Source organism: Paenibacillus sp. USHLN196, from assembly GCF_037144955.1.
Lineage (GTDB): Bacteria > Bacillota > Bacilli > Paenibacillales > Paenibacillaceae > Paenibacillus > Paenibacillus xylanexedens_C.
Window position 1 is genome coordinate 1 of record NZ_JBBCYH010000019.1, and the last position, 98,855, is coordinate 98,855.

The 98,855-nt window shown below is 48.1% G+C and carries 77 protein-coding genes and 1 riboswitch; of the genes, 59 read left to right on the top strand and 18 right to left on the bottom strand.

Annotated features, from left to right (window positions below; translation table 11 throughout):
• Positions 1-502 precede the first annotated feature (502 nt).
• The 3 genes from WFI24_RS30000 (at position 503) to WFI24_RS30010 (ending at position 3,684) form a co-directional block, all read left to right on the top strand.
• Positions 503-1,399 carry a glycine betaine ABC transporter substrate-binding protein gene (locus WFI24_RS30000; RefSeq protein WP_336765527.1) on the top strand — a complete coding sequence of 299 codons (897 nt, stop codon included), beginning with the start codon at positions 503-505 and terminating at the stop codon, positions 1,397-1,399.
• 318 nt (positions 1,400-1,717) lie between these two features.
• Positions 1,718-2,623, top strand: a complete 906-nt coding sequence (locus WFI24_RS30005; RefSeq protein ID WP_336765528.1) for a phosphatidylinositol-specific phospholipase C — start codon at positions 1,718-1,720, stop codon at positions 2,621-2,623.
• Between the two features lie 206 nt (positions 2,624-2,829).
• On the top strand, positions 2,830-3,684 hold the full coding sequence (locus WFI24_RS30010; RefSeq protein ID WP_336765529.1) for an aldo/keto reductase: 855 nt from the start codon (positions 2,830-2,832) through the stop codon (positions 3,682-3,684).
• Positions 3,685-3,913: 229 nt separating this feature from the next.
• Here WFI24_RS30010 and WFI24_RS30015 read toward each other — a convergent pair whose 3' ends face one another.
• Positions 3,914-7,084, bottom strand: a complete 3,171-nt coding sequence (locus tag WFI24_RS30015; RefSeq protein WP_336765530.1) for an alpha-mannosidase — start codon at positions 7,082-7,084, stop codon at positions 3,914-3,916.
• 199 nt (positions 7,085-7,283) lie between these two features.
• On the opposite strand from WFI24_RS30015, the gene WFI24_RS30020 reads away from it, so the two are divergent.
• The gene (locus WFI24_RS30020; protein ID WP_336765531.1) at positions 7,284-8,207 is read left to right on the top strand and encodes an AraC family transcriptional regulator; all 924 of its coding nucleotides are present in this window, start codon (positions 7,284-7,286) and stop codon (positions 8,205-8,207) included.
• A gap of 198 nt (positions 8,208-8,405) precedes the next feature.
• Here WFI24_RS30020 and pdxA read toward each other — a convergent pair whose 3' ends face one another.
• The 4 genes from pdxA to WFI24_RS30040 form a co-directional block, all read right to left on the bottom strand.
• Positions 8,406-9,407: a 4-hydroxythreonine-4-phosphate dehydrogenase PdxA gene (gene pdxA / locus WFI24_RS30025; protein WP_336765532.1), complete on the bottom strand. Its 1,002-nt coding sequence runs from the start codon at positions 9,405-9,407 to the stop codon at positions 8,406-8,408.
• A complete protein-coding gene (locus WFI24_RS30030; RefSeq protein ID WP_336765533.1) occupies positions 9,404-10,699 on the bottom strand; it encodes a four-carbon acid sugar kinase family protein in 1,296 nt (431 codons plus the stop codon). The genes pdxA and WFI24_RS30030 overlap by 4 nt, the downstream gene beginning before the upstream one ends.
• A 95-nt stretch (positions 10,700-10,794) precedes the next feature.
• Entirely contained in the window at positions 10,795-11,781 is a 987-nt protein-coding gene (locus tag WFI24_RS30035; protein ID WP_062837727.1) for a 2-keto-3-deoxygluconate permease, read from the bottom strand.
• 166 nt (positions 11,782-11,947) lie between these two features.
• Positions 11,948-13,630 (bottom strand): PrpR N-terminal domain-containing protein, encoded by a 1,683-nt coding sequence (locus WFI24_RS30040; protein WP_336765534.1) that lies wholly within the window; start codon positions 13,628-13,630, stop codon positions 11,948-11,950.
• A 227-nt stretch (positions 13,631-13,857) separates the two neighbouring features.
• On the opposite strand from WFI24_RS30040, the gene WFI24_RS30045 reads away from it, so the two are divergent.
• The 25 genes from WFI24_RS30045 (at position 13,858) to WFI24_RS30165 (ending at position 47,866) form a co-directional block, all read left to right on the top strand.
• Complete coding sequence (locus WFI24_RS30045) at positions 13,858-14,076, top strand: hypothetical protein (RefSeq protein ID WP_336765535.1); 219 nt, start codon at positions 13,858-13,860, stop codon at positions 14,074-14,076.
• 104 nt (positions 14,077-14,180) lie between these two features.
• Complete coding sequence (locus WFI24_RS30050) at positions 14,181-15,134, top strand: alpha/beta hydrolase (RefSeq protein ID WP_336765536.1); 954 nt, start codon at positions 14,181-14,183, stop codon at positions 15,132-15,134.
• 203 nt (positions 15,135-15,337) lie between these two features.
• Positions 15,338-16,042: a PspA/IM30 family protein gene (locus tag WFI24_RS30055; protein WP_336765537.1), complete on the top strand. Its 705-nt coding sequence runs from the start codon at positions 15,338-15,340 to the stop codon at positions 16,040-16,042.
• A gap of 36 nt (positions 16,043-16,078) precedes the next feature.
• On the top strand, positions 16,079-17,110 hold the full coding sequence (locus WFI24_RS30060) for a TFIIB-type zinc ribbon-containing protein (RefSeq protein WP_336765538.1): 1,032 nt from the start codon (positions 16,079-16,081) through the stop codon (positions 17,108-17,110).
• On the top strand, positions 17,107-17,907 hold the full coding sequence (locus WFI24_RS30065; protein WP_336765539.1) for a TPM domain-containing protein: 801 nt from the start codon (positions 17,107-17,109) through the stop codon (positions 17,905-17,907). Before WFI24_RS30060 ends, WFI24_RS30065 begins: the two co-directional genes overlap by 4 nt.
• Before the next feature lie 48 nt (positions 17,908-17,955).
• Positions 17,956-18,999 carry an SPFH domain-containing protein gene (locus tag WFI24_RS30070; RefSeq protein WP_036674710.1) on the top strand — a complete coding sequence of 348 codons (1,044 nt, stop codon included), beginning with the start codon at positions 17,956-17,958 and terminating at the stop codon, positions 18,997-18,999.
• Positions 19,000-19,251: 252 nt separating this feature from the next.
• The gene (locus WFI24_RS30075; protein WP_074096683.1) at positions 19,252-19,479 is read left to right on the top strand and encodes a DUF896 domain-containing protein; all 228 of its coding nucleotides are present in this window, start codon (positions 19,252-19,254) and stop codon (positions 19,477-19,479) included.
• 145 nt (positions 19,480-19,624) lie between these two features.
• The gene (locus WFI24_RS30080; protein WP_336765540.1) at positions 19,625-20,578 is read left to right on the top strand and encodes a ring-cleaving dioxygenase; all 954 of its coding nucleotides are present in this window, start codon (positions 19,625-19,627) and stop codon (positions 20,576-20,578) included.
• A gap of 115 nt (positions 20,579-20,693) precedes the next feature.
• Positions 20,694-21,782, top strand: coding sequence for a low temperature requirement protein A (locus tag WFI24_RS30085; protein WP_145326367.1), 1,089 nt, complete (start codon positions 20,694-20,696; stop codon positions 21,780-21,782).
• A 266-nt stretch (positions 21,783-22,048) separates the two neighbouring features.
• Positions 22,049-24,832: a glycoside hydrolase family 3 C-terminal domain-containing protein gene (locus WFI24_RS30090; RefSeq protein ID WP_336765541.1), complete on the top strand. Its 2,784-nt coding sequence runs from the start codon at positions 22,049-22,051 to the stop codon at positions 24,830-24,832.
• A gap of 187 nt (positions 24,833-25,019) precedes the next feature.
• Entirely contained in the window at positions 25,020-25,211 is a 192-nt protein-coding gene (locus WFI24_RS30095) for a hypothetical protein (RefSeq protein WP_145326365.1), read from the top strand.
• A 477-nt stretch (positions 25,212-25,688) separates the two neighbouring features.
• The gene (locus WFI24_RS30100) at positions 25,689-26,453 is read left to right on the top strand and encodes a copper homeostasis protein CutC (RefSeq protein ID WP_336765542.1); all 765 of its coding nucleotides are present in this window, start codon (positions 25,689-25,691) and stop codon (positions 26,451-26,453) included.
• A 29-nt stretch (positions 26,454-26,482) separates the two neighbouring features.
• Positions 26,483-27,943, top strand: a complete 1,461-nt coding sequence (locus tag WFI24_RS30105) for an alpha-L-fucosidase (RefSeq protein WP_336765543.1) — start codon at positions 26,483-26,485, stop codon at positions 27,941-27,943.
• 1 nt (position 27,944) lies between these two features.
• On the top strand, positions 27,945-29,702 hold the full coding sequence (locus tag WFI24_RS30110; protein WP_336765544.1) for a glycoside hydrolase family 35 protein: 1,758 nt from the start codon (positions 27,945-27,947) through the stop codon (positions 29,700-29,702).
• 104 nt (positions 29,703-29,806) lie between these two features.
• Entirely contained in the window at positions 29,807-30,673 is an 867-nt protein-coding gene (locus WFI24_RS30115) for a sugar phosphate isomerase/epimerase family protein (RefSeq protein ID WP_145326361.1), read from the top strand.
• Positions 30,674-30,926: 253 nt separating this feature from the next.
• Positions 30,927-31,985, top strand: a complete 1,059-nt coding sequence (locus WFI24_RS30120) for a Gfo/Idh/MocA family protein (RefSeq protein ID WP_336765545.1) — start codon at positions 30,927-30,929, stop codon at positions 31,983-31,985.
• A gap of 787 nt (positions 31,986-32,772) precedes the next feature.
• A complete protein-coding gene (locus tag WFI24_RS30125) occupies positions 32,773-34,185 on the top strand; it encodes an alpha-L-fucosidase (RefSeq protein ID WP_336765546.1) in 1,413 nt (470 codons plus the stop codon).
• Between the two features lie 314 nt (positions 34,186-34,499).
• Positions 34,500-35,477 carry an ABC transporter permease gene (locus WFI24_RS30130; protein ID WP_105602244.1) on the top strand — a complete coding sequence of 326 codons (978 nt, stop codon included), beginning with the start codon at positions 34,500-34,502 and terminating at the stop codon, positions 35,475-35,477.
• Between the two features lie 15 nt (positions 35,478-35,492).
• Positions 35,493-36,401: a carbohydrate ABC transporter permease gene (locus tag WFI24_RS30135; RefSeq protein ID WP_336765547.1), complete on the top strand. Its 909-nt coding sequence runs from the start codon at positions 35,493-35,495 to the stop codon at positions 36,399-36,401.
• Positions 36,402-36,530: 129 nt separating this feature from the next.
• The gene (locus tag WFI24_RS30140; protein ID WP_336765548.1) at positions 36,531-38,165 is read left to right on the top strand and encodes an ABC transporter substrate-binding protein; all 1,635 of its coding nucleotides are present in this window, start codon (positions 36,531-36,533) and stop codon (positions 38,163-38,165) included.
• Positions 38,166-38,346: 181 nt separating this feature from the next.
• Positions 38,347-40,566 carry a helix-turn-helix domain-containing protein gene (locus WFI24_RS30145; RefSeq protein WP_336765549.1) on the top strand — a complete coding sequence of 740 codons (2,220 nt, stop codon included), beginning with the start codon at positions 38,347-38,349 and terminating at the stop codon, positions 40,564-40,566.
• Positions 40,567-40,611: 45 nt separating this feature from the next.
• Positions 40,612-42,924: a glycoside hydrolase family 3 N-terminal domain-containing protein gene (locus WFI24_RS30150; protein ID WP_336765550.1), complete on the top strand. Its 2,313-nt coding sequence runs from the start codon at positions 40,612-40,614 to the stop codon at positions 42,922-42,924.
• On the top strand, positions 42,921-46,067 hold the full coding sequence (locus WFI24_RS30155) for an alpha-mannosidase (RefSeq protein WP_336765551.1): 3,147 nt from the start codon (positions 42,921-42,923) through the stop codon (positions 46,065-46,067). Before WFI24_RS30150 ends, WFI24_RS30155 begins: the two co-directional genes overlap by 4 nt.
• A 38-nt stretch (positions 46,068-46,105) precedes the next feature.
• Positions 46,106-46,981: a sugar phosphate isomerase/epimerase family protein gene (locus WFI24_RS30160; RefSeq protein ID WP_336765552.1), complete on the top strand. Its 876-nt coding sequence runs from the start codon at positions 46,106-46,108 to the stop codon at positions 46,979-46,981.
• 12 nt (positions 46,982-46,993) lie between these two features.
• Positions 46,994-47,866 carry a sugar phosphate isomerase/epimerase family protein gene (locus WFI24_RS30165; RefSeq protein ID WP_336765553.1) on the top strand — a complete coding sequence of 291 codons (873 nt, stop codon included), beginning with the start codon at positions 46,994-46,996 and terminating at the stop codon, positions 47,864-47,866.
• Between the two features lie 48 nt (positions 47,867-47,914).
• Here the strand turns inward: WFI24_RS30165 and WFI24_RS30170 are convergent, their stop codons facing one another.
• Positions 47,915-48,676: a MerR family transcriptional regulator gene (locus WFI24_RS30170; protein WP_336765554.1), complete on the bottom strand. Its 762-nt coding sequence runs from the start codon at positions 48,674-48,676 to the stop codon at positions 47,915-47,917.
• A gap of 16 nt (positions 48,677-48,692) precedes the next feature.
• Positions 48,693-49,568, bottom strand: a complete 876-nt coding sequence (locus WFI24_RS30175; protein ID WP_336765555.1) for a CPBP family glutamic-type intramembrane protease — start codon at positions 49,566-49,568, stop codon at positions 48,693-48,695.
• Between the two features lie 175 nt (positions 49,569-49,743).
• On the opposite strand from WFI24_RS30175, the gene WFI24_RS30180 reads away from it, so the two are divergent.
• The 3 genes from WFI24_RS30180 to WFI24_RS30190 all read left to right on the top strand — a co-directional run bounded on the left by WFI24_RS30180 (position 49,744) and on the right by WFI24_RS30190 (position 50,795).
• Entirely contained in the window at positions 49,744-49,971 is a 228-nt protein-coding gene (locus WFI24_RS30180) for a DNA-binding protein (protein ID WP_145326349.1), read from the top strand.
• Positions 49,972-50,053: 82 nt separating this feature from the next.
• A complete protein-coding gene (locus tag WFI24_RS30185) occupies positions 50,054-50,200 on the top strand; it encodes a hypothetical protein (protein WP_336765556.1) in 147 nt (48 codons plus the stop codon).
• Between the two features lie 166 nt (positions 50,201-50,366).
• The gene (locus WFI24_RS30190; protein WP_145326348.1) at positions 50,367-50,795 is read left to right on the top strand and encodes a VOC family protein; all 429 of its coding nucleotides are present in this window, start codon (positions 50,367-50,369) and stop codon (positions 50,793-50,795) included.
• A gap of 94 nt (positions 50,796-50,889) precedes the next feature.
• Here WFI24_RS30190 and WFI24_RS30195 read toward each other — a convergent pair whose 3' ends face one another.
• A complete protein-coding gene (locus WFI24_RS30195; protein ID WP_336765557.1) occupies positions 50,890-51,747 on the bottom strand; it encodes a hypothetical protein in 858 nt (285 codons plus the stop codon).
• A gap of 222 nt (positions 51,748-51,969) precedes the next feature.
• Here WFI24_RS30195 and ytxJ point away from each other — a divergent pair, with 222 nt between their 5' ends.
• From ytxJ to WFI24_RS30230, 8 genes are all read left to right on the top strand, one after another.
• Positions 51,970-52,509, top strand: a complete 540-nt coding sequence (ytxJ, locus tag WFI24_RS30200) for a bacillithiol system redox-active protein YtxJ (RefSeq protein WP_336765558.1) — start codon at positions 51,970-51,972, stop codon at positions 52,507-52,509.
• A gap of 295 nt (positions 52,510-52,804) precedes the next feature.
• Positions 52,805-52,867, top strand: coding sequence for a potassium-transporting ATPase subunit F (locus WFI24_RS34590; RefSeq protein WP_353884092.1), 63 nt, complete (start codon positions 52,805-52,807; stop codon positions 52,865-52,867).
• A 59-nt stretch (positions 52,868-52,926) separates the two neighbouring features.
• Complete coding sequence (kdpA, locus tag WFI24_RS30205) at positions 52,927-54,606, top strand: potassium-transporting ATPase subunit KdpA (protein ID WP_442956279.1); 1,680 nt, start codon at positions 52,927-52,929, stop codon at positions 54,604-54,606.
• A 208-nt stretch (positions 54,607-54,814) separates the two neighbouring features.
• Positions 54,815-56,815: a potassium-transporting ATPase subunit KdpB gene (kdpB, locus tag WFI24_RS30210; RefSeq protein WP_336765587.1), complete on the top strand. Its 2,001-nt coding sequence runs from the start codon at positions 54,815-54,817 to the stop codon at positions 56,813-56,815.
• Between the two features lie 61 nt (positions 56,816-56,876).
• Entirely contained in the window at positions 56,877-57,437 is a 561-nt protein-coding gene (gene kdpC / locus WFI24_RS30215; protein WP_336765559.1) for a potassium-transporting ATPase subunit KdpC, read from the top strand.
• Between the two features lie 91 nt (positions 57,438-57,528).
• The gene (locus tag WFI24_RS30220) at positions 57,529-59,868 is read left to right on the top strand and encodes a histidine kinase (RefSeq protein WP_336765560.1); all 2,340 of its coding nucleotides are present in this window, start codon (positions 57,529-57,531) and stop codon (positions 59,866-59,868) included.
• Between the two features lie 4 nt (positions 59,869-59,872).
• Positions 59,873-61,468 carry an ATP-binding protein gene (locus WFI24_RS30225; RefSeq protein ID WP_336765561.1) on the top strand — a complete coding sequence of 532 codons (1,596 nt, stop codon included), beginning with the start codon at positions 59,873-59,875 and terminating at the stop codon, positions 61,466-61,468.
• 1 nt (position 61,469) lies between these two features.
• Positions 61,470-62,171 (top strand): response regulator, encoded by a 702-nt coding sequence (locus tag WFI24_RS30230; RefSeq protein ID WP_336765562.1) that lies wholly within the window; start codon positions 61,470-61,472, stop codon positions 62,169-62,171.
• Positions 62,172-62,287: 116 nt separating this feature from the next.
• Here WFI24_RS30230 and WFI24_RS30235 read toward each other — a convergent pair whose 3' ends face one another.
• Positions 62,288-63,589: an alpha-glucosidase/alpha-galactosidase gene (locus WFI24_RS30235; RefSeq protein ID WP_336765563.1), complete on the bottom strand. Its 1,302-nt coding sequence runs from the start codon at positions 63,587-63,589 to the stop codon at positions 62,288-62,290.
• Positions 63,590-63,790: 201 nt separating this feature from the next.
• Here WFI24_RS30235 and WFI24_RS30240 point away from each other — a divergent pair, with 201 nt between their 5' ends.
• From WFI24_RS30240 to WFI24_RS30265, 6 genes are all read left to right on the top strand, one after another.
• A complete protein-coding gene (locus tag WFI24_RS30240; protein WP_336765564.1) occupies positions 63,791-64,618 on the top strand; it encodes an AraC family transcriptional regulator in 828 nt (275 codons plus the stop codon).
• Positions 64,619-64,695: 77 nt separating this feature from the next.
• Positions 64,696-64,887: riboswitch (cobalamin riboswitch) on the top strand.
• A gap of 193 nt (positions 64,888-65,080) precedes the next feature.
• Positions 65,081-66,019: a nickel ABC transporter permease gene (gene nikB, locus WFI24_RS30245; protein ID WP_336765565.1), complete on the top strand. Its 939-nt coding sequence runs from the start codon at positions 65,081-65,083 to the stop codon at positions 66,017-66,019.
• Complete coding sequence (nikC, locus tag WFI24_RS30250) at positions 66,020-66,853, top strand: nickel transporter permease (protein ID WP_336765566.1); 834 nt, start codon at positions 66,020-66,022, stop codon at positions 66,851-66,853.
• 14 nt (positions 66,854-66,867) lie between these two features.
• The gene (locus tag WFI24_RS30255; protein WP_336765567.1) at positions 66,868-68,460 is read left to right on the top strand and encodes an ABC transporter substrate-binding protein; all 1,593 of its coding nucleotides are present in this window, start codon (positions 66,868-66,870) and stop codon (positions 68,458-68,460) included.
• The gene (locus WFI24_RS30260; RefSeq protein WP_336765568.1) at positions 68,460-69,257 is read left to right on the top strand and encodes an ABC transporter ATP-binding protein; all 798 of its coding nucleotides are present in this window, start codon (positions 68,460-68,462) and stop codon (positions 69,255-69,257) included. Before WFI24_RS30255 ends, WFI24_RS30260 begins: the two co-directional genes overlap by 1 nt.
• Positions 69,247-70,110, top strand: a complete 864-nt coding sequence (locus tag WFI24_RS30265; protein WP_336765569.1) for an ABC transporter ATP-binding protein — start codon at positions 69,247-69,249, stop codon at positions 70,108-70,110. The genes WFI24_RS30260 and WFI24_RS30265 overlap by 11 nt, the downstream gene beginning before the upstream one ends.
• 35 nt (positions 70,111-70,145) lie before the next feature.
• Here the strand turns inward: WFI24_RS30265 and csaA are convergent, their stop codons facing one another.
• The 5 genes from csaA to WFI24_RS30290 all read right to left on the bottom strand — a co-directional run bounded on the left by csaA (position 70,146) and on the right by WFI24_RS30290 (position 73,673).
• Positions 70,146-70,475: a chaperone CsaA gene (gene csaA, locus WFI24_RS30270; protein ID WP_336765570.1), complete on the bottom strand. Its 330-nt coding sequence runs from the start codon at positions 70,473-70,475 to the stop codon at positions 70,146-70,148.
• Positions 70,476-70,587: 112 nt separating this feature from the next.
• Entirely contained in the window at positions 70,588-71,220 is a 633-nt protein-coding gene (gene udk / locus WFI24_RS30275; protein WP_017691162.1) for a uridine kinase, read from the bottom strand.
• Between the two features lie 205 nt (positions 71,221-71,425).
• Positions 71,426-72,004, bottom strand: a complete 579-nt coding sequence (locus tag WFI24_RS30280; protein ID WP_336765571.1) for a VanZ family protein — start codon at positions 72,002-72,004, stop codon at positions 71,426-71,428.
• Between the two features lie 27 nt (positions 72,005-72,031).
• Positions 72,032-73,156 (bottom strand): DUF4179 domain-containing protein, encoded by a 1,125-nt coding sequence (locus tag WFI24_RS30285; RefSeq protein WP_336765572.1) that lies wholly within the window; start codon positions 73,154-73,156, stop codon positions 72,032-72,034.
• Positions 73,140-73,673, bottom strand: a complete 534-nt coding sequence (locus WFI24_RS30290) for an RNA polymerase sigma factor (RefSeq protein ID WP_336765573.1) — start codon at positions 73,671-73,673, stop codon at positions 73,140-73,142. Before WFI24_RS30290 ends, WFI24_RS30285 begins: the two co-directional genes overlap by 17 nt.
• Before the next feature lie 322 nt (positions 73,674-73,995).
• On the opposite strand from WFI24_RS30290, the gene WFI24_RS30295 reads away from it, so the two are divergent.
• From WFI24_RS30295 to WFI24_RS30310, 4 genes are all read left to right on the top strand, one after another.
• Positions 73,996-74,829, top strand: a complete 834-nt coding sequence (locus WFI24_RS30295) for a PRD domain-containing protein (RefSeq protein ID WP_336765574.1) — start codon at positions 73,996-73,998, stop codon at positions 74,827-74,829.
• A gap of 124 nt (positions 74,830-74,953) precedes the next feature.
• Positions 74,954-76,879 (top strand): beta-glucoside-specific PTS transporter subunit IIABC, encoded by a 1,926-nt coding sequence (locus WFI24_RS30300; protein ID WP_336765575.1) that lies wholly within the window; start codon positions 74,954-74,956, stop codon positions 76,877-76,879.
• A gap of 48 nt (positions 76,880-76,927) precedes the next feature.
• Positions 76,928-78,385: a glycoside hydrolase family 1 protein gene (locus WFI24_RS30305; protein WP_336765576.1), complete on the top strand. Its 1,458-nt coding sequence runs from the start codon at positions 76,928-76,930 to the stop codon at positions 78,383-78,385.
• Between the two features lie 6 nt (positions 78,386-78,391).
• Positions 78,392-79,351, top strand: a complete 960-nt coding sequence (locus WFI24_RS30310) for a 2-keto-3-deoxygluconate permease (RefSeq protein ID WP_336765577.1) — start codon at positions 78,392-78,394, stop codon at positions 79,349-79,351.
• A 103-nt stretch (positions 79,352-79,454) separates the two neighbouring features.
• Here WFI24_RS30310 and WFI24_RS30315 read toward each other — a convergent pair whose 3' ends face one another.
• Complete coding sequence (locus WFI24_RS30315; protein ID WP_310341859.1) at positions 79,455-80,138, bottom strand: type 1 glutamine amidotransferase domain-containing protein; 684 nt, start codon at positions 80,136-80,138, stop codon at positions 79,455-79,457.
• 382 nt (positions 80,139-80,520) lie between these two features.
• Here WFI24_RS30315 and WFI24_RS30320 point away from each other — a divergent pair, with 382 nt between their 5' ends.
• Positions 80,521-80,985, top strand: a complete 465-nt coding sequence (locus tag WFI24_RS30320) for a hypothetical protein (RefSeq protein ID WP_336765578.1) — start codon at positions 80,521-80,523, stop codon at positions 80,983-80,985.
• A 91-nt stretch (positions 80,986-81,076) separates the two neighbouring features.
• Here the strand turns inward: WFI24_RS30320 and WFI24_RS30325 are convergent, their stop codons facing one another.
• Positions 81,077-84,097 (bottom strand): DEAD/DEAH box helicase, encoded by a 3,021-nt coding sequence (locus WFI24_RS30325; protein ID WP_336765588.1) that lies wholly within the window; start codon positions 84,095-84,097, stop codon positions 81,077-81,079.
• A gap of 5 nt (positions 84,098-84,102) precedes the next feature.
• On the bottom strand, positions 84,103-85,881 hold the full coding sequence (locus tag WFI24_RS30330) for an SWIM zinc finger family protein (RefSeq protein WP_336765579.1): 1,779 nt from the start codon (positions 85,879-85,881) through the stop codon (positions 84,103-84,105).
• 280 nt (positions 85,882-86,161) lie between these two features.
• On the opposite strand from WFI24_RS30330, the gene WFI24_RS30335 reads away from it, so the two are divergent.
• Positions 86,162-86,980 (top strand): endonuclease/exonuclease/phosphatase family protein, encoded by an 819-nt coding sequence (locus tag WFI24_RS30335; protein WP_336765580.1) that lies wholly within the window; start codon positions 86,162-86,164, stop codon positions 86,978-86,980.
• A gap of 166 nt (positions 86,981-87,146) precedes the next feature.
• Here WFI24_RS30335 and WFI24_RS30340 read toward each other — a convergent pair whose 3' ends face one another.
• A complete protein-coding gene (locus WFI24_RS30340) occupies positions 87,147-87,974 on the bottom strand; it encodes a methyl-accepting chemotaxis protein (RefSeq protein ID WP_336765581.1) in 828 nt (275 codons plus the stop codon).
• Positions 87,975-88,344: 370 nt separating this feature from the next.
• Between WFI24_RS30340 and WFI24_RS30345 the strand changes: the two genes are divergently transcribed.
• The 7 genes from WFI24_RS30345 (at position 88,345) to WFI24_RS30375 (ending at position 98,185) form a co-directional block, all read left to right on the top strand.
• Positions 88,345-90,588: a glycoside hydrolase family 88/105 protein gene (locus WFI24_RS30345; protein ID WP_336765589.1), complete on the top strand. Its 2,244-nt coding sequence runs from the start codon at positions 88,345-88,347 to the stop codon at positions 90,586-90,588.
• Between the two features lie 333 nt (positions 90,589-90,921).
• Positions 90,922-92,262, top strand: coding sequence for an ABC transporter substrate-binding protein (locus WFI24_RS30350; RefSeq protein ID WP_336765582.1), 1,341 nt, complete (start codon positions 90,922-90,924; stop codon positions 92,260-92,262).
• A gap of 48 nt (positions 92,263-92,310) precedes the next feature.
• Positions 92,311-93,261, top strand: coding sequence for a carbohydrate ABC transporter permease (locus WFI24_RS30355; protein WP_036616398.1), 951 nt, complete (start codon positions 92,311-92,313; stop codon positions 93,259-93,261).
• On the top strand, positions 93,258-94,106 hold the full coding sequence (locus tag WFI24_RS30360; protein WP_047841525.1) for a carbohydrate ABC transporter permease: 849 nt from the start codon (positions 93,258-93,260) through the stop codon (positions 94,104-94,106). Before WFI24_RS30355 ends, WFI24_RS30360 begins: the two co-directional genes overlap by 4 nt.
• Positions 94,107-94,134: 28 nt before the next feature.
• The gene (locus WFI24_RS30365) at positions 94,135-95,985 is read left to right on the top strand and encodes a cache domain-containing sensor histidine kinase (protein WP_336765583.1); all 1,851 of its coding nucleotides are present in this window, start codon (positions 94,135-94,137) and stop codon (positions 95,983-95,985) included.
• An 8-nt stretch (positions 95,986-95,993) separates the two neighbouring features.
• A complete protein-coding gene (locus WFI24_RS30370) occupies positions 95,994-97,586 on the top strand; it encodes a response regulator (protein ID WP_336765584.1) in 1,593 nt (530 codons plus the stop codon).
• 53 nt (positions 97,587-97,639) lie between these two features.
• The gene (locus WFI24_RS30375) at positions 97,640-98,185 is read left to right on the top strand and encodes a GNAT family N-acetyltransferase (protein ID WP_336765585.1); all 546 of its coding nucleotides are present in this window, start codon (positions 97,640-97,642) and stop codon (positions 98,183-98,185) included.
• Positions 98,186-98,855 lie beyond the last annotated feature (670 nt).

A 98,855-nucleotide genomic window follows, 5' to 3' on the forward strand; every position in this document is an offset into this window, starting at 1 on the left:
TATCGACGAGCAGTTTAATTAAGAAAATAATCCCCTCAATATAACCGAGGGGATATTGAATACTAATGATTTTGTTTTTTTAGTCTGTCTACTTGACAGGGAGCACTTCACAGGTCCACTAGGTGGCCTTTTTTGTGTTTTCTGTTTTAAAATGACACAAACTACTTCGGAAGGGTCAGTATGAGATTTAAGAGTTCACCCCTTTTTGAACATAAAATATAAAAAAATAAAAAAATCTTTTCAGTACTTTACATTGAAGGTAGATGTATAGCATCTGGAAGTATACAAGCGTATCTCTGCTTAAAAACAAGTACAGTATATACAGTTTTTTCTGTATGTACGCAACAAACGCTTTTTGTTGTTTGAGATCGGTTTCATTATTTGTTATCATAACGGAGTTGGTTGGGCGACTGTCGTATTATGTCTATGAATGCCTACATTTCTGCAGAATGTAACGCTAGTATCTAACAACACGAGAATTACAGAGGGGAAGACACTTATAATGAAGGCAATGAAAAAATGGATGATGGTTACAAGTTTAGCTGCGGTATTCACGCTATGTGCATGTTCTTCCAATGCTGCTACAGGTGGAGACACCTCGAGTGTCGGAGAGCAGGTTAATTATAAAATTACAGGAACAGACCCAGGTGCGGGTCTAATGAGACTGACAGCTCAGGCAATGGAAGATTATGAGTTGTCAGATTGGGCGTTAATGGAAAGTTCAGCAGCAGGTATGACAGCACAGTTGGATCGATCTTATAAAAATAAAGAACCAATTGTCTTTGTTGCTTGGTCTCCGCACTGGATGTTTAATACTTATGACCTGAAGTATCTGGATGATCCGAAGATGACGTATGGGGAACCGGAAGAGATTCATTCGGTTGCGCGCCTTGGACTTCAGAAGGACCACCCGGTTGCCTATGAATTCCTGGATCGTTTTAACTGGACGTCGGAAGATATGGGTGAAGTGATGGTAGACATACAGAACGGAATGGAACCGGAGGCCGCTTCGGCCAAGTGGGTAGATGGACATGAAGATAAAGTTCAGGAGTGGACTGAAGGACTGAAACCCGTCAATGGAGATCCGTTCACCTTGAGTTATGTAGCTTGGGATTCGGAACTTGCCAGTACTAATGTCGTCCGCTATGTGCTTAATGAGAAGTTGGGATACCGGGCAGAGGCTCTGCAAGTGGAGATCGGACCGATGTGGCTCGGCGTTGCCAACGGCGATGTGGATGCAATTGTAGCTGCATGGCTGCCAGTGACCCATTCAGATTATTGGGAGCAATATGGTGACAGACTGGATGATCTGGGCGCTAATATGGGTAATGTAAAATCTGGATTGGCTGTTCCTTCCTATATGGAAGATGTGAACTCAATCGAAGATTTGCAGTCTTAGGTTCCCATTGATGTTACTTCATGAAAAGAAAGAGCATACCTCTTTTCCGAGGATGCTACCATGGAATTGAGATACGTGACGGTCACCATAATTGGTGGCCGTTTTTACGTTTAAACCCATTTTCTAAAATTCGTGGTGCAGTTAATTTCAATTTTACCTGGACGTAATAACATACGAACAATAGCGAAGTAGAGTTGAAGTATAGACATCTAGACATCCATACGGAATTAACGTCGCCTTTTACAGGTGATGTGATCATCAAGCTGGCGCCGCTTAATGATCAGGACAAAACCAAAACAAGCAAAGGTGGTATTTACATTGTTCAAGAGAATAAGCCTTGCTCTTGCATTCGTAACTCTCTTTTCATGGACGTTGACTGGTGTTTCTTCCGCTTACAGCAATTCCAATTGGATGGGGTCAATCCCTGCTAACACCCCGCTTTCTTCTCTCTCGATCCCAGGAACGCATGACTCCGGTGCCTTGTATGAACCGATCAATGGAACGGCAAAGACACAGGATCTAACCATTGCCCAGCAATTGAATGTGGGTGTCCGGTTCCTTGATGTTCGCACCAGACATTACGGGGATGCATTCACCATTCATCACGGGGCTATCTATCAGAATCAAAATTTTGATGATGTATTAAATGCAGTCATCGGCTTTCTGAACAATAATCCCTCCGAAACCATTATTATGAGTGTGAAAGAAGAGCATACACCTGCAAATAATACGCGCACGTATGAGGAAACATTCAAATCCTATGTCGCCAAAAATCCTGATAAATGGTTGTTAACCGACCACGTCCCTACCCTTGGGGAATCAAGAGGCAAGATCGTATTGCTGAGAAGATTTGATATGAGCCAATCCCCGTATGGTATTAATGCTACTGCATGGCAAGAGAACACCACCTTTAACATTCAGAATGCAGCAAGTATGAAGATTCAAGATTATTTTAAAGTATCAGATAAGAACAAGAAATGGTCGGATATTCAAAACATGTACAACGAAGCCAAAGCCCAAAACTCTTCTTGGCTGTACATCAACTACACAAGTGGTTATGACCCAGGTTGGTTCGGTATCCCGAATATTCGCTCCATAAAAGACGATATAAATCCGAAAGTAAACACATTCTTTACGACTAATACCAAAGGCCGTTTTGGCATTTCGGTTATGGATTTCATCGACGAGAGTACATCAGCCAAAATTATTGCAACCAATTTCTAATGTAAGATATATCGTGTGTGATGTAAGGCATTATTCCGTAAGACGCAGGTCCTTTGTGACAGGCGTCTTTTTTTACATTTTAAAGGAGCTCAGCAATAGTTGGGCGATTTGATTCAAGCATATACAAGGGGTTAAGATAATTCGAGAGAGTAAATTTTTCTCCAGATAAGGGAAGAAGATCATATTTCGCAAAGGAGAGTTCTTACATGAATCATCAAATTCCGGAATATACATTGAACGATGGCTTGAAAGTACCTGCAATTGGGTTCGGTACCTATAGTTTAAAAGGAGAAGAAGGTGTCAAATCGATCACATCCGCAATGGATGCGGGTTATCGGCTGATTGATACGGCTTACAACTATGAGAATGAAGCAACAGTGGGCAAAGCCATCAAGCAAAGCTCCATCGCCAGAGAAGAACTGCTGATTTCCTCGAAGCTGCCGGGACGCTATCACGCTCATGATAAAGCACTCGTGGCGATCCAGGAATCCCTTTACAGAGCGGACTTGGATTATTACGACCTCTACCTGATCCACTGGCCCAATCCCAAAAAGGATATGTACGTGGAGGCATGGCAGGCTCTAATTGAAGCGAAAAAACGCGGATATATCCGTTCCATCGGAGTGAGCAATTTCCTGCCCGAGCACAACGAACGCCTGATTAAGGAGACGGGGGTAGCACCGAGTCTAAATCAGATTGAGCTGCATCCGTTCTTTGACCAAGCCGATCAGCGAGAACAAGATGCAAAGCATGGCATTGTGAACGAGTCCTGGAGTCCAATCGGACGTGGCAATGATGCTGTGCAGGATATCGTCAAAGACGAAAAAATCCTCCGCATCGCGGAAATCCATGGGAAAACGCCTACTCAAATTATCTTACGCTGGCATATCCAGCTAGGTTCTATTCCAATTCCGAAGGCAGGTTCGCTTCAGCATCAGCAAGAGAATATCGATATTTTCGATTTTGAGCTAACTGCACAGGAGATGGAAGTTGTCTCTTCATTTAGCCGTCCAGATGGACGATTGTGGGATCAGGACCCAAGCGAGTACGAAGAATTTTAAGGATGGTATCCGCTGTCTAAGTGGGTTGCTGTATAACCTACTAATCAGTGATCAGAAACCCCTGTGAATAAATATTGGTAAGCCTGCTGGCTCTACCGATGTATTCCGGGGGTGTTTTTGTATGCATAGGAACAGAGGGGGAGTACAAAAGAAAAGAGTGCCCCTGTCAGCAATGACAAGAAGCACCCGTATTGAGTGGTTACGGCTACATAGCCGAAAGTAACTCTTGCTAACCCTTCGGAATCCGGAAGGTTAGTATCTCGTACGGTTTGATATCAAAAGAAATTCGGCCATTCTCCACGATGCAATCCGCTTCGTTATTCTCTAATAGATCACAAGCATATGCTGTGGCACCTGATCCCTCAGGCAGCTGAAGTGAAGCCCGACTGCGGCGACCATGTGCTTCGTACATCCGGATGATCATATCATCGTTGTTCTCGGCTTTTTTGATAACCTCCAACACGACATTCTCCTGGTCGACCGATGCGAGTGACCACACTCCAGGCAAAGTACCGGTTTGCGATGCGATTTCACGGGCAACCAAAGGGCGATTGATATCATAAGCAGCTTGAATGACACGTCCCTCACGGAAATCTCCTTTGTGCGGATAGAGGGAGTACGTGAACACATGCTGCTCCTTATCGGCGTTCTCATTGGGATACGTGGCACTTTTGATCAACGACAATCGCATGACAGAGTTATGAATATCATATCCGTACTTGCAGTCGTTCAACAGAGCAGCGCCGTACCCGTTCTCCGCCAGATCGGCCCACTTCTGTCCACACACTTCAAACCGTGCCTGATCCCAGCTAGTATTACGGTGGGTAGCACGCTCCACGTTGCCGTACTGGATTTCATAGACCGCTTTCTCACTCCAGATATCCAGCGGGAAGGCGGCTTTCAATAACAGGTGCTCCTGCTTCCAATCTACAAATGTACGGAAATCGATCCGGCGCGTATGCGCATAGAAGATGATTGTCTGCTCAATAACAGATTCCAGGAACTGTCGCTTCACTTGCAGCACGGAACGCACCGGCCCACTTTCAATCCACTCCAGGGACTGGAGGTCATTAATCTCCCACATATGCTGTTCGTAATAATCGTCAATGTTCCACGCCTCGTATTCCGCAGGTCGATCCTCGAATACTTGCAGCACGTTACCGCGCTCGCCAGGCTGAAGCAGCTCACGGCCCTCCAGCTTGTCCCATACGGATATGAACTCGGCACTTTCATTCAGGTGGATATCGTAGCATGGGGTTTGAATATGCTCCTGGTCTGCTTGCCACTGTGCAACCGATACGCCAGCGCCTTGTTCGGCGGCCAGATCAGCCGTGATCCGGAAGGTTTTATATCCCGAAGCCGGTACATTTTCAGCGAGGAATACCAATCCACCATCCAGCGCACGCTGGCTCGGTACCGAACGATCTCCATCATAGACGGTTACTTTTCTCGCAAAAGCAGGCAGTTCAACCACATCCGTCCGTACAAATCCGGTCGTGTTGAATACTACAATGGCTTCACCATCAGACGTAATTCGGCTTGCAATGCCGTTCAGCGCACTGTCTTTCAGCTCATCCGTGACACGCAGGACTTCTTCATATTGCTCCTTGGAATCCACATATACCTGCTCAATGGAGCTGCCCGGGAGAATATCATGGAACTGGTTCAGCATCGTCAGCTTCCATGCATGCTCCAGTGCATCGGTTGGATAGGCCGCCTGTGCATTCGCCTGACGATGAATCATGGCATACAGCTCGGCATCGGCCAGTGCAAATTCACTATGACGGTTGTACCGTTTGTTACGCGCCATGGACGTGTAGGTACCCCGGTGATACTCCAGATACAGCTCACCCGACCAGCGGGGAACGGAAGGAACATCCGCCAGATTTTGCTCCAGCTTCTCGAAAAACTCGCGTACAAAGGTACGTTTCACCGCGGGTACACCTGGCAATCCGACATCGAGTCGTCTGCCATGCTCCAGCATCTCTTCGGTTGGTCCGCCGCCGCCATCCCCGAATCCGAAACATTGCAGGACATCTGCATTGATGTTTTTGTTCTGGTATCGCTGCCACGTGCCTTTTACTTGCGAAGCATTAAACCGTCCATTATAGGTCGTTTCGAAGCGGCGCTGCCTGAAATCAGGATGTTTGTCATAGTCTGTTGCTGTGATGAAATGGGTGAGGACCTCTGATCCGTCGATTCCTCGCCAGTACATCGTGTCGTTTGGAATCTGGTTGGTATCATTCCAGGCAATTTTGGTTGTCATAAAATAATCAATGCCGCTCTTGCGCATAATCTGCGGCATCGCTGCACTATAACCAAATACATCCGGCAACCAGAGCACACGGTTCTCCACACCAAACTCTTCCTTGAAGAAACGTTTCCCGTAGATAATCTGACGGATCATGGATTCACCCGAGATCAGGTTACAATCGGCTTCCAGCCACATGGAACCTTCCGCTTCCCAGCGGCCTTCAGCCACCTTTTCCTTGATTTTCTCATATAGGGATGGATAGTCTGCTTTCAGGTACGCATACAGCTGGGGCTGAGAAGACATGAACGTGTATTCTGGAAACTTGTCCATTAGATACAATACACTCGCGAAGCTGCGAATGACCTTCTCGCGAGTCTGATCCAGCGTCCACAGCCATGCCACATCGATATGCGTGTGTCCGATACAGTGCACGGTAGGGATGTGATCACCGGCAGGGCGGATATCACCATAGACATGATCTTGTAGATATCGGCGCGCTTCCAGCACCGACGCATGGAATTCTGTACTGTTTTCCTGGCGCAAATCCAGCAGATTCACGGCTTTATTCAGATGTTCGACTACCTTCAGCCGCTCCAGATCATCCTCACGCAGCAGATCCGCAGCATCTAGCGCAGCCTTGAGATCATAATACAAATCGGAGACTTGCTGATGATGCTCGGCGATATATACATTTAGAAAAACATCCGCGGCAGACGTACTGCAATATGCATATAATGCCAGTTCAAACTCTTCGCCCTTCACCGCGGATGGAGTCAAGTCAATCTCCGTATGGTTCACATCCAGACCGCAGATCAATTCCCCATTAAGGAATGCCAGAAATTGCGGATTATCGTAATTCCAGATATCGTCAGCACCGGTGACGATGGCACACACGACCTTTTTTCCTTCCATCTGATCCGGGATGCGAATGCGAGTTTTGAAGCAGCTGTGTACATCTTTGCCACCCCAGCCATCACCCTTACGGAATACATTCCAGGAGGAAGGGTCCTCATGCACCAGTTCCCAGGAGTGGTAACCACTTTCTTTATGATAAAGCTCAGGGATATATGTCTTTGAGGTTAGACGTGCACGTTCCAAGTGTTTAACAATGGTATGGATTCGAGTATACAAGGAATTCATTTTCATGTTGGTTTCCCACCTTGGTTTATAGTAAGTACAGGCTGTAGTTGTTGTTGGAGCGATAATACTGCAAGCGCTAACATATCAACTCTATCATAACAAAAGAGAAATGGGCGAAACTACGTATTGTATGCTGAAAATAACGTCTTTTTATTGCATTTCATGCTAAAATAAAATCATTAGAATCAGGATAGGGGGCATGTTCATGACACCATCGGTTCTGGCATACGAGCAGGGATATGCGATCCATGTGAACCAGCCTGGAGATTCGCTTTTTTATCATCTGGATTATGACGAGCGCTCCCATGAACTGAATATGGAATTTCAGCATTTCCATGATTTCTATGAGATCTGTATCCTTTTGGATCGCACAGCTGCTCATATCATTGAAGGCAGTTTATATGAGATCCAGCCTCTGGATATCGTTCTATTGCGGCCTTCTTTGCTGCATAAAACGCAATATCCGAAGGGTGCTCCGCCCAAACGATTGATGATCACCTTTGCCATGCCACGTAATACACCTGGTCTTGAGAGCGGTTACACAGAGCTGTTCTCGATCTTTGATAAACCCATCCCGATATTCCGATTTACAGAAGAACGGCGCCAGGCGATATTAAATCCTTTAAATGAAATCTATGCTCTATCACAGGATACCTCGGCACTTCATTCAGTCGCGATCCATAGCAAGTTTGTTGAGTTTCTGTGTGCGATCCATCGATACTCGGCTGAGAATAGCTATGTTCGTGAAGAGACAGGCTCGTCTATGTCGCAGCGGATGTATGCCATTGCATCGTATATTCACAGTCATTATCAGAATGAACTGTCACTCGAAGAAATCTCCAAACGGTTTTTCGTGAGTGCTCATCATCTATCCCGTCAGTTTAACAAAGTCACAGGTTTTACGTTTACCGAGTATATTCAGATGACCCGAATACGTAACGCTCAACAAATGCTCCTGAATTCTAACCAAAAAATCACCGAAATTGCAGCACAGTGTGGCTTCGCCAGCTTCTCTCAATTCAATCGCATTTTCAATAAACTGAATGGCATGTCACCGAGCGCATATCGCCGTAGCAGACATTCACAGAGCGAGCGTGAACTGATATCTTTGGGTAGTCCTGAGCGCTGATTGAAGACAGAGATCATCTGGGGATGTCAGTGGAGATGTGTTGCATAAATCGCGACAGCAAAGATGTATAGAGGACTAATAAAAAAGGCAAACCCTCTAAGTTACAAAGGGATTGCCATTTTCCTTCTATATAAAGATACATCTACCTAGAGATAGTTCCTGACCAGACTCACTCATGTACCCGTATGAAGGCTACTCTTAAACGTGATCCTTCGGCGCCAGCTCAATAGCAGAGCGGATGGCAGCCAGCATGCTTTTATCATCGGCGATATTTTTGCCAGCGATATCGAAGGCTGTACCGTGGTCGACAGACGTACGGATGATACCGCCTTTCAGGCCAACGGTGATGTTTACACCTTCCTCGATGCCCATCACCTTGATCGGTGCGTGGCCTTGGTCGTGGTAGCAGGCTACAACGATATCGAAGTCGCCGCGACCAGCGCGGAAGAAGAGTGTGTCCGCCGGGAGTGGACCAACGACGTTAATGCCTTCCTGCTGTGCACGTTCAATGCCGGGCTGAAGCTTCTCTTCTTCTTCTCCATTACCGAACAAGCCGTTCTCCCCGGCATGAGGATTGATTCCGCATACGGCTACGCGCGGATTCTCAAATCCTGCTTTTTTCAACGTATCATGAGCAAGCTTCACGACGGTGTAGGTTCGTTCCGGGTTAATACTTGCAATGGCATCGATTAGACCCATGTGTGTTGTCAGGTGAATGACTCTCAAATTAGGCGTTGTCAGCATCATTGAGAAGTCCTGTGTATCCGTCAGGTCAGCCAGAATCTCGGTGTGTCCCGGATACAGGTGCCCTCCTTGATGCAAAGCTTCTTTGTTCAAAGGCGCCGTGCAGATGGAGTGAATCTGCTGCTGTTTGGCAAGATCAATGGCTTTGGCGAGAAACTGGAATGCTGCATCTCCAGCCACGGCAGATACTTTACCGTATTCCAGATCGACAGGAACGAGATTCAGATCAATCACATCCACAGTACCGAATTCATACTTGGCTTCGGAAGGCTCTTGAATAGCGTTAACGTTCAGATTTGAACCGATAACCGGCAACACGCGCTCCAGAATCTTCGCATCACCGATAACGAGTGGATTGCACTGATCGTACATTTCTTGATGACCCAGTGCTTTCATAATAATCTCCGGTCCAATACCTGCTGCGTCGCCCATCGTAATTCCAATTGTAGGTTTCATACGAGAATACCCCCTTTTAATTTTTGAATTGCATGGATAAAGACATCGGGTTTGCCGAATCCGCCTGCTTTGGTAATCACATGCAGATCATCAATCCCGATAAACTTGGAGATCGGTACACCGATTTCAAGCTCATCCAGCAGCTCGAAGCCGCTAATATTCCATTTCAGACAGATTTGTTTTGCCGTATCGCCACCAGTCATGGATACCCCTTTGAAAAGTCCCTCTTCCAGCAGTCTGGCACAGATCTCACCCATCGCAAGTACAATCTCGTTGCTGACTTCTGTGTGATTGAGACCGCGAATTTCGCCCGTTGCTCGTGCCAGTTCGATATCCACCTGTTCAGCGGTGGAGTAGAGGACAACATCTTGTCCTTCCAGCGCTTTGTCTCGGACCTCGTTATAGACACGTTCCATCTCTTCCGCGCGGTCTGCGGTTGCGGATACCGCTTTGAAGGAATGGAAGGAGACTGAAGCCACGCGGGAATTGCGCATCAATCGATGCAGCTGCTCGCGGGAGTTTTTGTTCACGCTGCCGACCACCGTTAGGATTGGACCGGAATTCTCCGGGATATCAAGCGACGCAGCCCTGGATTCCAACTCGTAATGCGCGGGGAGGTAATTGGCAATGCCCGCCGAACCTGCCCAAGTAAAGGTATAATCCAACTCGCGAGTCATCTGGAGAATCAGTTCCAGATGTCTTTCTTCGGTGGAGTCCACCATTACATACGGGATGTTATTTGTTTTCAACTGCTCTAGCTTGGTGCGAATATGATTCTGCCCGGCTTCCAGATCGGCGACGGTGATCTCGCCAACTTCGTACTTGGTCTGTTGTTTCAACAAGTCTGGAAGGTAGGAAATCGTTACAGGTGTCTTCGGATCATGGGCAATTTCAGTATCTGCCAGAGGAACGCCGTTCAGGTAATGAATTCCTTCCAATATCGTCCTGTTATTCTTTGGATAACCCGGAGCGATCATCATAAAATCAGGTTTGACGACATCATACAGGGCATCAATCTCGATGCCAATATTTCCACGCATAGTTGAATCCATCTTTTTGAAAATCGTCTCAAATCCATTGTTCGTCAGCAATTCAGCTGCACGGTATACACGTTCATACGCTTCTTGCGAGGATATGGAACGACTATCTGTATCAAAGACGACGGCGTCGTAACGTGTAAGAGGCTCCTCATCCATATTAAAAAGAACACTGGTCTTTAAGCCATGGCGGGCAAGCTGCACCCCGCTGTCATTGGCACCGGTCAAATCATCTGCAATAATGGCTAATTTCATGCAGTCATCCCTCCTTGTAAGTACAATTTAATAAAAAGTCCGTTCAGATCATCCATTAAGCACAGATTAAGCACATTAGTTCAGGTGAAGACCATTTATGTGGTTGGTCGTTGATTGTATTTCTCGACTCCACCTGATTTCTCCAGTCGTTTGGAGAGGAACCCGATGAAGATCGGTAACAGGATGGCCGTAGTAACAACACTCGCGGCAATCTGTACGGTTGCAATTTCGGCAATCGGGCCAAATGAAGCATTAGCAGCCACGATGGCAGCAGGTGTACCTACGGCATTCCCGGCTGTTGAACCTTCGGAAGCACCAACGATGGGATTCCAGCCAATAGCTTTAAACAACAGATATCCAATTCCACCTGTGAGAAGAACAGTCAGAACGCCAAGCATGATTCCACCAAGTCCACCTTGGATGATCGACGAGAAGTTGATTCCCATACCCAGTGAGAAGGCGAAGAACGGAACAAGTTTGTCGCTGCCTTTGTGCAGCCACTCCGCCAGATTGCGGTCCAGATTACCAATAATGACACCAACGATGAGCGGAAGCAATACAGCAACGAATGCCATAGGAGAGAACATGCCGTTGGCAAAGCCCATCGCACCGAAGATGGAGAGCGCTACCATGGTTAGGAATGGACCATCGCTGAGTGCGAGGAACGGATAGGCTGCTTTGTCATCTTCTTTGCCGTATTGACCAGCGAGTGCAATGTACAAACCGCCGTTCGAGTTGGTCATTGCGGCAATAATGGCCAGTGGGGCAAGACCCAGGAATAATCCACTTGAGTCAGCAAATAGAATGGCAACGAGACCGAGTGCTGCACCGATCGCCCACTTGACGACCAGCAAGGTAACGCCCTTGCCGACGGATGAGCCCGCTGTTTTAAACGTAATCTGTGTACCCGCAATCAACAGGAACAGCGCGATCAACGTACTGGAACTGTTAACGAAGAGAGCTTCCGTGAATCCACCGATGCGCAGGGCATTCGGGAAGAATGTATTGATGGTTGCACCAAGTAACAGGGGAACGACCATCATACCGCCAGGGATGCGATCTAAAGTTGCTTTAATGTTCATAGTAGTAGCTCCTTATGAAGTAATCGTTTTTATGAAGCGCTTGCAGGGATTATATTATCCCATATCGTTTAATATAGCAACAATAAATTATTGTAAATTTTAAATACTAGGTTAACTGTTTAAAAATGCAACACATAGAAGCGATAAAAAAGACGCAAACTTAAAGTTAATCTTTAAGTTTACGCCATAATGTGGCCCGGTTAATCCCCAGACGCTCTGCTGCCTTCGATTGATTGTTATTTTCCTCCTGAAGCACGAACTGAATAACTTCTTTCTCAATCTCCTTCAGCGTACCGTTCAACTTCATTGGGCTTGAAGAAGGTTGCTGATCCAGCAAGCGGGACAAGGTAGCCGTGGTGATGACATAATCCTGTTCATTGAGTGCAGCCTGCTTGATCAGGTGTTTCAACTGGTTGACGTTCATATTCGTGATCTGATCCCGGATCAGCTGTAGTGCATCTTCTTTTATCCTCACCGCAGTAGTTCCGTATTTCTGGTAGTAATCTGTAAGGAAGTGCTGCATCAGTGGGGCCAGATCCTCCGGTCTATCCGCAAGATTTGGCATCATGATTGTATTAAGCTCCAGATCAAGTGACCACTGTGGGTTCAATGCCTGCTCCCCGAGTATAAACACCCCGATCTGGCTTTGAAGGCAGTTTTGGATAAAGGAGAGCAACTCCGAATCTTCCATACGTGCTTCCATATGATTAATCTCTACATTTCGAACCTTGGCGAGTGGTATCTTGTGCAAATGACCGGGCGGAACTTGCGTGAGATCGATCTGTAACAGCAGTCCGCCACCGGAGTACATTTGATGAATGTGTTTGACCAGAAAAGATTTACCGGAATCCGCTTCACCCCGCAGATAGATCGGTTCATGATTCTCGTAGAGTGCCCGAATGTTCTTCAATACCGCCTGCATGGCAGGGGAATCAGCAACAATGGGCTCCATCGATGCATCCGTAAAAGTTGTTATGCCGAATTGTGCAAAGGCATAGGGTTGTCCTTTTTCCAGCATATATACCTTGTAGCTCTTGTTGTTCAGAGTTGTTTCATAGGCGTTAACCGTGAGCTGGTAATCGTCTACCATGAACACATTTTGGATCTGGGATTGATGGAATTCCAGGCTGGTGTTGGTCAGATATATGTGATTATCGGTCAGTGGATTTTTCTCAAAATCGGTCAGGTTCTCGAACACCACTTCATTCCGTTCATTTAAAATAAGCAAATTCGGATGTTCCTGTGTAACCAGGTCATTCAGGATGATCGATATCGCATGATTTTTGCTCAAATAACGGTAGACCAGCTGTGCATCCTCCATCGCTCTAAGGATGGATTCCTGACCGGATTGGATCAACAATCCCTCCAGACCATAGGTCTTCGCGGTATTGACGGTGATTACATCTCCGACAATCTGACGGTACCCGGAAGCTTTCAACTCCAGGAGTAATCGAGCTACATCTTCCGAGCTATGTATGGTATAGACCTTGAGGGGCAGATCCATCAGATCAATAATGGATTGTGCACCAGAGGTGATGTTGGAGAAGCCAACGATAGCCGTTTGGCCGTTAAACTGGCTCGCCAGTGTAAGTGAACGAATCATATCATAGCCCGATAACTGCACATCAATGACGGGAATAGTCACTGCTTTCTTAATCAATTGAGCCGTTCCGCCGCGGCTGATGATAATCTCTGCACCGTTTTTCTCAGCTTGAGTTGCTAATTCCACACCGTTTGCCAAATCACCCACGTCCGTCTGAATGGCTAACTGGGGAAAGCGAGGAATGCACTCTTGTATGATAGGAATCATCGATTCGTAGGGAGCGATAAAGTGAACTCGTGTACGCATAATTTTCCTGCCTTTTATAGAAATCATTGATCCCCTTATTATAGCCAACTTGCGGAGGAATGGCACCTTTGGGGGAAGCATTACGGTCATTTCTGCACAATGTCTACGTGGTATGTCACCATAACTCTTCGAGTTGAATGTGATGAAGTGCACTGAACCGAACCGCTATCTATTTCAAAATTAATGGATAATTGCATGTTAAGTGCGGAGAAGTGAGGAGATTGCATATGGGAGATATTCATAAAGTGGCTGAGCCGGATCACATAATTAAGGATATTGTCGGGAAGTTCCCGTGCAGGGTGCTCTGGAGTGAGGGCCGTCCATGTCTGGAGTATCAGAGGGAAGAGGATGTGGCGTTAATAACCGAATACGTCCGTACAGTGTACAACGTTGAGCTATTGGATGTGTTTTTCACAGCGGTGGAGAGCCTTCCGATGGAACCATAGTTAGGTAGGGATTTGTGGAGTATGAGAAAAGGATTAAATCTCATATAACTTCTAATGTACATGGTAAAATAAATAAGAGTGTACATCATGTTGGAGGGGAACCAATGAGAATTGTGTTAAAGAGATTGGGGTATGGTGCCTTGGCAATATTGGGTGTCATTCTATTGTTCATTGTAATTAGTTTCACGAATCATACGATTAAGCTCAAGAGTGAGTTGAGTATTCTGTCGCCGCCAGGTGCAATGGTTAACGTGAATAATCACCAAATGCATATCTATACAGAAGGTTCTGGGTCACAGACACTGGTCTTTCTGTCAGGTGGGGGTACATCCGCTCCTGTATTGGATTTCAAGGCACTTTACTCCAGATTGTCTGAACAATACAAAATTGCTGTAGTTGAGAAGGCAGGGTATGGCTTCAGTGAAACGGCCGAGGTATCCCGCGATATCGATACGATATTGGAAGAAACCAGAACAGCGCTGACTTTAGCAGGTCAGAATCCACCGTATGTGTTGTTTCCGCATTCCATGTCAGGTGTTGAAGCATTATATTGGGCACAACGGTATCCAACCGAAGTTAAGGCGATTATTGGATTGGACCCTGCTATTCCAGAGGTATATGAAGCATATCCTTTGCCCTCAGGAGGCATGATGAGTCTGACAGGTTTGGGAGCACGAATGGGGATTACACGCTTTTTCCCCGGGATTGTGGATTCATCCGCTGCGATTAAGGAGAATCACCTGTCTCCTCAGGAAGAGGAACTTTACCGGGCGCTATTCTACAAGAATACGCAGACATCGAATATGAATGATGAAGTCAACATGATTAAACAGAATGCAGCAAAAGTTGCTACACAGGGAATTCCGGATGTGCCGATGTATTTTTTCATATCTAATGGAGAAGAGTTACCCGTTGAGAATTGGAAAACGTACCTAATAAGGTATATCGAGTCTGTGAAGATGGGACAATATCAGATTTTAGATGGCGGTCATTACATACATAATACGGATCCAGATCGGATCGCAGATGAAAGTATGCAATTCATTAACGAACTGTGATTGAGGAAGAATGATACTGATAATTACGAGAAAATTTTTGGATCATAAGGCGACACTATAGGTGTTCGTCTTTTCTTTTATTACTCCATCATTAACCGACTTTGGAAAGGAGAGGCTCCACTTGCCATCGTGAAATGTGAAACGTATGTGGGCGTATTCATGTATTATAGTATACATATGAATTTTCGGAGGAGGAACAAGTAATGGGAATCTTATCGAGGTTTAGAGACGTGATGAAGGCGAATGTGAACCACATGTTGTCGCGGGCAAAAGACCCGGAGAAGAGTGTGAATGAATATATGCGAAGCCTGAGCAGTGATCTGGGTCAGGTGAAGGCTGAGACAACGGCGGTGTTGTCGGATGAGAGCCGGGCGAAGCGAGCATTGGATGAGTGTAACGCCGAGGTCAAGAAGTTACAGCGGTATGCGGAAAAATCGGCGGAGTCGGGAGACGAAGACAAGGCGCGCGGTTTTCTGGAGAAGAAAGTGAAGCTGGCTGACAAATTGAACGAATTACAGGCTGCCTATGAACGTGCTTCCGCCAAAGCCAAGATGATGAAGCATATGAATGATAAATTGGTTGCAGATCTGGGGCAATTGGAAGCGCGGCATGCAGAACTGAAAGGTCGCATGGCAGATGCGAAGGCACAGCAACAGACTAATGAACGGAATGCATCTACGGGCAGAGCTGATGCTGCATTGAAGGCCATGGAAGACAATGCGAATCAGGCGCTGAACGAAGTAGAGGCTTTGGCAGAACTTCGTGCTGGGGCACAGGAAGATGATTTGGACGAATTAATTGCCCAGTTGGAGAGGGACATGAACGCAGATGCGGGTAATAATGAGAATGCGTCGTCAAGTGCGGAGGAAGAACTCGCAGCGATTCAGGAAAAGCTGAAGAATAAGTAGTACGTTACACCATTTCGTTAACATTGAGGTGAGCAGATGCCGGTTATTGAATATAAATGTCCAAACTGCGGCAGTGGTATGATCTTTGACAGTGTGTCAGGTGCATTATCCTGTCCCAGCTGCGGCCGCCAAGACAACATAGAGCAGATCCCCGATCCCTTGAAGAGACAAGTATTCACCGAAAATGAGGTCAAAGAATACCACTGTAACAGCTGCGGAGCTGACATTGTGACAGAACCGGAGATCAGTGCGACGACCTGCAGTTTCTGCGGTGCAGCGGTTGTACTCAGTGATCGGCTGACGGGCAATCTGGCCCCCGCGATGGTGATTCCCTTTTCGATCAACAAGGATCAAGCCAAGCAGGCTTTCAAAAAGTGGTGCAGAAATGGCCTATTAACACCAAGTGGCTTCATGTCCGCCGATCGGATTCAGAGCATTACCGGCATGTACGTGCCGTTCTGGTTGTACGAGTTACATAACAAAATCGAAGTGCATGGTCGTGGCACCAAGGTCAGATCCTACACCCAGGGCGATTACCATTACACGGAAACACAGCATTTCGATATATACCGCCGGATTCGGCTGAATTACGTGAACCTGCCCATCGATGCATCGGAGAAAATGAAGGATGAACTGATGGATAAGCTCGAGCCTTTTCCATATAATCAGTTGAAATTGTTCAAGACACCGTATCTGGCGGGGTACATTGCGGAAAAATATAGTTATACGGACGAGGAACTTTTCCCACGGGCCAAGGATAAAACGAGATCGTACATCGACTCTTATATTGCTTCAACCGTATCCGGTTATAGCAGTGTGAGCTACACGGACAAACAGATTGATACCACACTCAAAAATGCGGATTATGTGCTGCTCCCGGTGTGGATGGTCAACTATGACTTCAATCGGGCACAGTATACCTTTGCCATGAATGGTCAGACAGGGAAAGTGGTCGGGAAACCACCGATCAGCAAAGCCAAAGTGGCCGGATGGTTCGCAGGAGTCTCTGCGGTCTCGTTGCTGTCACTGAAGCTGGTTTCCTGGATGATGGGAGGTGGATTCTTATGAGAAAAAGAACCCCTCTGGCCGTGATGGCTGCGCTCATTATACTTATGATCACCCTTGTCGCTCCGTTGATTCCCATGTCATCGGCATCCGCAGCGGAGAACAAAAATCTCATCTACGATGAGGCCAACCTGCTGAGTGAGCAGGAGATAGGTGAATTGAATCTACTTGCGAATCAGTATGGCGCGGAACGGCAGACGGACTTTGTAATTTTGACAACAAATAATGTTGAGAATCAGGATGTTCTGCTCTTAACAGAAGATTTTTATGATGAGCAGGGATTAGGTTACGATAAGAAATTTGGTAATGCAGTCATATTGACGATGGATATGAATAATCGTGAAGTGTATCTGGCTGGATTTTACAAGGCAAAAGAATATCTGAGCGATCAGCGGCTTGATGCTATCCGTACCCGAATTACCTCTGAATTGTCCAGTGGGGATTATAAACTCGCATTTGAGAAATATATTGAGCTCTCTTACAAATATATGGGGTATGAACCCGGTGTGAATCCAAACAATATTTTGTTTAACGGTTGGTTTCAGTTGGGAGTGTCTGTGGTTCTTGGCGGTATTGTTGTTGGTATGATGACCTATCGTTCCGGGGGACGTGTCACGGTCAATCGTGCAACGTATGAGGATTCAAGCAATTCCAGTGTAATTGATCGTCAGGATCGTTATATCCGCACAACCGTAACCAAGCGCAAGATCGAGAAGAACAATAACAACGGTGGTGGAGGAGGAGGCGGGGGTACCTCCCGAGGCGGTCATTCACACAGTGGAAGTAGAGGTTCGTTCTAGTCACTACTGAGTATGCGGATTTTTTAATTAGAAGGGATGGGAATTAGTATGGGATTTTTCAGAAATCAGTTTTCGAATGTGGTGGAATGGGAAGAGTTCAGAGATGACATGATATTTTGGAAGTGGAGCAACCGGGAGATCAAGAAGGGGAGTAAACTGATCATCCGTTCGGGTCAGGACGCCATTTTCCTGAATAACGGTAAAGTGGAAGGCATTTTCGAGGACGAAGGATCATTTAATATCGATTCCGAGATCATTCCGTTTCTTTCTACATTAAAAGGATTCAAATTCGGATTCAACAGCGGCATGCGGGTCGAAGTCTTGTTTGTAAATACAAAAGAGTTCACCGTACGCTGGGGCACGCAAAGCCCTGTATTGATTCCGACACCACAACTGCCAGGCGGTATGCCGATTCGGGCGAACGGCACATTTAATTTTAAAGTAAGTGACTATGTGACCCTGATCGATAAGATTGCAGGCATCAAGCAGAGTTATCTGGTCGAGGATGTCAAAATCCGAATCACTTCCGTGCTGGATCAGCTTCTAATGAAGTGGATTAGCCGTGAAGGGAAGGATATGTTCAACCTGCAGGCCAATGCATCGGATATTGCCAAAGGGATTCAGGAAGATCTGGATATGCAGATGATGGATATCGGCATTGGGATTACCGGTTTCCAGGTGATGAGCTTCAATTATCCAAAAGAGATTCAGGATATGATTACAAAGACCGCTTCGCATGAGATGATTGGTAATCTGCAAAAGTATCAACAGGTCAGCATGACAGACGGCATCTCATCCGGTAAAGTACAAGGCGGCGGCGCAGCTTCGGATATGGCGGGCATGATGATGGGGATGAACATGGCCAATGAAATGATGAAAAACATGAACCAGAACCAAGGCCAAAACCAGAACAACAATTCCAATTCGTCTCAGAATCAAAATAACGACCAGAAACCAGCGGGAAATAGCAACGGTGATTCAGGTAACTCTTCATCTACAGAAGGCAACAAGAAGCCAAACTTCTGCCCGAACTGTGGAGCCAAAAATGAAGGAGCCAACTTCTGTCCGAATTGTGGTCAAAAGCTGGGCTAATTAAATCAATACATGAAGGGCGAGTTTCGTAGTAAGTGAATTACTGCGGAGCTAGCCCTTTTTTGCTTTTGGATTCATAGTTAAAGCAAAATGGCGTAGAGCAGAGGAACGGGTTCAATTATTTTAGTTTGTATAAAAGTGTTGACAACCGATCATAAATCATTTATCTTTAACTTAAGATATTTAATTTAAATATAAATAACAACCAAAAACAAATATCTTTAATCCATTACACGAGGAGAGATCAAGATGATGATCCCAACATTGACCAGAATAAATGAACTATCAAGAAAAGCCAAAGAGGGCGGATTGACGGAGATGGAGAAAGAGGAACAGGTTCGTCTTCGCCAGGAATATCTGCAAACTTTTCGCGGTTCGGTCAACGACATTCTGCTGAATGCAACCATCTATGATCCAAACGGCGATGACGTGACTCCTGATAAATTGAAACAAGAACAGGCCAATCAAAATAAAAACTAGAATATAATTCGCTAGATCATATATCTTAATTTAAAGATAATACAAACTTACTATAAATCAATTAACTGACTCATTTAACTAACTCAAATATCTATAACACCTACTCAATTCAAAACATGCTTACCAAACCAAGGAGGAATTAATCATGACTATTCAAACAGCAGGTATTCACCATATTACAGCTTTCGCAGGAGATCCACAGGCCAACGTTGATTTTTATGCCGGAGTTCTGGGACTTCGTCTCGTGAAAAAAACAATCAACTTCGATGCACCTGATGTATATCATCTGTATTTTGGCGATGAACACGGAAGCCCAGGTACCATCATTACCTTCTTCCCATCGGCTGGATCACCACGGGGCAAAATTGGCGGAGGTCAGGTCGGCATCACATCCTATGTCATTCCTCCTGGGTCGATTGGCTTCTGGCAGAACCGGCTGGAACAGTATAACATTGAGGTAACCAAAACAAGTCGCTTCAATGAAGAGCTGCTTCAATTCGAAGATAGCGAAGGTCTGCGGCTTGAGCTTGTTGAACGGGAAGAGGGAGCAGCCAGCACTTGGGCGCACGAAGGGATTCCAACAGATAAAGCAATCAAAGGCTTCGGCGGTGCTGTCCTGTTCAGTGTTAACCCGCAAAGAACGATGGATGCTCTTGAGAAAATCATGGGATTCGTCAGAGTGAGTGAAAATGAAGAGTATGCTCGTTTCCGGTCCAGTGGGGATATCGGTAATGTCGTAGATGTTCCAGTGACCCGTATGGCTCTGGGTATGGGTGGAGCAGGAACCGTGCACCATATTGCATGGCGCGCCAAAGACGATGAGGAGCATGCACAGTGGAGCGAAGCTGTACGTGATTACGGGTACCAACCGACTCCAGTGCGGGATCGTCAGTACTTTAACGCAATCTACTTCAGAGAAGCTGGCGGCATTCTGTTCGAAATTGCTACAGATCCTCCGGGTTTTGCCAAAGATGAACCTGCTGATTCGCTTGGACAAAAATTGATGTTGCCTGAGTGGTTCGAGAAATACCGTCCTCAAATTGAGGACAATCTGCAACCGATCGAAGTCAGAACGCTCGTACCTGCTACAGTACAATGAAGTAAGGTAGATGGCGCTCAGAGTTTTTCCTCTGGGCGCGTCACCAGGTAGCGGGAAGGTAACTGAGTTAGCAACAGGCGTTGTATTATGAGAAAAACCAAAGGAGCAACGAAGGATGATGGAGAAAAAGGTTACCTGGCTGGAGCTGTTTTACGATCTGCTCTTTGTAGCAGCGGTCGCCAAAGCGGGTCATGTCTTGTTACATGCCGAACATGGAGTAATTACGTTTGAATATTTAATGAAGTTTGTGCTTATTTTTATCCCTGTTTGGTGGGCATGGGTCGGTCAGACCTTGTTCATTAACCGCTATGGTCAAGACATCCTGATCCATCGAATATTCCTCATCCTTCAGCTTCTGTCCGTTATGGTCATGACGGCGAGCCTTTCTACTCATTTTGACCAATACTACCTGTCCTTCTTCATAGGATATATCGGTTCACGGGCGTTTACGGCCATTCAGTATCTGACGGCTCACAAGTCGAAAAGCGAGCATCAACAGCAAGCCGCTCGTTACTTGGGCATCTGTTTCCTCATTGGCATATTGATTTCATCAGGTTCACTGTTCTTCGATTCCTGGTTACGCTACGTGATTTTGTATGCAGGGATTGCCGTGGATATCGTACTTCCGCTGATCGGACGCAAAAATCTGGTGAAAGTACCAGTTCAGACCCATCACTTGTTGGAACGTTTTGCGCTCTTTACACTTATCCTGCTGGGTGAATCGGTAGTTAGTATTATCGCAGTGCTGCAAGCTGATCATTGGGATATGAAATCCATCTTGTTTGCTGCCTTTACGTCCATATTTGTCATTGCGATATGGTGGCAATACTTTGACAACGTGGAGAAAAAGGTAAGCAAAGAGATTCAGACTGCCGGGCAAGCGATCATATACGGCCATCTGTTCATCTACATCTCCATGAGTATGATTGCCGCGTCTATTCAGCTGTTGTACCAGAATCAGTTAAACTATGTGTTCATGCTGGGGTTTGTATTTGGATCGGCGCTACTGTACTTTCTCTCGACATCACTTGTGTTCCATCGTTACAGACACGCACATCTACGACTCCGGCCACGTCATCTGGCGGTGATGGTAGGGCTGCTGGTGGCATTTGTCCTTGTTGATCTGATCTATCGGGTTCCGGGTTATGTCATCATGGGCGAAGAGATGTTATTCTTCCTGGTTTATGCGAAACTTACAACTTGATATAGTGATCTAAAATCAAGAAAAGTCACGGACAACAGGCGTCCGTGGCTTTTTATTATGCCGCTAATTCTGGACATTTTTTAATAATATAAATAAAGCACAAATCTAATTTAATTTCTTCTATAGAATCTGTTAATATGAGACTATGTACAAGTGAATCTACCAGATCATAGAATATCTTTTATATCAAATGAGCGCACGTTTTGTTAGTTCATTTTATATATAGCGATTCGTAGATATGGGGATGACAATCAGGAGGGAAATCATTGAGCACACATCAAATCGGAGTTCCATTGGAAGGGTTTGCAGAGTTTAGTCGTACGGTTGCCGCAGAAGGAGCCGTTTTACTCAGAAATGAAGGCCAAGTGCTTCCGCTTCGCGAAAACGAAAACGTTTCAGTTTTTGGTCGAATTCAAGTCAATTATTATCGCAGTGGTACAGGTTCAGGCGGTAGTGTTCATGTGGCTTATACAACGAATCTGCTAGATGGTCTTCGCAGCAAAAAGAATATAACGGTCAATGAAGAGCTTGCAGCTGTCTATGAGAAGTGGATTGAGGAAAATCCATTCGATGATGGCGGAAAAGTATGGGCAGCAGAGCCATGGAATCAGAAAGAAATGTCTTTGACGGATGAACTTGTTGTACAGGCTAGAAGCAAATCCAGCAAAGCCATCATCGTGATTGGACGTACAGCAGGAGAAGACCAGGATAATGCGGATGCGCCAGGAAGTTACCAACTGACAGAAGATGAGAAAGCGATGTTGAAGCAAGTCACTTCGCAGTTCGAACACACAATTGTTGTGCTGAATGTCTCGAATATCATCGACATGAGCTGGTTAAATGAAACGTATCTACATCCGATCCAAGGCGTAATTTACTCCTGGCATGGCGGTATGGAGGGTGGCAATGCGATTGCTGATGTGCTGGCAGGCGACGTTACACCGAGTGGTAAACTAACAGATACGATTGCATATTCCATCGAAGATTACCCTTCGACCAGCAACTATGGCAATGAGTTCAAGAACCTGTATCAGGAAGATATCTATGTAGGTTATCGTTATTTCGAAACGTTTCGACCTGAGCGAGTACAATATGAATTCGGTTACGGCTTGTCTTATACGACGTTTTTGACCCAGCATGAAGAAGCGAAGTCAGTGTCCAAAGACGGCGAAACCTACATCGAAGTACGTGTGAATGTGACCAACTCAGGTACAACATATGCGGGCAAAGAGGTTGTACAGGTCTATTATGAAGCACCACAAGGCAAACTGGGACAACCGGTGAAGGCTTTGGTGGCTTTCGGCAAAACAGGATTGTTGCAGCCGGGCGAGTCAGAACTTCTGACGATCAGCTTCCCGATTCATGCCATGGCATCGTATGATGATGCGGGTGTTACAGGTCTTTCTTCCGCGTACGTATTGGAAGAAGGCACATACCGACTGCATGTAGGAACCAGCGTGAAACAAGTGCAACATATCAGCATCGATGGCCAGGATGGATATGTTATCGAATCTCTTCAATTGGTGGAGCAACTGCAAGAAGCGATGGCACCAACCGAAGACTTTACACGGATGAAGCCAGGTCTGCGCAAGGAAGATGGATCATATGAACTGACTTATGCTGAAGTGCCGAAGCGTAAAGTTTCCATGGCGAACCGGATTGAGCAGAATCTCCCGAAAACGCTGGAGCAGACGGGTAATCAGGGCTACAAGCTGAGTGACGTTAAGGCTGGAAAAGTGAGTCTGGAAGCCTTCATCGCTCAACTAAGTGATCAGGATCTGGCGGCAATTATCCGAGGCGAAGGCATGAGCAGCCCGCTCGTTACTTCAGGAACGGCATCTGCATTCGGTGGTGTCAGCGACAGCCTGTTCAACTACGGTATTCCGGTAGCATGTACGGCAGATGGCCCATCCGGTATTCGTATGGATAGTGGCGAGAAGGCAACACAGGTATCCATTGGTACGTTGCTTGCTGCGACATGGAACAAAGATCTCGTTGAAGAGTTGTATGTAATGGAAGGACAGGAACTGCTGAGAAATCAGGTGGATACCCTGCTCGGACCTGGACTCAATATCCGCCGGAGCCCGCTCAATGGCCGGAACTTTGAGTATTTCTCCGAAGATCCACTGATCTCGGGTGTATTTGCGGCAGCATGTACGAAAGGTATTATGAAGGGTGGCTCCAATGCCACACTGAAACACTTTGCCTGCAACAACCAGGAGAAACACCGTAGCAAAGTAGATGCCGTTGTCTCTGAGCGTGCACTGCGTGAAATTTACCTGAAAGGGTTCGAAATCGCTGTAAAAGAAGGCGGAGCGAACTCCATCATGACTTCCTACAACCCGGTTAACGGGCACTGGGCGGCATCCAATTACGACTTGAACACCACGATTTTGCGCGGAGAATGGAATTTTGAGGGTATCGTAATGACGGACTGGTGGGCCATTATGAATGATGTGACCGAAGGCGGAGAGGCTGATCGCAAATACACCAACTGGATGATCCGTGCCCAGAATGATCTCTACATGGTTGTACCGAACTACGGCGCAGAGATCAACGGCTGGGACGACAATACGATTGAATCTTTGGAAAATGGAACATTGACTCGTGGAGAGCTGCAACGCTCGGCGATCAACATCTGCAAGTTCATCATGAATGCACCGGTGTCCGGCAGAAAACATGAGATCGTGGAGAACGTCGCTTCGTTCCAAGCGAATGCTACCCTATCTGTTGCACAAGCTCAGGCGCTGGTTGAGAACGCACAGGTAAAACCTGCGGTAGCCGAACCTGTCTACATGAAAGTGGACGAGGCAGGCCATTACCGGATTATCGTACAGATCATGTCCCCAGAGCCGGAACTCGCTCAAAGTGCATGTAACCTGCTCCTGAATGACCAGTTGGTGACTACCATCCAAACGAATGGTACGGAAGGCAAATGGATCAGACAGAAGCTTGTCAAAGTAGACCTTGAAGCTGGACTGTATGAATTGAAACTGGACTTCACGAAACCAGGCCTCCAGATTGACTGGATCGAATTCAAGCAGGTGTAGAAGATAATCGGAAATATCAGGTGATAACAGCAATCGAAAGGTTGTTCTGTCATCAAAAGTAGAATACGTTGGTATGACAAAGGACACTGTTCGCGGGTGTCCTTTGTTGTAACACAGAATAGCTGCTGTTATGATAGTGTTATGAGATTCGTAGTTCTGAACAATGGGGTCAGGGGTGTTGCGAGGAATGAGAAATTATAATTTTTTGAGTCCAATCCTGCTGGTTGTGGTGGCGCTGATTGTGAGAAGCCTAGTGACGAACCTGGGAGTTCTGTTCGGCTTATCACAAGAAGCAGCGAGTAATATTGCCATGATTGCCATGTTGATTGCTGCACTGATCATGTTTAATCGAATGACGAAGGCTCGGCGTAAAAAATAGAAAAAGCTCAGATAACCTAGAGGTTATCTGAGACATGAAGACACCCTCCGGGTGTCTTTTTTTGTATTGACGTTCTGATCCTAACGTTTTAGACTATTGCTAATAAATAATAACGTTATAAATAACAAAAATAACAGAAATCAATCAGACAAGGTACTGATGTCCGTTGCACTCTCTATTTGCCAGCCCCATTCCGGTCACACAAAGGAGAATCCATTCATGAAGATCATTGCGGACAAACCATATACCTTTCAGGAAGGTCATCCTTTGCCGATCTGGAAGCTGACCGTCGCCCATAGAGGACCGCAGGAGCACTGATGATGCGCTTTGTCGGTCCTTTATGTCATGGAGCAGTGTAGTGTACCAGTACGATGATGTGATGTTCATGAATGCTGGAACGATCGGATGAGAAAGCAGGTTAAGCATTTCTGATGTGAGCGCGTCTTATGATGAATATGGATGAAGGGAGCGATCCTTATGAAAAGACAGCCTATATTGGAAGTCATCGCTGTGGATGCGGCAGATGCCAAAGCAGCTGAGGAGGGAGGGGCTGATCGGATTGAGCTGGTGTCTGCGATGTCTGAAGGAGGACTTACCCCCAGTTATGGCGTCATGGAGCATGTGGTGTCCCAGGTATCCATTCCGGTGTATGTCATGATCCGTCCCCATAGCCGTTCGTTCCGCTATAGCGCAGATGACATCCACGCCATGACCAGGGATGTACGCGTGGCGAGGGAACTTGGAGCCACTGGCATCGTGATCGGCGCTCTTACAGGAGCTGGTGAAGTCGACCTCATATCTTTGCAATTATGTATGGCCGAAGCTCAGGGTTTGGGCGTTACGTTTCATCGTGCAATTGATGTGAGCACAAGCCTGACTGAGGCGCTCAAGACCATTAACACATTGGGCAATGTGGAGCGTGTGCTTACATCGGGAGGAAAACGGACAGCGCCTGAAGCGATGCTAGAACTGAAACAACTCCAGCAATTGGGGCAAACCTTGAACATCGCTGTCATGGCAGGGTCGGGGGTCACCATAGAGCGGATTCAAACGCTAGTGAGTCAGACGGGTATCACGGAAATCCATATGGGATCAGGCGTGAGGTACAAAGGCAGCTTTAATTATCCCATTGATCCACATTTGGTTGCAGAAGCCAAGCAGAAGTTATTGCTTGCATCACAGCCGTTCATGGACAGTAGTGCACTGAGTGGCGGTACGAGCAAGGGTGGTCCAATGATATAGGGAGCACTAAATAAAAGGAGTGATACGCCATGAATTATGAACTGCAATCAGCCGAATGGATTAAGGCCGCAGCACAGGTCAGCCCATCCGAACGCCAGCTGAGATGGCAGGAGATGGAGTTCTACGCGTTTATTCATTTTACGGTAAATACATTTACGGATCAGGAATGGGGCACTGGGGAGGAAGACCCGTCGATTTTCAATCCTTCTGAACTGAGCGCAGTGCAATGGGTGCAGGCATGCAAGGCTGCGGGGATGAAGGGGCTAATTTTGACGTGTAAGCATCATGATGGGTTTTGTTTGTGGCCGAGTCAGTTTACAGCGCATACGGTCGCGGCTAGTCCGTGGAGGAACGGTGCGGGGGATTTGGTTCGGGAAGTCGCCGATGCCTGCCGTGAGGGCGGATTGAAGTTTGGCGTGTACCTGTCTCCTTGGGATCGGCATGAAGCCACGTATGGAGATTCCGAGAGGTATAACGAGTTTTTCCTCCATCAGTTGCGCGAGCTGCTCACGAATTATGGCAACATCTTCTGTGTATGGTTTGATGGTGCATGTGGTGAGGGTCCGAATGGCAAAAGGCAGGTCTATGACTGGGACGCCTATTATGCGCTTATTCGTGAACTTCAGCCTGAGGCTGTCATATCGGTATGTGGCCCGGATGTTCGCTGGTGCGGCAATGAAGCGGGGCATACGCGGGAATCGGAATGGAGCGTTGTGCCAGCGCATATGCAGGATAATGAGAAGATTCAGGAGCAATCGCAACAGGTGGATGATGGTGAGTTTGCCACAAGGATCAATACGCAGGACAGTGATTTGGGAAGCCGAGAGGTCATTCGTTCCCAAGGTGAGCAACTGATCTGGTACCCTGCCGATTTAAATACCTCGATTCGCCCAGGATGGTTCTATCATGCCAGTGAAGATGATCAGGTCAAAACATTGGAAGAATTGCTTGCCGTCTATTACGGCGCAGTAGGGGGCAACGCCACCTTTTTACTCAATCTGCCACCGGATACACGTGGTCTCATTCACGAAACGGATGTGGAGCGACTACAGGAATTGGGAGATTCACTGCGTACCATTTTCCAGGAAAATTTGGCCTTGCAGGCGCTGGTAAAAGCATCAGAGACGAAGGATGAACAACATACCGTATCGGAGGTGCTGACGGAACGACGGGATACGTATTGGTGTCCGCACGAAGGAACGGAGCAGGCTTGGATCGAGCTGGATTTGCAGGAAGAAAGATCGTTTGACCGGGTGGTGCTGATGGAACATATCCAGACAGGCCAACGGATTGAGCGTTTTACACTGGAGTCACTGAGGGCAGATGGTGGTTGGGAAGAGTTCTACAAGGGGACCGTGGTGGGGTATAAGCGAATTTGCTGTTTCCCACAGGTCACATCGAGAAGGATGAGATTAACCATTCATGAATCCAGATGGTGCCCTACGTTGTCTGGATTAGGCATATATCTGAGCGAGAGGGGAGGGTTGTAAAATGGCGGTGCTGACGTATAAAGGTTCACAATTTATGTATGATGGCGAGCCTATTCGGATTATATCGGGTGCCATCCATTATTTCCGAGTGGTCCCCGACTATTGGGAGGATCGGTTACTCAAGCTGAAAGCCTGCGGTTTCAATACAGTGGAAACGTATGTGCCATGGAATGTTCATGAGCCACAGCAGGGGCAGTATTGTTTTGAAGGCATGGCTGATCTGGAACGATTTATTCGCACTGCGGGAGATGTGGGTCTGCATGTGATTGTTCGCCCAAGTCCCTATATATGTGCCGAGTGGGAGTTTGGGGGGGTGCCCTCCTGGTTGCTCGCGGATGATGCCATCCGTCTTCGGTGTAATGATACAAAATTTCTGGAGAATGTGGATCGTTATTATGATGTGCTTTTGCCCAAATTGAAACCTCTTCTTAGCACTAATGGCGGGCCGATCATCGCAATGCAGATTGAAAATGAGTACGGCAGCTTCGGGAATGACGCGAGTTACCTGCGATATTTGCGTGATGGCATGGTGGAGCGCGGTATGGATGTGTTGTTATTTACTTCAGATGGACCGACAGACCACATGCTGCAAGCGGGATCAGTGCCAGGGCATCTGGCTACGGCTAATTTTGGATCAGGGACAGAGGGAGCGTTTGCCAAGCTGCGTGAATATCAGGCGGATGGACCTTTGATGTGCATGGAGTACTGGAACGGCTGGTTCGACCACTGGGGCGAGTCGCATCACACCCGAGAAGCCGCAGATGTGGCTGGTGTGTTTGAGGAGATGCTCCGGGCAGGCGCTTCGGTTAACTTTTATATGTTCCACGGCGGCACGAACTTCGGATTTTACAACGGGGCGAACTGTCAGCAGAAGGATCAATACGAACCAACGATTACAAGTTACGACTACGATTCACTGCTCAGTGAATCCGGGGAGCCGACAGCAAAATTCCATGCGGTGCGTGATCTAATTGCTCGGTATAGCAATGAAGATATGGGTGAGCTTGTGCTGCCAGAACCAAAGGGAACCATCGCCTATGGGCGAGTGGAGATGAATCAGCAGGCATCATTACTGGCGCAGATGGACCGGATATCAGTCCCGGTGCAGCGTACGAATCCGGAACCGATGGAGAAGCTGGGTCAGGATTATGGCTTTATTTGTTATCAAACCCGGATATCCGGGCCCAGGGAGCGACAGGAACTGGTGGTTCAGGAGGTGCGTGACCGTGCGCTTGTGTTTGTTGATAGGCAATTGCAGGGTGTATTGGAACGCGGAAATCCAGCATTTTCGATTTCCTTTGAAGTGCCGCCAGAGGGCGCAGATCTATTGATCCTTGTTGAAAATATGGGTCGAATCAACTATGGCCCGTACCTGAGAGATCCGAAGGGGATTACGGAGGGGGTGCGGCATGGCTTTCAATTTTTATATGATTGGACGATTCACTGTCTTCCCTTAACGGATCTGTCGGGCTTGCAATTCAGCGATGTGATTAGCGAAGTACAGGGACCGGCATTTTATCGAGGAGAGTTTGATATCACGGATGTAAGAGATACTTTTCTGCGACTGGATAACTGGACCAAAGGGGTTGTATTTGTAAACGGATTCAACCTGGGGCGCTACTGGAATAAAGGACCGCAAAAAACGTTGTATGTACCAGCCCCGCTTCTTCATGAAGGTGAGAATGAAATCATGGTATTCGAGCTACATCAGACGGATGATCAGGCCGTAACGTTCGTGGATACACCGGATTTGGGCTAGAAAAGGAAAAAAGTAGAGCCAAACGATTATTGGCAATTGTCGTGTCCGCCGGAAAAAGGTATACGTTGGGTATGGACATCGACTACAGGAGAGGATGAGGGAAAATGAAAGTTGGACTCAGCACCTACAGTCTTCAACAAGCACTGGATCGCAAAGAATTAACCGTGCCGGATGCCATTCGTTGGATCGCCGATCAGGGCGGGGAACATGTGGAGATTGTTCCGATGGGATTCAGTCTGATTGATAATCCGGAGTTGATTGATGAGATTAAAGCTGTGGCAAAAGAGGTCGGGATCGACATTTCTAATTATGCCATCGGCGCTAACTTTGCTGTGCAGGAGGACGCTGAAGCATTGGAGCAAGAGATCCAGAATGTGATGCGACATGTGGATGTGGCAGCAGCGCTTGGTGTGAAGCTAATGCGTCATGACGTGGCTTTCCGCCCTGCACCTGAGGGAACCGTAGCACAGTTCGAGGTTGACCTACCCGTACTGGTGAAGGCCTGTCAGCGGATAGCCGATTATGCAGCGGATTTTGGAATTACAACAAGCGTGGAGAACCATGGGTACTATGTGCAGTCGAGTGAGCGAATTCAGCGTTTGCTACACGAAACAGCGCGGAGCAACTTCAAGACCACACTGGATGTCGGCAATTTCCTCTGTGTGGATGAAGATCCGGTGAGTGCCGTAAAAAATAATATTCCGTACGCGTCGATCGTGCACGCCAAAGACTTCTACTGGAGACCTTCCTACCGGAATCCCGGTGAAGGGTGGTTCCAAACCTCGCATGGCAACTACCTACGAGGAGCCATTGTAGGCCAAGGTGATATCGACATGCCGGAGGTATTCCGTGTGTTGAAACAATCCGGGTATGACGGATATATCTCGGTTGAATTTGAAGGCATGGAGGATTGCAAAACCGCCTCACGCATTGCCATGGATAACGTCCGCCGCCTATGGGAAGAGGCATAGGGCTGAGTACTTGTTTTAAATGAATAAAATTGAATCAAATTCTAAAGAAGGCGTGAGTAACAGAGGGGAAGCTTGGAACTGTAGGAGCGTTAGCGACCGCCTTTGTCTGCGGATTTCAACCGCTAGAGCGGTCAATAAAAAAAATTTGCAGACAACAGCGGCCGAAAGTCCAAGCATTCACCGTCGTTACGGTAAACCGAATATTATAATTTCCTGAGTCAATTCATATGAAAACGATGGAGGAATCAGCACTATGTCCAAATTGAAAGTCGCCGTTATCGGTGCCGGATCCATATCCGATTGCCATTTGCAAGCCTATGCCAGTAACCCGGACGTTGAAATATATGCTATCTGTGACCTGAATGCAGAACGTGCCGCAGGAGTGGCGAAGCAATATAATGCACCTCATGTGTTTACCGATTACAAGGAATTGCTCGCCCTGCCTGAGATTCATTCCGTCAGCATCTGTACATGGAACGACTCCCATGCGGAGATTAGCATTGCTGCTCTCGACGCAGGCAAAAACGTGTTATGTGAGAAGCCGCTCTGCCAAACGGTGGAGGATGCGCTCGAGGTAGAGAAGGCAGTTCATCGCAGCGGAAAGCTGCTGCAAGTCGGTTTTGTTCGCCGCTATAGCGACAATGCACAGATTCTGAAGAAGTTTATCGACGAGGGTGAACTGGGCGAGATCTATTATGCCAAAGCCTCCAGTCTGCGTCGTCTGGGCAATCCGGGTGGCTGGTTCTCGGATATCAACCGCTCCGGCGGCGGCCCACTGATCGATATCGGTGTGCATGTGATCGATATCTGCTGGTATCTGATGGGCAGACCGAAGGTAAAGTCTGTCTCCGCTAACGTGTCCAACCGATTGGGGAACCGCTCGAACATTAACAATCTGTCGTTCTACAAAGCAGCGGACTATGATGCGAAGCAGAACACCGTTGAAGACATGGCGAATGCCCTGATTCGTTTCGAGAACGGAGCGAGCCTGCTCGTGGACGTCAGCTTCACGCTTCATGCCAAAGCGGATGAGACCTCGGTCAAACTATATGGCGACAAAGGCGGTGCCGAGCTGGAGCCGGAAATTTCGATTATTGGCGAGAAATTCAACACCATTTTGAACATGACGCCGCAGGTGGATTTCAAGTCATTCGACTTTATGGGCTCATTCCGCAATGAAATCAACCATTTTATCGACAGCACGCAGGGCCGTAAAGAAACCCTTAGCCCAGTAGAGGACGGCGTCGAAGTGATGAAAATGCTATGTGCCATCTACGAATCAGCACGCCAAGGCCGCGAAATCACGATATAAAAGGAGCATTGCAATAAGTGGAAGCTACTGTACTCGGAGTTATGAGCACTATGCTCCTTTTCAATAAAAAGCTCCGCTCCGGGCGGGTTGCGTAGTCGTCCTCTCGGCCCGCGATTGGAGCAGAGCATGGAGTGAGCGCTAACGAATCTGGGACGTCTTATTCAAGGATTTGGAGCCTCTTCAGAAATCTAAGGAATCTGACACACGCTATATCAGAATAAACAGCCGATTACAGCGTTTTTGGTAGGGAATCTTGGGAAATAACGTGTCTAATGTTCCTTAGAATTAAAAAAGAGGACCTGAGGACCAAATAAGACGCCCTGTGTTCCTTAGAAATTCATCTACGCATTCGCCAAGATCAGCCAGCTTGGATTTCATTATAGGAAAGAGGAACCCTGGGTCCATAGCGATTGCAGATGGCACCACACTCAAAACGACGAAGTTACTACGCCCTTAATAGTTGATCTTACCGTTTACGCCAAAACGGAAGGTACAGAACCTATCCGAAGCAGCAAAGCTAAAAGCTTCGGAAGATCCTACCACATTAAAAGCGACAGGATTTACGATGTCCTTCTTAGTTGAATTGAACATTTACACGATAACGGAGAGGGCAGAAGAAATCTGAAGAAGCGGAGCGCTCGCCTTTATCCCCGGATTTTCCCTCTAGGGAAATAATCATAAAAATCTGGGGATAACAGCGATCGGAAGATTATTCTGACCGCGCAGTGGGCGAGTGTAAAGCTATGTATCCAACGTGAGACATCTAATCTAAAGGAGATGAATCAGGATGAGCGAAACCAAAGAAACCGTACTGGAGCAGGAAGAACAGATCGTCGAAGCCGGCGTACACAATTTTAGCAAAGAGGAAGAGTGGATCAAACCGGAAGATCCACTACTGAATGAGCGGCTGGAGTGGTTCAAGGACCAGAAGCTGGGGCTGATGATGCACTGGGGGCCGTATTCCCAGCTTGGTCTCGTGGAGTCCTGGGCACTGAGCGACGAGGATGGCGATTGGTCGCGCGATGACATCGACTGGACGGATGACATGGAAGATTTCAAACGGGAATATTTCGATCTGAACAAAACCTTCAATCCGATTCGCTTCCAGCCCGAGGAATGGGCACAGATGGCGGCAGACAACGGGTTCAAATACTTCCTGTTCACCACCAAGCACCATGACGGTTTCTGCATGTGGGATACCAAGACGACGGATTACCGGATTACAGGCAAGGACACGCCTTTTCATACCCATAAGTATGCGGACATCTGTCGAGCGCTATTTGACGCTTTCCGGGCCAAAGGACTCGGCATATCAGCGTACTTCTCCAAAGCGGACTGGCACACCCCGTATTACTGGGCACCGGGCATGGAACGTGGTCGTCATATGTGGCGCGGGCCCTCGTATGATCCCCATAAGTATCCGTGGCTGTGGGAGAAATTCGTGGAGTTCACACATGAGCAGATCATGGAGCTGCTGACGAATTACGGACGGATCGAATGTCTGTGGCTGGATGCCGGCTGGGTGCGCGAAGGTCGCCATGGTCAGGATATCAGGCTGGGAGAAGTCGTGGAACGGGCGCGTCAGACCACCCAGCCTTGGCTCCTGTCCGCAGATCGCACCGTGGGTGGGCCGTATGAGAATATCGTTACCCCCGAGCAGACCATACCGGAACATCCGATGAACATTCCATGGGAAAGTTGTATTACAGTGGGCAACTCCTTTGCTTTTGGATTCGATGATCAGTATAAAACGGGAAGACAGCTGGCACATATTCTACTCGAAGTCGTATCCAAAGGTGGTAACCTGGCACTGAATGTAGGACCGCAACCGGATGGCCGTCTGCCAAAAGGGGCAATTCGAGGCATCAAGGGCCTCGGTGAATGGCTGGGTACTCACGGAGAAGGTGTTTATGGAACCCGGATATGCGGGCCTTATTTTACGAAGGATTGGGCTTTCACGCAGAAAGAAGAGATCAACACCGTATATGCCTTCCGTATATACCGAAATGAGAATGAGACCGTACAACCACAGTTAATCATTCCTTATCTGGAAAAGGTAGAGCGGATCGAACTCATCGGTAGCGATGACGTACTTTCGTATCAGCAGACGGACGACGGACTTCTTGTGGATCTGCCCCAATCCGCTGCAACGAGTGAAGCGCCGATTACACATACGTTCAGATTGATCACAAGCGCATAGAATGCCATGTCAATTCCGGGGGAGATATAACAGCCTCCGGGATTTTTATATTCATACATAAGGGACATAATTCCCAATAGAAATGGCCCGAAATCGCTTGCCACATAAGGGTTTTTAGAATAAAGAGAAGTCGGAGAAAATTGCAAATTGATAAAAGAATACTGTACGAGGTACTATCAAATCAAGAAAGCGCTACCTGATATGAATGTTTACATCATCTTTGTTAAACAAGGAACTAGGAACAGAAAAAAGGATGTTTAAGGGATACGAATGTAATGTATTATTACACTTGAGGTGTAGAAGGAGTGACGCAAATGAGTCGAGCTACGGAAAGCATACCCGCCAAGATGGAACTCCAGCAGAGGAAACATGTGGAGCCCAAGCGGCAGCATCCATTCATCAAAAGCCTCAAGAAGCACTGGGAGCTATACCTGCTCGTGCTGCCCCCGGTGTTGTACCTGTTGATCTTCAAGTACATTCCTATGGTGGGTGTCCAGATCGCCTTCAAGGACTTCAGTGTAGTCAAAGGAATCTGGGGAAGCCCGTGGGTCGGATTTAAACACTTTGAAGCTTTCTTCCAATCTCCAAACTTCTGGCTACTGATCAAGAATACGATAGGCATCAGCTTCTATTCCTTAATTGCGGGTTTCCCCATTCCGATCCTGCTGGCCCTGGCACTGAATGAGATTCGAACGGGTTACTTTAAGAAGACCGTACAGATGGTTACCTACGCTCCGCATTTTATCTCCACGGTTGTCATGGTATCCATTATCATTCTGATGCTCTCCCCGCATGTGGGCGTGGTAGACAAGCTTTTCACACTGCTCGGCTTTCCGATGACCAACTTCATGGGTATTCCCGAATACTTCAAATCGATATATGTCTGGTCAGGTGTGTGGCAGGGCATGGGATATTCATCAATTATATATATCGCTGCTCTTGCTGGCGTTGATCCATCTCTCTATGAAGCAGCAAAGATGGACGGCGCATCAAGGCTTCGGAAAATCTGGCACATCGACCTTCCAACACTCGTTCCAGTCACCGTCATCATGCTGATTCTGAGTCTGGGAAGCATTATGGGCGTGGGCTTCGAGAAAATATACCTGATGCAGAATCCGCTCAACACAAGCGCTTCGGAGGTCATCTCCACGTATGTGTACAAGGTCGGTCTGATCGGGGCGAATTTCAGCTTCTCCTCGGCAGTAGGGTTCTTCAACTCCATTATCAACCTGATCCTGCTGGTTATCGTCAACGGCATATCCCGCAAAGTATCCCAGAACAGCTTGTGGTAAAGGAGGAGCTTATCCATGTTCAACCTGATTAATCGTAACCGGATCAAGGACCCGCTCGGTGATCGTATTTTCATGACAATTAACTACATCTTTCTGTTCGCCATACTGCTAACGGTGTTTTACCCGCTCTTGTATATCATCAGTTCTTCGTTTAGCTCTTCACGAGCCGTGACCTCCGGTCAGGTGTGGCTGTTCCCGGTCGATTTTAATATCAAGGCGTACATCTCCATTTTCAAAAGCCAACAGCTTATGCTCGGTTTCTATAACACGATCATCTACACCGTGGTGGGCACGTTCATTAACGTGGTGCTGACCGTCATGCTGGCGTATCCTTTGTCACGAAAATCGTTCTATGGACGAGGGGCCATCATTATTTTCATGATGATCACGATGTTCTTTGATGGTGGTTTGATTCCCACCTATCTCCTGATGAAGGACTTGCACCTGCTCGATACACGCTGGGCGATGTGGCTGCCCGGGGCGCTCGCGGTGTTCCAGGTCATCGTGGCGAGAACATTCTTCCAGTCTTCCATCCCGGAAGAGCTTGGAGAGGCCGCGGAAATGGACGGTTGTCGGGATATCCGATATCTGGTCAGTGTGGTTCTTCCCCTATCGAAGCCTATTCTGGCAGTCATGACACTCATGTATGCCGTAGGCCACTGGAATGCGTACTTTGATGCACTGATCTACCTGCGTTCCGAGAAATTGTTCCCTCTGCAATACGTGCTTCGCAATCTGCTCATCCTGAACGCGGCTGATCCGGCGATGCTCGCCAATACCAGCCAACAGATGCGGGACCAAGGGTTCGAGCAGGTGTTGAAATATGCGCTGATCGTTGTTGCGAGTATCCCAATTCTAATCATGTATCCATTTGTACAGAAGCATTTTGTCAAAGGGGTCATGGTTGGTTCCCTCAAAGGTTAATCCTTGTGAATTAAGCCCGGTTGCCTCTTGAAAGGAGGTGGAGTGAACACGCCGGCTTCCGGGGTCGATTTTATACGCTTGCACTACAACCCAATCATTTGCCGTTATGAACAAAAAGGAGGAGTCAGATTGAGAAAATCCTGGATTTCGATGTTGTTTCTGGTCTTTGCTTCGATGGTTTTGTTGTCCGCATGCAGTTCATCCGAGGAATCGGGTGGTAGCGACGGTAGCGGGGAGAGCGGCGGTCCTGTCACCATGACCTTCTTTGCTCCGCAAGGCAAAGCGTCCATGGAAGAGAATGAATTTACCCAATTTATCGAAGACAAGTTCGACGTGACCCTGAAGTGGGATCTGGCCCCAACGGACGCCTTGCAGGATCGCAGACAATTGCTGCTAGCCAGTGGTGATTATCCGGAAGTGTTTCTTCACGGCAAGTTCACCACCTCAGATCTACAAACCTATGGAAAACAGGGCGTGTTCCTTCCGCTACAGGATCTGATTAAGGAGTATGGTCCGAATCTGACCAAGATTATGGAAGAGAAGCCATACTTCAAAGAAGCCATCACGGCACCGGATGGCAACATCTATGCGCTGCCAATCTTCAATGAATGTTACCACTGTACGTATGCACAGAAATACTGGATCAACACGGAGTGGCTCGATAATTTGGGTCTGAAAATGCCAACCACAACAGATGAACTGTATACCGTTCTGAAGGCGTTTAAGACACAAGATCCGAATGGTAATGGGAAAGCGGACGAGATTCCACTTACAGGTGCACCGAACAAGTATGTATGGAATGGCAACATTGATGCCTACCTGATGAATAGCTTTATCTACAATGATAACGACAAGTACCTGATCGTGAACGATGGCAAGGTGAGTTTTGCCGCTAATCAGGAAGGCTGGAAGAAAGGGCTGGAGTACATGAACAAGCTGTATACAGATGGCCTGATTGATCCGGCTTCCTTTACACAAAATGATCAGGCCATCGGACAACTGGGCAACAAGGAAGGCGATGAAGTGGTCGGCTCCATTACGACGGCGCTGGTCAGTTATCTCGTGAATACCTATGACAAAGACATCACCCGTCACCAGCACTGGGAGATCGTTCCTCCATTGAAAGGGCCGGATGGGGTGCAGACGACAGGCGCCACACAGAGCGTAGGTGAGTTTGAGTTTGCCATCACGAACAAAGCGACAGAAGCACAGCAGATTGCTGCCATCAAAATTGTCGACTACATGTTCAGTGAGGAAGGTGCACTGTACGCGGAGTATGGTCCAACCGAAGGCAAGGGCTGGAAGAAGGCAGATGCTGATGAGAAAAACATCAATGGCGAGCCGGCCAAATACAGCTACTACAACCTGCCTGAGCGTGATCCGAATGTCGTTGTGAACGAGAGCTGGTCACAGATCGGAGCGCATGACTTGTCCAACACGTTCCGTAATCTGTTTGCAGAAGGACAGAATCCATTAGAAGCAGAGGGTTACGGTACACGTCTGGCTCAAGCAACCAGTGTGTATGAACCTTATGGACCCAAAGAAGTGTACCCTGCGAACGTGTTTATTCGACCAGAGGATACGGAATCAGCTGCACAACTGACTACCGCAATCAAGGATTATGTGCAGACGAATATGGCACAGTTCATTATTGGCAGCAAGAGCATTGATAAGGAATGGGATTCGTATGTCAAAGGCTTCGATGGCCTTGGACTGAGTAATTACCTTGAGATCTACCAGCGTGCCATTGAGAAGAATCAATAATTGTTGAAGGAATCAATATAGAGGCTGTCCCGTCTGTCACCCGTGACCGGGATGGTCTTCTCCTATGACAACCCCACGTCATCCAATATCATTTACTGAATATTTATGGGAAAATGAACAACCAACGCGAGTAATTGTGATTGTCATCATGCGTATAAACAGTTGTGGGGGGATCTCGGAGATGAACAACAATTGGTTTAGGCGTTTGCTGTTATCGTATCTGCCTGTTTTCTTTATTGTAACGACCATTCTATTCTTCATTTTCTTCCAGGTATTCAATGAACAGAATCGTAGAGAAGCACTCAAGGCCAATGAATTCCTGGCCTCCCAGGTCACGCAATATCTGGACAACTCCCTGCGTTCCATCGACTTCAAGGTACTGCGTGAGATTTTGACCAACCCTAACTTGAAGAATTATTTCTCGGTATCTGGCAGCGAAGATGTGTATGCTGGCATTCAGGCGGTCCAGGTGGTTGATGAATTGAAAATAGAGTATCCACTGATTGATTCGATTTATCTCGTCCGGTATGGGGATGGCACAGTCTTCAGTAACGGGAAGGCTGTCCCGATTGAAGAGTTCCCGGATGCAGAATTTATTGCAGACAGCCGGTCAAGGGATGAACAGAAGTGGGCAGGAGCACGAGCGTTCCGAGCTTTTCCTTCGCAAGCGACGGAGCAGGTGATTACGATTGTACGAAGTGTAGGAAACGGCAAAGGACTTGTGGTCACGAACGTGGACCTGAGTACCCTGAGGAAATCCATCATGCAGATGTATGATCCGGAATTTACGTTCGTGAACATCTTCAATCGCTCGGGCGGCAATCTGTGGGATAGCAGCATGCCAGAAGGGGCTACAGCTTCCACTAAAACTACGTCGGGAGAAGTCTTTTCCGAATTTACGTCGAGCTATAGCGGTTGGAAGGTGCAGACAGGTCTCAATAATGGCAAAATCGTCAAATGGGCTCTGCAATTTTATAATATCTGGTTTGCCTTTGCGGTAGTGGTTGTGTTGATCGGGGTGGTGTGGGTGATCTATGTGACTCGCAGGAACTACAAGCCAATTCAGCAAATTGTCACGTTAATTCAGACCGTCTCCTCACAGAAGCAATCCGGATTGAACTATGGCAAGGAAAATGAGTTCCGATTCATCCATACGACGCTGGAACGCATGATTGATCAGACGAGGCAGTATCAGGAGGAGCATGAGGAAAATCTGATTTTGCAGAAAAAAATGTTCTTTCAGGAACTTTTGGAAGGCACACGAGACTTTACGGGCAGCGAGCTGACAGCAGAGATGAAGAAGTTCAAACTGCCTGAGCTGGAGCATCGTTGGGCCGTCATGGTAGTCGAGATGGATCGGTATGATGCATTTGTGACGGAGTATCATCACCAGGACCAATCCCTCCTGAAATTCGTGTTATCCAGTATTCTGCAGGAGAGTGCACGTCATGAAGGAACGGAAGTGTGGGCTGAATGGATCTCCGATCAGCGTCTGTACGCCATTCTCTGGATTCCAGAAATGGAACAGGCCGAGGAGACCGAGCATCGGTTGCTCACTGGTTATTTGGACAGAATCGATCAGTATCTGAACTTTACTGTGACCATCGGTGTTGGTCGGGTTGCCGTCGATATTCGGGGACTGAGAGCTTCATTGAAAGAAGCTGTGCACGCGCTGGAATACAAGGCTGTACTGGGGATGAATCGTATCATTCCGTGTAGTGACGTGCCGAATTCAACCAATGATGTGTATGAGTTCCTGAAGACCATCTCACTGCTGGTTCAGGCGATGCGCTTATCGGACGATGTCTGGGAAAAGCATTTTGAAAGGCTATTTGAACAGATTAGTGAGTCTGTCCTGTCCCGTCAGGAGATCATGAATACGATCCAATTGTTATTTCAACATTACAATCGGGAATTCGCGGAACTTCCACGAGAGTATCAGGAGTCGTGGGCAGCGATATTCACTCCACTTCTTCCAAGGCTTGAGGGCTGGGAGACGTTAGACGATCTGCGTGAGCTGTGCTGGGAAGGATTCCGGGAACTGGCGCTGCAGATGCAGACGCTGCATTGTTCCCGAAAACACAGATCACATATTCTGGAGATTCGCAAATACATCGAAGAGCATTACAACAATCCCGATCTGTCACTGAACTACCTTAGTGATCTATTCGATATTAATCCGAAGTATCTGAGCAAGCTTTTCAAGGATGAGATTGGGGAGAAGTTTGTGGATCTGCTCATTAGTCATCGCATCGAAAAAGCCAAGCTGCTCATGCAGGAGACGGATAAGGCTATTCAGGAGATCAGTGAGGAAGTGGGATACACGAACTATAATTCCTTCAACCGGGCTTTCAAGAACGTGGTGGGTGTGGCACCAAGTGACTACCGCAAAGCCATGTGAGTGCACGCGCCTAACTAATTCCGAACGCATAAGGAGAATGTGCATATGGACTATAAAGATGCTTCGCTTCCCATTCAGGAGCGGGTTCAGGATCTGATCGGACGGATGACAACGGCAGAGAAGATTGGACAACTCATTCAGCCGATGGGGTGGAAGACGTATGATAAAGCAGCTGATGGTACAGTACAGGTGACGGAAGAGTTCAAAGTGGACATGGCACAGGGTGGTGTCGGTTCTCTGTACGGTGTGCTTCGGGCCGATCCATGGACTGAAGTGACACTTGAGACGGGGCTGTCCCCACGGCAGGGAGCTGTCGCGACGAATGTCATTCAGCAGTATGCCATGGAGCATTCTCGGCTGGGCATTCCCATTTTGTTCGGAGAAGAGTGTTCCCATGGACATATGGCGATTGGAGCAACTGTGTTTCCCGTACCGTTAACAGTAGGCAGCACGTGGAACATGGAGTTATATCGCAGGATGTGTGAAGCTATCGCTGTGGAGACCCGGAGTCAGGGAGGAGCGGCAACCTACTCTCCAGTGCTTGATGTGGTGCGTGACCCGAGATGGGGGCGGACGGAGGAGTGTTTTGCCGAAGATCCCTACTTGATTGGTGAATTCGCAGTAGAAGCGATGAAGGGACTACAGGGTGATCGCCTCGATTCCAACCAGACGATTGTCGCGACACTCAAGCATTTTGCGGCTTATGGCAGCTCAGAGGGTGGGCGTAATGCAGCACCTGTGCATATGGGACTACGTGAATTGCATGAAATAGATCTGTTGCCGTTCCAAAAAGCGGTGGAAGCCGGAGCATGCTCTGTCATGACCGCGTATAACGAGATTGATGGTGTACCTTGTACGTCCAGTACGTATCTGCTGAATGACCTTCTGCGTGAGCAGTGGGGTTTTGAAGGATTCGTGATTACTGATTTTGGCGCCATTCAGATGCTGGTCCATGGACATAACACCGCTGAGAACGGGGAGCAGGCCGTTGCACAGTCCCTTCAGGCAGGGGTAGATATGGAGATGTCCGGGTACATGTACCGCAAACATCTCGGTCAGGCGTTGGAGCAGGGGCTGATCGAAGAGAAGGATCTGGACTTGGCTGTGTGGCGGGTGTTGGAGATGAAATTCAGACTTGGGTTATTTGAAAAGCCTTTCGTTGATCCAGAGTTTGCAGAGCGGGTTATCGGATGTGAAGACCATACTCAGCTGGCGAGGGAAGTTGCACAAGAGGGAATTGTTTTACTGAAAAATGAAGGGGCTACCCTGCCACTCTCCAAAACAGGCACGAAGCTGGCCGTCATTGGTCCGAACGCGAACCATATCTATAACCAACTTGGGGACTATACCTCGCCACAACCGAGAGAGCAGATCGTCACCGTACTGGATGGCATTACGCGCAAGCTTGGCGCTGATTCGGGTCAGGTGCTGTACGCGCCTGGCTGCCGGATTAAAGGCGACTCCAGAGAGGGATTTGCGCAAGCGCTGGCCTGTGCGGAACAGGCAGATGCCATTGTGATGGTGATGGGAGGGTCCAGTGCCCGCGATTTTGGCGAAGGTACGATAGACTTGCGGACAGGTGCGTCTGTGGTAACCGATGATCCATGGAACGACATGGAGTGCGGTGAGGGCATTGATCGGGCGTCCCTGAATCTCATGGGTGTTCAATTGGAGCTCGTGCAGGAGGTACATGAGCTGGGGAAACCGGTTATTGTGGTGTATATTAACGGCCGTCCCATTGCTGAACCTTGGATTGATGAGCATGTTCATGCCATTGTGGAAGCGTGGTACCCAGGACAGGAAGGCGGTAACGCAATTGCAGATATTCTGTTTGGCGATGTGAATCCATCGGGTCGCCTGACCGTCTCCATTCCCAAGCATGTTGGTCAACTCCCAGTCTACTATCATGCCAAACGCACTCGTGGCAAGCGGTATCTGGAGATGGATCTTGCGCCGCAGTATCCGTTCGGATATGGACTGAGCTATACCGAATTCAAATACGAGAATGTAAGGGTTATACCGGACGTAATCAGCCCAGAAGATGAGGCACAGGTGATGGTTGAAGTCACGAATACCGGCGCGGTTGCGGGAAGCGAGGTTGTGCAGTTGTATATCACCGATGTATCGGCTTCGGTCACCCGGGCTGAAATGTCACTGAAAGGTTTTCGTAAAATCCATCTGGAGCCAGGACAGACCCAGACCGTTACGTTCCCTGTGCAAAAGGAACACCTCGCACTGGTCGACTCCCGTCTCCAGTCTGTCGTGGAACCGGGTGAATTCAGGCTCATGGTTGGCCGTAGTTCCACAGAATGGACTGCTTGCAGTCTGCAGATCCAGAAGGTGGGGGTGGAGGTATGATTCGAATTCAGCGATTCATCGAAGATCTGAAGCAGCGGCAATGGCTGGATACAATCGAGCTTCCAGCGTGGGAGATGCAGCGGGCCAAATATATCCTGCCAGGGGAATACGAGTACGAACAGGAATATGAACATAAAGATGAGCAGACAGACAAGGCCATGCCAAGCTTGAATCCGCTGAACAGCGTACACGGCACGACGTATTTTCTGAGCAAACGTATAGAGATTCCGGACAGTTGGGAGGATCAGGCTGTTGGGTTGATCTTTGAAGCCGGAGGAGAAGGGCTGCTGAAGGTGAATGGCATACCTTATCACGGACTGGATCGAAATCACGGATTCGTACCTCTGCCGAGAAGTCGGGTAGGGAATACACCGCAGTTGGAGATTGAACTCTACGATCCGATTCCAGAGCCGCATGATCCACTCAACCGACAAGCCGTTATTCAGCCGCCTATTCGGGGCATTCGGGCAGCATTGGTTCATGTGAACCAGCCACTCCAGAGCCTGATGTACAGCGTTACGGTACTCGCCGAGTCACTCCGGGCATATACCGAGAAGGAGCCCAAACGGATGGTGCTTACTCAGGTCATTCATCAGGTGATGGATGGGATGTACAATGACCCAGACCGGTGGAGTGATGCAGCCTGGATACAGAACTTCGAACATGGATTAGCGCAGTCGGTACAGCAGGAAGACCCGGAGGAATATCGGAGTGGCTTCATGCATCTGGTTGGGCAATCCCATATTGATATTGCTTGGCTATGGCCTGTGCGTGAGACGGTGCGCAAATCCAGTCGTACGTTCTCGACCATGTGTACGTTGATGGATACGTACCCGGATTTTGTGTATTCCCAAAGCCAGCCGCAGTTGTATGCCTTCGTGAAGGATCATTACCCGGAGCTGTACGAGCGAGTTAAAGTCCGCATTGCCGAAGGCCGCTGGGAATTGGTTGGAGGCATGTGGGTGGAGCCGGATCTGAATATTCCGAGCGGCGAGTCATTGGTTCGACAGATTCTATATGGACAGAACTTCTATCAGGCGGAGTTTGGTAAACGATCCAACATTGAATGGCTGCCCGATACATTCGGCTACTGTGCTTCCTTGCCGCAGATGCTGAAGCTCGCGGATATTCCTTATTTTATGACCACGAAGCTGAATTGGAATGATACCAATGCGTTCCCTTATGACCTGTTCGACTGGGTAGGCATTGACGGTACTTCCGTGCTGGCTTATCTGAATCATGGGGTGAATGAGCACACAAGGCCCAAAGATGTGGATGAACATTGGCAATCATACAAACAAAAGGATGTGTACCCTGAGCAAATGTTGCTTTACGGACATGGCGATGGTGGTGGTGGCGTAACCGATGAGATGGTGGAGTTTGCGGAGCGGTCCCATTTTATGGTGGGACAGCCGATCAGCAAATTCAGCACAGCAGGCGCTTTTTTTGAAGACATATCGATTAATAAACCGACATTGCCGAAATGGCACGGGGACTTGTACCTGGAACTGCATCGCGGAACGTACACGACTCATGCGAGGAACAAACGTAGCAACCGAAAGGCAGAGGTATTGTATCGGGAAGCGGAGATCTGGGGGCAGTTTGCCGGAGCTTGCTCCGCACACAGGAAGAATGATCTGGATGAAGGCTGGAAGCTGATCATGCTCAACCAATTCCATGATATTATTCCGGGGACGTCGATTCCTGAAGTATACGTAACGTCTACCGAGGAGTACACGAAGGTATTTGCATTAGGTAGATCCGCACTGCAAGAAACGCTGGATACCCTTGCGGACAGGGTTACGACAGATGGAATGGATGGTCTCCCCTACATTATATTCAACAGCCTCGGCTGGGAACGAGGAGAGAATATCACCATTACAGGGGATGCCCGGCTTGCCGGATTGGCTGCATTCGATCGTCAAGGGAGCCGTCTGGCCTGTGATCTTGAGCAAAAGGAAGACAAGTATACGCTGCTCGTGCATGTTCCATCGATTCCTGCCTTTGGGTACACAACTATATGGCTGCGAGAGGCACCGGATGTTATCCTTTCAGTAAGGGAAGAAGAATCCTTCCCTTCCACGTGGGAAACCGAATTTTACACGCTTGAGTTCAATGATTTGGGGGAGATCACCAGATGGTATGACAAAACGGTAGGACGCGACTGGCTGAAGCCCGGTGATCGGGCGAATGAGTGGCAGTTTTTCCACGACAAACCGACGTACTGGGATGCATGGGATATCGATCCACGATTTGAATCCCAGCGGGCAGGTGCAGTGCAGTTGATCTCCAGAGAGGTTGTACAGCGCGGGGCTACGCGAGATGTACTGCGTTTTGTCTGGAAGCTGAATCAATCGGAGATCAGCCAGGATATCATTTTGTATCGCCACCAGCGGCGGGTTGATTTCCACACGAAAGTGAATTGGAATGAGAGTCATAAGCTGCTGAAGGTGGCCTTTCCGGTGGATCTGGTAGCAGCCAAAGCTGCCTATGAGATTCCGTTTGGAGCGCTGGAGCGTCCAACTCATAACAACACCAGTTGGGAGCAGGCACAGTTCGAGGTCTGCGGACATCGTTGGGCAGATATCTCGGAGGGCAACAGCGGTGTGAGTTTGCTGAATGATTGCAAGTACGGCTATGACATCAAGGATCGGACGATACGTCTGTCCCTGCTTCGTGCCCCGAAATGGCCGGATGAACATGCCGATCAGGGCGATCATGAATTCACGTATTCATTTCTGCCCCATCAGGGGGATTGGCGACAAGCTGCCGTGGTTAGTCGGGCGATGGAGCTTAACCATCCGTTGGAGGTTGTGGCAGCGAGTCAGCATTCTGGTCCATTGCCAGCAGAACACGCTTGGATTCAGTTCCAGAGTGAACATGTCATTCTGGATGCAATTAAGCCTGCAGAAGATGGCTCGGGAACGGTACTACGTTTCTACGAATCATCAGGCAGTCGAGAAACGGTGCATGTCCAGTGGGCTGAAAAGGAAATCAAAGCGTCTATCATTAATCTGTTGGAGGATGAGATCCATCCGTTGGCTAGTGTGAATGGAGCATTCGAACTGACCTTTAAACCGTATGAGATCAAGTCGGTGAAACTTGTTGATATCAGTAATGAGTCGAACCTTACATTTACATGAGAACGTAGAGTTACTCATTCAATCACGGGAGGTATGACATGAAATTAACGAACAAGATCGGTGTTATCGTGGATAGCTTTGGTGTAGGCGTACGGGAAGGGTTGAACAAAGCCAAAGACGTAGGTGCAGAAGGTGTGCAGATCTACGCCGTCAAGGGAGAGATGGACCCCGAAAATTTGTCGCCTGCGGCGCGCAAAGAGTTAAAGAGTTACATCGATTCTCTAGGTCTCGACATTTCAGCATTGGTCGGCGATCTGGGTGGACATGGGTTTCAGGTCAAGGAAGATAATCCGTGGAAAGTAGAGAAGTCGAAGCGAATCGTGGATCTCGCTTTGGATCTGGGCACCAACATCGTCACAACACATATCGGTATTGTTCCACATGATTCTTCATCGGAAGTCTACGCTACGCTTCACGCTGCTTGTGAGGAGCTGGGCCAATATGCCAAAAGTGTTGGTGCATACTTTGCCATTGAGACAGGACCGGAAACGGCTGCTGATTTGAAAGGATTTCTGGATACGCTGTCGACCAACGGAGTATCGGTGAATTTTGACCCGGCGAATATGGTGATGGTGACCGGAGATGATCCGGCGCGGGGCGTTCATCTGCTCAAGGATTACATCGTACATACCCATGTGAAGGATGGGGTGCGGCTAAAGGAAGTGGACCCAAGAGATGTATACGGTGCAGTCGGTTATGCGCCTATGGATCACGATAAGATTGCCGAGATGGTCTCTTCCGGAACCTTCTTCCGTGAGGTGCCACTGGGCGAGGGTAGCGTTGATTTTGACGGATACTTTGCAGCTCTTCAGGAGATTGGGTACACCGGTTATCTGACGATTGAGCGTGAGGTAGGCGATCAGCCGGAGAGGGACATTCGCAAGGCAGTTCAATTTATCCAACAATATCGATAGGGAGTTGAGCAGATGAGAGTGGGCCTGAGCACGTATAGTTTGTTGAACGATTTGAATTCGGGTGAGATGACGGTGCTGGATGTGATCGACTGGATTGCGGCGAACGGCGGCGAGCATATGGAGATGGTGCCTTACGGTTATACCGTGGAGGATAATCATGATCTGGCTGATGCGATTCGGGAACGGGCGGCATCTGCTGGTATTGAACTGTCCAACTACTCGATGCCAGCCAATTTTGTGCAGGAGACGGAAGAGGCGTTTGCTGAAGAGATGGCTCGGGTCAAAAGACATGTGGATGTCGTGCATCGGATGGGTGTAAAACATATGCGTCATGACGTCACGGCGTTTACCCTGCCAAAGGAGAAGATGACCATTGCCTGGTTTGAGGAACATCTGCCTCTGATGGTACGGGGAAGCCAGATTATTGCGGACTATGCCGCGCAGTTTGGTATCACCACAACCATTGAGAATCACGGCTTCAGCGTGCAGGCGAGTGACCGGGTGCAGCGTGTGCTGCATGCTGTAGATCGTCCGAATTTCAAAACAACACTCGATATTGGCAATTTCATGTGTGTGGATGAGAACCCGATCATCGGTGTCATGAAAAATCTGCCGTACGCTTCTCTGGTCCACTTCAAAGACTTCTACTTCCGTCCTTATGATGAGCATCCGGGTGAGGGTGAATGGTTTCTGACGGCTTACGGCAATTTCCTTCGTGGTGCTATCGTTGGACAAGGGGATATTCCAATCCGTAAAATTGTAAAGCTCATCAAAGATTCCGGTTACGATGGCAACATTACAGTGGAGTTCGAGGGCATGGAGGAATGCAAGTCGGCATCCAAGATTGCCATGGACAACCTGCGTCGCTTCTGGAAAGAAGCGTAACAAAGCATTGCGAGGAAATGGATGAAGGGTCACTTTTCGAAGTGGCTCTTATAGTTGACCCCTAGGATTCTCGACTGTCCATCGGTCAAGGATTGTTTCAATGTAATGCATGGTTTCCGTTGTCATACCATACACACGGGCTGGTTGATCATCCGCCGGGGCGATATAATCCCAATATTTTTCTGCCAATTCTGCATTCCCTTGAAAAGCCCTTTCAGCATAATCATAGATTCGGATGGCCAGTAATCGTGAGGCTTCGGAATCCGCTGGTTCCATCTTGCATGTATGAATTTCTTTAAGAATATCGGCCCATTCCAGGGATAGTGAATTGTTCTGATTATTCAGGGGTAGCGATTCGATTTCTTCCGGTGTAAAAACATCTCGACGGGACCTGCCTGGAGGCTGATCCAGTTCACGGATGAAACCCATCATCTCATCTAGGTTGATTCTACCGGAGGCTCTGATGGCATATATGGTTGAAAAAAGAAGATGCTCGACCTTGCTTAATCTCTCCTGCTGTTCCTTGACAACGGCCATTTGTTGTTCCAACGTATGATTCCATAAAGTGAGGGTACTCTCCGGCGCAGAGTGGGCAGCATCCTGATCGAGGAATTCTCCAATCTCATTTAATTTAAAATGCATTTTCTTCAGAATGGTAATCTGCTGAAGCCGCATAATGTCCTTTTCACCATATAAGCGATATTGATTGTTCTCATTACGGGCCGGTCGCAGCAAACCCAGCTTCTCATAATAATGCAGTGTTCGTATAGATACTCCGGTATGTTTGGATAGTTGTCCGACGGTATACAACAGGCAGAACCCTCCCTCATGATTTCTTTATTCTCCACCAGCGCCATGAATTGAGTACTGCCAGAATGATCGCACCGACGAAGACCATCATCATATACAAAATAAATATTTCGGCAAACCCGTTATCTTGCGTGGTATAGCTTAACAATGCAGGTCTATCACCTGGAATAACAACGAATCTGGCTACTTCCAGGTAAGCGATATGAAATCCGATGGAGGCCCATAAAGATCTGGTCAAACTGCGCAGAAGCTGTAACGTAGTACCATAGGTCAAGAGCAAGATCATGTAATCCAGGGTTATTTGGTTTCCGGCGTCCATACCGATGAGCTCTTGCAAAAGGCTGACGCTCATTGGAACCAGCAGAAAGAGTATGATTTGAGATACATAAGCGAAAAACACAGGAAGTCGCAGTCTAGAGCGCAATCCATCATATACCATGCCTCGCATGGACAGTTCCTCTGGCAAAGCTTCATACAAGAAAGCGATACAGCTATTGATTATGACAGCAATCAAGAACTCAGCTGAGAAGTGCCATTCCGTAATTGTAATCCAGCCGTTCATACTGGCTATCATCAAACCGGTCAAGGCCAGAGAAGTGGCAAATAATGCCCCGGAGAGCAAGTGAATTATGCCTTTTCCTGTCAGAGGAAGAAGAACGGACTTCATGTGGAAGCGTCTCCGAATGACGAATAGTACGGGGAAGACGATACTAATAATGACAACAGCCTGGGTGAGATGAACCATCCATTTAGCAGCACCAATAGTGCTGACAAGCTCCCCTGCGAGTGTAGCAAAAAACAGACCTAATGTCATCGTTAACCAACTCATTCCAATAATGGCTATACCACTGCTGCGTCGTTTCCTGGTTACATGTTCAGGTGACATGCTCATGCTAATCCCCTCCTGCAGCCAGTATAAACCCTCCAGTTAACGTCAGGGTCAAGAAGGAAATGACTATCAGATTATGGATCTCTCCAAGGATTAAGCTACAAGTAGCACAAGTATGGTATAATAGATACATTCAGCCTGATAATAACTGGCTATGGATAGGAGAGGTCGCTGATCTATGCAGGTATTCGAGGACTGGAATCAGAAAGTAAAGAGGACGTTTAATGCTACGAACCCAGAGGTAGTATTGACGGTATCGGAAGCTGGAAGTTTGCTCGGTTTGACCAAAGACCAGATGAAACTGTACGTGGACAAGAACAAACTAACGAAGGTCCCGATCATGAGAAGTGTTCACCGATACCTCTTATTGAAAAGTGAAATAGATAGCATCGTTCAAACGCGATAACTTTATAGGATTGAACACAACCATTTTACCGACAGGATTCGGGAGAGTGGTCTTTTTTTTTTTCTCGGAAAGAGGACAGAACGTGCTGAATAAACGAACGCCTGTATTCGCTGAACTTACTCCGATATGTACCTTGTTGAAATGGTGTTTGATTTATGCCAGTTTTGCAGCACTGGTTCCGGGTGTTGTGATCGCTGTTCTCTATTATATACGCAGGCGCAAGAAGTGATGGAGAGAGGGATGGATTAAAAATTATTTGGTAACCCTAATCGTGTAACGGTCCAACAGAAGTAGTGAGAAAATATACCTTGTCAAAGGACAACCTGTTCATATATACTCATGTCGCAAGTGGCGTGAATCGTATAATTACAAGAGCCCAAGGAGATGAAGAACGCATGTCGATCAGCTTGAATGTGTATCTGGTTACAGACGGTAATGGACGTGAAGCGGTAGAATTTTATCAAAAGGCATTTGGAGCCGAAGTGCTCGCGCTTCAAACATTTGGCGATGGTCCGTCTGACCCGAATCACCCCATCCCGCCAGAAGCGAAAGACCGCATTATGCATGCTTCCTTGCAGATTGGCAGCTCGGTATTAATGTTGTCTGATACGTTTCCAGGCATGCCGCACACTGTAGGTAATCATATTACGGTTACAGTGAACACGGATACGGCGGAAGAAGCCAAAGCAATTTTCAACCAACTGCAAGATGGCGGCGAAGTGAAAATGCCGATACAAGAGACGTTCTGGAGTCCAGCTTACGGTTCGGTTGTTGACAAGTTTGGCGTGCAATTTCAGATCAGTGCTACACCGGAACAAGCTTAAGAGCGTACTCTTCACTAAATATAGCTTTCCAATTGCAAAAACCTCCGCGATCTGCTTTGAGCAGTTGTGGAGGTTTTTTGCGGTGATTGTGAGATTAACCTTCCTTTTGAATCTTGGAAGGGTTGTTGATTTTATAAGGAACCGGGTTACGTGTCAGCTTCTTCTTGATAATTTTCGCTTCAAACGTGATAACATCTCCCACTTCCAGTTCTTGTTTCTTAACCGTAGCACTGTGGCTCGACCAGGCTTCCCCAACATCGATGACGTCTGGCTCCGTGATGGTAACTGCTTCATAGATGATGACTTCATCGTCATTGTCAGAGAAGTGATTCGGCACAGTGGTGAATTCTTTGACAACGGCACTCATCTTCACTTTGCCTTCTGGCAGATCAATCTTGACGGATTTGGCTTTGCTCGCTGTTTTGGCTTTGGGTTTGGCTTCACTGGCTGCCCCGCTCTGAGGTCCAACATACTCTTCCACCAGCCCGTCCGGATCACCCTTCAGCCCCGAGGAGAACTCATCTGTATCCGTATCTTCCGCATCATCCAGATCTGCCGGAATTTCATCCGGGTTAGCCAGGGCATCAGGAGTTGGCGTAACATTAGCAGGGGTAACTGGTGTAACTGTATCCGAAATTGAGGGTTCTGTGCTTCGATCTGTAACGGCAGTACTTATGCTTCTGGCACTGTAACTGGATGCTTGCATTTCCTTCAAATACGACGGGTGAATACAATGCTTTTGTCCATTATCCAGTTGAATAACGGCTGCCATGTGATCGACATATCCAATGATGGTGCACGGCATGTTCAATCCGTTTCCTTTATAATAGAACGTTTTGAGTTTGGTCGCTTTACCCGAAAGCAGGCCCCACTCCTGACATTTCTCAATCAGCTCATCTTCGTTCTCCAGCGCAATAAAATCCTGCGGTTCAATCATAAACGCGTATGTCATATGGAATTTCCGCCCTTCCAATCCATTCTTCATGTTCATCGTTTCCAAATTACAATCAGTGTATCACAAATGAGCATTTTGCATAAATCCAATCACTGAAATCTGTACCCGGAGATGAAGATTATCAAGGCCTGCTCGCAGAAGCCTATGCTATAATTTGATCAGAATATAAGGTAGGAAGTTATAGCCCTGATATACATATTTCAGGAAGGGAAGATCTGCATGAAGAAAAAAGTAAATCATCAAGCCGTATGGCTTGCTATAGGAACGGCTATGGGAGTCAGCATTGGTACGGCTACGCAGCAGCTTGGACTCGGGATTGCTTTTGGCGTGGCGCTTGGCATTGTGATTGGTTCGGTGGTTAGCAAACGTGCCGGGTCGGACTCGGAACATATGCTCAGCGAACATGTCCGTGAATTGCACAAACCAAGTGACTGGGAAGACGCGCTTCATCGCTCGCAGGATCATCCGGTGCTTATCCTGAAGCACAGCACGACGTGTCCGACCAGTGCGAGAGCGTACAGAGAGTTTATGGCGTTTGTGGGCACCAATGCATCAGATCCCAAACAACCCATGGATTACCGCATCGTCAAAGTGATTGAAAATCGTTCGTTATCCCGTCACATTGCGGAAGAGACAGAGGTTCATCATGAGTCACCACAGGTACTCCTGCTCGATCAGGGACAAGTCGTCAAACATACCTCGCATGGCAAAATTACAAAAAAGAGATTATTGCAGTGGGCACAGAATCCATTTGGATAAATGGTAAACCTTATAGACCCGTTCTTTTCAGCCTATAGCTGAGGAGAGCGGGTCTTTTTTTACGCTTTTTTTACACCTGTGGAGGCATTTCTTTACCCCTTTTTTACAGCGTTTCGTATTACGATTTTACATGTAGCAGTTGCAGAGAACGGTAGAGAGGGAGGAAGGGCGCATGGTGAATGATGCCACGATGATTGGATTGGTTGTGCTGCTGTTTGCGGTGTTTTGGGGATTCGTGAAATTCTGCGAGAAGGCTTGAGGGTAGAGAGGGGGAAGCCAGATGATCGTCATCGGCATGATTGTGCTCGCACTGGTGATTTATCTCGGTTATGTGCTGGTGAAGCCGGAGAAATTCTAATGCTGGCGATGTGCGTAATACGGGAACAAGGGAACGTCGAATAGGGAGGAAATGCGGATATGGGTATCGGTGTAGTGCAAGTAGCAGTGACGCTACTGATCATCCTGCTGTTGGTGAAACCGGTGGGGAAATATGTAGTGAACGTGTTCGATGGACAGCGAACGGGGCTGGATCGGGTTTTTGGCGGACCGGAGCGACTGCTCTATCGAGTGATGGGAGTACGCGAGAACGAATCCATGGGGTGGAAAAAGTACCTTACGGCGGTTCTCCTCTCCAACTTCGTGATGTTGGTGTTAATGTTTCTGGTGCTGCGGCTGCAAAAGTATTTGCCACTTAACCCGGATGGGATTGGTAATATGCCTGCCGCACAGGCATTTAATACGGCCGTATCTTTCATGACCAATACGAACTGGCAGTCGTATACGGGCGAGAATGCCCTGTCGTACCTGTCACAGATGCTGGCAGTGACGTTCCCGATGTTTACGTCCGCAGCGACGGGATTCGCAGTAGCCATTGCATTCATTCGCGGGCTGGTAGGCCGCCGGGATGAACTGGGGAACTTTTACGTTGACCTTGTACGGTCGATTACGAGAATTTTTTTACCCCTGAGCTTCATCGTGGCCTTGTTCCTTGTGTTCCAGGGTGTGCCTCAGACGCTCGCGGGAGCGGTGAACGCAACCACGCTGGAAGGCGCGCAGCAGACCATCTCACGTGGACTGGTCGCCTCACTGGAGTCGATCAAACACATTGGCACCAACGGTGGTGGCTGGTTTGGAACCAATGCTGCACATCCATTCGAGAATCCGACGGCCCTGAGCAATCTGGTGCATATCGTCTGCATGATGCTGCTGCCAACGGCACTGGTATACGCCTTCGGCTTGATGGTCAATAACCGGAAGCAGGGTTGGGCATTGTTCGCGGCGATGAGTTTTCTTTTCCTTGTGATGTTGACCACCGTATTTGTCTCCGAATATCGAGGTGTACCCGCACTGGATGCAGTAGGTCTTCAAGGCAATATGGAGGGGAAAGAGGTCAGGTTCGGCATACCGGAGTCGGCTTTATTTACAGCGGTCACGACGGCGGCTACAACAGGATCGGTCAATAATATGCATGAGTCGCTCACTCCGCTTGGAGGTATGGTGTCACTGGCCCAGATGATGCTCAATAATGTGTTTGGCGGCAAAGGAGTAGGGCTAATCAACGGACTGTTGTATGTGATTCTGGCTGTGTTTATCTGTGGATTAATGGTGGGACGAACACCTGAGTTTCTGGGCAAAAAAATTGAGGGCAAAGAGGTGAAGCTCGCATCCATTGCGTTGCTCATTCATCCTTTGATTATTCTTGCGCCAACGGCACTCGCGCTTATGCGGCCTGAAGCCATTGCGTCCATCTCGAATGGGGGCATGCATGGTCTGACCGAGGTTCTCTATGTTTTTGCCTCAGGTGCGGCCAATAATGGATCGGCTTTTGCCGGACTAAATGCCAATACAGACTTTTACAACATTGCGATTGGTATCGTTATGCTGCTGGGGAGGTACGTTTCGATGATCGCCATGCTGGCCATTGCGGGTTCACTCGCTACGAAACGGGTTGTACCGGTAACTACAGGTACACTGCGTACACACACGCCTTTATTTGCTGGCATCTTGGTCATGATGATCGTTGTTGTCGGCGCGCTTACGTTCTTCCCGTCGCTTGCTCTTGGACCGATTGCAGAGCATCTGGCGATGATTCAATGAGGGATATAACAGGGGGGCAACAGAGGAATTGGTGCAAGGACGTAACGTATGGAGGTGGCAGTGCACGATGAATGCAGTCGAACGAAAGAAGGAACAGACGATGCAACACATGGATACAGAAATGTTCAGATCGAAGGGCAATGAGCCGGATAACAACCGCGGTAATATTCAACGTGATCCCGGATCGAAACGGTCGTTAAGCAAGGATATGATACTTCAGGCTTCACTCGATGCGTTCAAAAAGCTAAATCCGGTGGTCATGATCAAAAATCCGGTCATGTTTATTGTCGAGGTAGGTACATTCATTACGCTCTTATTATGCATTAATCCCGATCTATTCGCCGCATCCGAGGCTGGACGCGGGTACAACATCGCCGTGTTTTTCATTTTGCTGTTCACGCTGCTGTTCGCTAACTTCGCGGAGGCACTTGCAGAAGGCAGAGGTAAGGCTCAGGCGGATACGTTACGCAAGACGAAGTCGGACACCCTGGCCAATCTGGTGCAGAAGGATGGAACAATCCGGCAAGTGTCTTCGACCCAGTTGAAAAAAGGTGATATGGTCCGCGTGGAAGTCGGTGAACTGATCCCAACGGACGGTGAAATTACAGAAGGCTTGGCCTCCATTGATGAATCGGCCATTACGGGAGAATCCGCACCAGTTATCAAGGAGGCAGGAGGCGATTTCTCCTCCGTTACCGGAGGTACACGCGTCGTGTCCGATTACATCGTCATGCGTGTTCAGACCGATCCGGGTGAGTCATTCCTTGACCGGATGATCTCTCTGGTTGAGGGTGCTCAGCGCCAGAAAACACCCAATGAAATTGCGTTGACAACCCTGCTCGCCGTATTAACCCTGATCTTTTTGATCGTCATTCTGACGATGGTCCCGATGGCGAATTACCTGGGTATTCGACTGGATCTGGCGACCCTAATCGCGCTGCTCGTCTGCTTGATCCCAACCACAATTGGTGGGTTACTGTCTGCGATTGGTATTGCCGGGATGGACCGTGTTACGCAGTTCAATGTGCTGGCTATGTCGGGTAAAGCGGTAGAAGCGGCCGGAGATATCGATACGTTGATTTTGGACAAAACAGGAACGATCACATACGGAAACCGCATGGCATCTGAGTTTATTCCCGTTCAGGGCATTACTGCTTCAGAGATGACGCAAGCTGCTTTACAGGCTTCTGTGCGGGATGAGACCCCGGAAGGACGTTCTGTTGTGGAATTGGCAGGTAAACAAGGTCAGAGCTGGTCTGAGACGGAGTATGCGAATGCGGAAAATGTAGAATTCACAGCAGAGACTCGGATGTCCGGTCTCAATCTGAGTAACGGTATGAAGATTCGTAAAGGTGCCGTGGATGCGATCAAACGTTATATTGCTTCCGAAGGAGGTCGCATACCCGATGATCTGGATGAGATTGCAAATCGTATTGCGAAGGCTGGAGGCACGCCGCTTGCTGTAGCCATCGATGAGCGAATCTACGGTGTGATCTATCTGAAAGATACCGTGAAGCCAGGGCTGAAAGAGAAGTTCGCCGAGATGCGCGCCATGGGCATCAAGACCATTATGTGTACAGGCGATAATCCGCTGACCGCAGCGACCATAGCGCTGGAAGCGGGCGTTGATGATTTTATTGCCGAAGCGAAGCCCGAGGACAAGATTGCGGCGATCAAAAAAGAGCAGCAGGAGGGCAAACTCGTCGCCATGACGGGCGATGGTACGAACGATGCTCCTGCTCTGGCGCAGGCCGATGTGGGCCTGGCGATGAATTCGGGCACCATGGCGGCCAAAGAAGCGGCCAACATGATTGACCTGGATTCCGACCCGACCAAGCTATTGTCGATCGTCTCCATTGGCAAACAGTTGCTGATTACACGCGGCGCGCTCACAACCTTTTCGATATCCAATGATATCGCGAAGTATTTTGCCATCATTCCAGCTATGTTCATCCTCGCTATGCCGCAGCTTCAGGCACTAAATATTATGAATCTGGCTTCACCGCAGTCTGCGATCCTGTCGGCACTAATATTCAACGCTATTATTATTCCACTGCTCATTCCCATAGCGATGAAGGGGGTTAAGTACCGGGCGATGTCAGCCGAAAGGCTGCTCGGGCGCAATGTGTTTATCTATGGCGTAGGCGGTGTGATTGTACCTTTTATCGGGATTAAGCTGATTGACTTGGTTCTGTCGGGAATTCTTTAACGAGATAACAACACTTATCAACATTATTCTTTTATCCTAATGAATTCAGGAAGTGATCTGTATGAACATGTTCTTGCCCGCTATACGGTTATCCGTCGTACTTATGCTGATCTGCGGCCTAATCTACCCGCTCGTAACGACTGGCGTAGCCCAGCTTCTCTTTCCTGCGCAGGCGAATGGAAGTTTGATTACGCAAGGTGAGAAAATCATCGGCTCGTCCCTGCTGGCGCAGGAAATACAATCGCCGGGGCTGTTCCAGCCCCGGGCATCGAATGCCAGTTATGACCCAACGGCTTCAGCCGGTTCGAATCGCGCCGTAGCTTCAGAGGAGTATATCAGCGAGATGAAGGAAAAGATTGCTCAGCTTAGACAGGAAAACCCGGGAATGCAGCAGATCCCCGCTGATCTCGTGACGGGTTCAGGTTCGGGACTTGACCCTGATCTGTCTCCTGAAGCTGCTGAGGTGCAGATCCCGCGCATTAGCGAAGCTACGGGAATTAGTGAACAGCAGCTTATGCAAATTGTAAATGAGCATACGGAAGGCCGTCAGATGGGTATATTCGGGGAGCCGCGTGTGAATGTAACAGCTCTGAATCTGGCGCTGACAGCAGAACTGAAATAAAGGACGAATGTATTAGCCTGCTCACGATATATCGGGAGGGGCTTTCTCCATTTTTTTGTTCATATTTTAATAAGAAAGGGGGAGAGCACGGATGGAAGACAGCTTCAAGCGCAAGTCACCGGAAGAGATGCTGAAGATGATTACGAAGCTGCAGCAGGGTACGCTCAAAATCTACATCGGCCCAGTCAGCGGATCGGGCAAAACGTATCACATGCTGCGGGAAGGGAACACGTTGCGTGAGCAGGGCATTGATGTGGTCATCTGTGCCGTGTCCACGATGCGCAGACCGGAAACGGTGGAGCAACTTGGCGCACTCGAAAGGATTCCAAGCATTCACTGGGTGCGCCAGAGTGATGATGTAGAGATGAAGGATTTGAACTTGGATGCACTAATGGCGCGTAATCCGGAGGTTGTGCTGGTGGATGGTTTGGCACATCGCAACAGAGAAGGCGCTCGCTATGCTACCCGGCTGGAGGACATTCAGTTCTTGCTCCGAAACAACATCAGTGTCATGACAACGGTGAATGTGTATGAGCTGGAAGGGTATACCGAGCTGGCACGACAACTTACGGGGATCGCAGCAGAATATACAGTGCCTGCCGATACATTGGAGCTTGCGGATGAAGTGAAGCTGATAGACGTCACGCCGGAAACGATACTGAACCGTCTTGCAGAGGGTCATTTGCAGGGACATGAGGGTGAAGCTGTATTTCGTCAAGGCAATCTGGGTATTCTGCGCGAACTGGCCCTGAGATTGGTTGCGGAAGGGGTGAATGAATCCCTGCGTGAGCATCGGGAGGAGATGGGAATTGCCGTCACGACAGGCATCATGGAGCGGATTCTGGTATCCACCCAATATCATTGGAACGGCTCCATCTATATCCGGCGTGGGCAACAGATTGCCAAACGGCTGAATGGTAATTTGTGCGCCGTTGTTTTCCGGAATATGAAGCAGCCATTAACCAAGGAGGCAACCGTATTTCGGCGCAATATGATTAAGCTGGTAGAGAAGTTTGGCGGCCATATGGAGGAGTTGTCTATTTTACACCGTCGCAACATCCCGTCTACGCTGGCGCGTTACGCAATGGAGCACCAGATTACCCGAATTGTGATGGGACACTCCCGGCGTACGCGCTGGCAGGAACTGTGGCAAGGGTCCGTTGTTAACTCGTTGCTGCGCAGATTACGTGGTGTCGACCTGTTTCTGGTTGCTGATCGAGCGGCCCGGGAGGGTGAACGTGTGGTTCCGGCTAAAGTTAACGATGTAGAGTCGCTGACATACCGCAGACTAAGCGAGCAGGAAATGAAGGAACAGATTGGTCAGATTCAGCGAGGCACATTCAAAATATATATCGGAGCTGCACCAGGAGTAGGCAAAACCTACATGATGCTTCGGGAAGGCAATGATTTGCTCCGCAAGGGCATCGATGTGCAGATCGGCTTGCTGGAGACACATGGGCGGGCGGAAACCGTGGAGCAGATGGGTCACCTGTCTGTGATCCCTCGCGCACAACGCGTTTATCAGGGGACTCGTCTGGAAGAGATGGACACGGAGGCCATTCTGCATCTTTGCCCAGAAGTGGTGCTTGTGGATGAACTGGCGCATACGAATGTACCCGGGAGTGTTCGGCAAAAGCGTTATGAAGATGTTCTGCTCCTGCTGAATGCAGGCATCTCGGTGATTACCACAATGAACGTACAGCATCTCGAAAGTCTGAATGATGCCGTTGAACATATTACAGGTGTTCGTGTCCGCGAGACCGTACCCGATCGGATCATTCAGATGGCGGATGAGGTGCAGTTGATTGATGTGGCGCCTCAGGCCTTGCGGCAGCGCATGAGGGAGGGTAAAATCTATGCAACTGCCAAGGTCGAGCAAGCCCTTGCGAATTTCTTCAAAATCGGTAATCTGATTGCCTTGCGAGAACTTGCCCTTCGTGAACTGGCGGACGATGTGGATGAACGGCTTGAAGCACAGCAGGCCAAAATCGCACTTCGAGGACCTTGGCGCAGACAGGAAGCAGTCTTCGTATGTGTAAGGAGTGATCGTCATGCCGAGCGGCTGATCCGGCGTGGATTCCGCATGGCTTATCGTCTAAAAGCCATCTGGCATGTACATCATATCCACATTGGTGAGTCCATGAGTGACGAAGTGAAATGCCATCTGGAAGCCTTGGAACAGCTGACGATTCGGCTTGGCGGTCAATTTCACATCCACCACAGTCCAAAGCTGCGGGATGTACCTGGGATTTTGGCAAGAAAGGCATCGGAGGCGCGAGCAACCCAGTTGGTGGTCGGGCAGGCAAGACGGGTATGGTGGCTGAATGGCTACCGCGGCTCAGGCTCGGTGGTCAACCGACTTGTACGCTTGTCGCGGAATCTGGATATATTGATCGTTGCAGATTATGATTATGAACTGAGCGGGATGTGAATGGATGTTGTCTGATCGAATAAAAAAAGAAACGCGGGCATCCCATGGGAAACGGGTTCCGGCATATGTATGGGTGACCCTCGGGGTGACGCTGTTAACCTTGCTGCTTCATCCCATCGGGATGAGTGGTGATTTGGTTAATGTAGCGCTGATATACCTATTTCCCGTACTGGTGAGTGCCGTGTATTGGGGAATGGGGCCAGCTATATATGCCGCGAGTTTTAGCGTCATTATGTTTGACTTCTTTTTTGTACCACCATATCTGAGCTTTACGGTTGAAGATCTGAGATATCTCATCTCCTTTGTCGTGTATCTTGCGGTGGCCATTTTAACTGCGAGTCTCGCAGGTCGATTGAGACAACAGTTGGAGATGGTAAAAGCACGTGAGGCCACGACTAACTCCCTATACGCATTGAGTCGTCAGATGACAGCCATTACGGATCTGAATACGTTGCTGGTTAATATTGCGACCCAAGTATCGCTTACGCTGGGTAAGCCGACGGCTGTGTATCTTCCGGATAAACAGGGTGATCTGATGGTTACAAACTCTTCCGCATCCGCATCAGAAGGGGAGAAGGATGGGGGGGGGGATGGGGAGTCGGAGATTGCCATTGCCAAATGGGTATATCTTCACGGACAGATCGCCGGTAAGGGATCATCCACTCTGCGGGAATCTACCGGACTTTACGTGCCGCTACGCACAGAGGAGCAGATTCATGGCGTGCTCGCTGTGAGCATGGACGCTGATGAGGTTCATGAGCAGCAAGAAGAGCTTCGTCTGTTGGAGGCATGCGGTGGACTGGCCGCAGGTGCTATTGCCCGAGTGAAGCTGGCGGAAGAGGCCCGATTGGCACAGATCACTGCCGAATCGGAGCGCATACGCACAGCGCTGCTGGACTCTGTTTCTCATGAATTGCGTACTCCCCTAACCGCCATTATCGGCTCGGCTACGGGATTGTTGGAGAATGATACTCTTTTTACACCCGAGGATCGGAGAGAATTAACAGGCAACATTCGGGATGGGGCCATGCGTATGAATCGTCTCGTCACAAATCTGTTGGGCATGGTTCGGCTGGAGAGCGGCATGTTGCAACTGAATCGGAAATGGTGTGACGTGGAAGATATAATCAGCGTTGTACTGACACAGGTTCGGGAATTCAGTCCCCATCGCAACATTCAAGTTGAATTTCCTGATGATCCGGTGTTCATTTACGGAGATGAAGTATTGCTGGAGCAGGTGCTGGTCAATATCGTCAGCAACGCCATCAAATATTCACCCGATAAGAGCCTGATTGTCATCATTGTGGCGAGTGATAGAAGTCCGAGTCAATTGACAATCATGGTCGCTGATCAAGGCATCGGTATACCGGAAGCAGAAAGAACACGTATATTTGATAAGTTCTATCGCTCAGAGTCTACTCAGCATGTCACAGGGACGGGGCTTGGTCTGGCCATCTGCAAAGGCATTGTGGAAGTCCACGGAGGTACTATTGTAGCAGAGCCGAATCCGGGCGGCGGAACGAGAATGCGCATAGATATCCCCATGGAGGCTCACGGACCGCGGTTTCCCTATTCAGAACAAGGAGAGGTTGAAGAATAACATGAACGCACCACTAGGGGCTCGTATACTGGTGATCGATGATGAGCCGCAGATTCGCAAATTGCTCAAGGTCACCCTTCAGGCACACCAATTCGAACTCCACGAGTGCGGGGATGGCGAAGAGGGTGTCATTCAGGCCAGCATTGTACATCCGGATCTGATCATCCTGGATCTCGGTTTGCCGGGCATGTCCGGTATGGAGGTGCTTCGCCGGATTCGTGAATGGTCACAAGTGCCGATTATCGTGCTGACAGCGAAGGATCAGGAGGGAGATAAAATTGCCGCGCTGGATAGCGGTGCAGATGATTATGTGACGAAACCCTTCGGGATGGGTGAGTTGGTCGCTCGTATTCGGGTTGCGCTGCGTCATGTAGCCAAAACGACAGATGAGCCCATATTGCGCTTCGGATCACTTACGATTGATCTGGCCCAAAGGCAGGTCGAACTGGAGGGAACTTTGGTCAAATTAACCCCAACGGAATATGAGATGCTGAAGGTGCTCGCTTCCAATGCGGGAAAGATCATCACCCAGCGTCAGCTTTTGCAGCAAGTATGGGGAGGGCATCATCATGAGTCTGACAGCCATTACCTCCGGGTATATGTGGGACATCTGCGTAAAAAATTAAAGGAAGATCCGGCGAATCCCCGATATATTCAGACGGAGCCGGGTATTGGTTATCGCTTTTTGCTCCCTGCCGAATAAGGTTTAAGTGTGCGTGGTGTTTATTATAAGAGATGCGATGCACGACTCAGCAGATGAGTGCTATGAAACGAACAAAACACCGTCCCCTTTAGCTGCAAAGGAAACGGTGCTTTTTATTATGACGTGTATTTTGGCAGCCAATCCCCGTGAGCCTCAATCAACTCATCACACATCGCTACGATGTCATCGATAGACAGTTCGGCAGCTGTGTGCGGATCAAGCATGGCGGCATGATAGATATGTTCCTTCTTGCCAGTAATTGCCGCTTCAATCGTCAGCAGTTGAGTGTTGATGTTTGTCCGGTTCAAAGCCGCGAGTTGTGGGGGCAGGTCACCAATGTACGTAGGGCTGATCCCTGATCCATCGACCAGACAAGGTACCTCGACACATGCCTCGCGTGGCAGATTCGTAATCAGTCCGTTGTTCATGACGTTGCCGCCAATTTTGTAAGGTTGGTTCGTCTCCATAGCCTCCATAATATGCGATGCGTATTCCCGACTGCGGGTATGTTCAATATTTTCGCTGGCAAACAGTTTGGTACGCATCTCTTTCCAGCCTTCAATCTGGTTCACACAGCGGCGTGGGTACTCATCCAGTGGAATGTTGAAGCGTTCGATTAGCTCCGGGTAATTCCGTTTGATGAAGTAAGGGTGGTACTCAGCATTGTGCTCGGAGGACTCCGTTACATAATAGCCAAAACGCTGCATCAGCTCAAAACGAACCATGTCATCATGCTGTTCCTTCTGTTTTTCCTTCGCCAGACGTTTGATCTCGGGGTACAGATCCTGCCCGTCTTTTGTAACTTCGAGCAGCCATGCCATGTGGTTGATGCCTGCAATTTTGGCTACGACACCCGTCTGATCGATCCCCAGTGCATCAAACAGATGCGGTACACATACCTGCACACTATGACACAATCCTACGGTTTTGATCCCACCATGTACGTTCATGACGTTGGTAAGCACGGCCATCGGGTTGGTATAGTTCAGGAACCATGCATCCGGACATACTTCCTGCATATCCCGGGCAAAATCCAGCATGACCGGAATCGTCCGCAAGTTACGGAAAATTCCGCCGATACCGAGTGTGTCTGCAATCGTTTGACGCAGTCCGTATTTCTTCGGAATCTCGAAGTCCGTAATGGTGCATGGATCATACCCACCCACCTGAATGGCGTTGATGACATATTTGGCTCCGCGCAGCGCTTCTTTGCGGTCATGATACACGTTAATGACACAACGACTTCCAATCGAACGGGCCAGACTGGTCAACAAACGCTCTGAGTCGCTCAAGCGTTCAGCATCAATATCGAATAGTGCCAGCTCGAAATCTTGCAGTGCTTCGGTCATCATGACATCACCCAATACATTTTTAACAAAGACGGTGCTGCCTGCACCGAGGAACGTAATTTTATTCATTTAAGTTTAGCCTCCCTGAAAAATGTTGTACCCCAACTATAGGCCGATTCGGCGCATATAACTATGGCTCAACCCCTTTCAAACATGTCATAATCCCATTTTTGTTCCCGCTTTCAACTAATATAGAAGTATTTTAGCTGTTATAATATAAATAGATTGAATGAAGAGGTAAGTGGAACGAAGTAGGATGGAGGGCGAAAAATGAGTCGCATTGAGATGAATGTGGTTCGCGCAGGCTGGACACAGATGGAGCTGATTTTGTTGTTTTTCGGGTGGGAGGCATGTGAACCTGCGCATTATTGGGGACCGGGTGTACGCGATTCTTACATTGTGCACTACATCCATGAAGGACGGGGGATCGTGTACATGGGGGACCAAGAATACAAGTTGACTCAGGGACAGGGTTTTGTCATACTCCCGGACACGCTTATTCATTATGAGGCAGATCCGAAGGATCCCTGGACGTATTCGTGGTTTGGATTCAAAGGTGTGCAAGCCAAGGCATTCATGCAACGTGCCCGATTGAGCCCGGAGCATCCAGTGTATGATGCCCGTGATACGAATACAATGGAGCGCCTGTACTCAGAGATGGTTCAGGCCTCCACGTATTCGGGAGGGGATGTGATGAACCAAAGTCTCTTGTACCGCCTGATAGCGGAGTTGATCTCATCGTCACCGGTAGAGGAAGAGGAGGGACAGCTTCTTTCGAACAAAGAAGAGTACATCAGGCAGGCAGTTCAGTTTATGGAGAACAGGTACAGCCAGCGGACCTCCATTCTGGATATTGCCCACGCCGTGGGGCTGGACCGCACATATCTGTCAGGATTGTTCAAGGAACGATACGGCAAGTCGCTACAGTCATTTTTTCTGGAATACCGTATGAATCGTGCTGCCGATCTTCTTCAGAACCCCGGACTTTCCGTTAGTGAAGTAGCCCATTCGGTGGGTTATACGGACCCATTATTATTTTCAAAGATGTTTAAGCGTGTGACGGGTGTGTCTCCGAAGGGTTCGAGAATTCGCGGTTAGACGTATCCAGTGTTTCAAATTTGAAAGAAAAGTTTTGATCATTAATCGTCGTCCCGCTATACTGATACAGAAGTGCAATTGAATATGTGGAACTTGGTGCTTCGCCCGTCGGGGTGAAAGCTTAATAGGGAAGTCCGGTGTAATACCGGCGCGGTCCCGCCACTGTAACAGAGGAGTCAAGTAGCGATAATCCACTGGTTTAGACCGGGAAGGAGCTGCAATGACCATGATTCTGGAGCCAGGAGACCTGCCAGGTTTAACAAACACAGTAGTACCCTACGGGAGATAGGAAGGTGTTTAGAGAGCATGATTTTTTCTGAAAATCTGTTTATTTAAGGCGTCCTCATCCAGTAACACGGAGAGGGTCGCCTTTTTTGATAGAATTTATACGATTTCAGCGGAGCTGTGGACGGAGAACATCATGGCACATACATAAAGTTTTGGGGAAGGACGTTTGAGCACTTGAGCAGATATATCGTTAAGCGTTTATTACAACTGGTTGTCGTATTGTTCGGCATCACGTTTCTGACATTCCTGCTAACCTATCTGTCTCCTGGGGATCCAGCCAGACTTATGCTCATGTCTACAGGGGTAACGCCATCCGATGAACTGGTCAGGCAGGTGAGGTCAGAGCTTGGATTGGACGAGCCTTTTCTCTATCGATACGGGACATGGCTGGGACAGGTGGTGACCGGAGATTTTGGTACGTCATATAAATACAATCGTCCAGTACTGGATGTGCTCATGGCACGGCTTCCGGCAACGCTTTGGCTAACAGGAAGCGCTATGATTTTGGTTATTTTGGTTTCCTTTCCATTGGGGATGTTGTCGGCTGTCTATCGTAATAAATGGCTGGATTTTGTTATTCGTTTGTTCTCTTTTGCCGGATTATCGATGCCCAGCTTCTGGTTGGGTATGTTGCTCATGTTGGTCTTCGGCGTACAGCTGAAGCTGCTGCCGGTGATGGGCAAATCCGGATGGAATAGTCTGATTCTGCCTGCATGTACACTCGCGATTCCACTTGTTGCCCAGTACAGCAGACAGATTCGTACGGTCCTGCTTGAGGAGACAAGCCAGAACTATGTGATCGGAGCAAGATCCAGAGGTGTGAAGGAGTCGATCATTATTTTGCGTCATATTCTCCCCAATGCCCTGCTGCCGATCGTTACCCTTATGGGTATGACGACAGGTGCTTTGTTAGGTGGTGCAGCCATTGTCGAAAGTTTATTTGTATGGCCTGGCGTTGGTCAGATGGCCGTGGATGCCATTTTTACACGGGATTATCCGCTGATTCAGGGGTATGTCATCTGGATGGCGATCATATATGTCACACTGAATCTGCTGGTTGATGTATGGACACATCTTCGTGATCCTCGAATCCGACTGGATGTGGATGTATAGATGAGAGTCTTCAGACATGTATTACTACAAAATCGCTGGTTCACATTCCTGTTATCTCTAACCGTCTTCTGGATTATTCTCGCCATGGTTGCGCCGCTGCTCGCACCACACGACCCACTTGCAACGAATTTTGCCAAAGTGTTGCAGCCATCCAGCGCCGAATATCCACTCGGAACCGATCAGCTAGGTCGCTGTGTATTGTCCCGTCTGCTATACGGAGCGCGAACCTCACTGCTGCTTACCTTTATGATGATTGGCATTGTATTTGTACTCGGTGTAGCGATTGGAGTTATCGCCGGTTTCGCTCGCGGTGTGACGGATACGATTCTCATGCGGTTGTCCGACACACTAATGGCATTTCCGGGCCTGATTTTTGCGATCGCTGTGGTGGGAATGCTTGGGCCGGGATTGTTCAATACGGTGCTGGCATTGTCGGTTGTCTGGTGGGCGAAGTATGCACGGATGGCCAGAAGCCTGGTGATTTCCCTTCAGCAAAAGGAATATGTCGTTGCCGCTGCTTTCAGCGGAGCACGTAAGATACAGATCATTGGCAGGACGATCCTGCCCAATATGATGTCACCACTCATCGTCATGGCGATGATGGATGTGGGTGGCATGATGCTGTCCATCTCGGGATTATCTTTTCTCGGACTCGGTGCGCAGCCACCGAACCCCGAGTGGGGTGCCATGTTGAATGAAGGCAGAAGGTATCTGCAGACTGCGCCTTGGCTGTTGATATATCCGGGCCTGGCGATATTTAGCACTGTTATTATTTTTAATTTACTGGGAGACGGCCTGCGAGACGTGCTTGATCCCAAGAAAAATACAGCTTAACTGGAGGAACCAGAATGAAGAGGAATTTTCCAAAATCGATCCTGCTCACCATCGTATCCATGTTCGTTGTGTTCTTGCTTGCAGCTTGTGGCACCACCAATAATCCATCGACCTCGTCTGATGCAACGGGAAAGTCGGTGGCTACCGACAATGAGACTGCAAGCGCACCAACTCATCTAAATGTGGCCCTGTTCTGGCTTGGAAGCAATCTGGACCCGGCAGAGGAATGGAACGGCTGGACGCTCACGCGTGCAGCGATTGGTGAGACACTGATTCAGTTTGACGAGAATATGAAGCTGGTTCCTAAAATTGCAGACACGTGGGAACGTGTTGATGACACGACGTGGCATTTTCATATTCGGGAGGGTGTAACCTTCCATAACGGAAATAAGGTAACTGCAGACGCGGTGAAAAAATCGATCGAACGCTCCATTGAGCTAAACGAGAGAGGACAAGCGACTGTGCCAGTGGCCTCGATTACTGCTGAGGGACAAGATCTGACAATCAAGACGACAGAGCCTTATGCGTCCCTGCTTGGTAATATTGCTGAGCCACTGTTTATCATTGTGGATACCAGTGCAGATACATCCAAATTCAAGAGCGAGCCTATTGCTACCGGGCCATTTATGGTAACGGGTTATACGCCGGATCAGGAGATTCAGGTGAAAAAGTATGACGGGTATTGGGGTGGTGCGGCAGATGTCGACACATTGACGTTGAAATATATCAAGGATGACAGCACGCGCGCCCTTGCCCTACAGTCCGGAGAGATTGATGTAGCAAGTAACGTGGGGCGCAGCAGTTTGGCATTATTCCAGGACGAGAGTCAATACACCATTGACGAAATTCCCAGCCTGCGTACCCAATTCGTATGGTTGAACACAACCAATCCGTTGCTGAGTGATCCGGAGGTTCGCCGTGCGATTTCATATGGTATTGACCGGGAGATGTACGCGAATACACTGGTGGGCGGTCAGGCAGCCAAAGGACCATTCACGTCAGCACTGCCTTTTGGCTATGACAAGATCAAAGGATATGATTACGAACCGGAGAAAGCCAAACAGTTGCTGGATGGGGCTGGTTTCAAGGATACAGATGGCGATGGCATTCGTGAAAAAGATGGAAAGAAGCTGTCGTTACAGCTGATTCTCAACTCCGCTTACGAGTCAGATTCGATTGTGGCTGCTGCGATGCAATCCCAGCTTAAAGAGATTGGCGTTCAGTTGGAGATGACCTCTTATGAGGATCTGACCGATCATCAGAAGAGCGGGAATTACGATCTCGCTTTAACAAGTATTAATACAGGTATCACGGGTGACCCGCAGTATATTCTGGATTTCTACTTCACGACGGGCGCGGAATGGAACGTAGGCGGATATAGCAATCCGAAGCTGGATGAGGTAATTACTCGTCTTCACTCCGAGTTTGACGTGGAGAAAAGGTATGCCCTCGCGGCAGAGGCTCAGCAGATGATTCTGGACGATGCAGCATATATGTTTTTGACCTATACCCCGATTAATATTGTGAGTAAAAGCAACGTGCAAGGTGCGACGATGTATCCCATCGATTTCTATCTACTGGATCGTAATATTAAGGTTGGACAGTAATGAAGCCATTGCTTAGTGTCAACAACCTTTCCGTAACCTATAAGGATGACTCTATGGCACTGCGGGATTTGTCCTTCTCCATGAATAAGGGGGAGATTATCGGGATTGTAGGTGAAAGTGGCAGCGGAAAGTCGACCCTGATTCGGGCTTTACTTGGCCTATTACCAGAAGGTGGTCAGTACACCGGGGGAGAGATCTCTTTTCAGGAAAAAGTGCTTCTAGGTGAGTCGCGGTTGGATTGGGGGGGAGTGCGTGGGAAGCGGATTGCCATTGTGTTTCAGGACAGTGGTTCGTATCTTAATCCCATTCGCAGCATCGGTAGTCAGTATATCGAAGCGATTCGTACTCATTTCACCGTGTCCAGAAAAGCAGCTCAGACCATGGCTATGAATATGCTCTCGGACATGGGATTGGGAGATCCGGAACGAATCATGCGTGCCTATCCCTCACAGCTGAGTGGGGGGATGAAACAACGAACGGCGATAGCTATGGCAGTTACGATGGAACCTGAACTCTTACTTGCAGATGAGCCGACCAGTGCATTGGATGTGACGACACAGAATGAAGTGATGAACCGATTGAGCGAGCTTCGCTCCCGGCAAGGGACAGGCATGATCATCGTAACGCATAACATTGCCGTTGCAGCTCATATGGCGGATCGAATTGGTGTGATGCAGGGTGGTACCTTGGTTGAAATGGGAGAGACTTTCCGCGTCATATCCGAACCTCGGCATGAATACACTCGCAAACTGCTGAGTGCTGTACCTGAATTGGAGGGAAATGTTCATGGATCATAAGGAGTTACCAATTCTGGAACTAAGAAATCTGAGCAAAACCTACGAGTTAAAGGGGCATAGGGCAGTCGGTGCACTGAAAGCTGTTCATTTGGAGCTGTATCCGGGGGAGTGTCTGGGGATTGTCGGGGAGAGTGGTAGCGGGAAGAGCACACTGGCTAGATGTGTAACCCATCTGGAACGAGTGACGTCAGGACAGATTTGCTATCGTCAGCAAGATATTACGCGATTGAACGGAAAGGCGCTACGCTCTCAACGAAAGCGGATCCAGATGGTCTTCCAGGAGCCTTCGGCTATCTTTAACCCGCGAATGAAGATTGGAGCTTTTATCCGGGAGCCACTCATCAATTATAAAATAATGAAGGGTCAACAACTTGAGCAGGAAGTGCTCAGGCTGTTGGAACGGGTGGGATTGTCTGCTGCGACGGCAGGTAAATATCCACATGAACTGAGCGGGGGAGAGCAGCAGAGAGCAGTTATTGCTCGTGCGATTGGTGTTCGGCCGGACATCATCCTGTTCGATGAAGCTACCTCTGCACTGGATGTTTCCATTCAGCAGCAGATCCTGGATCTGTTGCTGGAGTTGAGAAAGGAAACAGGCATCTCATCTATTTTCATATCGCATGATCTCGCGGTGGTGCAACAGGTCAGCGATCGAATTGCCGTGATGTACCAGGGGGAAGTCGTTGAAGTCGTAGAGAGTTCGCAGCTGACCAACTCAACGAATCATCCCTATACCCGGAGCCTAATGGCCTCGGTTTTGTCCGTGAGAGAAATGAAGCATAAGATGAAGGCGCAGAAGCAGGAAGAGGAACAAGGACGGATGGGGGTTCTTCAGGAAAGTCTGTCAGGATAACACCGACGTGCGGGTTATCGTTACTCCAAATAAAGTCAGGCTATCGTTGTTCCATTAGGTATTGGGCTATCCGGTGAGAGCAAGACAACATCACCTTCACCAGGCACACCGCCCAGTACGAGTACTTCAGAGACAAATCCGGCAATCCGCCGAGGCGGGAAATTAACTACTGCTATCACCTGTTTGCCGATCATGATGTCAGGCGTGTAGCGTTGGGTAATCTGAGCACTGGAGCGTTTAAGACCAAGTGGTCCGAAGTCGATCGTCATTTTAATGGCGGGAATGCGAGCCTTGGGGAAGGGTTCGGCTTCCACCACTGTACCAACCCGGATGTCATGCTGCATAAACTCTTCAAAAGTAGCCATAGGGTAGATCTCCTTTCAACTATTGGGGACTATTATAAATGAAAAATCAACAAAAAATCCAGATTACGCTGTATCGTAACCTGGATTTTTTGTTGTGTTGCTTTGCTACAAATTAAGCGCCGTTCCAATTCTCTCCGGTGAGGTATTTCTCGGTGAGGATGGATAACATCTGAATGCCTACTTCATTATGTCCGCCTTCTGGAATAATGATGTCAGCATACTTTTTGGATGGCTCGATAAAAGCATCGTGCATTGGTTTTACCGTTTCGAGATATTGTTTGTACACGGATTGGATCGTGCGTCCGCGTTCTTCAATGTCCCGCAGCACTCTACGTAGAATCCGCACATCGGAATCGGTATCAACGAATACTTTGATGTCCATCAGACTGCGAAGATGTTCGTCAATCAGCACATGCAATCCTTCTACAATGACAATATGGTTCGGTGCCAGTTCAACCGTCTCATTGGCAGCACGATTATCTATGGTGAAGTCATATACGGGAGCATACGCCGCTTGGCCTTTTTTCAACAGGGTGAGATGCTCAATCAACAGATCATTATCGAATGCAAACGGGTGATCGTAATTGGTGAGTCGGCGTTGCTCAGGTGTGAGCTGCGACTGGTCTTTGTAATAATTGTCTTGGGATATAAACGTAACCTTACCTGATCCCAGACGGTCTATGACGGAGCGAGCTACCGTCGTTTTACCGGAGCCGGTTCCTCCGGCGATACCAATAATGAGCATGGTTGTTCCATAAGCCTCCCTAGAATGGCAGCATAATCATGGATAAAGAGCACTGATTCAGAATCAATTTTAGCACCTTTACCCACATGTCTGTCTGTGAATACACAATTCTTTCATTGTACCACAGCACTTTACTTTTTTCATCTGAGGGAAGTGACCATGTTTTGCCTGAATCCAATCCGAATGGAAGAGAGACTGATTTCGACTACGATTGTTTAGAAAGGAAGCGACCCGGTAGCCTCCATGGGATCATGAACCGCTGGCCTATCGCGAGTTTTGTAATTCTGTGAAAAATGAGATAACCAATGATGCTGCCGACTGTATTCGCGATCAGATCGTTTATGTCCGTAGTACGGCCATTACCCAGAGTAATCCGGAGGATGAGCTGCAGCATTTCGATGGAAAAGCTGAAGATTAATCCGCTCCGCACAGCTTTTCTCACTGAGTCTGCCGAAGAACTAATCAGAGGCAGCATGAAGCCGAATGGCATAAACAACAGCATATTCAGTGCAAAACTGGGGATATCCAACGTAAGCATGGGAATGAACTGAATGGTTTTGTACCATGGCGTCTGATTGGCATACATACCCATATTGACGTCGATGGGGAAGAAGACAAAATGCATAACCGCCAGAATATATACAGCAAATGTAATGATCGAGATGTACTGCCTTATCGTGTACCTGATCTGGTTTGCCCTGGTGTAAAACACCAGAGCAATCAGGAACAAAATAAATAGTGGACCCAGTACAGTTATGGACTCAACCGTATGTTGAATAGACATGAAGAAAACTCCTTTATGAATAGATGGTTACGGTTGATTCAGCTCGATTTTCATGTCCATTCCCTTGATGAACTGCCGATCTTTAATCTCTTCCGTAAAATCATCCTCAATCTCAAATGGCTTCACGACCAAATATGCTGAGTCGCCAGGTGTGGTGGCATAGATCCGTTCAGATTTTAATTGATTACCCCCATACAAGCCCTCCGCATTTAATGCGGTCAATTGCCGACCCTGATCATCGAAAATTGCAAACCCTATATTTCGTAATTGCTCTTCATCTTTAGCCGTGAGCATGCTCTTACCATGAAGTGAGATCACCGTGGACAGACGTGTTGTAATTGGCGTAACCTGTGCTTCCATAACGGATGCGGTAATCAGATCATTGGAGACGATGACGTTGGGTTCAATATGCTGGATATCCTCAGTCGTTTTCGTGAACGGGATGTTCAGCTCAAATTCGTGATCAATGCCCTGCAAAGTGAATGTGACCTTTGCGTTGAACTGATCTGGCAGTCCGGCAGCAGCCTGGTTAGCGGGGATTACTTGCTCGAACAGTAATGTATCCGGCTGCGTTTGTCCTGCAGGGCCGTAGAATAAGCCGCCCTCCTGGTCTGTACCATTGACGTTGAAAAAGACATTATCCATTCCATCGCTAAGCTTCACGATGTCCTTGCCATTGTCATACTCACCATTGTTCAGGTTGGGTGCAGTGACATGAACCAAAAAAGCTGCACGAGTACCATCATAGACGGTCTCCTTCACTTCCAGCTTCACGTCTTTGAACGATACATTGCTGTTTACGAATTTCGTCAGACCTTCGTCTCCTGCAGTGCGTAATCCCATATCGGCTTCAATAGAGCTGAAGAGACTGCCAACCAGCGGGATGCTGCGTAGAGAATCAGCCATGACAGGAGACACAAATCCAGAGGCAAAGACGGTTATACCTAACACTCCCGCTGCAATCGTTGCTGCGGCTGTACGACGCAGACCTCTATGAAGACGAGGATTACGAGATTGTTCTGAATTCAGCATGGTTGCTTCCGGCAGTGATTCCAGCGTGGCATCGATTCGATTGCGTACCATTTCTGACATGACGGGTCGCTCCTTCGTCTGTTCTCTTAATTCCTGATCGATATTAAACGGGTTTGACATGTAGTTTTACCTCCCGAAAGTTTTTGAATTTGTGATACAGCTCCTGTCGTGCACGGCTTAATCGCATTTTCACCGCGCTTTCGGATATATCGAGCGCCTCTGCTACCTGCCGCAGGGAGAGATCTTCGAAATAATGCAGCACGATGACAACTCTCTTTTGTTCGTCAAGCCGATCAACGGCTTCTCTCATATCTACCTCATCGAAGGGACTGGAGGATTCCTGCTTTGTGGGCACCTCTGCATAGGATGTGGAGAGGGAGCGGCGGGACAATAGCGTGTTGCATTCATTAATCAGGATACGGAATATCCACGTTTTGAAATAGTGAGGTTCCCGAATCGTATGGAGTGATTTATAGGCTTTTAGAATCGTCTCCTGAATGGCATCAGCCACATCCTCCTCTTTTCGAAGCATGGATTTTGCCGTATTGTATAGAGAGTTTTCAATTTCTCTGATGAGCCTGATAAAGGCATCGCGATCTCCGGATATCGCCTGATGAATGAGACCGGTTGGATCCATGGATAGCAGCTCCTTTCTTGGGTTACAGGGATTCAACTTCCCGTTTGTTTTTACATGAATTAGACTGCCAGTGGGCTTATATGGTCACAATTATTTTTTATAGTGAAAAAGATGCTGTTATATATGACGTATTCCTATGGCATGTCCCCTTCAGTCAAGAAGAGCACATTCCTTCCTGATATTGACGGATTGACTTTTTGAAGAACAGGCCTATAATAATAAATATATTCATAACACGGACTGTTACTGGGCGAACCAGGCATGACCGAATTCGATTATTTAACTGTAATCGCTTTCGGTCTTTTTTTATTTTCGTCGGGGGGTGAGGACATTGAAGGTTATTAAGAAAGTGAATAACAATGTGGCGATTGCCATTAATGATAACAACGAAGAAGTATTCGTCGTAGGTAAAGGGGTCGGATTTCTGAAAACGCCTTACGAGCTGACAGAGACGGACTTGGTAGAGAAAATTTTCGTAGCACCGAAGAATATCCGTATGTATGACCTGCTGAACAGCATTCCAATTGAGGATATTTATCTCGCTGAGGAAGTCATCAAGCTGGGAAGTCAGATTCTGAATAAACAATTTAACCCGAACCTGCTTCTCACCCTGTCTGACCATATCAGTTTTGCATTAACCCGAACCAGAGAAGGCATCAGTATCAAGAATCCGCTGGAATGGGAAGTGCGGACACTCTATCCGGACGAGACCCGGGTAGGGGAGGCTGCGCTGAAGCTGATTCAAGAAAAAATGGATATTACTCTGCCGACAGCCGAAACAACACTGATTGCTCTGCATTTTGTTAATGCGCAGGTTGGCTCGGGAGAGATGACGGATACTACTAAGGTAACCACAGTTACGGGCGAGATCCTGTCCGTGATCAAATATGCACTCAAAATTGATTTTCAGGAAGACTCCATTCACTTTATGCGATTTGCAACACATATCAGATATTTCATCATGCGACAGATGAGCGGTACATCGCTCAAAGATGAGAATGAATCGCTTTTCCTGATGGTCAAGGAGAAGTTTCCGAAGGAACTGGCTTGTGTGGAGAAGATTGCTGATTTTCTGAAAAATAATTACGGATGGACCTGTTCTGATGATGAAAAGTTATATCTGATTCTGCATATCCAACGATTAATCTCGAACTAACCAATTGCATAACCATTATGGACTGTTACTGATTCGATCAGGCATGACCAAGCGTAGGGAATGACGATTCCCCGGCTTGGTCATTTTTTATATATCCAATTTATTCATGTAGAGGAGAAGGGTCATGAACAACAAAGACTTGGCTAAAAACGTACTTGATCTCGTTGGCGGCGAGCAAAATATATCCGGGCTAACACACTGTGCAACCCGTTTGAGATTCGTATTGAAGGATGATAACAAAGCAGACCTCAAGGCGCTGGATCAGCTCGAAGGCGTGCTTAAGGCACAAAATTCCGGAGGACAGATTCAGGTGGTTATCGGTGCCAAAGTGGACGCGGTATACAGTGAAGTGAAGAATCTAACTTCTGACAAGATTGGCGAACTTGCAGAGTCCACAGATCGTGGACCGAAAAAGAGACGCAACCCCATCAATGTAGTGCTTGAAACCATCGCAGGTATATTTACACCTGTTCTGCCAGCACTTGTTGGTTGCGGGATGATCAAGTGTTTGGCTACCGTTATAACTGCCATGGGTTACCTGGAAGGCTCCGGTTTCCTCACGATCATTAACATGATCGGGGACTGTATTTTCTACTTCATGCCATTCTTCCTGGCTGTTAGTGCAGCAAACCGTTTCAAAACCAATCCCTATTTGGCGGTAGCTCTTGCTGCGGGGCTGATGCACCCCATCATTCTGAACGCTGCGTCCCAGATTGCCGAGACGGGTGTGAACAGCATTGATTTTCTTGGCATGCCGATCCTGTTGATGAAATATTCATCTTCCGTCATTCCCATCATTCTGGCGGTATGGATCATGAGTTATGTGTATCCAATCGTCAATCGAGTGATTCCCAAGTTTCTACAGGTCCTGCTTACCCCAATGATTGTTTTGTTTATTATGATTCCAGTGGAACTAATCGTGCTTGGTCCAGTAGGATCATATATTGGTGACTGGTTGACCAATGGCATTAACTCATTGTTCTCAACTGCAGGTGTTCTTGCTGGTGCAATTCTTGGATTTTTCAAACCAATTATGGTTATGTTCGGTATGCACTATGCCATCATGCCTATTCAGGTTCAACAAGTGGCTACACTGGGCGCAACCGTGTTGTTACCAACGGCATTGGCGGCGAATTTGGCTCAGGCTGGAGCAGCCTTCGGTGTGTTTGTCCTGACGAAGAGTAAAACGATGAAATCGGCGGCGGCTTCGAGTGGATTCACCGCGTTGTTCGGGATTACCGAGCCGGCGATCTATGGAGTAACGCTCAAATATAAACGTCCCTTTTTCGCAGGTTGCCTGGCAGGTGGATTAGTCGGTGGATTCTACAGCTTGGTGCACACAACAGCGAATGCGATTTCACTTCCAGGTGTATTGGCAATTGGTACGTATACATCTGATCGTTACATGTATGTCGTTATTGGTTGTATTGCTGCCGTTGTACTTGGCTTTGTGTTTACGTTGATGGCAGGCATCAAGGAAGGTACAGAAGGAGCCAAACAGCAACAAGCTACGGATAAGGTAAATGACAATTCAACAGCCGTTGTCACAGAGGCAGCTCCAGAGTCAGTATCATCACAGACATCCACTTCTTCGGACATGCTTATCGTTAGTCCAATGACAGGAGAGATCAAACCGATCTCTGAAGTGGAAGATCAAGCGTTTGCCCAAGAGTTAATGGGTAAAGGTATTGCGATTGTTCCGACAGATGGCAAGGTATACGCTCCATTTGACGGGGTAGTCGAAGCACTTTATCGCACCAAACACGCCATCGGATTAAAGGCAGCGAATGGTGTCGAGATCCTGATCCATATCGGGGTGGATACCGTTAGTCTGAAAGGGAAATATTTTAACGCCCATATCGAACAGGGACAGACAATCAAGGCTGGCGATTTATTGGTGGAGTTTGATCCAGAAGGCATTACGTTAGCAGGCTATAACACGATTACATCCATTGTGGTAACCAACATGCAACAGTATGGAGACGTACTGACCACAGCGACCAGCGGACCGATCCGGGAGAGCGAAGCGCTAATGAAGCTGATCCCATAAAACCTGAAAGAAGACCTTAATAACACGTAATAACAGGAGGAAACTAAAATGACGAATTCCAATTTTCCAAAAGATTTTTTGTGGGGCGGTGCACTGTCTGCCTGTCAGGCCGAGGGAGCTTATAATGTAGATGGCAAGAGCCTGACCATTCCAGAAGTGATGAAGTTTAACGAGAAGAACGACCGCAAAGTGACCAAGCAGATCAGAGTGAATTGGGAGATGATTGAAGAGGCCAGGAATGACCCGGATACGGTTAAATATCCGAAGCGCCGGGGAATTGATTTCTATCATTCTTTCCGTGAGGATATCGCCTTGTTCGCCGAGATGGGCTTCAACGTATTTCGTTATTCGATTTCATGGGCTAGAGTATTTCCGGGTGGCGATGATGCCGCTCCGAACGAAAAGGCACTAGAGTTCTATGATCAGGTGATTGATGAATGTCTTAAACATGGGATGGAGCCCCTGATTACCATCAGTCACTTTGATACGCCAATTGTGCTGATGGACAAGTTCGGAGGATGGTATAACCGCAAGCTGATCGATCTGTATGTGAACTATTGTGATGTACTGTTCAATCGCTACAAGGGCAAAGTGAAATATTGGGTGACGTTCAACGAGATCAACATGAGCGTGAAAGCATCGGCCAAGACGCTGGGAATCATTGATTATGATGCTCCGAATTATGAGGAGATGCTGTTCCAAGGGCTGCATCATCAATTTGTAGCTGCGTCCAGAGCAACCAAGATGGCACATGAGATCGATGCGAATAACCAGATCGGAAGTATGGTCGCGTATTTCACAACGTATCCTTACACTTGCAAGCCGGAGGATGCACTTCAGATGCAGCAGGATGATCAGATGAAAAATCAGTTCTATCTCGATGTGCTTAATAAAGGCGAATACCCTTACTATAGTAAAACGTATTTTAAAAACAAGGAGATCCAGCTGAATATCGAGGATGGCGATCTGGATAGCATTCGGGCACACACGGCTGATTTCGTGGGGATGTCGTATTACAACTCGATGATTTCCAGCAGTGATACGGAACAGCTCGAACTAACGGCAGGCAATGTACACAGTGTATATAAAAACCCGCATCTGCCCGCTAACGAGTGGGGTTGGCAGATTGATCCGATTGGCCTGCGATATACGCTTAATCTTGTCTATGATCGGTATCAAAAACCAGTCTTCATTCTGGAGAACAGCTCAGGCTTCTACGATAAACTGAATGAAGATGGAACGATCAACGATCCGTACCGAATTGATTTCCTGAGTAAACATATCGAACAGATGGGACTCGCCATTGCCGATGGGGTCGAGGTGTTGGGATACACGATGTGGGGACCCATCGACATGATCAGTTCAGGGACTTCCGAGATGAGCAAACGGTACGGATTTATCTATGTGGATCAGGATGACTATGGCAATGGTACGCTCGAAAGATATCGTAAGGATTCGTTCTTCTGGTATCAGAATGTGATCCGTACCAACGGAGCAGAATTGTAACAGAGCATGAATATTCTGGGTCGTATCAAAAAAATACCCGGCGGCTTGCTGATTGTTACTATGCTGGCTGCCGCGGTCATCAACACGGTGTTTCCATCGTTCTTTCAGATCGGAGATCCAACAACAGCACTATTCACATCGAAAGGTACCATGGTGTTGATTGGCATGATTTTGCTGGTGTCAGGGACACAGCTTAACTTGTCGCAGCTTCTGGCGACCTTGAAGAGAGCAGGGGTGCTCTGTATTTCACGCATCCTCATCAGCTGCCTGTTCGGGTGGGCGTTTGTACACTTTTTCGGTATCAGTGGGGTTGGAGGAGTGTCAGCGGTAGCTTTCATTGCCGTTCTGACCAGTTGTAATCCGGGATTATATCTGGCCCTGATGAACACGTACGGAGATGATGTGGATCGTGCTGCGTTTGGCATTCTGAATCTAATCGCTGTACCGGTTATTCCGGTCATGATATTGAATTCGGCAAGCGGCGTCGGTGTGGATTACCTCAGTGTAATTGCTACGCTGGTGCCTTTCTTTATCGGCATACTGCTTGGTAATCTGGACAGCAATATACAGAAGATGTTCGCTCCGGGAACACTGATTCTGCTTCCTTTTCTGGGCACAAGCTTTGGGTCCAATATTGATCTGCGTATTGCATTTCAGTCCAGTCTGTCCGGCTTGCTGGTCACGGTGATATTTTTGCTGATCTGCATGTTGCCGCTCATTGGAATCGATCGCACGATACTAAGACAGCCCGGTTACGCGGCGGCTGCGACATGCTCAGTTGCTGGACTGTCCATGGTGGTGCCTTCGATGGCTGCCGAATTCAATCCGGCGTATGCGCCTTATGTGGACACAGCTATCGCTCAGATTGCATTTGCTGTGATCTTGACGTCGGTGACCGTACCTTATATCGTGAAGCGTTTGGCTGGAACAACAGCGACGGAAGCTCTTATACGGGGAAATCACTAGCAAAAACAGCACGTGCTCTGTCAGGTCATGACGGATCACGTGCTGTTTTGATATGTTCATCTATATGATCTCCTGGGGGAGGAGAGGGATCGATCGGTTTATTTTACAGACCAAGCAATTGTTTAACACTTTCCGCTACAGCTTTGCTGGATTGCGGATTCTGTCCTGTGACCACTCGGCCATCTGTTGTGACATAGGAGCTGAATGCAGCAGCTTTATCATATTGTGCAGCGCGTTCTCTCAATGCATCTTCCAGCAGGAAAGGAACATACTCGGTTTGTTGAACCAATGCTTCTTCTTCATTCGTGAAGCCGGAAACGGTTTTGTCTTTGATCAAAAGCAGGCCGTTGGACAGCTTCACATTCAGCAGAGCTGTAACACCGTGGCACACACCGGATACAACGCCACCTTTTTCATAGATATCACGAGAAAGCTCTTGAAGTTCGGCATTGTCGGGGAAATCCCACATCGTACCGTGACCCCCTGTGAAGTAGATTGCATCGTAGTCACTCGCATTTACTTCGCTAGGTTTCAACGTATTTTTCAATTGGTTCATGAACGTTTCGTTCTCGAAATAGGCTTTGGTGCTCTCATCGAGGGAGTCACCTAAACTTTTCGGATCAAGAGGTACGTTCCCACCTTTAGGGCTAACCAGATCGATCTGAACATTGTCATTATGGTCAAACTCTTCAATAAAGTGAGTTGCTTCGCTCAGCCACAAGCCAGTAGGTTCGTCCTTCGTTGCGTACTTATCTACATTTGTGAGAACAACCAGTATCTTTTTCATATAAAAACCTCCCGTAAAATATATAACATTAATTTATATTAAATATCACAAAATTAAATTGTGTAAAATCTATTATTGAATATAACATAACCATTTTCTAAAGTAAAATCATGAACGTATAGTCATCTCCAATGTGACTTTCAAGCGTTGGAGTAAAGAACAATCCAGTAGTAGTAAATATGCCCGTAAGAATGCACTTTTACTTAGTATGCCCTGCTTAATTTACTCAAATTGTAAGCGGAGGTAGGCGGGTGTAAGGGAAATCGAATTTAATTCAAATTTGAATTAAATTTGATTGAACAACTAGTTCTTTTGATTTAGAATGTCGGAAGATGCCAACGAAAAACTGGTACAAATTACATATATACTTGGAGGAACATTCATGAAACGTTCTGGCAAATTTTTCGCTTCAACAGTAGTTGCTGCTGTTGCTGCAGTATCCATCGTCTCTTCAGCTTCAGCGAGCACAGTTTCAGTCTCCAACATCTCTGGCGTAACACCTATCAACATCAGCAGTATGGATATCGAAACGGCTTTGATGATGGTTCAGAGCGAACGCACCAAATTGCTGGATGCACAATTGCAAACGCAAATTCAGGAGGTACAGAACCGTAATCAACAGATCGCGGATTTGAACTCTCAATTGCAGATAGCCCAGCAAAATGGGGATGAAGAAGCTGCTCAAAAGCTGAAAAGCCAAATTGATGCTGCCGGTAATTCCCAACAGATGGACATGCTTCGTCTGCAGTCTATGTCCAACAAGCGCAATGAAGCATTTGATGTCATGACGAACTTTATCAAAAAAATGCAGGATTCAAGATCATCCATTATCGGTAACATGCGTTAAGAACGGATGATTAACTGCAACAACACAAAAAGAGCGAAGCCGGAATTAAAACTCCGAAACTTCGCTCTTTTGTATTTCTCTTCAATTCAAGTTATCCCGACCAGTCACGACGCCGAGTGAACAGATCCTTCAACTCGTCTGTCGACAATTCGGTAATCCAGTTTTCGGAGCTTGTGATGATATTATCGCTGAGCTGCTGCTTGCTCTCCAACATCTCGTCAATCCGCTCCTCCAATGTGCCAAGAGAGATGAATTTATGCACCTGAACATCTTTGGTTTGGCCCATTCGGTAAGCCCGGTCGGTGGCTTGATTCTCAACAGCAGGGTTCCACCAGCGGTCAAAATGGAAGACATGATTGGCTGCGGTCAGATTCAATCCCACACCGCCTGCCTTGATGGACAGGATGAAGACGGATGGTTGCTTGTCCTCAGGCAGTGTACGGGATTGGAATTCCTCAATCATGCGATCTCGCGCCGTTTTGGAGGTACCCCCGTGCAGGTACAATACAGGCTCCTGCAACTCCTGACGTAGTACTTGTTGCAGCATCTGTCCCATACCAATGTATTGGGTGAAAATCAGACATCGCTCGCCCTCGTCCCTTAATTCGCGGACAAGCTCCATCAGTCGTTCCATCTTCGCAGAGCGGCTGATCAACATCGCCATATCCTGCGGGCTATACACGTCATAAGAGGATGTCAGTGCGCCGTCTTCGGGTAGTTCCTCCGGCAAAGCCTCTTTCGTCAGCAGAAGTGGGTGATCACACAACTGTTTAAGCTGGGTTAACGCCGATAGAATCGCACCTTTGCGCTTGATGCCTTCCAGCTCTTTCATTTTATCCATCAGGGCCTGCACGGACTGGTCATACAATGCACTTTGTTCGCCCGTAAGGTGAATATAGGTTTTCATCTCGTTTTTGTCCGGCAGATCGAGTTGGATATTGGGATCTTTTTTCTTGCGGCGTAACATAAATGGTTTCACCAATTGCTGCAGATCCTGCATCCGCTGCTCATCTTTGTCTTTTTCGATAGCACTGATGAAGCGAGTCTGGAATGCCCGGGCGTTGCCCAGATATCCTGGATTGATAAAATCATAGATCGACCACAGCTCGGACAACCGATTCTCGATCGGCGTACCTGTCATGGCGATGCGGTGTTTCGCCGGGAAACTGCGGACAGCCAGGGACTGTTTGGTCTGGGCGTTTTTGATATTCTGTGCTTCATCGAGACAGATGCATGCCCAGGTATAGGTTTGCAACATTTCCTGATCCAGTGTAGCCGTAGCAAAGGACGTGATAATAATATCCACCTGCTCGGTCTGCTCCCGGAATTCTTCTCCACTTAATCGGCGTGCGCCATAATGCAGACTGACATGAATGGAGGGTGCGAAGCGGCTAATTTCCTTTTGCCAGTTGCCCAGTACGGAAGTTGGGCAGATCAGAAGTACCGGGGCTTGTCCCGGCTTACGTGGTTCATGATCCTTGATGTGTAACAGATACGTGATGAACTGAATGGTTTTCCCAAGACCCATATCATCGGCAAGACATGCTCCAAGCCCGAATCTGCGAAGGAAACCAAGCCATGCAAAACCTTCCTTCTGATACGATCGCAGCTCAGCATGAAGCCCTGTCGGAATGGGCAGAGAAGGCGCGCCACCTTGTCCGCCCCCCAGTTGCGCGATAACCCGATTCAGGTGTTCGTTAAGTTCAACCTCCAGTCGAATGTTCTCATTAGCCTGCGGTTGCTCTTCCTCCTCGGTTTGTTGTCCTTCCTTCCATTTCTGGTTGCGATATTCCCGTTGCTCATTATGCAGCAGATGCAGGTGCAGAATATCCTGGAACGAGAGTCCTTGTTCCCGATCTACACCGCCCATGGCCCGACGAATCTGTTCCAGAAGATCGGGATCGAGCGGGACCCATTCTCCGCGGAAGCGCACCAGTCTTTCATTGCGGGCAACCAGATCAGCGAATTCATCTTCACTGAGGTCCGTGTCACCGATAGCAATGCGCCAGTCAAAATGAATTATCGAGTCCAGTCCAAAGAACGACTGTCCCCGCTCACTGCCTTCCTCAGGCTGCACCTTGGCGCGAAGCTTTGGTTTCTTCTTACGGGCTGCTTCCCACCAACCAGGCAGCAGAACTTGCCAGCCCGTTGCGAGCAATCGCCCGCTATCCTGCGTCAGGAACTGCCAGGCTTCCTGATCTCCCAAAGGATCACTCAGCACATCGCGTCTACCGCTAATGGAACTTCCGAGACGCGGCAGATGTGCGCGAAGCTGATCCAGCCATCCGGCAGAGCGGTCCAGAACGAAGGGGGTCCATACCTCGGGCCATTCCCCTTCAAGCCTGCCGCGCGAATCCAGCATGACGGGTACCAATACAGCGGCATCAAGCTTATTCTGTAATACCAGTCGCAGACGCCAAGATGGCTCATCCTCATCCGGCTCCTGCAATTGCAGCATGGGCCTGAATGGTGCAGCATCCGCTTTCCAGCCAATGGATACGAGCCAGGACTGGGCGTCCATTCCGGCTGTCTTAGGGAGAGTGCCGCGCTCTGGGAACAACTGCGGGAATTCACGCCGCAGATCGGTTGCCGCTTCCTCCGAACTGTACCAGCGCTGGAATACGAAGGCGGAGTAGGCCGCCCCGAGTCCTTCGGCATAACTCTCGTCCGTCTGCTGAATCGCCTTGGTAAGCGATGCTCGATCCTGCTTCTTCAAGCTATCCGGGTCCCAGGTCCACTGAAGCTGTCCTGCACGGTAGGCCTCGAAGCTAGGTACGTATTTGCGTTTTTCGATAGAAGATGCGAGTGCGGGAGCTAGTCGAATCAGATGTTCCGCCTGCTCGTCCCATTTCCATTCAATATGAAGCAGGGTATGCATCTCTGCAAAGAAGGGAATCACTTCTTCCGCTGGCAGAACAACCAGCTCAATCTCTTCAATCTGCCGAACTTCTAATTCGGTGCCGTAGAAGGAAGGCACATGCCAGGCGAACAATCGCTGCTTAAGCGACTGTCCGGATACAAAGTGGTGCGTGTTGAGTGCTCCATAAAACAAAGCATCGCCATATCCGGTTAAAGCGACGTGAACCTCAATCGTTTCAGTGTAAGGATGAATTAAGCTCATGAGATCAGTTTACCTTTCCGAAGCTCTTCCTGCAGGGCGCGCAGCCGACTGTTACGAACAGCGAGTGTTGTGATAAATTGCTCCCAGTGCGCTTCTTGCTTCAATTTCTTATAGATTTTGGACAGACGTTTCAACAGCTTCACGGCTGCTTTGTATCCGTCCCTGTTTTTGTGTCCGATATAACGCTCCACTGCCTGATGATAGAAGGGGAGCAGTAGCTCAGGTGCATCTTTTTCGATCGGTTGCAGCATCGCTACGCGGAATTCGAGAGGTTCCGTTCCCGTACTCAGCTGAAAATCAATCCATCTGCGCCACTGTCCACGCGAATGCATGGCATCTTCGTAGGCGGGGCGGGAGTGGGGAAGCATACTGACAAGCGTGTCCCACATGCGGTTCTCTGCATCGGGCAGATGTTGAATGGCCGTATCCCATAGATGCATGTAATCATTCAAAGGTGTGTTGCGCCGATTCGCCAGAAGGGGGCCAAGTTGTACCAACCAATCCCCAAGCCGCTTCCATTCAGCCGAATCTGCGAGTATATGGAGAAAATGCAACAGATGTTCTGGCGGGATGCCATAGGCTGAGCTTCCATGGACGAGTCGTTGCCACGCCTGATCATCCTGCCCCAGATGGAAGTGCATCCAGCTCTGCGCGAGTACCAGCGGCAGGGGCAGTGTTACGGCTTTGCTCGATCTCTCACTACTACTTCCATTACTTTGAGCGCCACCCAAGACACTTTCGCCTGACTGGGAAGGTGCAGAAGCGGCGATTACACCGCGCTCTATATCATTTAATATGGCCTGTTCCGAGTTCAGCATGTCCTGAGACTCTTGAAGCTCAGGCACAATCCAGTTCAACCACAGTTGTCGATAGATCGGAGTGAAGAACATCATGCTGGCTGTCTCCGACATCATCTGTTTACGTAAATAAGCCGAGGTTTCGGCCAGTCTGCTCCAATGTTGTTCAAGCTTGTTTCCCTTTAGACCTGACAGGTCTAGCGGATGGTTAAAGATCCGTTCAATGTCTTTCTGAAGTGCATCCACCGCGAGCTGGGCAGGGTAGCTCAAGTACACGGGGGTATGCGTGATGGAGTTACGGGCCGGAGGCACGCAGAATCGTATGAGGTACAGCTGTACATGCAGTTCAAAAAGTTGGTCCATTGCAGCGGACAGCCTTGGTTTAATGGCATATAGCTCGTCCGTTGCTTCCTGTACGTAGGATGTGCTTGCTGTGCCAGTACCCAGCCGTCTCAGACAGGAGTGGAATAGTTCGTGCCATTCCGAGATTTCGAGATCGGCAAGTTCTGTTGCACGCTCCTTGATCTGGCTGTATTGGTTATCTGGAATATCCATATCCTGCTGTTCATCGGCATCTGCGTAGCTGGATAGTCCCGCGGACATGGCCCCGACAGGTTTGGTCGTTTGTTTGAGCGCAGTACTGGAGTGTGCATTCACAATGGCATGCACAGGTCGCTCCAGTTGCTCGGCATAACTCATCAATACAGCAGTCATATGTTTGCAAAGGGAACTCACCGGGCAGGTACAATAACTGGTAGACAGGGATTGCATACTCAGTGTGACCTCGTACTCTTCCGATCCTTGTACAACGGCCGAAATCCCTTTTTGTTCGGAATAAGTTAATGGTCCGACACGTTTTTGTTTATAATATTGGAATCCGCGCATAATCGTCAGGTTGTTAAAATGCTCTGCAACTTCCCGAATCAATTGTTGCCACTGCGCATCATCCATTCTCATGTTAGTGGGTATGTTCATCATTCCATCTCCTGGGGTAAACATAGGTTCGGTAATCACGACGTCTATGACGTCATGGTGTGAATTTGATGTATCCATCATATCAGTTATGAGCCAATCCGTGCATGGGTTATGAAGAATTTGAAGTTATTTTAGGCCAACAGGAACCAGTATGAACACGGTGGTCCTGCTGGCGACCGACATGCAAGAATGCACCATATTGTGTATGCTTATAGTATGTATTCCTATCAGGAACGATGCAGGCCGTAGAAACGGCCATACTACAAACAACAGGAGAGAGCATATGAAAATACTTACGTTAAACACACACGCCTGGGCGGAAGAGGATCAACTGAACAAGATCAGTCAGCTGGCTGATTTTATTAATACACATCAATTCGATGTGATCTCCATGCAGGAGGTTAACCAATCGATGCAGGAAGCCGCGCTTTCTGAAGAAGAACTGAGGATGTATTATGCTACTGAATCGGATGCTGTGATTAAAAAAGATAACTATGCCTATGTCCTGCTCCAACAGCTAACAGAGCAATATTACTGGACGTGGATTCCCGCTCATGTCGGGTTCCAAAAGTACGACGAAGGACTGGCGATCCTTAGCCGGACACCGATTAAGCAGGCTTTTGGAGAATACGTGTCTCACATGAGGGATTATAACAATTACCGTACACGCAAGATTGTGGGAATCGAGACGGTCGTTCAAGGTGAAGCAACCTGGTTTGTAAATGGACACTACAACTGGTGGGATGATGCGCAGGAACCGTTCAAGGGACAATGGGAGATGACGGAGAGCAAGCTTGCACCCTACATGGATCAGCCGTTATATATGATGGGTGACTTCAATAATGTGGCTGAAGTACGTGATGAAGGCTATGATTATATGATGAGCAAAGGCTGGAACGATCTGTACACCACAGCATTGCAAAAGGATGATGGAGCAACCGTGGTGAAGGCCATTGCCGGCTGGGCAGACAATAAACGCGATTTGCGGATCGATTATATTTTCTCCAATCGTCCAATCCAGGCCAAGTCTTCCACCGTGGTCTTGAACGGTAAAAACGGGCCGGTCGTGTCCGACCATTTTGGCGTCGCTGTAGAAATATAACAGCCATTCCACTATAAAGGTGATATCACCGCAAATACGAAACAAAGCCTCCGCTGACTTCCTGTAAAGGGAAGTGTAGCCGGAGGCTTTTTCCATTCAAAATAATTTCCTATGTACATATCATATTGTTTGTTCTTTTTGTTGTGTAATGGCGCTAATACTAGTACTACTCGAGTGCCAGCATCTGATGTACAAATTTTTTCAGATTCGCACTTGTCTCGCTAAGCTGTTCGATACTTTCCATGAATTCGGTAACGAGCTTGGCCTGATCAACCGTTGCGGTTGTAATCTGACCGATCTCCTGCTCCATATGTTTCATGGATTCTTGTACACTGCCGAGTGATGATTCGATATCAGCTGCTGCTTGTTTCGTATGATCCGACAGCTTACGTACTTCACTGGCCACCACACCGAATCCGGCCCCCTGATCACCAACACGGGCTGCCTCAATCATGGCGTTGAGTCCAAGCAGGTTGGTTTGTTCAGATACTTCACGAATGACGTTCGTTACTTTACTTACACTGACCGAGTTCTCGGAAGCTTTTATGGAATTGCGCAGAATCTCTTCCGATGTCGCGGAGAGTTCTTCGGAATGTGCAGCAATCTGCTGAATGCCACCAACGAGAGCATTAATGGTTGTTTCATTTTCACGAATCAGATTTTCGAGGGTCATATGGCTATCCAGCGCGTAGTTTACACCCAATATACCAACGACCTGATCGTTTTCTTTAATAGGGATTAGAATGGCATCAAAAGGTCTGCCCTGCAGATCACCAGGCATGCGTGCCACGGTACGGGAATCCTTGTTGGTGAGCATTTTGAAATTTTTATAATCATCATGCAGCTCATCCCCAACCTTCACGCCAATCTCCAGACTTTTTGCCTCGGAAAAATACAATACTTTCTCATGATCATTAATGGATATGGATATGTCGTCACGGAACATTTGGCTAACAAAAGGCATAGCATTTACCAGAGATTCAAGAGTATTCAATGTGCATCTTTCCTTCCCGATACAAAAAGTGGAATTTTTCAATCTTGTATTTATATCGGTAACGTTTTCTTGTTTTTAAACCATTGTTTAAATTTAAGTTAACCTGGAGAGACAAGGCGACTAAATCCAATATAGTTGTAAGCGTAATCAAAAATCTGTAGCCACCACCGAACATGTCAGTTATACTGGGATTATTATTCGGCTATTCAGAAGATAACCAAGGGACATACCTATTTCCCGGTAAGGGGATTATCCACCCGGGTTAAGCGCTATACTAGATTGCTGCATATCAGTTTGGTGCTCCAGTGTGGATGGTATGAATGCAATGATATAAGACTTTATTTCAACAGGAGAGGGATGTGTGCCATCGATGACGACCTATTTCAGTGAACCGCAGAGCATGTATTACCGATTTGGAGAAGATCAGGATCAGGTACTGAAGGTACTGGCCGAGAGGTATATTGGAGCCAACGCCCAGGCTGATTTTGTATATCGGGTATTTCAGAAGTCTGGTATTTTGCAAAATGAAAAAGGGCTTTATGATCTGAATTTAGGTAAACGCTTTCCTGATGCGCCTAAAGACCATATATCTTACGCAGCTGCACTGGTCTGGGGGGATGAGGACCGAAATCTGGATGTACTGGTTCGCTGTTATGGGCCTGTTCGTTTCTACTTCAATGAGCAGATGGTCTATCGCTCTACGGTAATGGATGAGATTAGTCCAGATGCCACGGTGAAGCTCAGCATCGACATCAAGCCTGGTTGGAACACTATTTGGCTGGAAATGAAAAACACGCCTGCCGGCTTCGGTTGCCAGTTCGGATCAGATGAAGGTAAAGTGCGCATTTTGAACATCCTTGCTCCGTTTCAGGAGAGACAGGGACAAGCAGGGTGGATATTCTCCCAACCGGACCGGGCCGCAAGTAAGCAACCGGACCTGCTTGGACAAGAAGCAGATTACAGTTTGAAGTGGCTGCCTGAGACAGGCTGGTCTGATCAGGATGATTCCATGCCAGCCCTTGAACGAATATATGGGCATCTTCCAGGTCGGCATGCTTATGCTTGGACCCATCTGAACAACATCGATTCAACCGGGAGTCCAGTGCGATTGTCAGGTCAATCTTCTGGTTCTCTAAGTATATGGATTAGCGGCAAGCCTGTGGCACAGGTGAAGGAAGCGGGTACGTTCGAAGTGGATATACCAGTCTCCTTTGGACGGAGTGACCTGATTGTCCGAAGTGAATGCAACGATACGGGTGAACCATGGCATTTTAATATGAATGCAACCGTTTCGGGCAAGCCGCTTTCACTGGAACTTCCTCAGCGTGTGCACGGTGCTACTGGAGAGTCTTGGTTGTATGTTGGGCCTTTTGAGTCGGGGGTTGAACCGGATTTGCAGGATCTGACCCGAACGGACCGAGTGTACCAAACAGGACTAGAACAGACATATTGGCGCTTGGATCGACCGGATGCCCGGATCAGACCCTATTATGAAAACGCCATGTTAAGCAACAAATGGACAGTGGGCAGTGTGACTAATTATGGCCGCTGGGATTATCCATTGGGTGTCACTGTATATGGTCTATTACGGACGGGGCGTTATCTGCAGAGACCAGATATTACGCGTTATGCAGCTGAGCATGTGCAGGCATGTACCCAGATGTATGAATACTCATTATGGGATCGGGAGCAGTATGGTTTCCCGGCAGTCAATCAACAACTGGTCATGCTGAAAATGCTGGATAACTGCGGTTCTTTTGGTTCAGCCATGCTGGAAGCGTACTCCGAGTGCCATGAACCAACGTTTCTTCCCATTGCTGAGCGGATTGCCGATTTCATGCTTTCCCGTTTGGAACGACAGGAGGATGGTGCGTTTTATCGCACATGCGTAGGGGAGTATGCCGAGAATACCATGTGGGCAGACGATCTCTACATGAGCACGCCGTTTCTCGTTCGTTATGCCCGTGTGACGGGAAGCTCATCCGCACTGGATGAAGCCGCCAGACAGTTTTTATTGTATCGGAAATATCTGTTCATGCCTGAGTTCAAAATTATGTCTCACGTATATGATTTCAAATACGGACAGGCAACGCAGATTCCATGGGGACGGGGGAACGGCTGGACACTGTTTTCCTTGACGGAGGTGCTGGAAGCTTTGCCGAAGGAGCATCCTGAGCGCCCAGCTTTAATTAATTTCTTCAACGAGCTGTGTGAAGGGTACGCAGCACTTCAAGGGGAAAGCGGGTTATGGCATCAGGTGTTGAATAACTCGCAGACGTATGAAGAAGCCTCATGTACAGCCATGTTTGCCTATGGATTTGCGCGTGGTGTGCGTTTTGGCTGGTTCAAAGACCCTGAAGTTTATGTCGCAGCTGCCCAGCGGGCATGGAAGGGACTCCTCTGCAAAGCAATTGATCGTCAAGGGAACGTGCATGGTGTGTGCAGCGGTTCGAGATATGCGTTTACGGCAGAGTATTATGATCAGGACTTGCGTACCGTCACCAATGACAATCACGGAATAGGCATTATGATGTTGGCAGGAACTGAGGTTGCAAAAATGAAGAATCATTTGGCTGATCACAAGGTGACTTCACCTGCCGCGACACACTCCTGACTGATCCACAGGAAACACATCATTACGGCTGAACATCAAGCTTTTCGAACATTCCGATGATCCGTAAAAGAAATGCCGTGATTTGATGTTCATACTTTCGTTCCATATCAACCCGCTATCTTCTTCTCAAGGTATCATGCATATATACCCGTAATCATACCAATACGGGAACGGAACCGCCGGGAATATCATTCCTGGTGGTTTTTGATTCCTGTAACTCCTTACTTTTTTGACAGGAAAGCTTACTTTTCTTTATGTCATGTGCAGCAATGGACCGATACAATAGGTTTTGTAAGCGATTCCATAAATGCAAGAAGGGGAGGAAATTCATTTATGATGATTACAAAAAAGTGGGTAACCCTGTTCTGCCTGTCCCTGTTATTGTTCGCTACAGCCTGTTCTGGAGGGGCCACCGATACACCATCTTCTTCTGGAGAAGCAAGTGGAAGTGAAGGAGATTCATCAGGTAAGGTTGAACTGCGCATGACCTGGTGGGGATCACAGACTAGACATGATCTGACAACCAAAGTGATCCAATTGTTTGAAGAGAAACATCCGGGAATCACCATTAAGCCTGAATATTCCGGTTGGGACGGTTACTTTGACAAGTTGACTACACAGGTAGCCGGTTCGAATGCACCGGATATCATCCAGATGGATTACGCCTTTCTGACTGACTTTGCCCGGCGTGGGGCCTTGCTTGATCTGACTCCGTTTGCAGAGAGCAAAGAGCTGCGGACAGAGGATCATGATCAGAGCATGATTACAGCCGGTTCGATTGACGATAAATTATATGCGATCACCCTCGGAGTTAACGCACCGGGTGTCATCTATGATGCCACCGTATTTCAGGAATTAGGTATCGAAGAACCGCAAGAGAGTTGGACATGGAAGGATTTTGGGGATATTGCGACCAAGATCGCCGCAGCTAAAGGTGAGGGATTCTATGGATCTGCAGACATTTCCGGTACAACGAACATGTTTGAAGTGTTTATTCGGCAATCCGGGAAAGGATTGTTTGATGGTGGCACAATGACCGCTACCAGCGAGGAGCTTCAGCAATGGTTCGATATGTGGGGCGCACTACGCGAGAATGGTGGAGTGACCACAGCGGAGATAACGGCATCCACAACCAATGCGCTGGAGACACGACCGATCTCACTGGGTACAGCTGCCATGGATTTTGCATGGTCCAATCAATTGCTGACATTCCAGCAGGTGAACAAAAACCAGGATCATAAGCTTGGCATACAAGTTCTTCCGCATGGTGTAGGTGAAAAGCAAATCGGTGAATATCTGAAGCCAGGCCAGTTCCTCTCCGGTTATGGCAAAACCAAACATCCAAAGGAAGTTGCCATGTTCATTGATTTCATGGTCAATGATCCAGAAGCAACCGCTATTCTTGGTTCCGAACGTGGTGTGCCGGTTAATTCCAGCATTCGTGAACAGATGCAACCTACGCTGCCGGAAGCAGAGCAAGTCATTTTCCAATTTATCGATACGGTATCGAAGAACTCCAGCGAGATTGACCCGCCATACCCGCAAGGATTTGCTGAAGTGGACACGAGTTTCAAGAGCGCAAGCGAGCAGATCGCCTTCGGTCAAGGCAGTACTCCAGATGTGATTGCACAGTTTATTGAAGGAGCGAAGGCTACGCTTGGATCGAGTCAATAAACCATTGAAACCGTTCCAGACTTCTAATTCTGCGGGGAGGTTGCGAAGATGACGACATCACAGGTCAGTCAAGCCCGAATCGAGCGTGTAACTACCCGGCGGGTGAAACGGAGATATGCCCACAATGGAGCAGCGCTTCTGTTCCTCGCCCCATGGCTTGTCGGATTGTTATTTCTAACCCTTGGTCCCATGTTGGTATCGTTATACATCTCGTTCACTGATTACAGTATCCTGGCCGCCCCTTCCTGGGTCGGTCTGGATAACTACACCACGATGTTTACATCGGATAAACTGTTTACCCAGTCACTCAAAGTCACCTTCACGTATGTCGCTGTATCCGTACCGGTCAAGTTGATCTTTGCGCTACTGGTAGCCATGTTGCTCAACAAAGGGATTCGAGGACTCGGTATTTACCGGACGGTGTATTACATCCCGACATTGCTTGGGGGTAGCGTGGCGATTGCGATGTTGTGGCGTAAAATGCTGGGTGGGGATGGGCTGCTCAATAGTGTCCTTGCCATGGTAGGCATTAAAGCTCCCGATTGGGTTGCGAATCCGAAGTATGCCCTGTACTCCATCGTCCTGTTATCCGTATGGCAGTTCGGATCGTCGATGATTATTTTTCTGGCTGGCCTGAAGCAGATTCCACCCGAGTATGATGAAGCCTCAGCGGTAGATGGTGCAGGTCCTCTGCGGAGATTCTTCTATATAACGTTGCCGATTCTGTCACCTGTCATCTTCTTCAATCTCGTGATGCAGCTGATTACGTCCTTTCAATCGTTCACACAGGCTTTTGTTATCAGTAACGGTAGCGGAGGGCCAGTGAACTCAACCTTAATGTACTCTCTGTATCTGTACAAAAAAGGATTCTCATTCTTTCAGATGGGCTACGCTTCCGCGATGGCCTGGGTGCTGGTCATCCTGATTGGCGTATTTACATTGCTCGTATTCCGCAGCAGCAAGCTGTGGGTGCACTATGAGGATGGTGGAAAATCATGATTGGACAACGGAACTCTACAGCATGGGTCGTCAGCAAACATGTGTTGATCTCAGGCATCGCCTTTGTCATGCTCTATCCAATTCTCTGGATGCTGGGCAGCTCGTTCAAACCGGGACATATGATCTTTACAGAGACCTGGTTCTGGCCACAGGAATGGAATTGGCAAAATTACATGAATGGCTGGTCCGGTATTCAGGGCAATCCATTCTCCCGCTTCCTAACTAACTCTGTCGTTCTATCGCTTGGCGCCGTGCTGGGCAATGTGATTTCCTGCTCTATGGCGGCGTATGCCTTCGCTCGACTGAATTTTCGTTTCAAAGCCATCTGCTTCGGCCTGATGCTCATGACGATCATGCTGCCACATCATGTGACGCTGATCCCGCAGTATATTCTTTTCAACCACCTGGAGTGGGTGAATACGTATCTGCCCCTCGTCGTGCCAAAATGGCTGGCGACTGACGCATTCTTCATTTTTCTTATGGTGCAGTTCTTCCGGGGATTGCCTAAAGAGTTGGATGAGGCAGCCACCATCGATGGATGCGGTCCTGTGAAAATATACACCAAAATCATCATTCCACTGGCTTTCCCAGCATTGGTCACCACGATGATTTTCACGTTCTTGTGGACATGGGACGATTTCTTCAGTCAGTTGATCTACCTGAGCGACGTGAGTAAATATACAGTGCCGTTAGGTCTGCGTTTGTTCCTTGATTCCAGCTCTCAATCCGATTGGGGTCCAATGTTTGCGATGTCGGTATTGTCGCTGGTGCCATGTTTTATCGTATTTATCGTATGTCAAAAGTACTTCGTGGAAGGAATCGCAACCTCTGGGCTCAAAGGGTAATTCCAAGACGAAACGAGTTGATTTTCGCATGCGGAAAGGAAGATGGTCTTCATTTATTAATCAAAAGCTGCAACAAAGCAAGCTCTCCACATTGATGGTGACTTGCTTTATTGCGTTTAACCTCCTGCTCGTCTCGGTTGTGGTCTGGCTGGCATATCAGTCTTTCTCAGCAGTCACCTTTGCCGAGATTAGCAAAGCACGCCTGGCTCTTCTGAACGAGAGTACACGACGGGGATTTGACTTCATCACAAGTGTAACGGGCAATGCCTACGCTTTGGCAAGCAATCGGGAACTGTCCAGCTTGCTCGAAACGATGGAGACAGGGAGACTTTCGCAGATTCATCAACGGCGGGAAGTATCCCGCATATTGGATCATACGCTGGTCGTCAGTGAAGGCATTACTTCTATAGAGTTGTACACGGATGCATTTAACGGTGTAGCTGTTACCATGCCTGATCGCATCTTCCCGGTAGACACGATATCCGGTGATTCCTGGTTCGATGCACTGGAACAGGCAGATGCAGCATGGGTACCTTTGCGCAAGAATGAATCTGGTCAATCATTAATTGGGTACGCCCAGCGAATCTTTGACAGCCGAGGGGGTACGGTAGCCTATGTGCTCATTCGACTGAGTCGTGCTGACATTGTACGCAGGTTTGCGGATATGCCTATGGTATTGGATGGCAAGGTGCTGCTGGTGGATACGGCTGGCAATGTCGTCATGCAGATGGGCGAGGCTGATCCCGCCGAGGGATCTAAATGGCCTGACGATCCCAATACAAGTGGTGGAGATGGAGATTCTTCTTCTATAGTAGACAGTGCCTGGATTCAGGAACACGTCCAGCGTGGAGAAGACGGATTCGAAGTGGTCTCCGGTCAGTCCGGTGGTTCACAGCTTGTGCTGTATTCCAGACCGGCCATGCTTCAGTGGCGTCTGGTGCAGACGATCCCGGTTCATATGCTTTTATCTCCGGTCAGGCAAGCAGGATGGCAGATCCTCGGCATTGCGGTGCTGGGGTTGTTGTGCTCGGCAGTACTCGCGTATCTCTTCGTGCGGCGGATTATTTGTCCTCTACGACAATTGATCAAGCGGATGAGACAACTGGAGAAAGGGGATTTCAATACCCGGGTTCAGTTGTCTTTCACGGAGGAATACGCCCACTTGGCGTATGGCTTCAATCACATGGCTTCACAACTCACGACGCTGATGGAACAGGTGAAGGATGAGAGCCGTGCCAAGCGTGAAGCCCAGACGGGCTTGCTTGAGGCTCAGATCAAACCCCATTTTCTATACAACACCCTCGACATGATCCACTGGCGTGCACTCGATTACGAAGCCAAAGACATCAGTCGCATGATTGTACAACTCAGTAAGCTGTTACGGATCGGATTGAGTGGGGGGAGATTATTTATTCGGGTGCGGGACGAGTTGGAGCATGCACGTTGCTACGTCAGCATTCAGTCAGAGCGTCTACCCTTCTCTATTCAATATCAGGAACAGATTGATCCGTGTATTCGCAGTTGTTACATTCCCAAGATCATTTTGCAGCCCTTTATCGAAAATGCCGTTATGCACGGGCATCCCGAAGAAGGCACACTTCGAATTCAGGTGCACATGCACGAAGCAGAAGGCTCTCACCCAGATATCGTTATTCGTATCACGGATAATGGGCAAGGTTTACCGGAAGGGTGGAAGGTGGAAGATACGTGTGGTATCGGTGTACGGAATGTACATCAGCGCATTCAGCTGTATTGCGGGAAGAGATATGGCGTTCAACTAAGCGATGGAGAGTTGGGTGGCGTGGAAGTGACCATTACGCTGCCGCGTATAGAGACCGACGAGCAATTAAATCTGTGGCTGGACGGTGAAAAAGGATGAAGACCATTATGCTTGTAGATGACGATCCGCATATTGTTAAGGCTCTAACCGAACATATCGATTGGCCTTCCCTGGGCCTCAGCATTGCAGGTACAGCTTCCAATGGCTTGGATGCGCTGGAGTTGTTCCACCGCATGCATCCAGATCTCGTCATGACCGATGTCTATCTACCGGGGATGACCGGGCTTGAGATTACACAGGCGCTGCGGCGTGATCATCCCCATCTGCCGATTATCATCCTTAGTGGATATGACGAATTCGAGAACGCCCGGGCAGCCATGCGCTGGGGTGTGAATCACTTTTTGCTGAAGCCGGCAGAGGTCGAGGAGATTGAGTCTGTGTTGCGTGAGGTTTTATTAGAACAAGATGTACGAGAGCGGCATGAGCGGCTGGAGCGGACGTACAAGCAGGAGGTCGGACGGGTACTTCCCTATCTGCGCAAACAATTTCTTCACGAACTGCTGACTACGCGATATCAGCCGGAGGAGTTGCCTGAAGAACGCATGGAGTATATCGGCATTCATATGTCCTCACAGGCCCGCGCCATTAGTCTGCAATTGAATCGCCCCGCATTTCTGACACGGATGAAAGAGCGGGACTGGCAGCTTCTCCGCTATGGGGCGGCCGATATTATTCAGGAGACGGTAAAGGAGCAATCCGAGCACATGGCGAATGGTCAGGTAGAGATTGTTGATTATTCGGATCAGGTATTTGTGTTGCTTCTATTAGGAGATAGAGATTATCTGGAGGAAATCCTGCCACTTGTGGAGAGGATGATCGATCAGATCTTTACGTATCTGAAAATCGAAGTAAGTGCTGGAATAGGAAGATCCAAAAGTCATCCATGCGAGGTGATAGACTCTTATCTGGAGAGCAGGGAAGCGGTAGAAACAGCAGAGTTTAAGGGTGGGAGTCGCATCTACCTTTATGAAGCGTCAGCGGATACGGGGCCAAGTGCGACTGATTATTCATTATTGCTTCGCCAATGGAATGAGGCATGGGTAGATATCAGACCCGATCAGGCGGAAGAGGTGTGGCATCATATTCGCCTTTTACTGAAAGAGGGAAACTGTGTTGGGATACAGGATATACAGGTTGTTGCCGTCAGTCTGTTTGACACCTTGATTCATAGTTGGAATCGACTTCATCCGATGTTAACGCCGCCGCTTGTGATGAGTGATTTTTTGCGTGAAATTCAATCGAAATATGCATTGCATGATCTGGTAAACTGGATGGACCGTATTATCTGCAACTGGTTGGAACAGATACGCAAAGAGATGGGCGAGAAGAAAAGCAATAAACTGATAGAGCAGGTGAAACAGTATGTGGAGCTGCATTACGCCGAAGAGATTAGTTTTGAAGCGATCGCCAAGGGGCTATTCGTGCATCCAAAGTATCTGAGTCAACTGTTCAAAAGGGTGACTGGAGAGAATTTCGTCAGTTATTTGAACGGGTACCGGATTCAGAGAGCGATGGAACTGTTGCAGTCAGGACATTACATGGTATACGAGGTAAGTGAGATGACGGGGTTTCGTAATGCTACGTATTTCAGTCAGGTGTTCAAGATGCTTACGGGCAAGAGTCCGTCTGAGGTAGGTTAGAGCAGTAGAGAGTATAATTAGTTAAATAAAAAGGAATAGGCGGATTGGTTCTTATGATTATCGAGCAACAGGAGTATTACATTAGAGGAGTATCTTACTCGATTAGATCGGCAGAGGAAAAAGATGCTGAAGCCTTGTCTTCACTTCGTGTACAACTGGACGGGGAAACGGAGAACATGGATCGTGAAAAAGGTGAGGCGTACATCGATGCAGTCGGGTTTCGGCGTATCATCCAGTCGGATACCGAGAAGCGGCGTAATATATTCCTCGTTGCTGTAGTAGCGGGTGAGATAGTGGGATACTCCCGATGTGAAGGCACAGCGTTGAAGCGCTTTTGCCATAAGGTTGAGTTCGGTGTGTGTGTAGCCAGGGATTTCTGGGGACATGGGATTGGCAAGAACTTGTTGGAGAAGTCTATAGAGTGGGCAGACCAGAGTGGTGTAGAGAAGATGACGTTGAACGTGCTGGCATCAAACGAAAAGGCAATTGAGCTATATCAAAAGTGTGGCTTCGGAATCGAAGGCGTTTTGAAAAAGGATCGGCGACACGCGGATGGACAGTATCATGACACGATAGTGATGGGCAGGTTCAAAGACTGACCGTGTAGAAAGTAAAGCTTACAATCTATCATGCTCACAGAAGAGTGAGTTCAATTACTATATTCGATATATCAAATTAATAGATAGCATTGTTCTCTAATAAGGTATTGTGCTACTTAATATATAGAACGTAAAGATGTTGATAGGATCTGTTCACAACCTATATTGAGACAGATTAGACTAGCGAGGGTATGTAGGGTATAGTAAGATGATATTGCCGTCAACTGAAGAGTTTGAAAGAGATTATATCAAACAAAGCAATAACCTTATTGATGGGATATTTTACAAGTAGTAATTATATTGTGCATATGGTATATTCTATTTCCGGCCAAAAAAACACGACAAACAAAGTGTGCAGGCAAAACAAAATAAGCTTCGAAAGAAACTTAAAAAAAGAGCTTGCTAAGTTGGTTCGGAAGTGTTATGATATAAAAGTTGCTGAGGGGAACAACGCTCGGTAACAAAACAAGTTTGATCTTTGAAAACTGAACAACGAGTGAGTAAACATTCTGCTTGCAGAATGAACGCGAAAGTTGGAAACAAGCCTTGGTTTGAATCCACTGGAGCACAAATGAGATTTTTAATCTCGTCAGATTCAAAATGAGCTTATCGCTCTTTTCAATACTTTATTGGAGAGTTTGATCCTGGCTCAGGACGAACGCTGGCGGCA

Coding starts and splice junctions, on each gene's coding strand:
- WFI24_RS30240 (WP_336765564.1), top strand. CDS start 63,791: ATGAGTCGCATTGAGATGAATGTGGTTCGCGCAGGCTGGACACAGATG.
- WFI24_RS30255 (WP_336765567.1), top strand. CDS start 66,868: ATGAAGAGGAATTTTCCAAAATCGATCCTGCTCACCATCGTATCCATG.
- WFI24_RS30195 (WP_336765557.1), bottom strand. CDS start 51,747: ATGACATACGCGTTTATGATTGAACCGCAGGATTTTATTGCGCTGGAG.
- WFI24_RS30375 (WP_336765585.1), top strand. CDS start 97,640: ATGATTATCGAGCAACAGGAGTATTACATTAGAGGAGTATCTTACTCG.
- pdxA (WP_336765532.1), bottom strand. CDS start 9,407: ATGAAACCTACAATTGGAATTACGATGGGCGACGCAGCAGGTATTGGA.
- WFI24_RS30370 (WP_336765584.1), top strand. CDS start 95,994: ATGCTTGTAGATGACGATCCGCATATTGTTAAGGCTCTAACCGAACAT.
- WFI24_RS30015 (WP_336765530.1), bottom strand. CDS start 7,084: ATGAAAATGAATTCCTTGTATACTCGAATCCATACCATTGTTAAACAC.
- WFI24_RS30070 (WP_036674710.1), top strand. CDS start 17,956: ATGGGATTTTTCAGAAATCAGTTTTCGAATGTGGTGGAATGGGAAGAG.
- kdpA (WP_442956279.1), top strand. CDS start 52,927: ATGGGTATCGGTGTAGTGCAAGTAGCAGTGACGCTACTGATCATCCTG.
- WFI24_RS30150 (WP_336765550.1), top strand. CDS start 40,612: ATGGACTATAAAGATGCTTCGCTTCCCATTCAGGAGCGGGTTCAGGAT.
- WFI24_RS30355 (WP_036616398.1), top strand. CDS start 92,311: ATGACGACATCACAGGTCAGTCAAGCCCGAATCGAGCGTGTAACTACC.
- WFI24_RS30265 (WP_336765569.1), top strand. CDS start 69,247: ATGGATCATAAGGAGTTACCAATTCTGGAACTAAGAAATCTGAGCAAA.
- WFI24_RS30290 (WP_336765573.1), bottom strand. CDS start 73,673: ATGGATCCAACCGGTCTCATTCATCAGGCGATATCCGGAGATCGCGAT.
- WFI24_RS30300 (WP_336765575.1), top strand. CDS start 74,954: ATGAACAACAAAGACTTGGCTAAAAACGTACTTGATCTCGTTGGCGGC.
- WFI24_RS30365 (WP_336765583.1), top strand. CDS start 94,135: ATGCGGAAAGGAAGATGGTCTTCATTTATTAATCAAAAGCTGCAACAA.
- WFI24_RS30345 (WP_336765589.1), top strand. CDS start 88,345: ATGACGACCTATTTCAGTGAACCGCAGAGCATGTATTACCGATTTGGA.
- WFI24_RS30115 (WP_145326361.1), top strand. CDS start 29,807: ATGAAAGTTGGACTCAGCACCTACAGTCTTCAACAAGCACTGGATCGC.
- WFI24_RS30320 (WP_336765578.1), top strand. CDS start 80,521: ATGAAACGTTCTGGCAAATTTTTCGCTTCAACAGTAGTTGCTGCTGTT.
- WFI24_RS30125 (WP_336765546.1), top strand. CDS start 32,773: ATGAGCGAAACCAAAGAAACCGTACTGGAGCAGGAAGAACAGATCGTC.
- WFI24_RS30160 (WP_336765552.1), top strand. CDS start 46,106: ATGAAATTAACGAACAAGATCGGTGTTATCGTGGATAGCTTTGGTGTA.
- kdpB (WP_336765587.1), top strand. CDS start 54,815: ATGATACTTCAGGCTTCACTCGATGCGTTCAAAAAGCTAAATCCGGTG.
- csaA (WP_336765570.1), bottom strand. CDS start 70,475: ATGGCTACTTTTGAAGAGTTTATGCAGCATGACATCCGGGTTGGTACA.
- WFI24_RS30100 (WP_336765542.1), top strand. CDS start 25,689: ATGAAAAGACAGCCTATATTGGAAGTCATCGCTGTGGATGCGGCAGAT.
- WFI24_RS30175 (WP_336765555.1), bottom strand. CDS start 49,568: ATGAGCATGTCACCTGAACATGTAACCAGGAAACGACGCAGCAGTGGT.
- WFI24_RS30350 (WP_336765582.1), top strand. CDS start 90,922: ATGATGATTACAAAAAAGTGGGTAACCCTGTTCTGCCTGTCCCTGTTA.
- WFI24_RS30190 (WP_145326348.1), top strand. CDS start 50,367: ATGTCGATCAGCTTGAATGTGTATCTGGTTACAGACGGTAATGGACGT.
- WFI24_RS30075 (WP_074096683.1), top strand. CDS start 19,252: ATGATCCCAACATTGACCAGAATAAATGAACTATCAAGAAAAGCCAAA.
- WFI24_RS30165 (WP_336765553.1), top strand. CDS start 46,994: ATGAGAGTGGGCCTGAGCACGTATAGTTTGTTGAACGATTTGAATTCG.
- WFI24_RS30235 (WP_336765563.1), bottom strand. CDS start 63,589: ATGAATAAAATTACGTTCCTCGGTGCAGGCAGCACCGTCTTTGTTAAA.
- WFI24_RS30095 (WP_145326365.1), top strand. CDS start 25,020: ATGAGAAATTATAATTTTTTGAGTCCAATCCTGCTGGTTGTGGTGGCG.
- udk (WP_017691162.1), bottom strand. CDS start 71,220: ATGCTCATTATTGGTATCGCCGGAGGAACCGGCTCCGGTAAAACGACG.
- WFI24_RS30120 (WP_336765545.1), top strand. CDS start 30,927: ATGTCCAAATTGAAAGTCGCCGTTATCGGTGCCGGATCCATATCCGAT.
- WFI24_RS30135 (WP_336765547.1), top strand. CDS start 35,493: ATGTTCAACCTGATTAATCGTAACCGGATCAAGGACCCGCTCGGTGAT.
- WFI24_RS30055 (WP_336765537.1), top strand. CDS start 15,338: ATGGGAATCTTATCGAGGTTTAGAGACGTGATGAAGGCGAATGTGAAC.
- WFI24_RS30040 (WP_336765534.1), bottom strand. CDS start 13,630: ATGCGTACACGAGTTCACTTTATCGCTCCCTACGAATCGATGATTCCT.
- nikC (WP_336765566.1), top strand. CDS start 66,020: ATGAGAGTCTTCAGACATGTATTACTACAAAATCGCTGGTTCACATTC.
- WFI24_RS30045 (WP_336765535.1), top strand. CDS start 13,858: ATGGGAGATATTCATAAAGTGGCTGAGCCGGATCACATAATTAAGGAT.
- WFI24_RS30305 (WP_336765576.1), top strand. CDS start 76,928: ATGACGAATTCCAATTTTCCAAAAGATTTTTTGTGGGGCGGTGCACTG.
- WFI24_RS30020 (WP_336765531.1), top strand. CDS start 7,284: ATGACACCATCGGTTCTGGCATACGAGCAGGGATATGCGATCCATGTG.
- WFI24_RS30060 (WP_336765538.1), top strand. CDS start 16,079: ATGCCGGTTATTGAATATAAATGTCCAAACTGCGGCAGTGGTATGATC.
- WFI24_RS30065 (WP_336765539.1), top strand. CDS start 17,107: ATGAGAAAAAGAACCCCTCTGGCCGTGATGGCTGCGCTCATTATACTT.
- WFI24_RS30145 (WP_336765549.1), top strand. CDS start 38,347: ATGAACAACAATTGGTTTAGGCGTTTGCTGTTATCGTATCTGCCTGTT.
- WFI24_RS30110 (WP_336765544.1), top strand. CDS start 27,945: ATGGCGGTGCTGACGTATAAAGGTTCACAATTTATGTATGATGGCGAG.
- WFI24_RS30335 (WP_336765580.1), top strand. CDS start 86,162: ATGAAAATACTTACGTTAAACACACACGCCTGGGCGGAAGAGGATCAA.
- WFI24_RS30260 (WP_336765568.1), top strand. CDS start 68,460: ATGAAGCCATTGCTTAGTGTCAACAACCTTTCCGTAACCTATAAGGAT.
- WFI24_RS30155 (WP_336765551.1), top strand. CDS start 42,921: ATGATTCGAATTCAGCGATTCATCGAAGATCTGAAGCAGCGGCAATGG.
- WFI24_RS30010 (WP_336765529.1), top strand. CDS start 2,830: ATGAATCATCAAATTCCGGAATATACATTGAACGATGGCTTGAAAGTA.
- WFI24_RS30080 (WP_336765540.1), top strand. CDS start 19,625: ATGACTATTCAAACAGCAGGTATTCACCATATTACAGCTTTCGCAGGA.
- ytxJ (WP_336765558.1), top strand. CDS start 51,970: ATGAAGAAAAAAGTAAATCATCAAGCCGTATGGCTTGCTATAGGAACG.
- WFI24_RS30230 (WP_336765562.1), top strand. CDS start 61,470: ATGAACGCACCACTAGGGGCTCGTATACTGGTGATCGATGATGAGCCG.
- WFI24_RS30050 (WP_336765536.1), top strand. CDS start 14,181: ATGAGAATTGTGTTAAAGAGATTGGGGTATGGTGCCTTGGCAATATTG.
- WFI24_RS30330 (WP_336765579.1), bottom strand. CDS start 85,881: ATGATGAACATACCCACTAACATGAGAATGGATGATGCGCAGTGGCAA.
- WFI24_RS30000 (WP_336765527.1), top strand. CDS start 503: ATGAAGGCAATGAAAAAATGGATGATGGTTACAAGTTTAGCTGCGGTA.
- WFI24_RS30315 (WP_310341859.1), bottom strand. CDS start 80,138: ATGAAAAAGATACTGGTTGTTCTCACAAATGTAGATAAGTACGCAACG.
- WFI24_RS30360 (WP_047841525.1), top strand. CDS start 93,258: ATGATTGGACAACGGAACTCTACAGCATGGGTCGTCAGCAAACATGTG.
- kdpC (WP_336765559.1), top strand. CDS start 56,877: ATGAACATGTTCTTGCCCGCTATACGGTTATCCGTCGTACTTATGCTG.
- WFI24_RS30220 (WP_336765560.1), top strand. CDS start 57,529: ATGGAAGACAGCTTCAAGCGCAAGTCACCGGAAGAGATGCTGAAGATG.
- WFI24_RS30280 (WP_336765571.1), bottom strand. CDS start 72,004: ATGTCTATTCAACATACGGTTGAGTCCATAACTGTACTGGGTCCACTA.
- WFI24_RS30285 (WP_336765572.1), bottom strand. CDS start 73,156: ATGTCAAACCCGTTTAATATCGATCAGGAATTAAGAGAACAGACGAAG.
- WFI24_RS30085 (WP_145326367.1), top strand. CDS start 20,694: ATGATGGAGAAAAAGGTTACCTGGCTGGAGCTGTTTTACGATCTGCTC.
- WFI24_RS30225 (WP_336765561.1), top strand. CDS start 59,873: ATGTTGTCTGATCGAATAAAAAAAGAAACGCGGGCATCCCATGGGAAA.
- WFI24_RS30130 (WP_105602244.1), top strand. CDS start 34,500: ATGAGTCGAGCTACGGAAAGCATACCCGCCAAGATGGAACTCCAGCAG.
- WFI24_RS30030 (WP_336765533.1), bottom strand. CDS start 10,699: ATGAAATTAGCCATTATTGCAGATGATTTGACCGGTGCCAATGACAGC.
- WFI24_RS30180 (WP_145326349.1), top strand. CDS start 49,744: ATGCAGGTATTCGAGGACTGGAATCAGAAAGTAAAGAGGACGTTTAAT.
- WFI24_RS30310 (WP_336765577.1), top strand. CDS start 78,392: ATGAATATTCTGGGTCGTATCAAAAAAATACCCGGCGGCTTGCTGATT.
- WFI24_RS30105 (WP_336765543.1), top strand. CDS start 26,483: ATGAATTATGAACTGCAATCAGCCGAATGGATTAAGGCCGCAGCACAG.
- WFI24_RS30035 (WP_062837727.1), bottom strand. CDS start 11,781: ATGAACATTAAAGCAACTTTAGATCGCATCCCTGGCGGTATGATGGTC.